Genomic DNA, 112,316 nt, shown 5'->3' with positions numbered 1-112,316 from the left:
GCGCAGCGCGTAGTCGGACTTGGCGGAGACTCGCATGGGGCCAGTCTGTCAGATTTCTCGATCGGTTCAGTCGACCTAGTGCACGACGCCGCCCGGCGGGTGAGCGCGACACGGTGTGACGATCCCCGCTTGCTTGGTGTTAGCACGGCTCGTATCATTAAGTTACTGACCAGTAGCCCCCATGGAATGGGGTCGATGAGTGAGGAACACGAAGTCGTGAGCCACTACAAGAGCAACCTGCGTGACATCTACTTCAACCTGTTCGAGGTCTTCAAGGTCCAGGACTACCTGGGCACGGGCAAGTTCGAGGAGATGGACGAGGACACGGCGCGCGAGATCATCTCGGAGGTCGAGCGCATCTGTCGCGAGGACCTCGCCGAGTCGTTCGCCGACGCCGACCGCAACCCGCCGGTCTTCGACCCCAAGACCAACACCGCCCCCGTGCCGGCGAGCTTCAAGAAGTCGTACGACACCTGGATGGAGGCGGGCTTCTGGAGCCTGCAGACCCCCGAGGAGATCGGTGGCACCTCCGCCCCGGCGTCGATCGTGTGGGCGACCGCCGAGCCGATCCTGGGTGCGAACACCCCGATCTGGATGTACGGCGCCGGTCCGTTCTTCGCCAAGGTCGTCTTCGAGAACGGCACCGAGCGCGACAAGCGCATCGCCGAGATCATGGTCGAGAAGCTCTGGGGCGCCACGATGGTGCTGACCGAGCCCGACGCGGGCTCCGACGTGGGTGCGGGCAAGACCGTCGCCACCCCGAACGAGGACGGCTCCTGGAACATCTCCGGCGTCAAGCGCTTCATCACCAGCGCCGAGTCGGACCTGCAGGAGAACATCATGCACCTGGTCCTCGCCCGCCCGAAGGGCGTCGAGGGCATCGGTGGTCCGGGCACCAAGGGCCTCTCGCTCTTCCTCGTGCCGAAGTACCACTTCGACCACCACACCGGTGAGCTGACCGGCGAGCGCAACGGCGCCTACGTCACCAACGTCGAGCACAAGATGGGCATCAAGGTGTCCAACACCTGCGAGGTCACCTTCGGCGACCCGCAGATCGGCGGCGGCGAGCCGGCCAAGGGCTGGCTGCTCGGCGAGGTCCACGACGGCATCGCCCAGATGTTCGACGTCATCGAGAACGCCCGCATGATGGTCGGCACCAAGGCCATCTCGACCCTGTCGACCGGCTACCTCAACGCCCTCGAGTTCGCCAAGGAGCGCGTCCAGGGCCCCGACCTCACCCAGGCCGCCGACAAGACGGCCCCGAAGGTCACCATCACGCACCACCCCGACGTCCGTCGCTCGCTGATGACGCAGAAGTCGTACGCCGAGGCCATGCGCGCCCTGGTCTTCTACACGACCAGCTGGCAGGACAAGGTCATGCTGGCCGAGCCCGGCTCGGACGAGGCCAAGCAGGCCGTCGCCGTCAACGACCTGCTGCTCCCGATCGTCAAGGGCTACGGCTCGGAGAAGTCGTGGACGCTGCTCGGCACCGAGTCGCTGCAGACCCTCGGCGGCTCCGGCTTCCTGCAGGAGTATCCGATCGAGCAGTACGTCCGTGACGCCAAGATCGACACCCTCTACGAGGGCACGACCGCGATCCAGGGCATGGACTTCCTGTTCCGCAAGATCGTCAAGGACCAGGGCGCGGCGCTCGGTGTCGTCAACGGCCAGATCGACGCCTTCGTCAAGGACGAGGCCGGTTCGGCCGAGCTCAAGGTCGAGCGCGAGCTGCTCGCGCAGGGCCTCGCCGACGCCGGTGAGCTCGTCGGCCTGGTGATCAACGACCTGATGTCGGCGGCCACCGAGCTGAAGAACATCTACAAGGTCGGCCTGAACACCTCCCGGGTGCTCATGGCGATCGGTGACGTCGTCTGCGCGTGGCTGCTGCTGCGCCAGGCCGAGGTCGCCCTCGCCGCCCTGCCGGCCGCGACCGGTGCGGACAAGTCGTTCTACGAGGGCAAGATCGCGGCCGCGAAGTTCTTCGCCGCGAACGTGCTCCCGAAGCTGACCGCCGAGCTCGCGATCGCCAAGAACGTCGACCTGGGTCTGATGGACCTGGACGAGGCTGCGTTCTGACGCACCCCCGACGTACGACGCCCGTCCGGTCCTCCGGGCGGGCGTCGTCCTTTTCGGTCACCCGAGATCACCGATCGGTCACGATCGTGCAATCCGGTAGGTGATTTGCGGCATTCGCCGGACAGGCGACCTGACGCCGCTTAGCGTCCTCCGCCGTGTGGTCTCGAATGCTCGGAAGCGTCGCTGTCGTCGGCGCCCTCGTCCTCGTCCTCTCCCTCGTCCTCGGCCTGCCGGCGGACGGGTCCGCGCGACGAGGGGCGGCCCGGCCGGCGCCGGTGCTGCGTGACGACACGCACGCCTTCGGTGACCCGTCCGTGGTGTCGGTCGGCCGCGCACGGGTGATGGTCGCGACCGGTCAGGGCGTCATCCGCGGCACGCTGGGCCGGCACGCGCGGCACTGGCGCTGGCAGCCGCACGCGCTGCGCCGGCTCCCGCGCTGGGCGGCCCCGGGCCCGGTCTGGGCGCCCGACCTGGCCCGGATCGGCCGACGCCGTTGGGTCCTCTACTTCGCCGCGCGGGTGCGGGGTCTCGGCGCCGGAGCGCACTGCATCGGAGTGGCGATCTCGCGGTCGCCGTACGCCCGTTTCCAACCGCTGGACCGACGTCCCCTGGTCTGCCAGAGCGGCGCCCGCGCCCCGCGTGCCTACGACGTGGCGCCGGTGGCCCGGCGGATGCCGCGGCGCGGTGTCATCGACCCGTCGTACTTCCGCGACCGGAGGGGGCGCTCCTACCTCCTCTACAAGACCTCGGGGCTTCCCTCGACGATCCGGCTCGTGCCGCTGGCGCGCGGTGGTCTCGCACGGCGCCCGCACACGCGCAGCGTCCCGCTGGTCCGGTCGCGGGGGATCGTCGAGAACCCTGCGATGGTGCGGCGCGGGCAGGACTACTACCTGTTCACGTCCGAGGGCGTGTGGTCGACCTGCGGCTACCACGAGGTGTGGCGCACGTCCCGGCTGCTGCGGACCTGGGGCGGTTCCGGCCACACCCTGCTGACGCGGCGCTCGACGCACGGGCTGTGTGGTCCGGGTGGGGCGGACATCGCCGGTCCGGCGCGGCGGCAGACCGTCTACTTCCACGGGTGGACCGGCTCGCGCCGCGCCATGTACGCCGCACGGCTGCGCTGGCGGCACGGCCGGCCGGTGATCCGCGGGTACACCGGCCGCTGACGGGTGCCGGGGTGCTTGAATCGGCCCGTGAGCGCTCCTGAGCCCTTCTCCCAGTACGTCGACGCCTGGTGGCAGTCGATCGCCGACCTCACCGCCCTGCTCGACGACCTGCCCGCCGAGCAGTGGTCCGCCGAGACCGACCTGCCGGGCTGGACCGTGCACGACGTGGTCGCGCACACCGCGCACCTCGAGCACGTGGCGGCGGGTGGGGCGCACGACGACGTCGACGGCGTCGAGGTCGGCGCGCCCGACCACGTCCGCTCGCCGATGTCGGTCTTCACCGAGCAGGGCGTCATCGGCCGCCGCGAGGTCGCGCCGGCCGAGCTCGTGGATTCGATCCGCCGCGACACCGCCGTACGACGGGAGCAGCTGGCCGGTCTCGACATCGACCCGACGCTGCCGGCCGACGGGCTGTTCGGCGCGATCGGGTGGACCTGGGGCACCCTGCTGCGCAACCGTCCGCTGGACGTGTGGATGCACGAGCAGGACGTGCGGCGGGCCGTCGGTCGGCCCGGCGGCATGGACTCGGTGGGCGCGCGGCACACGGCCGACTACCTGTCCGAGGCGTTCGGGTTCGTCGTGGGCAAGAAGGTCGGGGCCGCGCCCGGCACGACCGCGGTCCTCGCCGTCGAGGGCTCGCCCGTCGTGGCGGTCGAGATCGACGAGTCGGGCCGCGGACGACGGGTCGCGGAGGAGCCCGCGTCGCCGACGGTGCGGCTGGGAATGAGCCGGGAGGCGTTCATCGTGGCTGCGGGCGGACGGCGGCCCGCGGACCGGGCGTCGGTCACGGTCGAGGGCGACGCCGAGCTCGCCGAGCAGATCCTGGCGAAGCTGGCGACCACGCCATGACCTGGACGACCGCGCAGATCCCCGACCTGACCGGTCGGACGGCCATCGTGACCGGCCCGACGACCGGCGGCCTCGGGTACTTCACCGCCCGCGAGCTCGCGGCGAAGGGCGCCCGGGTCGTGCTCGCGGGGCGCAACCCCGCGAAGGTGGCCGAGGCGGCCGTGGACATCCGTGCGGCCGTGCCGTCGGCGGAGCTCGAGGAGCTCACCCTCGACGTCTCGGACCTCGGGTCGGTCCGGGCCGCGGCCGAGCAGGCGGCGGCGTACGGACCGGTGCACCTGCTCGTCAACAACGCCGGGGTGATGGCGACGCCGTACTCCCGCACGGCCGACGGCCTCGAGCTGCAGATGGCGACGAACCACTTCGGGCCGTTCCTGCTGACCGGGCTCCTGTTGCCGCAGCTGGTCGCCAGCGGCGACGGGCGGGTGGTCAACCTGGCCTCGCACATGCACCGCGTCGCACCGCGTCCGCCCCTGGGTGACCCGACGGTGCAGCGCGGGCGCTACCTGCGCTGGGCGGTCTACGGGCAGACCAAGCTCGCCAACCTGCTGTTCGTGAGCGAGCTCGAGCGCCGGCTCCGCGCCGCCGGGCTGCCGGTGAAGGCGCTCGCCGCCCATCCCGGGTACGCCGGCACGCACCTGGCCGCCAACGGGCAGTTCGGGCGCTCGTCGGGCGGTGTCGCCACGATCCTGGACGCGGCGAACCGGGCCATCTCGCAGTCGGCCGAGGCCGGCGCCTGGCCGACGCTGATGGCCGCCACCGCCGACCTCCCGGGCGACACCTACTGCGGTCCCGGCGGCCCCGGTGAGGTCGCGGGCCCGCCGAAGGTGGTGGGTCGCACCCGGATGGCCCGGGACGCGTCCGCGGCGCGCAGGCTCTGGGAGATCAGCGAGGGCGCGACCGGGATCGCCTATCCCTGAGCGGGACCAAGTCCTGATGGTGCGCTTTTCTGCACCCCTGTAGGACAAATTTCCCCGCGGCCCACGATGGACCGCGCCGCGCCTTCTTACCATCGAACCATCGCCGGGTCGACGCCGAACCGAGCCGGCGCGGGGTGGGGATGGGCTGGGGGATGGATGCTGGAGAAAATTCGGAGAGGCCGGCCTGGGCCGTCGATCGGTCGCGGCGCGACCTGATCGAGGTGCCGCCCGAGCGGCACCTGCTCGCCGAGCTGGACATCGAGGAGGCCGTCGAGCTCGGGTGGCTGCCGTGCGCGATCGTCGACGGCACGGTCGTGGTCGCCACGTGCGTCCACCCCGACGACCAGCTGGCGCAGGAGGTGTTCCTGCGGTTCCCGGGCCAGGCGGTGCGCTTCGTCGCCTGCAGCCGCGGCGACATCGACACGGTCGTGCTCGGCGAGCGTCGCCGGCGGTTGGAGTCCGCCGCGGAGACCGCCGTACCGACGCTGGTCCGGCCGGTGCACGCCGGGTTGGTCCTCGTGGGCGGGCTGGCCGCGCTGGCCGTCGCGATGGTGCTGCCGGTGTTCGTCGTGCTCGTGGTCCTGTCCGTGGCGTCGTTGGCGTTCGTCGCCGGGGGCCTGGCACAGCTGTCCTCGAACCGGGGCGCGGTGCCGGGCCGGTCCGCGCGCCGTCCGGGCGGCGTACCGGTGGCGCGGGGCGAGGATGCCCGGCTCCCGCTCTACACCGTGGTCGTGCGGGTCGCCGGTGGGGCTCCGGGGCTGGAGGAGCTGTTCGACAACTTCCGGGGTGTGGACTACCCCCGGGAGCGCACGGACGCGATCTTCATCGTGGCCGAGGGCGATCGCGCCACGTTGTCCGCGCTGCGCGCGCTCCCGTCCCGGGGCTGGGTGCGGGTGGCGAAGGTGCCGGACCGTGAGTTCCTCAACGTGATCCGTGCCTGCGACCACGGGCTGGCCCTGGCGCGAGGGCGCTACATCGTGGCCTACGACCAGGACGAGCGGCCGGAGGCGGACCAGCTGCGGCGGGCGGTGGCGGTGTTCGAGGCCGATCTCGTCGACCGGCTCGAGGGCCGGGTGCAGGCGGCCCCGCTGGTGGGCCTGCGCGTCGGCCGCTGCACCGGACCGCAGTGGCCGACGGCCTTCGACCGGCTGAGCGCCCCCGACGACGTGCTGCCCGTCGACGACGCCTGGTCAGGCCTCGGGCCGGTCACCTCACCGGACGTCACGTCGATCCACTTCAACACCGGGCTGCTCCGGCGGCGCGGAGGGTTCGGGCTGCTGGTATCCCGCAGCGGGACGCTTCCCGAGGCGCGCATCGAGACCCTCGACTCCCGCTCGTCGCGGGGGAGGAACCGGTCGGCGCGGGGGTGGCTCCTGTCGCGGGCGGACCGGCTGACCCACGACCTCACGGGCAGTCGCAGCGCGATGCTCCTGGCCTACCCGGTCGTGATGGGGGTCGGCGTCGTCGCCGTGGTCAGGTGGGCGCTCATCGGCCGCCCCGAGCAGGCCTGGGAGCTCGTCCTCGGGGTCGGTGCGCCGGTGGTCTTCCTCGTCGGCTCGGTCGCGGTCGCGGCCCGGCGGCTGGCGCGGCGGGGCGGCTGGTCCTGGGCGCTGTGGGCGGTCACGCTGCCGGCGCTGTGGGGCATGCACGCGTACGCCGCCTGGATGGCGCTCTGGGCGGTCACGCTGCGCCGGATGACGGCAGCGATCGGGGCGCGCGAGCGGCGCGGGACGACCGGCTAGCGTCCGCGCGGACCGAAGACCGGCTCGGCCTTCTTGAAGGCGGCCTCCCGGGCTGCCTTCGTGTTGCGCGCGGCCAGCAGGTACGCCTGCTCGATCCGCTCGCGGGCGAAGGTCTTGCGGGGGCTGGCGGTCCAGGTGTCGTTGAACAGGCGCTTGGCGGCGGCCAGCGCGTCCGGCGACTTCGTGGACAGCTTGCGGGCCAGGGCGTTGGCCGAGGCGAGCGGATCGACGGAGAGGTCGGTGACCAGGCCGAGCTCCCGGGCGCGGCTGCCGTCGAAGACGTCGGCGGTCATCGTGAGCAGCTTCGCCTGGTCGATGCCGACGACCTCCTTGAGCGCCTGGATCCCCGACATGTCCGGGATCAGGCCCCACTTGCCCTCGAGCACCGACCAGCGGGAGTCGGGGGTGGCGATCCGGAAGTCCGCCGCGAGCGCGATCTGAAGCCCGCCGCCGAGGCAGTGGCCGTGGACGGCCGCGATCACGGGGACCGGGATCCGGCGGAACGTCCAGGGCGCCTCCTGGAAGGTGTTCGTGCCCCGCCACGGCCGCGGGACGAAGGCCTTCGCGACGCCCGCCGGGCTGCGCAGCACCGACGCGAAGTCCAGGCCCGCGCAGAACGCGTCGCCCTCGCCCGCGATGACGACGGCGCGCAGGTCCTTGTCCTTGGCCAGCGCCTTCCCGGTCGCGACCAGGTCGTCGAGGATGTCGAGGGTCAGGGCGTTCAGCTTGTCCGGGCGGTTCAGCCGGACCTGGGCGATGCCGTCGACGATCTCGCAGGTCACGTTGCTCATGGCGTCATGCTACTCGTGAGTAACGTGGCGGGGAGGGCTGGTTCCGTCGCCGCTTGCTTGCCGGCAGGTAAGTACTTACCTGCCGGCAAGCAAGCGAGCGGGAGTCAGGCGGGGAGGAGCTCCCCGGCCTCGGCGCCGGTGTCGGCGGCCCGGGCCTCGAGCTCCGCGAGGAGGCGGCGACGGGTCTTCTTGTCGGCGCGCGCGATCGTCGCGAGCAGCTTGAGCTGACCGGGCAGGTTGGAGGCGCGGGTGGTTTCGAGCCAGCCGTTCGGGAACGACAGCCGGATCACCTTGTGCCAGGCGCTGGCGACCTGCTGCGGGAGCGGGCGGGCCAGGTAGGTCAGGCCGTAGTCGGCGAAGACCTCGCGCACCTGGGGCGCCACCTCGGCGTACCGGTTGCTCGGCAGGTCGGGGAACAGGTGGTGCTCGATCTGGTGGCTGAGGTTGCCGCTCATCACGTGCATCGCCTTGGAGCCGGAGATGTTGGCCGAGCCGAGCATCTGTCGGACGTACCACTCGCCGCGGGTCTCGGTCTCCGGCAGCGCCGCCTTCTCGAAGGTCTCGACGCCCTCGGGGAAGTGGCCGCACATGATCACCGAGTGCGACCACAGGTTGCGCAGCAGGTTGGCGGTGAAGTTCGCGGCGAGCGTCGGCAGCAGCGAGCCGGTCGGCAGCGACAGCAGCGGGTGGACGACGTAGTCCTTGGTGGCCTGCTTGCGGATCTTCTTCAGCGTCGCGCGCACGTTGGCCTTGAACGACTCCGGCCGCTTCTCCTTGGGCAGGGCGAGGTTGCGCCCGAGCTCGAGGTCGTACGCCGCGATGCCGTACTCGAAGAAGCAGGCGTTGATGAAGTTCCACAGCGGCTGCGCGAGGAACAGCGGGTACCAGCGCTGCTCCTCGTCGACGCGCATGATGCCGTAGCCGAGGTCGTTGTCCTTGCCGACGATGTTCGTGTAGGTGTGGTGCACCTGGTTGTGCGAGTGCTTCCAGGCCTCGGCCGGCGTCGCGTTGTCCCACTCCCACGTGGTCGAGTGGATCTTCGGGTCGCGCATCCAGTCCCACTGGCCGTGCATGACGTTGTGGCCGATCTCCATGTTCTCGAGGATCTTGGCGACGGTCAGGCCGGCGGTGCCGATCAGCCAGGCCGGCGGCAGCACGGAGAACAGCAGCACGGCGCGCGAGCCGAGCTCCAGGCGGCGCTGGAGGTCGACCATGCCGCGGATGTACGCCGCGTCCTGCTCGCCGCGGGTGTCGATGACCGACTGCCGGATGGCGTCGAGGCGGCGGCCGATCTCGGCGATGTCGTCCTCGGTGAGGTGGGCGATCGGGTTGTCGGCCTTCTGGGTGATCGTGGTCATGAGAATCTCTCCGTCGTTGATCGAGCTTGTCGAGATCGGGTCAGTGGTCGAGGTGGCACGGGCCGGCGGCCGCGTTGATGCAGGTCTGGATGAGTACGCCGGCGGCGTCGGTCTCGCCGGGGACGGCGGTCGTGAGCTCACCGGTGCGCAGGTCGCGGACGCTGCCCTCGGTCATCGGGAGCACGCAGCCCATGCAGATGCCCATCCGGCAGCCGCTCGGCATGAGGACGCCGGCGTTCTCGGCGGCGTCGAGGATCGGGGTGGCGCCGTCGGCGTCGATGTCCAGGCCGGTGCGGCCGAAGGTGACGGTGCCGCCCTCGGCGGTGATGTCGGCCATCGCCGGGCGGAAGCGCTCGGTGAACAGGCTGAGTCGCCGCTCGGCGTAGAACGCCTCGAGGGTGTCGAGCAGGCCCGCGGGCCCGCACGCGTACGCGACGCGCTCGGCGAGGTCGGGGACCTCCGCGTCGAGGTCGGCGGTGGTGAGCAGGCCGTCGGTGTCGGTGTGCCGCTCGATCAGCCGGATCCGGCCCGCGGCCGCGTGGGCGCGGAGCTCGGCGCCGAAGATGACGTCGTCGTGGGTGAGCGCCGAGTGGACCAGCACGATGTCGTAGTGGTCCTCCGGCTGCGCCTTGGAGAACAGGTTGCGCAGCATGCCGATGACCGGGGTGATGCCCGAGCCGCCGGTGATGAGCAGCAGCTTGCGGTGGGCCGGGTCGAGGACGAACTCGCCCTCGGGCTGGGCCAGCTGCACCATCTGGCCGGCCTGGGCGGACCGCACCAGGTGGTTCGAGACGGTGCCGCCCGGGATCGCCTTCACGGTGATCGAGATCCGGCCGTCGCGGCGCGGGCCGTGGGTCAGGGAGTAGCAGCGCCAGAGCCGGACGCCGTCGACGTCGACGCCGATGCGGACGTACTGGCCGGGCAGGTGGCCCGCCCAGTCGCGGCCCGGCTTGATCACCACGGTCGCGGCGTCGGCGGTCTCGGAGCGCACCTCGACGATGCGGCCCTGCACCTGCTCGGGGCCGGTGCCGCCGCGCAGCGGGTGGAAGTGGTCGAGCAGGTCGTCGACGGTGAGCGGGCTGACCGCGGCGTCGGCGACGGCGCGCAGCAGCGCGCGCGGGGATCGGCGTACGGAGGTGGTGCGGGAGGTGCCCACCGAGATCGTGCTCATGACTCCATGGTGCTGCGCCTCCGCGCTAAAGTCCTGTGTGGCCCCGGTGAATCAATGGCCGTTACTTGTTCGCACCGGACAAAAGAGGGACACATGAGCGCAGACGACCCCCCCGCGCAGCGGGCCCTGCTCAGCGCCGCGCAGGCGGCCGCGATCCGGGCCGAGCTGCCGACCGTCGCCGACGACGTGATCGACCGCGTCGTGGCCGAGGTTCCGGCATACGCCGACGCCTTCGGCGGGCCGATGGGCGACACCATCCGGCGCGCGGTCGAGTTCGCGCTGGCCGGCTTCGTCGCGCTGGTGGCCGGGGACGCCGTCGACCAGCAGGCCCGCACCATCGCCACCGACGGCGTCTACCAGCTCGGCCGCGGCGAGGCCCGCAGCGGCCGGACGACGGACGCGCTGCTCTCGGCGTACCGGATCGGGTCCCGGACGGCCTGGCAGCACCTGTCGCGGCAGGCGGTCGAGCTGGGCATCGACGCCGGGACCGTGGCGGAGTTCGCCGGGCTGGTCTTCGCCTGGATCGACGAGCTGTCCGCGATCTCCGTGGCGGGCCACCGCGACGAGGAGGAGACCACCGGTCGGGTCCGGCAGCGGCTGCTCGAGCGCCTGGCCCAGGGGCTCCTCGACGGCCGGCCCGAGCAGGACCTGGCTGCTGCGGCGGAGGACGCGGACTGGCGGGTCCCCGAGACGCTGACGGCGATCCTGGTGCCCGTCGCGCAGATGACCGGCGTGCAGCAGCTGGTGTCGCCCCGCGCGCTGCAGGCCTCCGGGCAGGCGGGTCTGGACGGCACCGGCGTCCTGCTCGTGCCCGACGTCCACGGCCGCGGCCGGTCGATGCTGCTCGACCTGGTGGCGGGTCGGGGCTGCTTCGTCGGTCCGTCCCGCCCGTGGGCGCAGGTCCACGAGTCCTACGCGCGCGCCCTGCGGGCGCGCGAGCTCGGCCTCGAGGGCGACTCCGACCAGCACCTCGTCGAGCTGGTACGCCGGGCAGACCCGTCCGCGCTCGAGGACCTGCGCCGGCAGGCACTGGCCCCGCTGGCCGACGTACGTCCCAGCGCTGCGGCCAAGCTGACCGAGACGTTGCGGGCGTGGCTGCTGCACCAGGGACGCCGGGAGGACATCGCGGCGGCGCTCTTCGTGCACCCGCAGACCGTGCGCTACCGCGTGACGCAGCTGCGCGAGCTGTTCGGCGACCGGTTGTCCGACCCGTCTACGGTGATGGCGCTGACCATCGCGCTGGGGGACGAGGAGACCGACGGATGAGGCGCACCATGCGCAGGACGCGGACCGCGCTCGCCGCCGTGGCACTGCTCACCGGGCTCGGGCTGACCGCGTGCGGTCCCGCGCCGTCCCGGATCCCGCTCTCCTCGACCGGCCTGTCGGGGAACCGCTACGTGAGCCTCGGCGACTCCTACACCGCGGCCCCGAGCATCGCGGGCGGGCCGGCTCGTGGTGACGACGGCTGCGGGCGCTCGGCGCGCAACTACCCGCACCTCGTGGCGGACGCGCTGGCGCTCCGCCTGGAGGACGTCAGCTGCGGAGGCGCGACGACCGCCCAGATGCTGCAGGAGCAGAAGCTCGGCAGCACGGTGGTGCCGCCCCAGCTCGACGCGCTACGACCGGACACCTCGCTGGTGACCCTCGGGATCGGCGGCAACGACGACAACGTGTTCGCGCAGCTCATCACGAGCTGCGTGGGGCTGGGCATGGCCCACCCCCAGGGATCGCCGTGCGCCGACTCGGTGAAGGGCGGCATCGAGAAGGCGCTGACCGCGCTCCAGCGACGTCTGGCCGGCCGCGTGGAGGCGGTCGTGGGCGAGATCGAGCAGCGCTCACCGAAGGCGCGGGTGCTGCTCATCGGGTACCCGCAGATCGTGCCCGCGTCCGGCACCTGCCCGCAGCTGCCGCTGGCGGCGGGGGACTACCCGTACGCGCGCCGGGTCATCGCGTCGCTCAACACCGCGCTCCGGCGCGCGGCGGCCGCGCGCCACGTGACGTACGTCGACGTGTGGACGGCGACGGCCGGTCACGACATCTGCGCGGCGGACCCCTGGATCGCCGGCTCGCAGACGACCGAGCCGGGCTTCATCTACCACCCGTACGCGGAGGAGCAGCAGGCCGTCGCGGACCAGGTGGAGGCGACGCTGCGCGGGTGAGCGGCCGACCAGCCGGCCGGTGCACGGTCGACCCGTGCACCGGCCGCCGCGGGTCGGTCAGCCGGTCCGTCAGCCGAGCCGGGCGATCGCGTCGGCGATCGCCAGCGTCCGCTTCGCGGACTCGACGTGGAGGTTCTCCACCATCTTGCCGTTGTAGGTGACCACACCACCGGTCGAGCTCTCGAAGGCCTCGATGAGGCCCTTCGCGTCCTCGACGGCCTGCGCGCTGGGGGCGAAGCCCGCGTTCGCGCCCTCGACCTGGCCCGGGTGGATGAGGGTCTTGCCGTCGAAGCCCATCTGCCGGCCCTGCTCGACCTCGGCCAGGAAGCCCTCGGTGTCCTTCACGTCGTTGTAGACGCCGTCGATGATCACGATGCCGGCGGCGCGCGCCGCGAGCAGCGCGAGCCCGAGGCCGGTGATCACGGGCTGGCGGCCGGGCACGTGCTCGGCGTACAGCTCCTTGACGAGGTCGTTGGTGCCCATGACGAAGCCGGTGAGCCGCTCGGACGCCGTCGCGATGGACAGCGCGTTGAGCATGCCGATCGGGGTCTCGACCATCGCCCAGAGCTTGGTCTTCTCGGGCGCGCCGGCGGCCGCGAGCTCGTCGACGAGCTCGAGCACCTCCTCGGCGGAGTTGACCTTGGGCACCAGCACGACGTCGGGGCCGGCCTCGGCGGCCGCCTTGATGTCGTCGGCGTGCCACTCGGTGCCGATGCCGTTGACCCGGATGATCAGGTGGCGGGCGCCGTACTCACCGGACCGGACGGCGGCGGCCGCCTGGGCCCGCGCGGACACCTTGGCGTCGGGCGCCACGGCGTCCTCGAGGTCGAAGATGATCGCGTCGGCGGGGAGCGTCTTGGCCTTCTCCAGCGCCCGCTCGTTCGAGCTGGGCATGTAGAGGACGGAGCGCAGGGGCTTGAAGTCAGTCATCGGTTCAGGCTTCCGGGGTCGGGATGGCGTCGTAGAGCGCCTTCAGGTCGGGGTCGATCGCGGCGAGCTGCTCGGCGAGCTCGACCTGCACCAGGCACTGCTTGAGGGAGGCGTCGTCCTCCATCTTGCCGTCGATCATGACGGCACCCGTGCCGTCGCCCATCGCGGCGACGACGCGGCGGGCGTGGGCGATGTCCTCGACGCTCGGCGCGAAGACGCGGTTGGCGATCTTGATCTGGACCGGGTGGAGCGACCAGGCGCCGACGCAGCCGAGCAGGAAGGCGTTGCGGAACTGGTCCTCGCAGGCGACCTCGTCCTTGATGTCGCCGAACGGGCCCCAGTAGGGGTAGATGCCGTGGGTGACGCACGCGTCGACCATCCGGGCGATCGTGTAGTGGTAGAGGTCCTGCTGGTAGATGGTGCGCTCGGCGTCGTAGGCGAAGCCGCCGTCCTCGGTACGAGGTGCGTCCTGCCGCACCAGGTAGCCCGGGTGCGGGCCGCCGACGCGGGTCGTCTTCATCCGGCGGTCGGCCGCGAGGTCGGCCGGGCCGAGCGAGAGGCCCTGCATGCGCGGGGAGGCACCGCAGATCTCCTCGATGTTCGCGACGCCGCGGGCGGTCTCGAGGATCGCGTGGATGAGGATCGGCTTGGTGATGCCGCCCTTGGCCTCGAGCTGGGCCAGGATCCGGTCGACGTAGTGGATGTCCTCGGCGCCCTGCACCTTCGGGACCATGATCACGTCGAGCTTCTCGCCGATCGCCGGGACCAGCGTGGTGAGGTCGTCGAGCACCCACGGGCTGTCGAGCGCGTTGATGCGCGTCCACAGCTGGGTCGGACCGAAGTCGGTCTCCTGGGCGATCTTCACCAGGCCCTCGCGGGCGGCGACCTTGTTGTCGGCCTTGATCGCGTCCTCGAGGTTGCCGAGCAGCACGTCGACGGTGCCGACCATGGCGGGGATCTTGGCCGCCATCTTCTCGTTGCTCGGGTCGAAGAAGTGGATCGCGCGGCTCGGCCGGGCGGGGATCTCGCGCAGTGGCTGCGGGGCCCCCACGGCGAGCGGGCGGAAGAAGTCCTTGGCGCTCTTGTGACTCACGTTCGGGGACCTTACCGATCGGTACCGGGTGGGCGGTATGACCGATCTCTCGCGAGACGCCACCGGCTCCGGCGGGGCGGTGCCGGCGGCTCCTCCGGCGCGGGGGGACGCCGGTCCTTCCGCTCCTGCCATGCCGCGACCGCCTCCTCGACGTCGCGGGGCTGGGTGACCAGCGGCGGCCAGTCGCCGGGGGCGAGTCGGGCCCGCAGGACGCGGGCGTTGAACGCCTCGACCTCGCGGCGGACCTCGGCCTCGGACCAGAGCTGGTCGAGGCGGTCGTCCAGGGCCGCGTCGTCCCTGCGCAGCTGGATCGCCGGCGGCAGCACGACCACCCGCTCGCGCTCGACCAGCCGCTTCACCCACCAGTCGGGGTCGTGCTCGGCGCCGAGGCCCGCGATCGGCTTGCCCGCGCCGGGGAGGTCGTCGAACTCGCCGCGGTCCATCGCCCGCCGGATCTGCAGCTCGACCCAGGTCTGCTGGTGGTCGATCCGTGCCTTGGCCGCGGCACGCTCGGCCGCGCGGTCGTCCTGCCCGCCCGGCTCCCTCGGCTCGTCCACCTCCCGACTATCGCTCGGGCCGCAAGAACCCGGCGATCAGCGGAGCGAGGGTGTCGGCGGAGGTGACCAGACCGAGGTGCCCGTCGTCGTACACGTGCAGGCGGGCGTTGGGAATGAGCCGCTGCATGATCCGGGCGTTGACCAGCGGGATGATCGGGTCGTCGCTGCCGGCCAGGATCAGCGTGGGCTGGCGCAGGAACGGCAGCCCCGGGATGCTCGACCAGCCCGCTCCCGCGAGCAGCTGGAAGAGGTAGCCCTTGCGTGAGCCGACCCGCGAGTGCGCGTGCATGAGGCGGCGTACGTCGTCGGGCCGGTCGCGCATCTGGCCGCCGTACAGCTCGGCGGCGACCTGCACGGCGTAGTCGGGGTCGCGGTAGCGCTGCGGGGTGATCATCTTGCGCAGCACCCGCGGCGAGGCCGGGACCATCAGCGAGCCGGTGGCGGTGCTGACGAGCACCAGGCGGCTAACCCGGCGCGGCGATTGGAAGGCGATCTGCTGCGCGAGCCCGCCGCCCCAGGAGATGCCGAGGACGTCGTACTGCTCGAAGCCGAGGGCGGTCATCAGCCGGCTCACGCCGATCGCGAGCAGCGCGAAGTTGTAGGGCACCTGCGGGTCCGGCGACCCACCGACGCCCGGTACGTCGAAGCGCACGACCGTGATCCGCGGGTCCAGCTCGTCGACGAACGGCTGCAGCAGGTCCAGGCTCGCGCCGATCCCGTTGCAGAGCAGGAGCGGCGGACCGGGCTCGGTGCCGGGACGTACGGCGACGCGCACCTCGTGCCCGAGCACGGTCCGCTGCTGCAGCTGATCCAAGGTCGACCTCACTTGTCGAAGACGTACGTGCCGGGGGCGGGCGCCAGCGGCTGGAGCCGCGTCGAGCCGAGCTCCTTCGGTGCCGGGATCATCTCGCCGCTGCGGGCCGCGAGCCACGTCGACACGTCGGTCCACCAGGTGCCCTGGTGCGTCTCGGCGCCCTTGAGCCACGACTTCGCGTCCAGCGAGGTGTCGTCATTGGTGTGGAAGCTGGCCTTCGGGTTGCCCGGAGGGTTCACCAGGGCGGCGATGTGGCCGCTGGTCGACAGGATGAACCGGCTGCTGCCGCCGAACAGCTGGGTGGTGCGGTAGCAGTTCTCCCACGGTGTGATGTGGTCGGCGATCCCGGCGATGATGTAGGCGTCGACGGTGACCTTGCCGAGGTCGATCGGCACGCCCATCACGGTGATGGCGTCGGCCTTGGTCAGCGCGTTCTCGACGGCCATGTCGACGAAGTCGGCGTGCAGGCCGGCCGACATCCGCGTGGTGTCGGCGTTCCAGAACAGGATGTCGAAGGCCGGCGGCCGCTTGCCGAGCAGGTAGTTGTTGACCCAGTAGTTCCAGATCAGGTCGCCGGGCCGCAGCCACGCGAACACCTCGGCCAGCGCGCGGCCGTCGAGGAAGCCGTTGCGGGCCGACTTCTGCTTGGCGAGCTTGGCGAGCCGCGGGTCGGACAGCGCGGAGACCGTGCCGGCGTCGTGGTTGTCGATGACCGTGACCGCGAGGCAGAGCGCCGCGATCCGGTCCTGGCGGCCGATTCCGGCGAGGTACGCCGCCGTGATGCTGGCCAGGATCCCACCGGAGCAGATGCCACCCAGGAACGTCGTCTCGGCGCCGGTGATCTCCTCGACGGCGTCGAGCGCGTCGAGGATCGCGCGGACGTAGGTGTCGAAGTTCCAGGCGGCGTGCCGCGCGTCCGGGTTGCGCCAGGAGATGACGAAGGTCTGCCGACCGGCCTTGACGCTGTGCTCGATCAGGCTGCGCCCGGGGGCCAGGTCGACCGCGTAGAACTTGTTGATCGTCGGCGGCACGATCATCAGCGGGACGTCGTACACCTCGTCGGTCTGGGGTGCGTACTGGATCAGCTCGAGCACGTCGTTGCGGAACACCACCTCGCCCGGGGTCGCGGCGACGTTCTCGCCGAGGGTGAAGCCGCTGGTGTCGACCATCTCGGGGATCCGGGGCGAGGACGCGAGGTCCTTGACCAGCTGGGTGCCGCCGCGGACCAGGCTGAGGCCGGCGGTGTCGATGACGGCCTTAGCCGACTCCGGGTTGATCAGCGGCACGTTGCTCGGCGCGAGCGCCTCGACCAGGTTCTCCATCAAGAACCGGACCCGCTTGCGGTCGCGCGGGTCGAGGTCGGCGTCGGAGACCAGCTGGTCAACCGTCGTACCGGTCGCGAGGTAGACCTGGGCGAGCCGCTTGAGCAACGGGTTGTCGCGCCACGCCGTGTCGGCGAAGCGACGGTCGCCGCGCTTCGGGGCGACGTCGGAGGAGCCCACCAGGATCCGGCCGGCCTCGGCGCCGAGCCCGCCGAGGCGGCGGGCGGTGTTGCGCGGCGTACGCGCCAGGGACAGCGCCCACTTGGCGGTGGACATGTCGGGCTGGAAGCGGCGCAGCGGGCCGAGCGCTGCGTCGACGAGGAGGACGTCGAGAGGGGCGGCATCGGCGGCGAGGGTGGACAGGTCGCTCATCGGGGTCTCCAAGGGTTCGAGCGGGGTGGATCGCGACTGCGGCGGCGCTTCCGGGGACACCCCCACTATGGTCCTCCGGAGGGGGTCGGGTCATCGGGCTCGGGCACGAAGCTGCGCGCGTGGGTTGTGTGCGCGTGCACAGTCAGCGGTCTACGTTCATCCCGTGGCCATCTCCCCCTCGACCGACCGGCCGGACGTCGCACCCGAGGTGCGCGACCTGAGTCGTCGGCTGCTGGCCGACGCCGACCACCTCGGCCGGAGGATGGCCGACCGGATCTGCGCCGAGATCCCCGAGTACGCCGCTCGACCTGGCGACCGGGAGAGCATCGACGAGTCGTGCTCCGACAACGTCCGCTACATCCTCGGCCAGCTCGCGGGCGACCGGCCGGTCAGCCTCGACAGCCCGCGCGCCACGGGCGCTTTGCGCGCCTCCCAGGGCTTCCCGTACGCCGCCGTGCTGCAGGCGTTCCGGATCGGCGGGCGCTACATCTGGGAGCTGCTCCTCGAGCACGCCGGCCCCGACGAGCAGGAGGTGCTGCTGCGGGCCGCGGCGGACATCTGGACCGTCAGCGACGACCTCGCCGTGCACGTCACCGACGCCTACCGGACCGCCCTCGCCGAGCGGATCCGCCGCGACAGCCAGGAGCGCGCCGTGGTCGTCGGCGCCCTCCTCGACGGTGACGACCGCGGCGGCATGCAGGGCGAGAACGTGCTGGCCCTCGACGGCGGCCGCGGCTTCGTCGTCGTGGCCGCCGAGACGCCCGGCCCCGGGCAGGACGCGCTCGGCGACGTGGAGCGGGTGCTCCGGCGTACCAACGTCGCCTCCGCGTGGCGCCTGGACCGCGACCACCAGGACGGCGTCGTCGCCCTCCGCGTGGGGTACGACGTCGACGCCCTGGTCGCCGCGCTGCGGGAGCTCGCCGCCGGCCGGGTCGGGGTGAGCAAGGTGTTCGCGTCGCTCGAGGAGGCGACCCGCGCGCGGCACCAGGCCCGGGTCGCGTGCGCGGCCGCCACGCCGGGCTCGGTGGAGGTCGTGCGCTTCGAGGAGCAACCGCTCGCCGTGCTCCTCGCGAGCAGCCCGGACCAGGCGCGTCAGCTCGCCGAGGCGGTGCTCGGGCCGATCATGGCGCTGGCGGAGGACGACCGGGCGGTGGTCATCGAGACCGCCCGCACCTGGCTCGCCGCCGGTGGGTCGACGTCCACCGCGGCCCGGGAGCTGCACGTCCACCGCAACACCGTGCGCTACCGGGTCCGCCGGCTCGAGGAGGTCACCGGCCGTGACCTCGCGCTGCCCGTCGACGCCGCCGAGCTGTACGTCGCCCTGGAGTGCGCCCGGATCCTCGGCCTGGCCTGAGCTCGCGTGATTCAGCCGACCTCCGCGGCAGGCGTCTCGCCGAGCGCGCGACGGCCGGAGGCGACCTCGCGCGCCAGCCGTTGCAGGGCGCGGTTGAGGGGAGCGTCCGCACCGACCGCCCGCGCCAGCCGGACGATCTCGCCGTTCAGGAAGTCGGCCTCGACCTGCTGCCCACGGTTCACGCTCTGCCACATCGAGGAGCCCGGCCGCGGGCCGTCGACCTCCCCGAACCGGAGGTGCTCGCGGACGCGGGCCCGCTCCTCGGGGGCGGTCCGGTACGCGATGCGCGCGCGGTCCAGGACCTCCCTCGCCTCGGCCCGCACCCGCTCGCCGAGGGCCGCGGCGTCGTCACCGGTGCCGCACACGACCTCGATCGCGTTGAACAGGTTCCCGAGCAGCTTCGCGTGCTTCCAGGCGTCGATGTCCGGGACCGAGATCGAGGCGAAACCTGCTGCCGACCAGTCCGCGGCCACCGCCCTCGTCAGGTCGTCCTCGCCGCCGCCGTGGAGCCCGAGGTCCAGCACCCCGGGCACCGGGCTGGAGTAGACGTCGACGACGCCCGGACGCAGGTGGACGGCCGGGCACTGCACCACCACGCCCAGGACCTTCGCGAACCAGCGCCGCGCGGCGGGCTCGTTCGAGACCCCGTTCTGGGCGCAGAGCACCGGCGTGCTGTCCGGTACGACGCCGGCGAGTTCTGCCAGCACGCCCTGGGTGTCCTGGCTCTTCACCGCCAGCACGATCGCGTCACCGTGGGCGTACCCGTACTCGTCCAGCGTCGAGGCGGGGAACCGAGCGACGTCCCGACCCGCGGGGGAGCGGAGCAGCAGCCCGTCGGCCCGGACCGCGTCGAGGTGGGCGCCGCGGGCGATGCCGTGCACCTCCTGACCGGCCAGGCTCAGCCGGGCGGCGATGGTGCCGCCGATCGCGCCGAGCCCCACGACGACGTACCTCATCGGCCCCTCCTCACCCTCTCCGCGCCCGCAGCTGCTCCTGCCAGAGCCGGGCGTAGAGCCCCTCGGGGTCGGCGAGCAGCTCGTCGTGGGTGCCGCGCTCGACGACCCGGCCGTCGACCAGGCCGAAGATCACGTCGGAGGAGCGGATCGTGGACAGCCGGTGGGCGATCGCGATCGTGGTGCGCGCGCGGGTGGCGCGCTCGAGGGCCTCCTGGACCAACCGCTCGGTCTCGTTGTCGAGCGCCGAGGTCGCCTCGTCGAGGATCAGGACCGGCGGGTCCTTGAGGAGGACCCGCGCGATCGCGAGCCGCTGCTTCTCGCCGCCGGAGAGCCGGTAGCCGCGCTCGCCGGTGATCGTCCCGTAGCCCTGCGGGAAGCTCATGATCCGGTCGTGGATGTTCGCGTCCCGCGCGGCCTGCTCGATCTCGTCCTGGGTGGCGTCGGGGCGCGCGTAGGCGAGGTTGTCGCGGATGGTGCCGTGGAAGAGGTACGGCTCCTGGGTGACCATGCCGACCAGGTCGGCCAGCGAGTCCATGGTCAGGTCGCGCACGTCGTGCCCGTCGATCCGGACCGCGCCCCGGGTCACGTCGAAGAACCGCGGGATGAGGTACGTCGTCGTGGTCTTGCCCGAGCCGGACGGACCCACGATCGCCGCGAGCTGGCCGGGCTCGACCACGAGGCTGACGTCCTGCAGCGCCCACTGCTCCTCGGACGTCATACGCTCCGAGCCCTCCAGCGCTCCGTCCGTATGACGTCCGGGGTCGCCGGTGAGCTGGCGCGGCTCGGGGTAGCGGAACCACACCCCGTCCAGCTCGACCCGGCCCTTGACCTCGTCGACCGGCAGGGCGACGGCGCCGGGGCGGTCGACGATGGCCGGCTCGAGGTCGACGTACTCGAAGATCCGGCGGAACAGCGCCAGCGAGGTCTGCACGTCCAGCGAGACCCGCATCAGCTGCAGCAGCGGCATCTGCAGCCGGCCCTGCAGCGTCGTGAACGCGACGATGGTGCCGGCGGTCAGGGTGCCGGTGCCGATCGGGAGCCGGCCGGTGAGGATCCAGCCCGCGGCCAGGTAGATCAGCGCAGGCGTGATCGCGAACGTGGTCTGCACGACCGCGAAGAAGGTGCGGCCGGTCATCGCCTGCTCGACCTGCAGCCGGGTCTGGCGGCGGTTGGCCTCGCGGTAGCGGTCGACCTCGAAGGCGTGCTGGTTGAAGACCTTCGCGAGCAGGATCCCGGAGACCGAGAGCGCCTCCTCGGTGATCGCGGTCATCTCCGACAGCGACTCCTGGGTCCTGCGGGCGAGCCGCTGCCGCCGCTTGCCGACCTTGAGCTGCAGCCACACGAACAGCGGCATCAGCACCAGGGTCAGGATCGTCAGCTGCCACGACAGCACGACCATCGACACGAACGCGGCCGTGACGGTCACCGAGTTCTGCACGATGCTCGTCGCGGTGTCGGTGAGCACCGTGCGCACGCCGGCGACGTCGTTGGCCAGCCGCGACTGGATCGCGCCGGTCTTCGTGGCGGTGAAGAACGCCAGCTCCATGGTCTGCAGGTGCTCGAACAGGTCGCCGCGCAGGTCGGCCATGGCCGAGTTGCCGACCGTGGAGGTCAGCCAGTTCTGGACGATCGAGATCATCGAGGCGACGACCGGGATCAGGCACATGCCGGCGACCAGCCACGCGAGCAGGGTGAGGTGCGGCCGCGATCCGTCCAGCGGGAACAGCGCCTTGTCGAAGATCGCGCGGGTGAGGAACGGCGGCACCGAGCTCAGCGCCGCCGCCACCACGACCGCCACCAGCACCAGCACGATCTGGCCGCGGTAGGGCCGCAGCAGCCGGGCGATCCGCGGCAGCACCGGGTCGGTGCGCGCCAGGTCGTCCCTGGTCAGGTGGTCGGCGCGGATCGGGGGCCTCACGACGGCCAGCCGTTGCCGTAGGCGCCGCGGTGGGCCACCGCCCTCCAGCCGGTACGCCGCCGCAGCGACCGCGCCGCGGGGCGGGCCGGGTCGGGGTGGCCGATCGTGATCGCCCCGATCGGGTGCGGGGCGTCGTGGCCGGTGAGGCCCAGCGCGGCCTTCACCGCGTCGACGCGGCCGGGCACGAGACCGAAGAAGCACGACCCGAGCCCGGCGTCGGTCGCCCCCTGGAGGACGAGCAGCGCCGCCATCGCGGTGTCGAGGTCCCAGTAGGGCATCGCCCACTGCGCCTCGTCGCGGTCGCCGAGCCCGGCGCGTGCCTTGTCGGCACCGGCGTAGCGGTCGAGGTAGACCGACCGCCGGCTGCACGGAACCACCACGACGGGCGCCCGCATCATCCCGGTCAGCCAGGCGTCGGGGGAGCCGCCGGGCATGGCCGCGTCGGTCTGCGCCCGCCAGAAGCGCGCGACGTCCTCCGGGGTGTCGAGCACGACGAACGCCCACCCGGCCGAGTTGCCCGCGCTGGGCGCCCGGTGGGCCTGCGCGAGCAGCCGCTCGACCACGTCGGGATCGACGGGAGCGGTGTCGTAGGCGCGGGTCATCCGCCTCCGGCGTACGACCTCGGCGAACTCCACGTCCCCATCCAACAACACCGCACCCCCGCCGGATTCCCCTACGGCTACCTCATTCCGCGGGGTCCTCCGCACGCGGCGACGAATAGGGAGGTCGACCGATGTGGGTGCCTACCTCAGACGAGCAGATTCGGGTCATCACACCGACGAAGGAGAAGACGATGAGCCAGCTGCAGGTGTTCGCCGTGACCAGCTTCAAGGACGCCCACCTCGAGGGCTACGAGCGGACGATGCGCCGCCGCGAGGGATCGCGCGCCCGGGTCGCCCGCGGGCTGCGCCGGGAGTCCGCGCCCTCCGGGAGGTGAGCTCGCGGAAAGGCGGTCGCCGGGTGTCCCCGGCGACCGCCATGATGGTGGGCATGGCAGCTCGTTCCAGTCCGGTCATGATCGGCCGCGACGCCGAGCTCGACGAGCTCGCCGACCTGCTCGGCATCGATGGCGGCCGCAGCGCCAGCGTGCTGCTCTCCGGGGACGCCGGGGTCGGCAAGACCCGGCTGCTGATGGCGCTGCGCGACCGTGCGGTCGCGGCCGGCTGGCAGGTGCACGCGGGTGCGTGCCTGGATTTCGGCGAGAGCGCGCTGCCCTACCTGCCGTTCTCCGTGGTCGTGGGCCGGTTCGCCGCCGAGCAGCCGGAGCTGCTCGCTCGCGTGGTCGCCTCGCACCCCGCCCTCGACCGGCTCCAGCCCGGCCACCGGGTGGCGCCGGGCGAGAAGCAGGCCACCGACCGGGCCGCGCTGTTCACCGGCGTGCACGCGCTGCTCGACGAGGCCGCGGCGGACGCACCTGTCCTGCTCGTCATCGAGGACACCCACTGGGCCGACCAGTCCACCCGGGACCTCCTCGGCTTCCTCTTCGCCCGGCAGTACGCCGGGACCGTCGCCATCGTCGCCTCCTACCGCACCGAGGACCTGCACCGCCGGCACCCGCTGCGCCGCCAGGTCGCGGAGTGGGCACGCCTGCCGGAGATGAGCCGGCTGTCGCTGGCTCCGCTGCCCGATCGCGCGGTGCGCCGGCTGATCGCCGAGCTCGCGCCGACGCCGTTCGCGGCCGGGCGCGCCGACGCGATCGTCCGACGTGCCGAGGGCAATGCATTCTTCGTCGAGGAGCTCGTCGCCTCCGAGTGCGGCGGCGAGTGCCTGCCGGGCGACCTGGCCGACGTGCTGCTGGTCGGCCTGGACCGGCTGCCGGACGAGGGCCGCGAGGTCGTCCGGCTCGCGAGCGTGGCGGGCCGCCGGGTCGGCCACGAGCTGCTCGCCGCGGCCTCGAACCTGACGCCCGAGGACTTCGAGGCGGGCGTCCGGTCCGCGGTGGAGATGAACCTGCTGGAGGCGGGCGCGGCGGCGTACTCCTTCCGGCACGCGCTGCTCGCCGAGGCCGTCTACGACGACCTGCTGCCCGGCGAGCGGGTCCGCCTGCACCAGCAGTACGTCGCCGCGCTGACCGCCGGCGCCACCGGCACCGCCGCCGAGCTCGCCCGCCACGCGTGGCGCGCCCGCGACCTCGACCGGGCCGTGACGGCCAGCATCGAGGCCGGCGACGAGGCGATGTCGGTCGGCGGTCCCGACGACGCGGCCGGTCACTACGAGAACGCGCTGGAGCTGCTCGCCGACGGCGACCGGGCCGAGCGGCTCGGCATCGACGTGGCGACGATCGTGCTCCGCGCGTCCGACGCGCAGACCGCCAGCGGCGACGCCCAGCGCGCCGTCGCCCTGCTCGCCCAGCAGCTCGCGACGCCCGCCGGTCCGGTCGAGAGCCGGGTCCGGCTGCTGGCGTCGTACGCCGAGCTACTCAGCTACGTCGAGTCCGGCATCGACCCCGCTGACGTCTCGAGCGAGGCTGTCGCGCTGGCGCCGGACGGCACGGCCGTCCGCGCGGAGGCGCTCGCGACGCACGCCGAGCTGCTCGCGAAGCGGGTGACGATGGGCGACGCGTCGAGCACCCAGCAGGCCGAGATGGTCGCCACCGAGGCCCTCGCCCTCGCCGAGCGACTCGGGCTCGGGGGCGTCGTCTCGGCGGTGATCGCGACGCTGAGCCGGCTCCGGGAGGGGCCGGCCGACCTCCGGCGCGCGCTCCGCGACGCCGTCCACCACGCCGAGATGGCCGACGCGCTGCGGCCCGAGCTGCGCGCCCGCTTCCTGCTCGCGCGCTCGCACCAGGACGAGGCCGAGTGGGACGAGGCCGAGGAGTGGTACCGCTCGGTGCTGGCCCGCGGCCAGGGTCAGGACTGGGCGCCGTACGTCCTGGACGCGCGGTGGCAGCTCGGGATCATCCGCTGGATCCGCGGCGAGTGGGCGGACGCGCTCGCGCTCGTGACCGTCGGCCGGGTCGCGCCGCCGGTGCCGCGCGGCATCCTCGCCCCGACCCACCTCTCCATCCGGCACGCCCGCGGCGAGGACGTCCTCGAGGAGCTCGTCGCGCTGCGCGCGCTCTGGCCGGACGAGGGCGCCATCGCGGTCTTCTCCGCCGGCACCGAGCTCGAGGTGTACGCCGACGCGGCCGATGCCGACGCCGCGCTGGACCTGCACGGCCGGGCCACCGGCCTGCTCACCGAGATCTGGCAGCCGCGGTTCCCCGCCGGGGTACGGCTGGCCGCGCAGACGCTCGCGGTGATCGCGGCGGCGCTCCCCACCGCGTCGGGCGTGGAGCGGACGCGCCTCGCGACCGAGGCCGCCCGCGTCGCCGAGGACGGCCGGATGGTCGTCAAGGCGCACGACTGGGGCATCGAGGGCCGGCTCTGGCAGGCGCGGCTCGCGGCCGAGGACCTGCGGGTGCGCTGGCTGGCCGGCGAGGACCCGCCCACCCGCGACGAGCTCGTCGCCGCCTGGGAGCTGGCCGTCGCACGGGCGGACGCGATGGGCCACGTCGTCGAGGGCGCGCGGGTGCGGGCGTCGTACGCGTCGATCCTGCGGCAGCTCGGTGACCGCGACGCCGCGCGTCGGCACGCGGACGCCGCCCGGGCGACCGCGAAGCAGCTCGGCTGGGTGCGGCTCACGGACGCCCTGACGGCGTCCGGTGCGGCGCCGACGCGCACCGCCACCGAGCCCGGCCGGCTGACCGAGCGCGAGAACGAGATCCTCGCGCTCGTGGCCGAGGGCCGCACCAACGGCGAGATCGGCAAGCAGCTGTTCATCAGCACCAAGACGGTGAGCGTGCACGTCTCCAACATCCTCGCCAAGCTCGGCGCGTCCGGCCGGACCGAGGCGGCCGCGATCGCACGGCGTGACGGGCTTGTCGGTGGCCGCGGTTAGCGTCGCGGGCATGGCCATCGCACGCGACCCCATCTTCGTCATCGACTGCCCCGACCCCGCGCTCCTCGCCGACTTCTACGGCCGCCTCCTCGGGTGGACTCCGAAGGTCGACGAGGACGGCACCTGGGCGGGCTTCGCCGACGGCGACCGACCGTTCTTCTTCCAGCAGGTCGAGGACTTCCGCCCACCGGCGTGGCCCGGGCAGGACGTCCCCCAGCAGATGCACCTCGACGTGGACGTCGACGACCTCGACGTCGCCGAGGAGGCGGTGCTCGCGTTGGGGGCCACGAAGCACGACCACCAGCCGGGCACGACGTTCCGTGTCTTCCTCGACCCGGCCGGTCACCCGTTCTGCCTCTGCAAGGTCTGACTCCGGCGGATTAGGGTCGGGGGGTGCGCGATCCCGAGTTCACCGATGACCAGCTGATCGCCGGTCTTCGGGCGGCCGCCGCCGACCTCGGCGAGCCGCTGACCGCGGGCGCCTACGACGCCTGGCAGCGCGGGCACGCCGACGCCGCCTCCCCGGCCCTCCTCATCCGACGGCTCGGCACGTGGCGTGCGGCCTGCGCGGCGGCCGGCCTGAGCGCCAACTCCACCCGCTCCACCAGCCGCCGCTGGACCGACGACCAGGTCGTGGCGATCGTGGCCCGCTACCTCGCCTCGCCGGGCGCGACGGGCTCGTTCGCCGACTACTCCGCGTGGGCCAAGGACGACCCGGACGCACCCAGTGGCGCCACCCTGCGCCAGCGCGGCTCGTGGGCGGACATCAAGGAGCGGGCGCGGCGCCTCATCGGCTGAACGTCTGGATGATCTCCGACTCCGTGAGGCCGTAGTCGGCCAGGTCGTAGTGGTGCGACGGGCGACGCGGACCGTTGCGGGACTCGTCGTCGAGGCGGCGTACGGCGTCCTGCGCGTCCTGGCTCCAGGTGAGCCCGAAGTGGTCGTAGATCGCGCCCACGGTGCCGACGGGATCCGCCACGAAGCCGCGGTAGTCGACGTCGAGGAACTGCTTCTCGTCGTACGCCGGACGGGCCTTCCAGAACGCGTCCCACTGCCGCGACAGGTGGCCGAGCTGGTCGCGTCCCAGCGTCTCGCCCACGAAGGTCGTCGAGTGCCCCTCGGTGGCCTCGGCGGACAGCGAGCACGCCGAGGCGACGGAGGTGACCGGGTCCCGCTGGGTCATCACGACGAGGGCGTCCGGGTAGACCGCCATCAGGGCGTCGAGCGCGATCAGGTGGGACGGGTTCTTCAGCACCCACCGCTTGTCCTGGTCGTGCAGGCCGATCAGCTGCAGGTTCTGCCGGTGCCGCTGGTAGGCGTCGGTCCAGTCCTGCTGCGCCAGCCAGGCCGAGTAGCGGGGGATGTGCGCGAGCGACTCGAAGCCGATCGACTTGCCGGTCTGGCGCAGCACCCGCCAGCACTCCTCGGGCTCGGTCGCGTCGGAGTAGTGGATCCCCATGAACTCGGGGTTGGTGATGTGGTGCTCCTGGAAGGCCGCCTGCATGGCGGTGAAGATCGGGTCGCTCTCCCAGGTGTCCCGCGGCGGCCGCGGCTGCGGGAACTCACTGAGCCACATCTCCAGGCCCTGGTGCGCGGGGTCGGCGCAGAGCAGCCGGCTCAGCGCCGTCGTACCGGTGCGGGGGAGGCCGACGACGAAGATCGGCCGCTCGATCGCCACGTCGGCGTGCTGCGGGAATTCCGCGAAGCGCGTCTGGGTGAGCAGCCGCGCGACCAGCGCGCTCTTCACCTGGGAGCGCATGAAGTAGTTGCCGACGCCGGTGAGGCCCGCCTCCGGCGAGGACAGGTCCTCGACGAGGACCCGGAAGGCCTCCTCGTGGCCCGGCGCGTCGGCGAACCCGAAGTCGGTCAGGCCGGTGGTGCGGGTCGCGGCGGCCTGGATGTCCTCGAGGGTGCCGACGTCCGCGCGCTCACGTTGTCTCATGAGTGGAACTCGCCGCAGTCGACATTGAGCATCTGCCCGGTGACCGCGCTGGCCAGGTCGGAGGCGAGGAACAGGGCCGCCCGCGCGACCTCGTCGGGCGTGGCCAGCCGCTTCAGGTCGGTGGGCGCGGCCTTCTCGGCGTACACCTCCTCGTGGGTGCGGCCGGTCTCGGACGCGATCCAGTCGAAGTAGGCCTTGTTGACGTCCTCGTAGATGTAGGACGGCGCGACGCTGTTGACCCGGATGCCGCGCGGCCCGAGCTCGGTGGCCAGCGACTGCGCCAGGTGCTCCAGGGTGCCCTTGGACAGCTTGTAGCCGGAGTACTCGGGCTGGCTGGAGTAGATGACGCACGAGTTGACCATGATGATCGCCCCCAACGTCTGCGCGAGGGCCTCGGCGAAGAGGGCCGAGAGCCGCAGCGGCGCGAAGACGTTGGTCTCCTGCGCGGTGCGCAGGCCGTCCAGCTCGAGCGTGGAGATCGGGTCCATCGGCGGGATGCCGAAGGCGTTGTTGATCAGGCAGTCGACCTTGCCGAACTCCTCGAGCGACGCCGACACCAGCTCGGCGCGGGCGCCCTCGTCGGTGATGTCGGTCGGTACGACGAGGGCGCGGCGGCCGTGCTCGCGGACGACCTCGGCCATCTTCTCGAGTCGCTTCGGCGTACGGGACGCGAGGACGAGGTCGGCCCCCATCCGCGCGGCCTCCTCGCCGAGGGCGCGCCCGAGCCCCGGCCCGACGCCGGAGAGGACGATCACCTTGTCCTTGAGCAGCTCAACCATCACGTTCTTTCGGTCATTGAGTAGCCCGTGAGGTACGAGCGGGCGTATCGAAATGTAGAACGTGTTCCACTTCTTGTCGAGCGTGTCCGGGGAATAGGTCAGGCCCGGTCGTGTTGGCGCTTGTATGACGTCTCCTCGGATCGACCTCAACGACAAGACCTCCATCCCCCAGTTCGGGCTCGGCCTTTGGCAGGTGCCGAACGGCGAGGCGCAGCGCGTCGTCACCGATGCCCTCGAGCTCGGCTACCGCCACCTCGACACCGCGCAGATGTACGGCAACGAGGAGGGCACCGGCCGTGCGATCGAGGCCGCCGGCCTGCCGCGCGAGGAGCTCTACGTGACGACGAAGCTCAACAACGGCTACCACGAGCGCGGTGACGTGCGGCCGTCCCTGGAGGTCTCGCTGGAGAAGCTCGGCCTCGACGCGGTCGACCTCTTCCTCATCCACTGGCCGCTGCCCACGAAGTACGACGGCGACTTCGTCTCCACCTGGGAGGCGCTCATCGAGGCGCAGCAGGCCGGCCTGGCCACTTCGATCGGTGTGTCCAACTTCCAGCCCGAGCACCTCGACCGGATCATCAGCGCCACCGGCGTCGTACCGGCGGTGAACCAGATCGAGGCCCACCCGTACTTCGCCAACGACGTCGCCCGCGCCGCGACGCGGAAGCACGGTGCCGCCGTCGAGGCGTGGTCGCCGCTGGGACAGGGCGGTGGCGAGCTCGAGGACCCCGTCGTCGTGGCCGTCGCGGAGAGGTTCGGCAAGACGCCCGCCCAGGTGCTGCTGCGCTGGGCCCTCGACCGCGGCGACATCGTGTTCCCGAAGTCGCTGAGCAAGGCACGGCTCGCGGAGAACGCCGACATCTTCGACTTCGCGCTGACCGCCGAGGACGTCGCCGCGCTCACCGCGCTGGACAAGGGCGAGGCCGGCCGCACCGGCCCGAACCCCGACACCTTCGACTGGATCCCGGAGCGCTAGGCGAGCAGCTCGTCGACCATGTCGGCGAACCGGTTGACCTGGATCGAGAGGTGCCCCTCGCCCTCGAGCAGGTGGGGTACGACGCCGGGGATGTGCTCGGCCAGCCACTGACCGTGGTGGAACGGCACCATCAGGTCCGCCGACCCCTGCCACAGGTACGTCGGCACCCGGATGTCGTCGAGCGCGAAGCCCCAGTCGCGGGTGAATGCCAGGTCGTCGTCGAGCCAGCCGTAGAGCTCCGCGACACCGCCGGCGAGGTTGGCCAGCAGGTCCGCGCCGACCTCGCCGGTGAGCGCCGCGCGGTCGACGTCGGGCAGCAGGCTGTCCAGCGTCGTGATGACGCTCTGCGCGTCGGCGGTGATGATGCCCTCGCGGTCCTGCAGCAGGAACGGCAGCAGCGCCTCCTCGCCCTCGAGGGCGAGGTTGAACTCCTCGACGTTGGCGGCGCCCATGCCGTCGAGGAAGTCGGGCTGGTCGACGTACGGCTTGACCGAGCAGACCGCCAGCACCCCGAGCACCCGGTCGGGGAGACCGGCGCCGGTCGCGAGCGCGTGTGGTCCGCCGCCCGACTGGCCGCCGGTGTAGATCCTCTCGGCGCCGAGGTGGTCGGCGATCGCGGCCACGTCGGCCGCGACATCGGCGACCGTCCGGCCCGGGTTGCGGGTGGAGCCCGCGGCGCCCGCGCGTGAGTAGGACACCAGCCGCAGGCCGCGCTCGGCCAGCACCTGCTGCTTCTGCGCCGACTGGTAGCTGCAGCCCGGGGTGCCGTGGTGCCACACCAGCGGGATCCCGTCCGCCGGTCCGGACACCTGGACGTCGAGGACCCGGCCGTCGGGGAGGTCCAGTGCGATGCGCTCGGTCATGACCCCACCCTGCCACGCGAGACCCGGGTTCTGGCCGGTCGAGATCCGGGTTCTGGCGGGTCCGGCTCGCCAGGACCCGGGTCTCGAGCAGCCAGAAGGCGGGTCTCGCGTCAGGAGATCATCCGGCGGGCGATCGCGACCTGGCGGGCGGTGATGCGGGCGGCGTACTCCTCCTCCGTGAGCGATACGGCGCCGGCGACCGCCGCCGCGTCGGCGGCCCTGACGATCTCGACGGTCGGGCCGTCGGCGGGGGCGAGGTCGCGCTCGACCCGCTGCCAACGCAGCATGATCGGACCGGTGCGGTGGCCGGTGGTCTCCAGCCAGTTCGCGATCGGGGTGCCGCCCGGCGGGCGCTCGGAGATGACGAAGCGGATCATGCCGTCGTCGTCGACGGAGGCCTGGGCCTTGGTCAGCGAGGTCTGGTGGGTCTCGTAGTCGGTGGAGGCGTACCAGTCCGACCCGATCTGCATGCCCTGGTAGCTGCAATCGCCGCAGGCCGGCACGGTCACGATCATCGCCTCGTCCTCGGCGAGGTCGTAGTGACCGATCGAGGAGAACTGCGAGGCCAGGCCGCCCGGGGTCGAGGCCGGTGTGGTGAGGGTGTTGGCCGGCTCCTTGTACTGGAAGAAGTGGGGGAACGCGAACCAGGTCTGGATGGAGCCGGTGAGCGAGCGGGCCGCGACGTCGTACTTCTTCGCGAGCGACTCCCGCGTCCGCTCCTTGCGCGGCAGCCCGAGCGTGTCGGGGCGCTCCAGCCACAACGTGCCGCGCGACTCGGTGTCCCAGTCGTTGAAGACCTCGCGCACGATCAACGTCTTCGCGCCCGGCTCGGCCGTGTAGCGGAGCTCGAAGCTCCCGTCGGCGTCGATGGACAGCGAGCGGTCGTCGATGGCGAGCATCGAGGTGGCCGCCGAGGTCGCGGAGTACATGCCGCCCATCACCTGGAAGGACAGGTCGGCCGAGGTGCCGCGGCGGCCGCGCACGACGTACTCCACCCCCTCGCGGAGGTAGGCGTTGAAGTAGATCGCGTCCGGGTTGTCCAGGCCCTGCTTGGAGAACTGGTGCGTCGGGTTGATGAGGACGGGCTGGTCGAGGTCGTAGTCGAAGGCGTTCTGCATCGCCATCCGGATCCGCCCGGAGAGGTACTCGTAGCCCTCGAGCCGGTCGGCCTCGGTGCGGATGAAGGGCGCGTTCGCGATCAGCTCCTCGGCCTCCGCGATCGCGTCCTGCAGCGGCTTGGTGAGTCCGTACGCCGCGCTCACGGGTTCACCTTCGCGATGACGTTCTCGGCGAACTGCTCGAGGTGCCGGATCTTCGGCTCGAGCGGCTCGGTGTCGGGGCCCTTGATGTAGGGCACCCGGAACCCGACGATGCAGTCGGTCACCCCCTTGTCCTCGAGCCGCTTCACCCCGTCGGGCGAGTAGGCGTCGTAGGAGATGACGTGCACCTCGAAGTCGTCGCGCGTGTCGCCCTCCGCCCTGCGGATCTCGGCGAGCCGGGCCAGCAGCCGGTCGAGCTCCTCCCCGTCGCCGCCGGCGTGCATCCAGCCGTCGCCCTTCACCACCGCGCGCCGCAGCGCGGCGTCGGAGTGGCCGCCGACCAGCAGCGGGATCCGCTCGGTCGGGGCGGGGCACTGCTGGAGCGGCTCGAGGTCGTAGAACTCGCCCTGGTAGCCGAAGAACTCGCCCGAGGTGAGCCCGCGCAGGATGTCCATGCACTCGTCCATCCGCTTGCCGCGGCGCTCCCACGGCACGCCCAGCGCCGCGAAGTCCTCGGGCCACGGCGACAGCCCGACGCCCAGGCCGAGCCGGTTGCCGGACAGGTAGGCCAGCGACGACGCCTGCTTGGCGACCAGCACCGGCGGCCGGATCGGCAGCTTCAGCACGAACGGGGTGAGCCGCAGCGTGGAGGTGACCGCGAAGAGGTGCGCGCACAAGATGTTGGTCTCGATGAACTCCTTGCCGAGCAGGAACTCGCGGTCCCCGGTGTCGGTGTAGGGGTACGTCGAGTCCGACTCCTTCGGGTAGATCAGGGAGTCGGCGACCGTCATCGACGTGTAGCCGGCAGCCTCGGCCGCCTGCGCGAGCGGCGCGTAGTAGGTGGCCTGGGTCATTGCCTCGGCGTAGGTGAAGCGCATACCGTGCAGACTAGAACGTGTTCTAGTACAGGGGAAGCCCATGTCTGCGACCAAGCCCAAGCCCGACGGCCTCGACAAGTCCTGGACCGACCGCGAGATCCCTGTGGTGGTCCTCGAGCCGAGGGGCGCGTGATGGACCAGCAGGAGCTGCTCGACCGCGCCGCGATCGCCGACGCCCTCACCCGCTACACCCAGGCCGTCGACGCCCAGGACTGGGGCGGCCTCGACACCGTCTTCACCGCGGACGCCCGGATCGACTACACCGAGTCCGGCGGCATCGCGGCCGACCTCGCGACCGTCAAGGCCTGGCTCGCCGAGAACCTCCCCGCCTTCTCGACGCGCTACCTGCACGCCCTGCAGCAGATCTCCTACGACTTCGACGAGGCGCGCGACGCGGCCAGCGTGGCGGCGTACTTCCACAACCCGATGGTGGTCCCCGACGGTGCGGGCGGCCACCGGGTGGTCGAGGTGGGCGGCATCTACCGGCACGAGTTCGTGCGGACCGGGGCGGGCTGGCGCAGCCGGCAGCTGCACGAGCAGGTCGTGTGGACGCGGGGTTTCTGAGGCCGCCTCCCTAGACTGGCCGACGTGAGCCGCAGCCCGTTCGACGACGACAACCCCGTCCGCACCGGCCTCGTTGCGCTCGTCGGCGTCTCGTTGGCGGTGGGTCTCGTCCTCGCCGTCGTCGCGCTCGTCGGCACCCACGTGCTCGGGATCGCCGGCGGCGGGAGCTCCGGGACCGGGGCCGGTCAGGGCGAGTCGATGTACCTGCCGCCGCCGGAGAAGACCACCGACGCCGGCGGTCCGCTCATCACGCTCGACACCCAGGACACCTCGGCCCCGCGGGCGTCCGACTCGGCGACCGCACCGTCGAGCGCCGCGACCTCGCCGAGCACCAAGCCCGCGCGCGGGCGGATCTCGCTGCAGGCGCTGGAGACCACGGTGCCCAACTTCGGCAAGATCGACCTGACCGGCGTCTACCCGGGTGGCGAGGGCGAGATCCTGCAGGTGCAGCGCAAGCAGGGCGGCCAGTGGGTCGACTTCGCCGCGACCGTGCCGGTCAGCAACGCGACCTTCTCGACCTACATCCAGACCGGCGTCAGCGGGAAGAACACCTTCCGGGTGCTCGACAAGACCCGCAACATCTCCTCCAACCCCGTCGAAGTCAGTGTTGGTTGAGGCGCGAGCGTGTCGCCGCTGATGCTCCATCGCCGGGTTCAGCCCGTCGCTGCTCCGGCCTGAACCCGGCCTCTGTCGCGCGGTGCCACGCTGCCGCGCTCGCAGTCGGCTGAGCGCGGCGAGCGCCCGCCAGAAATTTCCTCCCCGAGCCGGGAACAACCCCGGCGAGGGTCTCGTTGGCATCGGTGTAAACTTGAGTCAATGCGGCTCAAGTAAGTTGCACCACGAACATTCAGGAGGAAAACAACATGGCACGTGCTGTCGGCATCGACCTCGGCACCACGAACAGCGTCGTCGCTGTCCTCGAGGGCGGCGAGCCCACGGTCATCACGAACGCCGAGGGCGCGCGGACCACCCCGTCGGTGGTCGCGTTCGCCAAGAACGGTGAGGTGCTCGTCGGCGAGGTCGCCAAGCGCCAGGCCGTCACCAACGTCGACCGGACCATCCGGTCGGTCAAGCGCCACATGGGCACGGACTGGACCGTCGACATCGACGGCAAGGACTTCACGCCCCAGCAGATCAGCGCCTTCGTGCTGCAGAAGCTGAAGCGCGACGCGGAGGCCTACCTCGGTGAGACCGTCACCGACGCGGTGATCACCGTCCCGGCGTACTTCAACGACGCGCAGCGCCAGGCGACCAAGGAGGCCGGCGAGATCGCGGGCCTGAACGTCGCGCGCATCGTCAACGAGCCCACCGCGGCCGCGCTGGCCTACGGCCTGGACAAGGGCGAGGACCAGACCATCCTCGTCTTCGACCTCGGTGGTGGCACCTTCGACGTCTCCCTGCTGGAGATCGGCGAGGGCGTCGTCGAGGTCAAGGCGACCAGCGGTGACAACCACCTCGGTGGTGACGACTGGGACCAGCGGATCGTCGACTGGATGGTCAAGAAGTTCAAGGACGCCAACGGCGTCGACCTCTCCGCCGACAAGATCGCCGCGCAGCGCCTCCAGGAGGCCGCGGAGAAGGCGAAGATCGAGCTCTCCTCCAGCCAGGAGACCACGATCCACCTGCCCTACATCACCCACGGTGAGAACGGCCCGCTGCACTTCGAGGAGAAGCTGACCCGCTCGGAGTTCCAGAAGCTGACGGCCGACTTGCTCGACCGCACCAAGGCTCCGTTCCAGAACGTCCTCAAGGACGCGGGCGTCTCGGTCAAGGACATCGACCACGTGGTCCTCGTCGGCGGCTCGACCCGTATGCCGGCCGTGACCGAGCTCGTCAAGGAGCTGCTCGGCGGCAAGGAGCCCAACAAGGGCGTCAACCCCGACGAGGTCGTCGCGCTCGGCGCGGCCCTCCAGGCCGGCGTCCTCAAGGGCGAGGTCAAGGACGTGCTGCTCCTCGACGTCACCCCGCTGTCCCTCGGCATCGAGACCAAGGGCGGCGTGATGACCACGCTCATCGAGCGGAACACCACGATCCCGACCAAGCGGTCCGAGATCTTCACCACCGCTGACGACAACCAGCCGTCGGTCGAGATCAAGGTCGCCCAGGGCGAGCGCCAGATGTGGGCGCAGAACCAGCCGCTCGGCAACTTCGAGCTGACCGGTCTGCCGCCGGCGCCGCGCGGCGTCCCGAAGATCGAGGTCACCTTCGACATCGACGCCAACGGCATCGTGCACGTCTCCGCCAAGGACCAGGCGTCCGGCCGTGAGCAGTCGATGACGATCTCCGGTGGCTCGGCGCTGAGCAAGGACGACATCGACCGGATGGTCAAGGAGGCCGAGCAGTACGCCGCCGAGGACGCCAAGCGTCGCGAGACCGTCGAGATCCGCAACCAGGCCGACCAGCTCGTCTACCAGACCGAGAAGTTCCTGGCCGACAACGGCGAGAAGCTGCCCGAGGACGTCAAGACCGAGGTCCAGGCCGACGTCGACGCGCTGAAGGGCATCCTGGAGAACCAGGAGGCCGGCGCCGAGGAGCTCACCCCGGCCATCTCCAAGCTGGGTGAGTCCAGCCAGAAGATGGGTGCCGCGATGTACGCCGCCGCCGAGGCCGAGCAGGCCGCTGCCGGTGGGTCCACCGGTGCGACCGGCGAGTCCGACGACGACGTGGTCGAGGCCGAGATCGTCGACGAGGACGAGTCGAAGTGACCGAGCCCCACGAGGGCAACCCGACCCCGGCCCCGGAAGGGGCCGGGGCCGCGGGCGCCGACGACACCAGCGGGATCGACAACCTCCTCGAGGAGGGTGGTCCCCTGGAGCCCCAGGACGTCGCCGAGGCCGAGGGCGCCGACGAGCCGCTGGCCGCGGCGGAGAGCAAGGTCTCCGAGCTCACGTTGGACCTGCAGCGGCTGCAGGCCGAGTACCTCAACTACAAGCGACGCGTCGACCGCGACCGCGACCTGGTGCGGGAGAACGCGACGTACGCCGCGCTCGCCCCCATCGTCGAGGTGCTCGACACCATCGACCGTGCCCGCGAGCACGAGCCCCTCGAGGGCGGCTTCAAGGCCGTCGCGGAGCAGCTCGAGCGGGTCGTGGCGGGTGTCGGGCTGGTCAAGTTCGGTGCTCCGGGCGAGCCGTTCGACCCGACCCTGCACGAGGCGCTCAGCCACCTGGGCGCGGACCCCGACGTACAGGTCACCACGGTCAAGCTGGTCGCCAAGGCCGGCTACAAGATCGGTGACCGCGTCGTCCGGGCCGCGCAGGTGCTGGTCGTCGACCCCGAGTGACCCAGCGAGGAAGAGCTGACAACGACAACTGATGAACGGATGGGAGGTGTGCGATGAGTGACCCGATGGACGGCATCCGGGCCGACTGGGCGAACAAGGACTTCTACAAGGAGCTGGGCGTCGCCAAGACGGCCACCGCGGCCGAGATCAAGAAGGCGTACCGCAAGCTCGCGCGCGCCAACCACCCCGACTCCAACCCCGGCGACACCGCCAAGCACGACCGGTTCAAGGCCGTCGCGGAGGCGTACGACGTCGTCGGCGACCCGGAGAAGCGCGCGAAGTACGACCAGGCGCGGGAGATGTTCGCGGGCGGCCGCTTCGGCGGTTACCCGGCCGGTGGCGGCTTCGGCGCCGGTGCGGGCGGCTTCGGCGCCGGCGGCGGCATCAACCTCGAGGACCTGCTCCGCGAGCGGTCCGGCGGTGGTGGCGGTGGGTTCGGCGACCTGTTCGGCGACCTCTTCGGAGGTGGCGGTGGTGGGCGACGTACCCAGCGACCGGTGCGCGGCGCCGACCTGGAGACCACGGCGACGATCGGCTTCACCGAGGCGCTCGAGGGTGCCACGGTGTCCCTGCGGATCTCGACCGACAGCGTCTGCCAGACCTGCCACGGCACCGGCGGCAAGCCCGGCACCCAGCCGCACGTCTGCCCGACGTGCGACGGCACCGGCTACGTCGTGGCCTCGATGGGCGGCGCCTTCTCCATGAACGAGACGTGCCCGACCTGTGGCGGCCGCCAGATGGTGTACGACGAGGCGTGCCCGGTCTGCCACGGCACCGGCCACGGCACGTCCACGCGGACCGTCCAGGCCAAGATCCCGGCCGGCGTCAAGGACGGGCAGCGGATCAAGCTGCGCGGCAAGGGCGCTCCGGGCGAGCACGGCGGTCCCGCGGGCGACCTGTACGTCACGGTGAAGGTCACCGGCCACCGCGTCTTCGGGCGCAGGGACGACAACCTGACCATCGACGTCCCGGTCTCCTTCACCGAGCTCGCGCTCGGGGCGGAGGTCAAGATCCCGACGCTCGGCGGCCCGCCCGTCACGCTCCGCATCCCCGCCGGCACGCCCGACGGGCGGACCTTCCGGGTCCGCGGCAAGGGCGTCGCGAAGAAGGACGGCAGCAAGGGTGACCTGCTCGCCACGGTCGCCGTCCAGGTGCCCGGCCACCTCGACGACGAGGCCCGGGCCGCGCTGGAGGCGTACGCCGCCGCCACGGCCTCGACGCCGCTGCGCGCCAACCTGTTCGAGGGCCAGTGATGGCTGCTCGGTCGACCAACCAGGCTGCCGGGTCGCACGACCCGGCAGCCGCGGTCTTCGTGATCAGCGTCGCCGCCGAGCTGAGCGGGCTGCACCCGCAGACGCTGCGCACCTACGAGCGGCTGGGCCTGATCACCCCCGGCCGCACCGGCGGCGGTGGTCGCCGCTACTCCAGCGACGACATCGACCGGCTGCGCACGATCGCGCAGCTGACCTCCTCGGGCATCGGCATCGAGGGCGTCCGCCGGATCCTCGACCTGGAGAACACCGTGCACGCGCTGCGTGCGCGCAACGACGAGCTCGCCGCCGAGCTGGAGGCCACGCGGGAGGCGCTGCGTGCTGCTGCGGCCGCCGCCCCCGGCGTACCTCCCACGCCGTCGGACCGGCTCCCGGCCCTGCGCCTCCCGACCTCGCAGCAGGCGGTCGTGGTGTGGCGCAGGCCTCGCTGACAACCCCTCCTCTCTGCGGTTACGTGTGACGCCGAGTCGCCACAGGCACTAGCCTTCGGCCAGGGAGAGGGCTGGACGAAGGGCTTCACGTGCAGGATTGGCTCAACCACTGGGCGGACGGCGTCGACTGGTTCGCCTTCGTCTCCATCCCCTTCTTCACCGGGATCATCGGTTGGCTGATCAACTGGTCGGGTCTGTGGATGCTGTTCAGCCCGGTCAAGTTCGTGGGCTTCCAGGTGCCCGGCCTCAAGGAGATCACCGGCGTCATGCCGCGCAAGCTCCAGGAGATCCCGGGCTGGATGGACGGCGGCTTCGGCTGGCAGGGCATCGTCCCCGCGCGGGCGGCGAAGATGGGCTCGATCGCGGTCGACAAGGTCATCGCGAAGCTCGGCACGCCTGCGGAGTTCTACGCCCAGCTCGAGCCCGACCAGATCGCCGAGCACATCGTGTCGGTGTTCCGCCCCGACCTCCCGCAGCTGGTCGACGAGGTCATGATGCGAGAGAACCCGCGGCTGTGGCGCGACCTCCCGATCGGCGTGCGCCAGGCGGTCGTGGACCGGGTCCAGGCCCAGCTGCCGTCGGTCGTGAAGACGATCACCGACGAGATCGGCGTGCACATCAACCAGCTGCTCGACCCGAAGATCATGGTCATCGACCACTTCCGGAAGAACCCGGACCTCGTGGTCAAGGTCTTCAAGGACGTCGGTCAGCGCGAGCTGAACCTGATGGTCGCCTTCGGCTTCATCTTCGGCTTCCTGCTCGGCATCCCGGTCGCGCTGATCGACCAGACCTGGCACCTCGCGTGGCTGCTTCCGATCATGGGCGTCATCGTCGGGTGGATCACCAACCTGCTCGGCATGTGGCTGATCTTCGACCCGCCGGAGCCGCACCGGATCCTCGGCATCAAGGTCCAAGGCCTGTTCCTGCGCCGCCAGGACGAGTGCGCCGAGGTCTACGCCCGGATCATCGCCGACGACGTGATCACCCTGGAGCGGATCGGCGACTTCCTCATGGACGGCCCGCGCGGCGACCGCACCCGGCAGATGATCGGTACGGCGATGGCGCCGGCCATCGACAAGGCGGCCGGTCCGCTGCGCGGTGCGCTCAACGTGGCGATGGGCGCCCGGCGCTACGAGAGCATCAAGCAGGGCTTCGCCTCCGAGGCGGTCGGCCGCACCATCACGCCGTTCCGCGACCCGGAGTTCAGCCGCAAGCAGTCGGAGAAGATCAGGGTCCTCATCGCACGGCGTACCAAGGAGCTCCCGCCCCGCGACTTCGTCGAGATGATGCGCTCGGCCATCAAGGAGGACGAGTGGATGCTCTACGCTCACGGCGCGATCATGGGCCTGGCCGGCGGCTTCCTGCACCTGGCGATCTTCAACTGGCACATCATCCCCGGCTTCCCGCCGGCGTGACCCGGGCAGGCACCGAACTGTGGACTTGGGAGTAGACGTGGCGAAGCGAGCGACGAGCGACGAGGCGTACGACGAGGAGGGCCTGCCGCGCCTCCCCGCGGTGCCCGGGTCGTTCTCGGCCCCGGCGGTCGTCGAGACCCTGCCCGGCCTGGCCCGGGTGGCCGGCTCGGCCGCGCTGCACACCGCCGGCTGGGGTCTGCGCACGACCAGCCGCAACTGGATGCGGGTCGGGCGCGCCGTCACCAGCCGTGACGAGGCGGCCGCGCTGGTCCGCGAGGTCAGCCAGTACGTCGGCACGCTGGGCGAGATCGCCAAGCAGGTCGCCGACGGCGTGCCCGTCGCGACCGCGCTGATGAACGCCGGCACCGCCCTCGGCGGCACCCCCGCCCAGCGCCCGCGCGCGTCGGCGACCATCGACGGCCAGGTCCTCGACAGCCGTCCCACCTCGCTGCGGGAGCGCGGCCAGGACCTGCTGGCCAAGTCGCGCGACGTGTGGAGCCACGACGACCGGCACCCCGCCTTCGACCGGATCCTCGACGAGATGGCGCCCGACGAGGCGCGGATCCTGGTCATGCTGCTCGAGCGCGGCCCGCAGCCCAGCGTCGACGTCCGCACCGGCGGACCGATCGGCATCGTGTCCTCGCAGCTGGTGGCGCCGGGTTTGAACATGGTCGGCCCGCGGGCCGGCCTGCGCTACCTGGACCAGGTGCCGGCGTACCTCAACAACCTGTTCCGGCTCGGCCTGATCTGGTTCTCCCGCGAGCCGGTCAAGGAGCACCAGGAGTACCAGGTGCTCGAGGCGCAGCCGGACGTGCTGGCCGCGCTGCACTCGGTGAAGTTCGCCAAGGTCGTCCGGCGCTCCATCCACCTCACGCCCTTCGGTGAGGAGTTCACCAAGCTGGCGCTGGTCGACGAGCGGACGGCCGCGAGCGAGGACCTGCCCGAGCACGACGTACCGCCGGAGATCGACGCGGAGTAACGCTTGGTCGCGGTGGGCGCGGGGTAGGCGTTCCCCGATGTCTCGGAGAACGCTCGTCACCCTCGTCCTGTCCGTCGCAGCCGTGGCCCTCCTCGCCGCCGGTTGGCTGCTGCCCCAGGTGCTGCTCTACCTGGCAGGGGTGGTGGCCGCCGCGGTGCTCATCGGGCTCGTCCTGCGGCGACGCCGTGCGGTCCTGGCCGGGGTGGTCGTCGTGGCCGTCGGCGTCGGGCTGCCCTTCGTGGTGGGCAGGGGAGATGCCGGCGACCCGGCCTGGCGGACCTCGCTGACCGGGCAGACCGTGGTGCGTGCGGGTGGCGTGTTCATCGCTGCCGACGACAGTCGGGTCCACCTGCTGACGCTGGACGGCGGACGCGAGCTGTGGAGCGTGCCCGGCTGGGGCCCGGTGGTCGACGGGGAGGGCGACCTGCTCACGCTCGACGACGGTGCGGGGAACGTCGCGCGCTACGACAGGGCGGGGCAGGTGCGGTGGCGTCGGCCGGCCGCCACGGTCGTGCCCGGCCGCCTGCGTGCGGTGGCGATGTCCGCCGCCACGACCGTGCTGTCGTCGTGCTCCTCCGGGGAGACCTGGGCGAGTGGCCGGTGCACGCTGGTGGGTGTCGGGACCCACGGACGGATCCTGTGGCGGCGGGTCTGGTCGGAGGCCACGATCCCGGTGCCGCACCAGCTGCTCCCGACGACCACCGGGCAGTCCTCGACGCAGGTCGCCGTGCGGATCAGGCGGGGCGGCTCCTCGGTGCTGACGGCGCTCGACCCGGCGACGGGGGCGCCGCTCGTGACGGTCCCGATGCCGCCGGCGTACGCCACCGGGCTGGTGATGACGACGGGGGACCGTCTGGTGGCCGCCGAGCCCGGCTGCGGTCTGGCGGTGTTCGCGGACGGCGTGCTGCTGGGGCGGCGACGCAACCCCGCCGGCTGCCGCGGGCCGATCATCCCCGACAGCGTGCTCTCGGCCCCGATGGACCGGTTCTACCTGCGTACGACGCTCGGCGGCCCGGTCACCACCTTCGACATCGACCTGGGCGCCGGCCGGGTCCTGGCTCCGGACGAGTACGCCGACGCCGACGGCCCCGAGGTCTTCGGCACCTCCGTGGTGCTGGCCGAGCGGGTCTCGGGCAGCCGGCGGGAGCTGGTGGCGACCGATGCGGAGAGCGGCAGGGTCGTCTGGCGCCGCGCCCTCGACCCCGATGCGACCTCGGCCGGTGATGCCCGCTTCCTGGCGGGCGTCTGGAACGGTGTCGGCGCGGTCGTGGTGCGCGAGCTCTCCCACGCGCACAACCCCTACCTGCGCCCGCACCTCCAGCTCGGCGACGGCCGGTTCAGCCCCTTCGCGGACCGCAGCCGCCGCTTCGCGCTGCTCGACGCGGGCACCGGCCGGGAGCGGGCCGCGGTGCTGGACGGGTCCGCCGGCGGCGCGGACGTCCGGGTGGTCGCGGGTGACGGCTACGCCGTCGTCGGCACCCCGGACGGCACCTACCGCGTCGGCTGAGAATGCGGCAAGATAACCAGAGTTGAGTGGAATGGACTCAAGTTTGCTGACGTTGGAACAGATAGACGTCGGCACCCGGTGAACCCCGGGGCCGACCCGGACGATCTCATCCACGCACACCTACAGGAGACCTGCTTTGAGCCAATTCGGGGCCGACAAGTTCACCACGCGAGCACGCGAGGCGATCGAGGCTGCCAACCTTGCCGCCACGTCGGCCGGGAACAGCACCCTCGAGCCCATCCACCTCCTCGTCGCCCTGCTGCTGCAGAGCGAGGGGAGCGCTGCCAACGTCGTCGCCAAGGCGGGCGTCGACGCCCCCACCCTCGTCCGCGCCGCCGTCGCGGAGCGCGACAAGCTGCCGTCCGCCAGTGGCGCGACGGTCAAGCAGCCCACGGCCTCGCCGGCCACCACCCGCGTCCTGGCCTCCGCCCTGGAGCTCGCCCAGTCGATGCAGGACGAGTACGTCGCGTCAGAGCACGTGCTGATCGCGCTCGCGAGCGTCGAGTCCAGCGCCAAGACCGTGCTCGAGCACGCCGGCCTCTCCGCCGACGGCCTGCGCCAGGTGGTCGAGGGCATCCGCGGCGGCCGGCGGGTCACCAGCGAGAACGCCGAGGACACCTACGAGGCCCTCGACAAGTACTCCGTCGACCTCACCGCGGCCGCGGAGGAGGGCAAGCTGGACCCGGTCATCGGTCGTGACCAGGAGATCCGCCGGGTCATCCAGGTGCTGAGCCGGCGTACCAAGAACAACCCGGTGCTCATCGGTGAGCCGGGCGTCGGCAAGACCGCCGTCGTCGAGGGCCTCGCCCAGCGGGTGATCGACGGCGACGTCCCCGACAGCCTCAAGGGCAAGCGGGTGCTGAGCCTGGACCTGATGGGCATGGTCGCCGGTGCGAAGTACCGCGGCGAGTTCGAGGAGCGGCTCAAGGCCGTGCTCGACGAGATCAAGTCCGCCGAGGGCCGGGTCATCACCTTCATCGACGAGCTGCACACGGTCGTCGGCGCGGGCGCCGGCGGCGACAGCCAGATGGACGCCGGCAACATGCTCAAGCCGATGCTGGCGCGCGGCGAGCTGCACATGATCGGCGCGACCACGCTCGACGAGTACCGCGAGTCGATCGAGAAGGACCCCGCGCTGGAGCGTCGCTTCCAGCAGGTCTACGTCGGTGAGCCGAGCGTCGAGGACACCATCCAGATCCTGCGCGGCATCCAGGAGAAGTACGAGGCGCACCACGGCGTGCGCATCACCGACGCCGCACTGGTTGCGGCGGCCACCCTGTCCGACCGCTACATCACCGGTCGGCAGCTGCCCGACAAGGCGATCGACCTCATCGACGAGGCTGCCAGCCGGCTGCGGATGGAGATCGAGTCCAGCCCGGAGGAGATCGACCAGCTGCGTCGCCAGGTCGACCGGATGAAGATGGAGGAGTTCGCGCTCGCCAAGGAGTCCGACGACGCCTCCGTGGAGCGGCTCGCCGACCTGCGCGAGGACCTCGCCGACAAGGAGGAGGAGCTGCGCGCGCTGGAGTTGCGCTGGGAGCAGGAGAAGGCCGAGCTCGAGGGCGCGGGTGACCTGCGCCGCCAGCTCGACCAGCTCCGGATGGAGGCCGAGAAGCTGCAGCGCGAGCAGCAGTACGAGAAGGCCAGCGAGCTGCTGTACGGCCAGATCCCCGCACTGGAGCTGCAGATCAAGGCGGTCGAGGCCGTCGAGGACGCCGAGCCGAACGCCGACAAGATGGTCGGCGAGGAGGTCGGCGCGGTGCAGATCGCGGAGGTCGTCGAGGCGTGGACCGGCATCCCGACCGGACGGCTGCTCCAGGGCGAGACCGCGAAGCTGCTCGACATGGAGCAGGTCATCGGATCTCGCCTGATCGGCCAGGCCGACGCGGTCCGTGCCGTCAGCGACGCCGTACGTCGTGCGCGCGCGGGCATCGCGGACCCGAACCGGCCCACCGGCTCGTTCCTGTTCCTCGGCCCGACCGGCGTCGGCAAGACCGAGCTGGCCAAGTCGCTCGCGGACTTCCTGTTCGACGACGACCGCGCGATCGTGCGCATCGACATGAGCGAGTACGCCGAGAAGCACTCGGTCGCCCGCCTGGTCGGTGCCCCTCCCGGCTACGTCGGGTACGACGAGGGCGGCCAGCTCACCGAGGCCGTGCGGCGCCGCCCGTACTCGGTCGTCCTGCTCGACGAGGTCGAGAAGGCGCACCCCGAGGTGTTCGACATCCTGCTGCAGGTGCTCGACGACGGGCGCCTGACCGACGGCCAGGGCCGGACCGTGGACTTCCGCAACACGATCCTTATCCTCACGTCCAATCTGGGCTCGCAGTTCCTCGTCGACCCGACGATGGCCCCCGAGGCACAGCGTGAGGCCGTGATGGGCATCGTGCGGCAGGCCTTCAAGCCCGAGTTCCTCAACCGGCTCGACGAGATCGTGACCTTCGACGCACTCACCCGCGACGACCTCGCGCACATCGTGGAGCTGCTGCTCCGCTCGCTCGAGTCGCGGCTGGCGGCGCGCCGGATCACCCTCGACGTGAGCCCCGCGGCACGGGACTGGCTGGCGGACGTCGGCTACGACCCGGCGTACGGCGCCCGACCGCTGCGCCGGCTGATCCAGACCGCGATCGGCGACCCGCTCGCGCGGCTGCTGATCTCGGGCGCGGTCACCGACGGTGGATCGGTCACCGTCGACGTCGGCGAGGACGGCCTGGTCCTCAGCTGACGACGCTCCGCCACGACGGCCCCCGGGGATGCCCGGGGGCCGTCGCGCATCTGGTGGAATGACGCGCATGAACGCGCCGCGTCCCGCCCAGGTCACCCTCGCGATGGCGCTGATCGTGGGCGGCGCGGTGCTCGTGATCGCGACCGCGTGGGAGCGGATCGGCGGGCTGCACAGCATCGAGATGCAGCAGCAGCTCGCCGCGGTCGTCGAGCAGGAGCGGTTCAGCGGCCTCACCGTGAGCTCGTTGGCCACGGTGCTGCGCGTGCTGTGCCTCGTCGGCGCGGGGGCCGCGGCGGCCGCCGCCGTGCTCGCCGGCCAGGTGCCGAAGCGCTCCCGCAGCGCGCGGATCGCCCTGACCGTGCTGGCTCCGCTGGTCGTCCTCGGCTGGTTCGGCACCGCGGGGTTCTACGAGCCGTTCCTGCTCGTGGGCATCGTGCTGCTGTGGCTGTCCCCGACCGCGGACTGGTACGTCGGCCGCGAGCCGGCTGCGCGGGAGCCCTCCGCGCGGGAGAGGGCGGTCCAGCCGCCCGTGCAGACGCCGCCCGCCCCGCCCCTTCCGCCCGCTCCCTTCGAGGTGCCGCCGCCGGCGCAGCTCCCGCCCCCGCCGGGATGGGCCGCGACCCCGTACCCGCCCCTCGTCCGACGCCCCTCCTCGCTGGCCACGGCGTGCGTGGTCACCTGGGTGTGCTCGGGCCTGGCCGCGGTCGCGACGGTGGCCATGATGGTGTTCCTGACGACCTCGGGCGACGCGTACCTCAGCGACGCCATCGACAAGGCGCACCAGGTGTGGGGCTCGATGGCCGACGGCATCACCACGACCCAGCTGCGGGCCGAGCTCTACGTGCTCCTCGCCGGCGTCCTGCTGTGGTGCCTCGCCGCGATCGTGCTCGCGCTGTTCGCCTGGGCCGGGCGCGGCTGGGCGCGGATCCTCCTCGCCGTCTCGGCCATCGGGGCCGGTGTCTGCGCCCTCGTCGGCGCCCTCGGCTCCCCGATCCTGCTGGTCCTGGCCGCCGCGTGCGGGGTGAGCGCGGTCCTGCTGCTGCGGCCGGAGAGCTCGGCCTGGCGGCGCTGACGCTCTTCCCTGCTTCCTTCGGGCTGGAGCGAGAGGTGCACGATTCCGCACACCCGGACGCGGTTTCGCAGGTAGCGTGAACACTTCGCACGATCACCCCTGGATCGCGCACGTCGGAGGGAACATCAGATGAGGTTGGTGGTGCGCGCACTCGTGGGCGCGACGGCATTGGCGATGGTGACGGCAGGAGCCGCGCACGCGACCACGGGGTCGCCGCCGGTCACGGCGAACGACACGGTCACGACCCAGGTCTTCACGCCGGTCGAGAAGAACGTGCTGGCGAACGACTCGGACCCCGACGGCGACTCTCTGGCCGTCTGCCGGCTCGGGCCGATCCCCAAGAACCTCATCGTCGAGAACTCCGACCGCTCGCTGTTCATCGTGGGTCTGGAGCCGGGCACCTACAGCTTCACGTACTACGCCTGCGACTTCTCGTACCTGACCCCGGCCACGGTCACCGTCACGGTCAAGGCGCCGCCGCCGATGTTCGCGAAGGTCGTCAAGGGCGAGCGGCCCGGGACGCTCCGCGTGTTCAACAACGGCAAGTTCGGGTTCCAGTTCCTGTGGGGCTCCTACAAGAAGCGCCACGCGGACGGCCGCGTGAGCGTGCCCGCGCACTCCAGCATCCGAGTCCGGGTACGTCGGGTCTCGGTGGTCTGGCTCGCGGTGAACGAGCGCAACGGCGCCTTCAAGACCGGCATCATCCGCGGCATCCACCTGCCGGCCGGCGCGCACGTCCTGCCGCCGGGAGCACCGCCGGCAGCGCTCCGGACGATGCCGCCGCGCTGGATCATCCAGCGCTGAGGTCGGCTGCGACCAGCCGGCGTACCGCCTCGTCGAGCACCCTGGTGCGCTTGCAGAACGCCCAGCGCACCAGGGTGTCGCCGGCATCGGAGTCGTAGAACACCTGCATCGGGATCGCCACGACGCCCGCCCGCTCGGGCAGGGCGAGGCAGAAGTCGCGTCCGCTGGCCCACCCGAGGTCGCGGACGTCGGTGGTCGCGAAGTACGTCCCCTCCGGGGTGTACGCCGTCAGGCCGGCCTGCCGCAGACCGCTGACCAGCCGGTCGCGGCCGGCCTCCAGTTCGTGCGCGAGGGCGGTCGGGAAGCCGGCGTGCTCGTCGAGCGCGACGGCGACCGCGGGCTGCAGCGGAGCCCCGGAGACGTAGGTCAGCCACTGCTTGGCGCCGGTCACCGCGTCGACCAGGTCCGCCGGTCCGGTCGCCCAACCGACCTTCCACCCGGTGAACGAGTAGGACTTGCCGGCGCTGGAGAGCGTCAGCGTCCGCTCGGCCATCCCCGGAAGCGTCGCGAGCGGGACGTGCCGCCGGCCGTCGAAGGTCAGGTGCTCGTAGACCTCGTCGGTCACGACCAGCAGGTCGTGCTCGAGGGCGACGTCGGCCACCGCCTGCAGCTCGGCGGTCGTCAGCACGCGGCCCGTCGGGTTGTGCGGGTTGTTGAGCAGGATCAGCTTGGTGCGTGGCGTGATCGCGGCCCGCAGCGCCGCCGGGTCGAGGGCGAAGTCCGGCGCACGCAGGGTCACCGGCCGGCGTACCCCACCGGCGAAGGCGATCATCGCCGGGTAGGAGTCGTAGTAGGGCTCGAGCACGACCACCTCGTCGCCCGGGTCGACCAGGCCGAGGATCGCCGCCGCGATCGCCTCGGTGCAGCCCGTGGTCACCAGGACCTGGGTGTCGGGGTCGAGGTCGATCCCGTAGTGGCGGCGCTGGTGCGCCGCGATCGCCGCGCGCAGCGGGGGGATGCCCCGGCCGGGCGGGTACTGGTTGGCGCCGCCCTCGAGCGCTGCGACGGCCGCGGCGATCACCGCCGGAGGTCCGTCGACGTCGGGGAAGCCCTGACCCAGGTTGACCGCCCCGGTCCGGATCGCCAGCGCGGACATCTCCGCGAAGATCGTCGTACCCGTGCCGGCGACGCGTGCTGCTGCCCTGCCCATGCAGCGACCCTAGCCACCGCACTAACCTTCAGTCTCGTGACCACGACCGACGCGGACCTCGCTGCCGACATCGACGCCACCTGCCGCCTCACCGGGGAGTTCACCCTCCGGTCGGGTCAGGTGAGCAACGAGTACTTCGACAAGTACCTCTTCGAGGCCGACCCGCTGCTGCTCGCCCGCGTCGCCCGGGAGATGGCACAGCTGCTGCCGGCCGACACCGAGCTGCTCGGTGGCCTGGAGATGGGCGGCATCCCGATCGCCACCACCATCAGCCAGCTGGTCGGCCTCCCGGCGCTCTTCATCCGCAAGAAGGCCAAGGAGTACGGCACGGCCAAGCTCGCCGAGGGTCCGTCGTACGCCGGGAAGCGGGTGACCCTCATCGAGGACGTCATCACCACCGGCGGCGCGGTGCGCGACGCCACGAACGCGCTGCGCGAGGCGGGCGCGGTCGTCGAGGTCGTCATCTGCGCGATCGACCGCTCGCCGGAGGGCGAGAACCCGCTGGCCGACGTCGGCCTGGAGATCCGCCCGGTGCTCACCAAGGCGGTGCTGGACGCGGCCCGTGCCGCGGCACAAGCCTGAGCGTCAGGACTCGTCGCCCTCGAGCGCCGGCTTCTGCTCGTGCCGCTTCTTCCAGATCTCGTAGACCAGGCCGATCACGGTGACGGCCAGCAGGCCGTAGGTCACCAGGTCGATGTACTTGCCCAGGCTCGGGAAGGTCTGGCCGAGGCCGTAGCCGATGAGCAGCAGCGAGCACACCCAGGCGACCGCACCGATCGCGCTCCAGACGAAGAAGACCTTGCGGTTCATCCGCGTCACGCCCGCGACCAGGGTGATGTAGGTGCGCACGAACGGGACGAACCGTCCGATCACGAGGGCCGAGTGGCCGTGTCGGTCGAAGAACGCGGAGGTCTGCTCGAGGTACTCGCGCTTGACGATCCGCCCCTCGCGCTCGTAGATCACCGGCCCGACCCGGTCGCCGATCATGTAGCCCGAGACGTTTCCCGCGAAGGCGGCCGCGCAGTAGACCACGATGGCGAACAGCAGGTCCCCGAAGTGGCCGCCCGGGATGATGTCGACCTTGCCCTCGGCGATGAACAGGCCCATCGCGAACAGCAGGGTGTCACCGGGGAGGAACGGGAACAGCAGACCGCACTCGACGAAGAGGACGCCGATGCCGACCCAGAACAGGGCGGCGCCGAACTCCTTGAGCAGGAAGTCTGGGCTGAGCCACTTCGTCACGTCGTGGAGGCTGATGGCCAGGGAGGTCGCCTGGACCAGGAGTTCGGACACGTCGAAACCCTAATCGGTGATGGTTGAGGAGAGGTGAAGACCCGTGGATGACCATCCCGTGGATGTGTCGGGCGAGATCGAGCGGGCGCCGTACGACCCGATGCCGCACGGCCCGGCCGAGGTCGGTGTCGGTCCCTGGGAGGGGCCGTGGCCGACCGGCCCCGGCTCGGAGGTGTACGACGAGCAGCTGCTCGCCGAGGGCGATCGACGCAACGTCGTGGACCGCTACCGGTACTGGTCGGTGGACGCGATCGTCGCCGACCTGGACACCCGCCGGCACGGCTTCCACGTCGCGATCGAGAACTGGCAGCACGACTTCAACATCGGCACGATCGTCCGCTCCGCCAACGCGTTCCTCGCGGCCGAGGTGCACATCGTGGGCAACCGCCGCTGGAACCGGCGCGGCGCGATGGTGACCGACCGCTACCAGCACGTCCGGCACCACCCGACGGTCGCCGACCTGCACGCCTACCTGCAGGACGAGCTGGGCGGCGTACCCCTGCTCGGGATCGACAACCTGCCGGGCTCGGAGCACCTCGAGACCATGCGCCTGCCCGAGCGCGTCTGCTTCCTCTTCGGTCAGGAGGGCCCGGGGCTGTCCGAGCGAGCCCGTGAGGTCTGCGAGGGCACCTTCTCGATCGCCCAGTTCGGCTCGACCCGCTCCATCAACGCCAGCTCGGCCGCCGCGATCGCGATGCACTCGTGGGTGGTGCAGCACGCCGACCTGACCTCGGGGGACGCCTGGCGGGGTTAGCTCCGCATGCAGCTGACGACCCAGGTGGTCATCGGTGCGACGCGCTTCCACGTCGCGAGCCAGCCGGTCCTACCGAGGCGGGACCGGCACACGGCCACGGCCTTGTTGTCGATGTACGACTGGCTCGCCGTGACCGTCGTGGCGGTCACCGGGTGCCACTTGTGGGTAGCGGCGCAGTTCGTCATGAGGTCGCGGCCGGTCAGGCAGAAGGTGAGCCTGGGCGGCAGGTTGCTCGGCAGGTGCGGGTACCGGCCGGTGATGCGCAGCACCGTTGACCCCTGGGCGATGCCCATCATGCAGGTCACCCAGTGCGCGCCCTGGTCCTGCTGCGCGGTGGTGGGGATGAAGACGTAGTCGGCGTACGACGAGCGGCCGTAGCGCAGCTTCGAGCCGCCGGACGCCCGCACCGTGGCGGGCAGGCAGGTCTTCGACAGGAACGTGGCGAAGGCGGTGCCGCTGTAGGTCATCGTCGCCGGCATCTGAGCCACGGCCGTGATCACCACGGTGTGCTGTCCCGAGCAGGGCACGGTCGGAGCCGTGGCGGACTCGGAGCTGATCACCAAGGAGCCGGCCATGTTGTAGCACTGGCCGACGGCCGGGGCGCCGTACATCGGGTCCGTCAGCGCCGTGGCGGTCGGGAGGCCGGGCCCGAGGGTGGGGACCAGGATCGCGACGACCAGGGCGATCAGGGTCAGGATGCGGTTGCGCACGGGGCCTCCGAGTCGGTAGGTGCTGGAACGGCACCCCAGTGTGCGGGAACGCGCGACGGTCCCGCGGCCTTTTGTCGAGATCCGGTGGCTACTTCTTCAGGCCCAGCAGGCCCGTGACGCTGCCGAGGACGGTCGAGCCGCCGTCCTTGGTCCCGCTGCCGCTGCTGCTGCTCGTGGCCGAGCCGGAGCTGCTGCTGGACGTGCCGCCGAGCAGCTGCTTGGTGATCTGGTTGATCGTGTCCGGGATGACCGCGCCGTCGGAGGGCGCGGCGGTCGGCAGGCTGGAAGGCGGAAGCACGTCCGGGACGCCGACCGTCGGGCCGGTGGTCGGCAGCGACGGCGGCGTGCTGTCGTCGCCCGGCACGGTGCCGGTGGAGTGCTGCTGCGAGCCCGACGCCTTCGTGCCGGACGGGTGGTTCTTCGTCGTGGACAACGGCGTCTTCAGGTGCGAGCTCAGCGGCTGGGTCGCGAAGGACGGCAGCTGGGTGACGAGGCCGTCGGTGCAGGTCGGGCAGACGTCGTACGCCGCCTGGTCGACCGCCTGCACGGTCTGGGCCGCCGCGACCAGCGCGGGACGCGACCCGACCGGGAGGACGTCGTCGAGGGCGCTCAGCCGGCCCATCGAGGTGCCGGCGAAGGAGCGCAGCGCGCTGAGCGGGGAACCGTCGCCGTTGCTGTCGTACGCGTCGATCGCGGCCGCGCTCGCCTGGCTGGTCTGGTCCTTGAAGGCCTGCAGCGTCGAGCTGATCTGCCCGGCGTCCGCGTCGCTGCGGGAGCTGAGCTCCTCGACCTCGGAGAGCCGGGTCGTCGCGTTGGCGAGCAGCACCGAGGCCTTGGACTGCGGCGAGGACTCGAGGTTGGCGTGCGCGTTCTCGATCGCGCGCTTGATCGGGTAGAGCGTGTCGCCCGGCAGGGCGCTCTGCGAGGCCACGGCCATCGAGCCGCTCGCGGCGACGACGGCGAAGCCGCCGAGCAGGGCCGCGGCGCGGCGCTCGCGGCTGCCCCGCTTCTGCTTCGGGGTCAGGCGCAGCGCGGTGGCGGCGTCGGTGCGCGACTCGGAGGCGACCGGCATCTCCGCGGCAGCGGTCATCAACCGGGCCCGCAGGTCGGCCACGAACTCGGGACGGGCGGCGGGCTCGGGCACGGAACGCAGGGCAGCAACCACGTCGAGCAGCTCGGCGTACCGCTCCTGCGACGTGCCCTGGGCACGCCCGGAGACGGCGGCGTCGAACTCCTCGGCGCGCCGCTGGTGCGCGTTACCGCCGATCATGACGCTCGTCCTTCGTTGTGGTGGATCGGGAACAGGTCGGGAGCGACCTGCCCGAACAACGACCGTTCGGGCGCGAAGGTTACGTACGAGGCCGTCATCGCAGCCCCTCCGGCATCAGCTTCGCCAGGTTGCGCACGCCGCGCAGCTGCAGCTGCTTGATCGCGCCGTCGGTGCGACCGAGGGCCTGGGCGGTCTCGGCGATGCTGAGACCCTGCAGGAACCGCATGATCAGGCAGTCGCGCTGCTCGTTGGGCAGCTTGGTGAGCGCCTCGAGCAGGATCTCGTTGGTCAGGCTCGCCAGCACCGCGGACTCGGGGCCCTCGGTGGTGTCGTCGTGCTGACCCATGTCCTCGGTGGTCAGCTCCAGCCGCGTCCGACCCGCCTTGAAGTGGTCGGTGGCCAGGTTGCGCGCGATCGTCATCAGCCAGGCGCCGAAGTCCTTGCCCTGCCAGCGGAAGGACGACATGTTGCGCAGCGCGCGGAAGAAGGTCTCGGACGTGAGGTCCTCGGCCACCACGGCCGAGCGGGTCCGGTAGTAGAGGAAGCGGTAGACCGAGGACTGGTAGTGGTCGTAGAGCAGGCCGAACGCCTCGGAGTCGCCGCCGCGCGCGAGCTCGACCAGGCCGATCAGCCGCTCGCGCTCCTCGGGGGAGTCCTCGGAGGAGGTGGCCAGCCGGGCATCGCCGTACGTGCCACCGGAGCCGCCCGAGCCGGCGCCGCCGTCCGCGGGCTCGGCAGGAAAGCCGTGGTCGGCCTCGTTGAGCAGCCAGCCGCCCGCGAGGGCAGGGGTCGGGCTCGGCACGAGCAGGTCGGCCAGAGCCGAGGACACGGCAGCACGCAGGGCCTCCAGACCCCGCGCAGCGTCGTGTTCCCAGGTCATCCCCGGTCCCTCCCCTTCGACTTCCCCCAAATGCGATCCTACGGCGGATCGGGCTTCGGTGGAACCGGATGCAGCAGTCCGCGTCCGACCAGGCCTCGCGTCCGGGACTTTGTCCCGGGCGTGTCGGGTGGTGTCAGTGGGGTCGGGTCAGGCGGCGTACGACGGCACCGGCGAGTGCCGCACCGGAGGCGGCGCCGCCGACGAGCACGCCGGCCCGGGCGGCCCGCCGGCCGGTCCGGTAGTCGCGGATCCGCCAGCCGTGCTCGCGCGCGTAGGAGCGCAGCTTGGGGTCAGGGTTGATCGCGCAGGGGTCACCGACCAGGCCGAGCATCGGCAGGTCGTTGGAGGAGTCGGAGTACGCCGAGCAGCGGCTCAGGTCCAGGCCCTCCCGCTCGGCCAGCGCCTGGACCGCGACCGCCTTGGCCGGGCCGTGCAGCATGTCGCCGACCAGCTTGCCGGTGTAGACGCCGTCGACGTGCTCGGCGACCGTGCCGAGCGCCCCGGTGAGGCCGAGCCGGCGGGCGATGAGGGTGGCGATCTCGATGGGGGCGGCGGTCACCAGCCACACCCGCTGACCCTGGTCGAGGTGCATCTGCGCGAGCGCGCGGGTGCCCGGCCAGATCCGGTGGGCCATGCCCTCGTCGAAGATCTCCTCGGCGACCTCCTCGAGCTCGGCCACGGTGTGGCCGGCGATGAAGGCGAGCGCCGAGTTGCGTGCCTCGGCGACGTGCTCGGGGTCCTCGATGCCGGCGATCCGGAAGTAGGCCTGCTTCCAGGCGGCGCCGAGGATGTCGCGGGTGCCGAAGAACTTGCGGCGGTAGAGGCCACGGGCGAGGTGGAAGATGCTCGCCCCCTGCATGACCGTGTTGTCCACGTCGAAGAAGGCCGCTGCCGTCGGGTCGCTGGGGTGGGTCAGCGCCGTCTCGACCTCGGCCGCAGCAGCGGAGGCCTCGCCCGCGAGGGTGGAGCGCTGCTGGAGGTCGACGCGAGGGGGGCGTCGGCCGTTGGATGCCGCCATGGCTCAACACTAGTGTGGAAATGTGTCGCCCCGGATAACTCTCTACGGTCGTCCCGGCTGCCATCTCTGCGACGACGCCCGCGCCGTGATCGAGCGGGTGTGCGCCGACCTGGGGGAGTCTTACGTCGAGGTCTCGATCGACGACGACCCGGAGCTGCAGGCCCGCTTCGGGGAGGAGATCCCGGTGACCTTCGTCGACGGGCGTCAGCACGACTTCTGGCGGGTCAGTGAGCAGCGTCTCAGGGCCGCGCTGGCAGAGTCGGTCTCCTAGGTTCTCGACCGTCCCGAAGATCTCGATACGGCGGTCACGGGCTCGCTCCGCTCGCCCGTGCGCCTACTCGATCTCCTCGCTTAGCAGACCCCGTTCTCGTCCCTCGAACGGGGTCTGACTCGGATTTGGTTCGCGCGTTCACGAACTCCTACAGTGGCCGGGCCGCTTCCAGAGGGGAGCGACTGGAAAGAAGAGTTGTGACAGCACGGACTTCGCCAGAGGCCGGCCGGGTCATCCCGGAAGCCACGGTCGCCCGTCTGCCCGTCTACCTGCGGGCCCTCACCGCCCTCGTGGAGACGGGGATTCGCACCTGCTCCAGCGAGGATCTCGCGACCGCCGCCGGCGTCAACTCGGCGAAGCTGCGCAAGGACCTCTCCTACCTCGGTTCCTACGGCACCCGTGGCGTCGGGTACGACGTCGACTACCTGCGCTACCAGATCGCGCGTGAGATCGGCGTGACCCACGACTGGCCCGTCGTCATCGTCGGCATCGGCAACCTCGGTCAGGCCCTCGCCAACTACTCCGGCTTCCGCAGCCGCGGCTTCAGCGTCCTCGCGCTGCTCGACGCCGACCCGGCCATCGTCGGCCGCGAGGTCGCCGGCGTGGTCGTGCGCGACTTCGCGGACCTCGAGGAGATCGTGCGCGAGCGCGATGTCGCGATCGGGGTCATCGCGACCCCCGCCGTCGCCGCGCAGGCGGTCGCCGACCGGATGGTGGAGGTCGGCATCACCAGCATCCTCAACTTCGCGCCCGCGGTGCTCACCGTCCCCGAGGGCATCGACGTACGCAAGGTGGACCTGTCCATCGAGCTGCAGATCCTGGCCTTCCACGAGCAGCGCAAGGCCGGTGTCCCCGAGTCCGACGAGCTGGAGGGTGCCTCGTGAGCGAGCGTAGCGAGCGAACCATCGGCCTTTCATGCGCGCCGACGCGCGCGCAGCGCAGGGCGCGGAGCTTGCGGAGCAACCGGAGCGAGCACGGGGAGGTTGGCGCGTGAGCGTGCTGGTGGTGGGGATCTCCCACAACTCCGCACCCGTCTCCCTGCTGGAGCGGGTCGCCCTCGACGACGCCGGGGTGCAGAAGCTGACCGCGGCCGCCGCGGCGTGCGACCACGTCACCGAGGCCACGGTCATCGCGACCTGCAACCGCCTCGAGATCTACACCGAGGTCAGCCGGTTCCACGGCAGCATCGAGCAGCTCTCGCGGCTGCTGCTGGAGCGCGCGGGGGAGTCGACCGAGGCCCTGTTGCCCAACCTGTACGTGCACTACGACGACGGCGCCGTGTCGCACCTGTTCAAGGTCGCCGCGGGCATGGACTCCATGGCCGTCGGCGAGGCGCAGATCCTCGGTCAGACCCGCGACGCCCTGCGTCGCGGCCAGGAGATCGGCAGCGTCGGCCCGGCCCTCAACGGGCTGTTCCAGCAGGCCCTGCGCGTCGGCAAGCGCACCCGCGCCGAGACCGCGATCGACGTCGTCGCGCCCACGCTGGTGAGCGCCGCGCTGGACCAGGTCGGCCCGGACGAGAGCTCGGTCGCGGGTCGGTCCGTCCTCGTGATCGGCGCCGGTGCGATGGCCGGTCTCGCCACCGCCACGGTCCGTCGGCTCGGCGCCGAGCGGATCGCCGTCGCCAACCGCTCGCCGGAGCGTGCCCGCCGGCTCGCAGCGCAGTACGACGGTGTCGCCGTACCCCTCGAGGAGCTGGGCGCCGAGCTGGGCCGCGCCGACGTGGTCATCAGCTGCACGGGCGCGACCGGGATCGTGGTCGACGCCGAGATGGTGTCCGCCGCGCGGGCCGGCGATGACCGGCCGCTCGCGCTCATCGACCTCGCCCTGCCGCACGACATCGATCCCGACACCGCGGACCTGCCCGGGGTCACCCGGATCGACCTCGCCGCGCTCGCCGACGCCCTCGCCGACAGCCCTGCGGGCGCCGAGGTGCTCGAGGTCCGGCGGATCCTCGCCGAGGAGGTCACCGCCTTCCTCGCGGCCCGCCGCCAGGCGAGCGTCACCCCGACCGTCGTCGCGCTCCGCTCGATGGCGACCTCGGTCGTCGACGCCGAGATGACCCGGCTGGAGAGCCGCCTTCCCGGCCTCGACTCGGCCGTCCTGGCCGAGGTCCGGTCCTCGGTCCGCCGGGTGGCCGACAAGCTGCTCCACGAGCCGACCGTCCGCGTCAAGGAGCTCGCCAACGACCAGGGCGCCGTCTCGTACGCCGCCGCGCTCGCCGAGCTCTTCGCGCTCGACCCCGAGGCGGTGGACGCCGTGACCCGTCCGAGCGTCGTCACCGAGGAGGGATCCGCATGACCCTCCGCATCGGCACCCGCGCGAGCCGGCTCGCCACGACCCAGTCGCGGCAGGTCGCGTCCGCGATCACCTACGTCACCGGCGTCGAGACCGAGCTGGTCGAGATCGCGACCGACGGCGACCGCAGCCAGGCCGCAGGCACCCCGCTGGTCGGCGCCTCGAGCACCGGCGTGTTCGTGAGCGCCCTGCGCGAGGCGCTGCTCGCCGGGGAGGTCGACGTGGCCGTGCACTCGTTGAAGGACCTGCCGACCTACCCGGAGCAGGGCATCGCGCTGGCCGCGATCCCGCGCCGGGAGGACCCCCGCGACGTCATCGTGGCCCGCGACGGTCTCACCCTCGGCGAGCTGCCCGTCGGCAGCGTGGTCGGCACGGGCTCGCCCCGCCGGGTCGCGCAGCTGAAGGCACTCGGCCTCGGCCTCGACGTACGCCCGATGCGGGGGAACGTCGACACCCGGATCGGCAAGGTCACCTCCGGGGAGTACGACGCCGTGGTGCTCGCCCGGGCGGGCCTGGCCCGTCTCGGCCGTGCGGCGGAGGCCACCGAGGCCCTCGACCCGCTCCAGATGTTGCCCGCGCCCGGCCAGGGGGCGTTGGCGATCGAGTGCCGCGCGGACGACGCCGCGACGCTCGCCCTGCTCGCGAAGCTCGACGACGCCGCCACCCGCGCCGCCGTCACCGCCGAGCGGCAGACCCTGGCCACCCTCGAGGGGGGCTGCTCCGCCCCCATCGGTGCCCTCGCCGACGTGGTCGAGGGCGACTCCGGCCCGGAGCTCTGGCTCCGTGCCGTGGTGCTGTCCGAGGACGGCACCCTCGCAGTCCGGACCTCCGGCTCGACGCCCCTGGGCGACGAGCCGGCAGCCTGGTCCGAGGCCGCGATCCGGCTCGGTGAGCGCATCGCCACCGAGATGCTCGATGACGGCGCCCGGGAGCTCTCAGCGGCCCCCGCGGCACCGCCTTCCGCCGAACGACCAGCAGAGGTGCATGAGGCATGACCCGATCCCGCTCGACCAAGGCCACCCCCGCGGGGACCCCTGACGTCGCCCTGCCCACCTCGGGCAGCCTCGCGTTCGTCGGGACGGGTCCCGGTGATCCCGAGCTGCTGACACTGCGTGCCTCACAGCTGATCGCCGACGCCGACGTGCTCATCACCGAGACGCCCGAGCACGAGACGCTGATCGCGCTCGTCCGTGGTGCCGCGGGCAGCCCGGAGGCCGAGGTCCTCGACGGAGGCTTCGGCGAGGACGGCCAGCCGCTGACCCACGCCGCCCGGGCGAAGGTCGTCGTCAAGCAGGCCAAGCGCGACGTCCGCGTCGTCCGCCTGCTCAGCGGCGACCCGTTCCTCTACGCGTCCGGCCCCGAGGAGGCCCAGGCCGTCGCCAAGGCGGGTCTGCCGTTCGAGGTCGTCCCCGGCGTATCGTCGGTGGGTGCCGTGCCGGCGTACGCGGGAATCCCGTTGACCACCAAGGACCACCGTGAGGTCGCCGTCGTCACCTGCGGCGACAAGGTCGACTGGTCGAAGTACGCCGACGCCCCGACCCTCGTGCTGCTCTCCGCCGTGGGTCAGATCGGCGACATCGCCAAGGCGCTGGTCGAGGCCGGCCGGCCGGCCACCACGCCGGTCGCGATGACCCGCGTCGGCACCACCACCGAGCAGCAGACCGTCACCTCGACGCTGGAGCGGATCGCGGTCGACGCCCGCGCCGCCCGGATGGCTCCGCCGGCCATCACCGTCGTCGGCAAGGTCGTCGACCTGCGCCAGACGCTGTCCTGGTTCGAGACCAAGCCGCTGTTCGGCTGGCGGGTCCTCGTCCCGCGCACCAAGGAGCAGTCGGCCTCGCTGTCGAACAAGCTGCGCAGCTTCGGCGCCGTGCCCGAGGAGGTGCCGACCATCTCCGTCGAGCCGCCGCGCAACCCGCAGCAGATGGACAAGGCCGTCCGCGGCCTGGTCGAGGGTCGCTACGAGTGGGTGGCGTTCACCTCGTTCAACGCGGTGAAGGCCGTGCGCGAGAAGTTCGAGGAGTACGGCCTCGACGCCCGTGCCTTCTCCGGCCTCAAGATCGCCGCGGTCGGCGAGAAGACCGCCGCGACGCTGGCCGAGTGGGGCCTGCGCGCCGACCTGGTGCCGTCCGGCGAGCAGTCGGCCGCCGGCCTGCTCGAGGACTGGCCGGAGTACGACGAGCAGCTCGACCCGATCAACCGGGTCTTCCTGCCGCGCGCCGACATCGCCACCGAGAACCTCGTCGCCGGCCTGGTCGACCTCGGCTGGGAGTGCGACGACGTCACTGCCTACCGCACCGTCCGGGCCGCCCCGCCGCCGGCGCCGACCCGCGACGCGATCAAGACGGGCAAGTTCGACGCGGTGGTCTTCACCTCGTCGAGCACCGTGCGGAACCTGGTCGGCATCGCCGGCAAGCCGCACCCGTCCACGATCATCGCGGTGATCGGCCCCGCCACGGCCAAGACCGCCGAGGAGCACGGCCTGCGCGTCGACGTCATGTCGCCGGTGCCGGACGTCGAGATCCTCGCCGAGTCCCTCGCCGGCTTCGGCGCCGCCCGCCGGGCCGCCTTCCTGGAGGCCGGTGAGCCGGTCACCAAGCCGTCGGACCGCAAGCCCTCGGGCCGCCGCCGCAAGGCCGAGTAACCCCCGAGACCCGGGTTCTGGCCAACCGAGTCCCGGGTCCTGGCGGCGGTACCGCCGCCAGAACCCGGGACTCGACCAGCCAGAACCCGGGTTTCGCGCATTTGGGAGGATGGCGGCATGAGCGAGATCGAGCGTCCCGTCGTCCGTCCCCGCCGGCTGCGGACCACCGCCGCCCTGCGTGAGATGGTCGCGGAGACGACGCTGCGGCCGGCCCAGCTGGTGCTGCCGGTGTTCGTGCGCGAGGGCGCGTCCGAGCCGATCGCGATCTCGTCGATGCCGGGCGTCGTCCAGCACACCCGCGACACGCTCCGCAAGGCGGTCGTCGAGGCCGCCGAGGCGGGCATCCGGGGCGTGATGCTCTTCGGCATCCCCGAGACCAAGGACGCGGTCGGGTCGGGCGCGACCGACCCGGACGGCATCCTCAACCTCGCGATCGCCGACGTCGTGGGGGAGGTCGGCACGGACCTGGTCGTGATGGCGGACCTGTGCCTGGACGAGTTCACCGACCACGGCCACTGCGGCGTGCTCACCCCGGACGGCCGCGTCGACAACGACGCCACCCTCGAGCGGTACGCCGAGATGGCCCGTGTCCAGGCGGCGGCCGGTGTCGACCTGGTGGGCCCCAGCGGCATGATGGACGGCCAGGTGGCGGTCATCCGCGCCGCGCTCGACGCCGCCGGCCACACCGACACGGGGATCCTCGCCTACTCCGCGAAGTACGCCTCGGCGTTCTACGGGCCCTTCCGCGAGGCCGTCGACTCGTCCCTCGAGGGCGACCGCCGGACCTACCAGCAGGACTACCGCAACGCGCGCGAGGGCGTCGCCGAGGCGCTGCTCGACATCGCCGAGGGTGCCGACATCGTGATGGTGAAGCCGGCCCTGGCCTACCTGGATGTGCTGCAGCGGGTCCGCGACGCGGTCGACGTGCCGGTGGCGGCGTACAACATCTCCGGGGAGTACGCCATGGTCGAGGCCGCCGCGGCCAACGGGTGGATCGACCGCGAGCCGGCCATCCTCGAGACGCTGACCGCGATCCGCCGGGCGGGCGCGGACGTCATCCTGACCTACTGGGCCGTCGAGGCCGCGCGACTGCTGCGCGCCTGAGGTCAGTGCGGCAGGTGCGTGAGGCCACCGAGGAGCTGGGTCAGGATGTCCTGCGTCGGGCTCGGTGACGGGCTCGGCGTGGACGAGCCGCCCGAGGTCGGGTGCGCCGAGGGAGTGGACGACTGACCGCCGCCCGACGCGTGGTGCGTGCCGGGCGTGTGGGCCGGGGCGTGGTGGGCGGTGGGGTGATGCGGCGCGGCTGCGGTCGCCGAGTCGCTCGCGGTCGCCGAGGCGCTCGCGGAGACGGTACGCCGTGCCTTCGGCCGCAGCGGATGCACCCGCGCACCGTCAGGGGTGCCGGTCGCCGTGGCAGCGGCCGGGGTCGTCGCGGCCGCGCGCGCCGCGGTAGCCGGAGCGTGGTGCTCGCTCCACAGCACGCCGAGCGCCCACGAGGCGATCAGAACGAGCGCCACGGCGATCCCCGCGACGTTCAGCAAGCGTGTCCTGGTCATGTGTGATTCCTGAGTCCCGATGCCCCCAGCCCGCCTCCAGGGTAGGGCGCACCGGCTCGGGACGCGAGATCGGGAAGCACGAAGCCCCCGGACCGCTGGTCCGGGGGCTTCGTGGAGGTGCTGGGTGGTGCGGCTGCTCAGAGACCGTAGGAGGCCAGGCACTCCTGCTTCTTGGTCGGGTTGAGCGCGAACTGCAGGTTGCACTGCAGTTGGGCGGTGACCGGGTTCAGCGCGCCGAGCAGGCCGTTGACGACCTGGCTGACCGGGTCGCTGCCGCCGGTGCCACCACCAGTGCTGCCGCCCGTCGAGCCGCCGCCGGTCGAGCCGCCGCCGGTGAGACCGCTCAGCGCGTCGCCGACACCCTTGACCACGCCGGTGACGGTGTTGGTGATCGGGTCGCCGGTCGGGCCGGTCGTGGGGCCGGTGGTCGGGCCACCGGTGCCGCCGGTCGAGCCGCCGCCGGTCGTGCCGCCGGTGGAGCCACCGCCGGTGGAGCCGCCGCCGGTGCCCGGGTTGTCGTGGCCCGAGCTGACCGACTCGTTGAAGGTGTTGTGGCCGCCGCCGAAGGTGCCGCCGCCCGAGTAGCTCGGGCCGCCGGGCACCAGGTAGCCGGCCGCGGTGGAGTTGTTCGGCGCGGTCGCGTAGTCACCCTGGAGGTAGCCGTTCATGACGCGGATGACCAGGTTCACGTACGCGTTGCTGTTGTTGTAGCGGTAGACCGCGGCCTTCTGGCCGGCGAGCGTCGACAGGTCGTCGGTGCCGGAGCAGAGGTAGACCGCCGCGGCGAGCGCGGCGTCGTCGATGTCCTGCGGGTTGCGCTTGCCGTCACCGTCGGCGTCCACGCCCACGACCGCCCAGGTCGCCGGGATGAACTGCATCGGGCCGACGGCGCGGTCCCACTGGGTGTTGTTGTCGTACTGACCGGCGTCGGTGTCGGAGATCGCCTTGTTGCCGTTCTTGCCGTTCAGCACCGGGCCGTAGATGCCCGGCACGGAGACGCCCTGGTCGTTGAGGACGTTGCCGTCGGCGCGGCCGTGGTTGGACTCGACCCGGCCGATCGCGGCGATCAGCTGCCAGGTGAGGTGGCAGGAGGTGTCCGCGGAGTTGATGACCGACTCGGCGCGCTGGTAGGCGGCGAGGGCGGCGCTCGGGATGTCGTTGGTCGAGGCCGCGTTGACGATCGAGGACCCGTTCCCGCCGTCGAGCAGGCCCGGCGACGAGACGCTCGCGGGGTCCTTGAGCGGCTGCGAGGGGACGCTCGTGTCGCTGGCCGCAGGTGCTCCTGCCGCGCTGACCGGGCCCACCACGCCGCCGATGCCGGCGACGCTGGCCGTCCACGCGGCGGACAGCAGCGCGAGCGGAATGATGGTGGCGGCGCGCTGCAGACGTCCCAGGCGCTTCCTCGACATAGCGTCTCCCTTGTCCAACTTGAGCAACGAGCCCTCCCCGCCGGTCACGTCCCGACAGATCCGCTGCTCCCTTGTGTCGCCTCGCTCCCAAGTCCGGCGACAAGGGCACAACGAATCCTGACACAGCGACGTTACGGGTGTCACATGGTCATCCGCACAGAAACCAGCCGATCGATTGGCCGAAATGACCCAAAAGGACTATGAGGGCCGCGGTGGGCGTCCAGCGCGGCGCCCGAATGGGGCCGGTTGGGACCCATCGGCGACAATGGCGCGGTGAAGTCCGAGGAGCTGTTCGCCCGCGCCCGCACGGTCACCCCGGGTGGTGTGAACTCTCCCGTACGGGCCTTCAACGCCGTCGGAGGCACGCCGAGGTTCATCGCGAGCGCCGAGGGCGCCTGGCTGACCGACGTCGACGGCCGGCGGTACGTCGACCTGATCTGCTCCTGGGGCCCGATGCTGCTGGGCCACGCCCACCCCGCGGTGGTCGAGGCGGTGCAGGCCGCGGCCGCCCGCGGCTCGTCGTACGGGACGCCCACGGAGGGGGAGGTCGCCCTCGTCGAGGCGATCGTCGCGCGCACGCCCGTCGAGCGCGCCCGCCTCGTCACGTCCGGCACCGAGGCCACCATGACCGCGATCCGGCTCGCGCGCGGGTTCACCGGCCGTGACGTCGTGGTCAAGTTCGCCGGCTGCTACCACGGCCACGTCGACGCCCTGCTCGCCTCGGCCGGCTCCGGGCTGACCACCTTCGCGATCCCGGGCACCCCCGGCGTACCGGCCAGCTCCACCGAACTCACCCTCGTGCTGCCCTACAACGACCGCGATGCCGTGACGGCTGCCTTCGCCGAGCACGGCGACCGGATCGCCTGCGTCATCACCGAGGCGGCGCCGGGCAACATGGGTGTCGTCCCGCCCGCGCCGGGTTTCAACAAGTTCCTGGCCGAGACCTGCCGCTCGAACGGCGCGCTGTTCATCTCCGACGAGGTGATGACCGGCTTCCGGGTCTCGAAGGCCGGCCAGTGGGGCACCGACGGCGCCGTCGAGGGCTGGGTCCCCGACCTGATGACCTTCGGCAAGGTGATGGGCGGTGGCTTCCCCGCCGCGGCGTTCGGCGGCCGGGCCGACGTGATGCACCACCTCGCGCCCGAGGGGCCCGTCTACCAGGCCGGCACCCTCGCCGGTAACCCCGTCGCGACGGCCGCGGGTCTCACCACGCTCCAGCACGCCACCGACGACGTCTACGCCCACATCGGGTCCGTGGCCGACTCCCTGCGGGCGGGGGTCGCGGAGGCGTTCACCGCCGCCGGCGTCCCGCACGTGATCCAATCGACCGGCTCGATGTTCTCGGTGTTCCTCACCGACCAGCCGGTCACGGACTTCGCCGGCGCCCAGCGCACCGACGTGCCGGCGTACGCCGCCTTCTTCCACTCGATGCTCGACCAGGGCGTGCACCTGCCGCCGTCGGCGTTCGAGGCGTGGTTCGTGTCCTCTGCGCATGACGACAACGCCGTGCAGCACGTCCTCGACGCGCTGCCGGCCGCGGCCAAGGCTGCTGCTGAGGTGAACAAGTGAGCGCGACGCCCGACACCGTCGTCCACCTGGTCCGGCACGGCGAGGTCTTCAACCCCGACGGCGTGCTCTACGGGCGCCGCGACGGCTTCCACCTCTCCGAGCTCGGTCAGGCGATGGCCCAGCGCACCAGCACCTGGCTGGCCAAGCGCGACGTCACGCTCATCCGGTCCTCGCCTCTCGAGCGGGCCCGCGAGACCGCGGCCCCGCTGGCCGCGACCCTCGACCTCGAGGTCGGCATCGAGCCGCGCATCCTGGAGTCGGAGAACAAGTTCGAGGGCATGCAGTTCGGCCGCGGCCGGAACGCCCTGCGCAACCCCGCGACCTGGCGGCTCCTCTGGAACCCGTTCAAGCCGTCGTGGGGCGAGCCGTACGCGCACATCGTCGAGCGGATGCTGGAGGCCGTCCGGGACGCGCGTGCCGCCGCCGAGGGGCACGAGGCGGTCCTCGTCTCCCACCAGCTGCCGATCTGGACCACCCGGCTCGCCGTCGAGGGTCGCTCGTTCCTGCACGACCCGCGCCGGCGCCAGTGCACGCTCTGCTCGGTCACCTCGCTGCACTTCGTGGGCGAGGCCCTCACCCAGATCTCGTACGCCGAGCCCGCGATCGACCTGATCCCGAAGGACGCGCGCAACGCCCCGTTCTCCGCGGGCGAGGGCATCATCGGACCGACCGGCGCCAAGGTCGACGACCCGAGCGACCAGCAGGCGGGCTGATCGTGCGGCGTACCTCTGCTCTCGTGGCGTGCCTGGCGGCCGGTGTCGTCCTGTTCGCCGCCTGCAGCGGCCTCGGCTCCCACGGCAACGGCTACCTGGACGGCCAGGGCGTGGGCGTCACGACGATCGCGCCGGACAAGAGGGAGGCTCCCGTCGACATCAGCGGTACGACACTGCAGGGCAAGCCGCTGAGCCTCGCGTCCTTCCGCGGCAAGGTCACCGTCGTCAACGTGTGGTGGTCGGGCTGTGTGCCGTGCCGCAAGGAGATGCCGATGCTCGCGCAGGTCGAGAAGTCCTACGCGACCGGCAAGAACGCCCGGAAGGTCGCGTTCGTGGGCATCGACATCCGCGACTACGACCCAGGACAGGCCCGGTCGTTCGAGAGCGCCAGCGGGGTGGGCTACCCGTCGTTCTACGACCAGGCGAGCAAGACCCTGCTGGCCTTCGGCGACTACGACCCGCCGGCGGTCCCCTCGACCATCGTGCTCGACCAGCAGGGCCGGGTCGCGGCGCTCATCCCCGGCACCATCCCGTCGGCCACGACGCTGACGAACCTGGTCGACGCCGAGCTCGGGAGCGGCGCGTGACCGACTGGTTCCGTGAGCAGGCCGCCGGCGGGTCGCTGGCGCTGGCCGTGCCCGTGGCGCTGATCGCCGGGCTGGTCTCCTTCTTCTCCCCGTGCGTGCTCCCGCTGCTGCCCGGCTACCTCTCCTACGCGACCGGCCTCTCCGGCGCCGACCTGGCATCGGGCGCCGCCGCCCGGCACCGCAGCCGGATGCTGCTGGGCGCCCTGCTGTTCGTGCTCGGCTTCGCCGTCGTGTTCGTGCTGGCCGGCGCCACCTTCGGCACCATCGGCGGGCAGCTGCGGCACTACCAGCACGAGCTGACCCTGGTGCTCGGTGTGGTGCTGATCGTGCTCGGGCTGGTCTTCGCAGGGGTCATCCCGCTGTTCCAGAAGGAGTACCGGATCCACAGGCTGCCGGGCGTCGGCCTGGCGGCGGCCCCGCTGATCGGGGCGCTGTTCGCGATCGGCTGGACCCCGTGCATCGGCCCGACGTACGGCGTGATCCTCAACCTCACCTACGCCAGCGGCAGCACCGCGTTCCGTGGTGGCCTGCTCTCGCTGGTCTACGCGATCGGGTTGGGCCTGCCGTTCGTCGTGGCCGCGGTGGCCTACGAGCGGACCCTCGGCGCGCTGCGCTGGGTACGCCGCCACCAGGTCTGGATCATGCGCGCCGGCGGCGTCCTGCTCGTCGCGATCGGGCTGCTGATGCTGACCGGCTCGTGGGACCACCTGGTGCAGTGGGTGCAGCTCAGGACCGTCAACAGCTCGTGGGTGGGTGTGTGACCGACAACGACAAGGGCGCCGAGCGGCGGCCCGGTGAGCTGAACCTGCGCGAGCTGCTGCGCTGGACCTGGCGTCAATTGACGTCGATGCGCACCGCTATCGTGCTGCTGCTCCTGCTCGCGCTCGCCGCCGTCCCCGGCTCGGTCATCCCGCAGTCCGGGGTCAACCAGCAGGCCGTCACGCGGTGGCAGACCGACCACCCGCAGCTGACCCCGATCTACGAGAAGCTCGGGCTGTTCTCGGTCTACAGCTCTCCGTGGTTCGCGGCGGTCTACCTGCTCCTCGTCATCTCCCTGGTCGGCTGCATCATCCCGCGCCTGGGCGTCTACTTCCGCGGTTTCCGGGCCCAGCCGCCCGCCGCACCGGCCAACCTGAGCAGGCTGCCGGCCTCCACGTCGTACGAGACCTCGGCCTCGGTGGAGGACGTCCTGGCGCACGCGCGCACCGTGCTGGGGCGGCGTCACCGGCTCCGGGTTTCGACAGGCTCAACCACCGGATCCGGCGGCGACTGGGTCGCGGCCGAGCGCGGGCAGATGCGCGAGGCGGGCAACCTCGTCTTCCACCTCTCCGTGCTGATCGTGCTCGCCGGCTTCGCGATGGGCGGGTTGTTCGGCTTCGAGGGCGGCGTGGTGATCGTGGAGGGCCAGAGCTTCTCCAACAACCTCACCCAGTACGACGACTTCAACCCCGGCAGCCTGTTCCGCACCAGCCAGCTCAACCCGTTCTGCTTCACGGTGAACAGCTACAGCGACCAGTGGCTCACCTCGGGCTCGCGCGCGGGCATGGCGGTCAAGTTCAAGGCCGGCATCGGCTACCAGGAACAGTGCGGCAAGGGCGCCACCAAGGACTTCGACCTCGAGGTCAACCACCCGCTCGACATCGGCAGCACCGAGGTCTTCCTCATCGGCCACGGCTACGCGCCGGTCATCACGGTGCGCAACGGCAAGGGCCAGGTCATCGCGAGCGGGCCGCAGGTCTTCCTGCCCCAGGACGCGACCTTCCTGTCGTACGGCGTCGTGAAGCCCTCGATCACCAAGCCGGTCCAGCTGGGGCTGGAGGGCGTGTTCTACCCGACGTACGCCGCGGTCCACGGCAACCCGGTCACGGTCTTCCCCAACGACCTCAACCCGCGGCTGGCCATGTTCGTCTACACCGGCGACCTGGGGCTCGACAGCGGGACCGGCCAGTCGGTGTACATCCTCGACAAGACCCACGCCACGCAGGTGCGCCAGGCCAACGGCATGCCGTACCGGCTCGACCTCAAGCCGGGGCAGACCGTGAGGCTGCCGAACGGGCTCGGCTCGGTGACGTTCGACGGCGTCAAGAAGTGGGTGCGGGTCCAGATCAGCCAGACGCCCGGCAAGCGGATCGCCCTGGCTGGCGTGGTCCTCGCGCTGATCGGCCTGTGCGGATCTCTGTTCATCCGTCCGCGGCGGGTCTGGGTGCGCGCCCGGAAGGTGACGGACGGCCAGCCGGGAGGCACCATGGAACGGACCGTCGTCGAGGTCGCCGTCCTCGACCGCTCCGGCAACGCCGATGTGCAGGAGATCCTCGACGACCTGGTCGGGAGACTTCAGAAGGGAATGCCGTGACCAACGCGGACTGGGCGTCGCTCAGCGACCACGCCATCGGAGCAGCGGGAGTGCTGTACTTCCTCGCGCTCCTCTCGCACCTCGTCGAGTGGGCGATGCTGCGCCAGCCCCGCGCGGTCGCCGCGGAGGTCGGCGAGCTCGTCACGGCCGGCGGGGCCTCCGCGGCTCCGGCCGCGCCCCCCGGGGAGGACTCCGGTCGGCGTACCCGCGAGGAGAAGGTGGCCTTCTGGGGCCGGCTCGGCCTGCTGCTGACCGGCATCGCGGCCGTCGTGCACTTCGTCGCCCTGGTCGGCCGGGGCATGGCCGCGGACCCGAACCGGGTGCCGTGGGGGAACATGTACGAGTTCACGATCACCGGCTCGTTCATCGTGATCGCGATGTACCTGGCGCTCTACAAGCGGTTCGGGCTGTCCTGGATGTCGCCGCTCGTCGTCGGCTTCGTGGTGACGATGCTGATGATCGCGATGCTCGTGCTGCACGAGGCGGTCGCGCCGCTGACCGACGCGCTCAGCTCGTACTGGCTCGTCATCCACGTCATCTCGGCGGCCATCGCCACCGGCGCGTTCACCCTCGGCGGGATCACCTCGATCGTCTACCTGGTCAAGGCCCGCGCCGAGGCGAAGGCCGACGGCGCCCCGCTGACCGGGTGGCTCGGCCGGGTCCCGGGCCTGGAGGCGCTCGACCGGGTCGCCTACCGGGTGCACGCGTTCGCGTTCCCGATCTGGACCTTCGCCGTCCTCATCTCCGGCCCCATCTGGGCGCACCAGGCCTGGTCGCGCTACTGGAACTGGGACCCCAAGGAGGTCTGGGCGTTCATCACCTGGGTCGTGTACGCCGGCTACCTGCACGCCCGCGCCACCGCGGGCTGGCGCGGCCGCAACGCAGCGATCCTGGCGCTGGTCGGGCTGGCCACGCTGTGGTTCAACTTCATCGGCATCAACTACTTCAACTCCTCCAGCCAGCACTCGTACGCCGCTCCGGCGCTGGTGGAGGTCCAGCCGCACGGGCTGGTGCACGAAAGGAGCCTCCTGTGAAGGAGTTCTGGGTCTACACCGGCCTGCGGGTCGGTCTGTTCCTGGCCACGCTGGTCGTCGTGTTCGGCGTCTGGTTCGCGATCACCAGTGACGTGCCGATGACGTGGGCGGTGGTGCTGGCGTTTGTGATCAGCGCGCCGGCGTCGTACCTGCTGCTCAACAAGCCGCGCGAGGCCTTCGCCCAGCGCGTCACCGGCCGAGCCGATCGGATCGTCGACCGCTACGAGGCCGCCCGGGCCAAGGAGGACGTGGACTGAGCCCGGCTCAGCCCACGAAGAGCCCGACGGCCGCGAACACGGCCCACAGCAGCTCGGCCAGACCGGTCTTCTGCAGCACCGGGATGAGCCGCGGGCCGGTGGCGCCGGAGCCGACGATCTTCGCCGCTCGGAGCGCTGGGATGGCGTAGACGAGGCCGAGCAGCGCCCACCAGGTGGTCGTCGCGGCAAGGGCGAACAGCGCGCCGAAGGCGGCCGTGACGAGGGTGGCGAAGAAGGCGCGCGTCCGCCGGTCCCCGAGGCGCACAGCGAGTGTCATCTTGCCGGCCTCGGTGTCGGTCGGGATGTCGCGCAGGTTGTTGGCGACGAGGATCGCGCAGGCCAGCGCGCCGACCCCGCAGCCCGCCAGGACCGAGGGCCAGCCGGTGTGGTGCCACTTCTCGGTCTGCACGTACGTCGTACCGACCACGGCGACCAGCCCGAAGAAGACGAACACCATGACCTCGCCCAGGCCCAGGTAGCCGTACGGCTTCGAGCCGCCGGTGTAGTACCAGGCCGCGACGACGCAGACCGCGCCGACGGCCAGCAGCCACCACGCGGTGGTGGCCGCCAGCACCAGGCCGGCCACCCCGGCCACCCCGAAGGCGAGGAACGCGGCACGCTTCACGGCCGCGGGCGTGGCCAGGCCGGAGCCCACCAGGCGCAGCGGGCCGACGCGCTCGTCGTCGGTGCCGCGGATGCCGTCGGAGTAGTCGTTGGCGTAGTTCACCGCGACCTGGAGCGCGAGGCTGACGACGAGCGCGAGCAGGGCCTTGCCCCACACCACGTCACTGACCGACGGGTAGGCCACGACGCCGGTCCCGGCCACCACGGGCGCGATCGCTGCGGGGAGGGTGCGGGGTCGCGCGCCGGCGAGCCATTGCTGGGGTGTGGCCATGGCCGGATTCAAGCAGGCTCGGGCTGTGCCTGCTGCGTGGGGCGCTTGATGCGGCGCTCGGCGGCGTGCGCGGCAGGGTGGATCAACGCTGCGGCGAGCGCGACGATGGCGGCGATCGTGAGCCAGCCGGCGGTGCCCCAGTGCATCGCCAGGAAGGTGTACGCCGCGGGCGCCCACACCGTGCCGACGGTGAAGCCGAGCTGCGAGACGCCTTGGTACTCGCCGCGCCGGTTCGGGTCCGAGAGCTCGGCCTGCAGCCCCCAGTCCGCGGCCGACCCGAACAGCTCGGCACCGGTGACGGTCACGTGGCCGATCCAGACCAGCGCGATCGTCACCCAGCCGACGGTGTCGTGGGTGATGAGGATGATGGCGCAGGAGGCGACGAAGAAGAACGCGCCCCGGCGCTGGGCGCGCAGCGAGTCGGCCACGTCGACCACCCCGCGCGCGGCGGCGACCTGCAGGCAGACCGCCATCACCGTGTTGGTGCCGAACAGCCAGGCCAGCAGGACGCGCGGCGCGTCGGTCTCCTCGACCAGCCACAACGGGATCACCACGTTGAGCAGCACCTGGTGGGTGTTGAGGACCCCGGACAGGATCGAGGTGAGCAGGTAGGGCCGGTTGCGGAGCGCCGCGCCACCGTCGTGGGCGTGCAGCGCCTCCTCCAGCCCGGTCTCGGTGTCCTCGGACTGCAGGGTGTGCAGGCCGGGCAGGCGCAGGATCAGGGCGGCGTTGAGGATCAGGACCGCAGCCGTGGCGATCGGGACCGTACGGATCACGGTGTTGCTGCCGGTCGCGAGCGCGGCGCCGGCGAGCAGGGCGCCGAGGGTGTAGCCGACGTTGCGCGCGGCCCGGAAGTAGGCGTTGCTCCGCACCCGCTGCTCGCGCGGGAAGACCTCGAAGCGGTAGGCGTTGCGGGCCGCGCGGCCGGCGACCTGCACCGACTCGAGCACGACCGTGACGAGGATGAACGTCGCCATCGAGTCGGCCCAGAACCAGGACGCGTAGGTCAGGCACTCGAGCACGCACGTGACCGACCAGACCTGCTTGGCGCCGAAGCGGTCGCTCAGCTTGCCCAGCGGTACGGCGAGCAGGAAGCTCGCGATCCCACCGATGGTCAGGCCGAGGCCGACCTGGGCCGCCGACAGCCCGACGACCTGGGTGAAGAACACCGCGCTGCCGGTGAGGAAGGCGCCGTCGCCGGCGGCCGACAGGATCGACTGCCACGACAGGCTCCGGACCAGGGGCGTGTCGCCGAGCAGGCGGTTGACCGGGTTCCTCATGCGGGCTCCACGGCCGTCGGGGTCGCGTCCGCGAGGGTCGGTACGACGCGCGGGAAGTGCTGCTCGGCGTACCTCTCGGCCATGGCGGCCCCGGCGCGGACGCCGATCGCGGCGACCACCGAGATGGCGGCGATGACCAGCCACCCGGCCTCGGCCCAGCTCATCGCGAGGAAGGTGTAGAGCGCGGGCGCCCACACGAAGCCGAGCTTGTTGCAGACGTTGCCGACGCCCTGGTACTCGCCGCGCCGGCGCGGGTCCATCAGGTCGGCCTGGAACGTCCAGCTCGCCGCGGACAGGAACAGCTCCGCGCCGGTGACCGTCACGTGGCCCAGCCAGACCAGCGCGATCGTCACCAACCCGACGGTCGAGTGGGTGACGAGCGTGATCAGGCAGCTGACGACGAAGAACCCGGTCGCGATGCCGATCTTGTGCCGGGCGCTGCGCACGTCGGTGACCGTCCTCGCCATGTACGTCGGCAGGAAGATGCACAGCACCGTGTTGGTGCCGAACAGCCAGGCCAGCAGGACGTGGGGTGCGTCGGTGCGCTCGACCAGCCACAGCGGGATGACGATGTTGAGCAGGACCTGGTTGGTCCACAGCGTCCCGTTGAACGTGGAGGTGATCATCCAGCCCACGTTGCGGATCGCCGACGGGCCGGGGATCTTCTCGCGGGCCTGGCCGGACGCGACCCGCAGGTCGTGCGGTGCGCGCGGCATCCGCGAGATCCCGACCGCGTTGCACAGCATCAGCACCGCCGCGAACATCGGCGTGAACCGGATGACGGTCAGGTCGTCGACCGCGAGCGCGGCGCCGCCGAGCAGGGCGCCGAGCGTGAAGCCGGCATTGAGCCAGGAGTACAGGTACGCCTGGGTCTCCAGCCGCTCCTCGCGGGTCATCACGTCGAGGATGTAGGACTCGCGGGCCACGTCGCCGAGCGCCTCGAAGAGGCCGAAGACGGCGCCCACCGCGACGTACGCACCGAAGGAGTGGACGAACGGCAGGGCGGCGAACGCGGCGGTGCGGCCGAGCGCCGCGGCGACCCACATCCGCTTCGGGCCGAGCCGGTCGACCACCCGCCCCATCGGGTACGACGCCAGGAACCCCACCACCATCGTCAACGTGATGCCGAGACCGGCCTGGGCCGCCGTCATGCCGACGACCTTGGTCAGGAACACCGCGCTGCCGGTGTTGAAGGTGCCCTCGCCGACGGAGAACAGCAGCGACTGCGTCGCGAGGCGGCGGGCGAGTGGCGTCGGCGGGATCAGGCGTCGCAGGAAACCTGGCCCCGAGCCGCGCTCCGAGTCGGACGGCATGACCGCATTCTGTCCGGTGCCGCTAGCGTCTGTCGTGTGGATTTCCTGCGCCCCGACAACGATTTCGACACAGTTGTCGCCGCGCTGCGCGCGTGGTTGGCCGGAGACGGCGCCCAGCGGCTGCTGGTGGAGACCTCCGGCTCCAGCGGTACGCCGAAGAGGGTGGTCCTGTCGCGCTCGGCCGTGCTCGCCTCGGTGGCGGCCTCGGCAGCCCGGGTCGGCGGTTCGGGGCCGTGGGTGCTCGCCCTGCCGTCGACGTACGTGGCCGGCGTGCAGGTGCTGGTGCGCTCGCTGGTCGCCGGGCACCCGCCGACCCTGCTGGAGAGGTCCGGGTGGCCGGCGGGGGAGGGCTGGTTCACCTCGCTGGTGCCCACCCAGCTCGGTCGATTGCTCCAGTCGCCGGAGGACGCCGCAGCGCTGGCGCGCGCCCACACGGTGCTGCTCGGGGGCGGACCCATCGACCCGGCGCTGCGTGCCGCCGCGGAGTCTGCTGGCGTGCGGGTGGTGGCGACGTACGGCGCCGCCGAGACCGCGGGCGGCTGCGTCTACGACGGCGTACCGCTCGACGGGGTCGCGGTGGCGCTGGGCGACGGCGGCCGGATCCGGATCGCCGGCCCCACCCTGTTCGACGGGTACGACGGTGCGCCCGAGCTGACTGCCGAGACGCTGGTCGACGGCTGGTACCTCACCTCGGACGCGGGCCGCTTCGACGAGGACGGCCGGCTGCGGGTGATCGGTCGCATCGACGACGTGATCGTCTCCGGCGGGGTGAACGTCCCCGGACCGGCGGTGGCCGCGCGCCTGCGCGCACATCCGGGGGTGCAGGCGGCCGAGGTGCTCGGCGTACCGGACGAGGAGTGGGGGAACCGCGTCGTGGCGTTCGTGGCGACCGACCGGTCGCCCTCGCTGGAGGACGTGCGGGACTGGGTGGCCTCCGAGCTGCCGCGGCCCTGGGCGCCGCGCCAGCTGGTGCTGCTGCCCGAGCTGCCGCTGCTGCCCAACGGCAAGCCGGACCGGGTGACGCTCCGGGGGATGGCATGAGGGTGCTGTCGATCCCGATGCGCACACGCTTCCGGGGCATCACCGTGCGCGAGGTCGCGCTCGTCGAGGGGCCGGCGGGCTGGGGCGAGTGGAGCCCGTTCCTGGAGTACCCCGCCGACGTGGCCGAGCCGTGGCTGCGGTGTGCGGAGGAGGCGGCTTCGGGGTCGTGGCCGTCGCCGGTGCGGACGTCGGTGGCGGTCAACGTCACCGTGCCCGCGGTCGGGCCCGAGCGGGCGCGGGAGATCGTGCTGGCCGGCGGCTGCCGGACCGCGAAGGTGAAGGTGGCCGAGCCCGGTCAGACGCTGGCCGACGACGAGGCGCGGGTCGCCGCCGTGCGCGAGGCGCTCGGTCCCGGCGGGCTGGTGCGCGTGGACGCCAACGGCTTGTGGTCGGTGGAGGAGGCGGTCGCAGCGCTGGGGGTGCTGGACCGCGCTGCCGGCGGGTTGGAGTACGCCGAGCAGCCGGTCGCCTCGGTCGAGGACCTCGCCCTCGTCCGCCGCCGGGTCGCGGTGCCGATCGCCGCCGACGAGTCGATCCGTCGGGCCTCCGACCCGTATCGCGTCCGCGACCTGGAGGCCGCCGACATCGCGGTGCTCAAGGTGCAGCCGCTCGGGGGCGTGCGCGCCTGCCTGGAGATCGCCGAGCGGATCGGGCTGCCGGTGGTGGTGTCCTCCGCCCTGGAGACGTCGGTCGGGATCGCGGCTGGTGTCGCGTTGGCTGCGGCGCTCCCGGAGCTGCCGCACGCGTGCGGGCTGGCAACCGTGCAGATGCTGACCGACGACGTGGCCGTCGCGCCGCTGCTGCCGGTCGACGGTGAGCTGCCGGTGGGGGTGCCCGTGGTGGAGACTGCCGCGCTGGATCGCCTCGCCGCTCCCGTCGATCGCGTGGCCTACTGGGGGACCCGGCTCGCGGAGGTCCGCGCGCTGCGGGAGGATCGGCGTTCGTGAGCACCCCCTCCGTGGACCTGGCGAGCGCTGTCGTCGACCGCCTCGTCGCGGCAGGGGTCACCGAGGTCGTGCTGTCGCCCGGCTCGCGCAACGCCCCGATCGCCTACGCGGCGTGGTCCGCGGAGCGGGAGGGCCGGTTGCGCCTGCACGTCCGCATCGACGAGCGCACCGCGGGCTTCCTCGGGTTGGGGCTCTCCAAGGTCGGCGCCCGCGCGGCGGTGGTCTGCACCTCGGGCACGGCCGTCGCGAACCTCCACCCGGCCGCCCTCGAGGCCGCGCACTCCGGCGTACCCCTCGTGCTGCTGACCGCCGACCGCCCGGCCCGGCTGCGCGGCACGGGCGCCAACCAGACCACCGACCAGGTCGGCATCTTCGGTGAGCTCGTGGCCACCCACGACGTCACCTCCCTCCCCGACCTCCCCGACCTCGCCGCCGACGGCCCGCTCCACCTGAACCTCCAGCTCGACGCGCCGCTGACTCCGGCCGGTCTCCCCGTCGTACCTGACCAACGCGTTGGGTCTGCGGCGGAAATCCAACGCGTTGGTCAGGTACGACGCGAGACCCTCACCCGGGGCCCCCGCACCGTCGTCGTGGCCGGCGACGACTCCGGGGCCCAGGCGCGGTGGCTGGCCCGCTCGGCGGGCTGGCCGCTGATCGCCGAGCCGACCAGCGGCTCCCGCACCGGCGACGGCGCCCTGCGCTGCGGCCGGCTGCTGCTCACCACCGAGCTCGCGGACCGGGTCGAGCGGGTGGTGGTCTTCGGTCGGCCGAACCTGTCCCGCCCGGTCACCCGGCTCATCGAGCGCGCGGACGTCGAGACCGTGGTCGTGCCGGCGCCCGGCGCGTGGCCGCTCCGTCCGGCTGCCTGCCGGCAGGCAGGCAGCGTCGAGTGGGCCGAGGAGACGCCCGACGACCCGGCCTGGCTCGAGGAGTGGCACGACCGCGACCGGGCGATCGGCCGCGGCATCGACCGGCTGCTGGCCGAGCAGCCCGGCCTCACGGCGTACGACGTGGCCGGGGCCGTCTCCCGCGCCCTGCCGCCCGGCGGGCTGCTCGTCGTCGGCGCCTCCAACCCGATCCGCGACCTGGACCTGATGCACCGCCCGCCGCCGGTCGGCGAGCACCGCATGCTCATCGCCAACCGCGGCCTCGCCGGCATCGACGGCACCGTCAGCACCGCGATCGGCGCCACGCTCGGTCGGCCGCGCACGACCCGCGCCTTCGCCCTGATGGGTGACCTGACCTTCCTGCACGACGCCAACGGCCTGCTGATCGGCCCCGACGAGCCGCGCCCGGACCTCACGATCGTGGTCCCCAACGACGACGGCGGCTCGATCTTCGCGACCCTCGAGCAGGGAGCGCCGGAGCTGGCTCCCGCTTTCGAGCGGGTCTTCGGGACGCCCCACCGCACCGACCTCGCCAGCCTGTGCGCCGCCCACCGCATCCCGCACCTCAGGGTCACCTCGAAGCCCGAGCTCGAGCAGGCGCTGGCCGCGCCCAACGGCGGGATCGAGGTCGTCGAGGCGGTCGTCGGCCGCCACGACCGCCGCGCGCTGGACGAAGCCATCCGCGCGCTGGCCCACCGGGGAGACTGACCCCATGGAGATCGCGCTGCTGCTCGTCGCCCTCGCCGCGTCGGTCCTGGTGGTCACCGCCCTCTCCGAGAAGTACGACGCCCCCGCGCCGCTCGTCCTCATCGTGGTGGGGGTGGCGGCGTCGTACGTGCCCGGCGTGCCGACGATCCACCTCGAGCCCGACGTCGTCCTGCTCGGCCTGCTGCCGCCCCTGCTCTACAGCGCCGCCCTCAACACCTCGCTCGTCGACTTCAACGCCAACCGCCGCTCGATCCTGCTGCTGTCGGTGGGTCTCGTGGCGGCCTCCACGGTCGTGGTCGCCGCGGTGGTGCGCCTGGTGCTGCCGGAGATCCACTGGCCGCTGGCGTTCGCGATCGGCGCCGTCGTGGCGCCGCCGGACGCGGTCGCGGCGACGACGATCGGGCGCCGCATCGGCCTGCCGCGCCGTGTCGTGACGATCCTCGAGGGCGAGTCGCTGTTCAACGACGCGTCCGCGCTGGTCGCGCTCCGCACCGCCATCGCCGCGCTGGGTGCCACCGTCAGCGCCTGGAAGATCGGCTGGGACTTCCTGGTCGCGGCCGGCGGCGGCGCGCTGCTCGGCTTCGTGACCTTCCTCCTCGTCGCGTTCGTACGCCGCAGGATCAGCGACCCGCTCGTCGACACGGCGCTGTCCTTCGTGGTGCCGTTCGCGGCGTACCTCGCCGCCGAGGAGATCCACGCCTCGGGCGTCGTCGCCGTCGTGGTGGCCGGCCTGCTGCTCGGCCACAAGGCGCCGATCCTGCAGACCGCCCAGTCGCGGGTCGCCGAGCGTGTCAATTGGCGCACGATCGCGTTCGTGCTGGAGCACACCGTGTTCCTGCTCATCGGCCTGCAGGCGAAGTGGCTGGTGGACCAGGTGCGTGCCAGCTCGACCCCGGTCGGCTCGATCCTCGCGGTGTGCGCGGCCGTCCTGGTGACGGTCGTCGTGGTCCGGATGGCCTGGGTGCTGGTCGCCCGGGTGCTGCTCATCCGGCCGGGGCCCGACCCTGTGACCGGGCACGTCTCCGACTGGCGGGACTCGTTCCTCATCGGATGGGCCGGGATGCGCGGCGTGGTGACGCTCGCGGCCGCGTTCATCGTGCCGGTCGACACCGCGCACCGCGAGGTCCTGCTGCTCACGGCCTTCACCGTCGTGGCCGGCACGCTGCTCGGCCAGGGCCTCACGCTGCCGATGGTGGCCAAGCGGCTCGAGGTCGCCGGCCCCGACCCGATGGACGACGCACTCGCGCGTGCGACCCTGCTCCAGCAGGCCGCGAAGGCCGGCTTCTGCCGGCTCGACGAGCTCGCCGAGCAGGACGCCGAGGACACCCACAGCGTGCGCGACGTGATCACGCAGCGCATCGAGCAGCGCAACTTCGCCGCCTGGGAGCGGCTGGGCACCACCGAGGGCATCGAGAGCCCGAGCGATCGCTACGCCCGGTGGCGCACCGAGATGATCGACGCCGAGCGCGCCCGCGTCCTGGAGATCCGCTCGACCGGCACGGTCCCCTCCGAGGTCGTCAGCGAGGTGCTCGCGATGCTCGACATCGAGGAGTCGATGCTCGACGCCGCCGAGGCCGAGCGCGCGGAGATCCGCACCGCCGGCACCCGTGCCAACCGGGACGGCTGCGACCACCTGGCCAGCACGCCGCTGCTCGACCCGCCCCCCGAGGTCGACCTGGTCTGCCGGGAGTGCATCGAGGCAGGCTCGCAGTGGGTCGCCCTGCGGATGTGCCTGACCTGCCGCAACGTGGGCTGCTGCGACTCCAGCCCGCTGCGCCACGCCACCGCCCACTTCCGCGCCGAGAGCCACGCCGTCATGCGCTCGGTCGAGCCGGGTGAGGACTGGCGTTGGTGCTACGTCCACCACATCACCGGGTAGGGCTCGCCGGGTAGCGCGCTAGCGTCAGGAGACATGCGCCTGACCAAGCACGCCCACGCCTGCGTCCGCCTCGAGCACGACGGTACGACGATCGTCGTCGACCCGGGCATGTTCTGCACCCCGGCGGACGTGGCCGGTGCCGACGCGGTCCTCATCACCCACGACCACCCGGACCACTACCACCCGGACGCCCTGGTCGGGTCGAGCGCTCCGATCTACACCGTCCAGGCCGTGGCCGACGACCTCCGCGGCCAGGCGCCCGAGCTGGCCGAGCGCGTCACCGTGATCACTCCGGACCAGTCCTGGACGATCGGGCCGATCGGCGTCACCGCGGTCGGTGAGCTGCACGCCGTGATCCACGAGGACCTGCCGCGGGTCCACAACAGCGGCTACCTGCTGACCCTCGGCGACACCGTCGTCTACCACCCGGGCGACGCGCTCACCGTGCCCGAGGAGCGACACCACCTCCACCATGACCAGCCGCGCGTCGACGTCCTCCTCGCGCCGGTGTCGGCTCCCTGGATGAAGGTGAGCGAGGGCATCGACTTCGCCCGTGCCGTCGGTGCGCGCCGCAACGTCGCGATCCACGACCGCGTCTACTCCGAGATGGGTCTCGGCGTGGCCGACGGCCACTTCGGCCGGCTGCTCGGCGCGAACGGCCAGGACTACGTCCGGCTCGCGGACGGGCAGGACCTTCCCACCTCCTGACCCGGCCGGGAGCGGCTGGGCGCCGCGCGGCATGATGGCCCCCATGCGGATCACGCGCGCGACCATCGTCGGAATCATCGTCGGCGTCCTGGTGCTCGGCGGCCTCGTCGGCTTCGCCGTGGGCCTGCCGAAGACCCAGGAGCTCCCGAAGCTCCCGGACACGCTCGGCGCCCAGGTCTTCGGGATGTCGACGCTGACCTCCGAGGAGGTCAGTGGCGTGCTGGGTGCGCAGGCGGCCGCCGGTGCCGACTTCGACAAGCTGCGCACCACCACCGCGACCAGGGACAAGCAGACCTCGCAGCAGCTGACCAGCCTGTACGGCGACGCCACCTACCGCACCTACATCGACCTCGGCCACCAGGACCGGCTCAGCCAGGGCAGCGGCTTCATCTCGATCGGCGTCACCGTCGTGCAGGCCGACGCCGGACTGGTGTTCCCGCAGGGCCCGGCCGCGATCGACAACGGTGCGGCGCACTACGCGATGCGGGAGATCAACGGCTACCAGTGCGCGGGCACCTACCAGGACGCGCAGCCGGCCGGCTCGGGCTCCGCCGCGTCGCCGGAGCTCTATGGCACGTCCGAGTGCCGCACGCAGCACGACGGCTACACCTACGACGTCTACGCCACCTCGACCTCGATGGACGAGGCGGCGGCGTACCTCACCGCGGCCATCGCCGGATGACCCGCGCCGAGCTCGACAAGCAGCCCGCCGACGTGCGGCGGATGTTCGACGCGGTCGCGCGCCGCTACGACATCACCAACGACGTCCTCTCCTTCGGCCAGGACCGGCGCTGGCGGCGCGAGGTGCTCGCGGCCGTCGACCCGTCGTACGGCGACCGCGTGCTCGACCTCGCCGCCGGCACCGGTACGTCGAGCCAGCCGTTCGTCGATGCCGGCGCGACCGTGATCCCGTGCGACTTCTCGGTCGGGATGCTCAGGGTCGGCAAGCAGCAGTTCCCGGCGCTGCCCTTCACCGCCGGTGACGGCACCCGGCTGCCGTTCAAGGACGCCACCTTCGACGCGGTCACGATCTCGTTCGGGCTGCGCAACATCGTCGACCCGGTCGCGGGTCTCGCCGAGATGCGCCGCGTCACCAGGCCCGGCGGCCGGCTCGTGGTCTGCGAGTTCAGCCACCCGACCTTCGGCCCGTGGCGCACGGTCTACATGGAGTACCTGATGAAGGCGCTCCCCGCCGTCGCCCAGGCTGTCTCCTCGTCCCCGGACGCCTACGTCTACCTCGCCGAGTCGATCCGCGCCTGGCCCGACCAGCAGGGCCTCGCCGACCTGATCGCCACGGCGGGCTGGACCCGCCCGGAGTGGAAGAACCTCTCCGGCGGCATCGTCGCCCTGCATCGCGCCACGGCCTGACTCAGCCGCGACCCCTCGGCAGGCCGAGGTCCTCGGCCAGCGATGCCAGGTGCAGCTCGAAGAGCGCGTCGGGGTCACCGAGCCGGTCCGGACCGTACTGCCCGAACACCTCGAAGCTGACCGCGCCGAACAGGTCCGTCCATGCGATGACGGCGCGCACCAGGGCGGTCTGCGGCAGGTCGTGGTCGAGCTGGCTGCGGATGCCGGCGAGGCTCGCTGCCAGCGGCCGGCTCACCCGTGAGACCGGCGCCGGGTGCAGGCGGCCGGCCGCATGGGCCTCGGAGAGGATCTGCAGCAGGGTGCCGGCGACCCGCGTCCCGGGCCCGGTGGTGCGCTCCTCCGGGGCGGCGTAGCCCGGGACCGGACCGCCGTAGAGCAGGGCGTACGTCGCCGGCTCGGCCAACGCCCAGGCGCGGACGGCACGACCGGCCGCGAGGAAGCGCTCCCGGTGACGGCCGGCCGGCACGGCGGCAACGGCCGCGTCGACCGCATCGCCGAGCTCGTCGTACCCCTCGACGACGAGGAGGGTGATCAGCTCGTCCCGGCTCTTCACGTAGCGGTAGACGGCCGAGGACACGACCCCGAGCTCGCGGGCGATGGCCCGCAGGGACAGGGCGGCGGCGCCGTGCTCGGCGAGGTGGCGCCGGCCGATCTCGACGATCTCCCGCATCGTCTGCGTGCGGGCGCGCTCGCGGGGGGTGGCCATGGGAAGCACTCTACAGATCGCCAGCCGCAAAAGAGAGCGGTGCTCTTGCGTTTGGTCGAGCGACGTGCCATGGTCGTCAAAGCGAGAGCACTGCTCTCGGAATTCCGATCCCCGAAGGAGTCCCTCATGTCCCTCCACGTCGTCACCGGCGCCGGCCCCGTCGGCAGCACCATCGCCCTGCGGCTCGCGGAGGCGGGCGAGCAGGTCCGCCTCCTCACTCGCTCGGGCAGCGGCCCCGTGCACGCGCTCGTCGAGCGGCGCGCGGTCGACGTCTCCCGGCCGGAGCTGCTGGACGCGGCGTTCGAGGGAGCGGTGGCCGTGCACCACTGCATCCACGGCTCGGCGTACGCCGCGGCGACCTGGCGCGCGGAGCTCCCCGTCGCCGAGCGTGCGGTCCTCGAGGCGGCCGGCCGGGCCGGTGCCGTCGTGGTGTTCCCCGAGAGCCTGTACGCCTACGGGCGGGTGTCCGGACCGATCACCGAGGAGTCGCCGCGGAACGCCGACTTCGGCAAGCCGGCGGTGCGCGTCGAGCTGCTCGCCGCGCGGGCTGCGTCGGAGACGGCCAACGTCAGTGTCGCGGCCTCCGACTTCTTCGGTCCGATGGTCCGCACCGCGCACGCCGGCGAGCGGCTCGTGCCGGCGGTCCTGGCCGGACGGACGATCCGCGTCGTCGGGAGCCTCGACCAGCCGCACTCCTGGACCTATGTCCCCGACCTCGCTGCCGCGATGATCCGTGCCGCCGCCACGCCCTCGCTGCACGGCGCATTCCTCCACGCCCCCACGTCGGAGCCGCTGACCCAGCGGCAGCTGATCACCGCCGTCGCGCGTGCGGCCGGCGTCGACGTACCGAAGACGGGTGTCCTGCCTGGGGCGCTGCTCCGTGCCGTCGGCCTGGTCCACGGCGGCACTCGCGAGCTCGCCGAGATGACCTACCAGCTCGAGCGGCCGTTCGTCCTCGAGTCGACCCGGAGCCAGGAGCTGCTCGGCCTGGCGCCGACGCCGATCGACGTCGCGCTGAAGGCGACCGTCGACTGGTGGCGCGCGCAGGACGCGCGCTGAGCGGAGGGGTCCCCGGCGCGTCGTACCGCCCCCCTGTCGGATGCCGGAGACGGAGTGGCACTATGTGTTCCACACCACTAGTGATCTGATTCACAAGATCACAGAGGGAGGGCCCCATGCAGCTGTACGTGCCGATCCTGGTGCTGGCCGGCATCGCCGCCGCGTTCGCGGTGGGCTCGGTCATCATGAGCGCCTTCGTGGGCCCGCGGCGGTACAACCGCGCCAAGGCCGACGCCTACGAGTGCGGCATCGAGCCCACGCCGCAGGCGCTGGCGGGCCGGTTCCCGATCAAGTACTACATCACCGCGATGCTCTTCATCGTCTTCGACATCGAGATCGTCTTCCTCTACCCGTGGGCCGTGAACTTCGACGCCATGCACTGGTTCGGGCTACTCGAGATGGTGCTGTTCATCGCGACCGTGTTCGTCGCCTACGCCTACGTGTGGCGCAGGGGCGGCCTGGACTGGGACTGAGGAGAGGTAGCCACCCCATGGGTATCGAGGAGAAGCTCCCCAGCGGCGTCCTGCTGACCACGGTCGAGGGACTGGCCGGCTACATGCGCAAGGCCAGCTTCTGGCCCGCGACCTTCGGGCTGGCCTGCTGCGCCATCGAGATGATGACCAGCGGCGGCCCCAAGTACGACCTGGCCCGCTTCGGCATGGAGGTCTTCCGTGCGTCGCCGCGGCAGGCGGACCTGATGATCGTCGCCGGCCGGGTCAGCCAGAAGATGGCCCCGGTCCTGCGCCAGATCTACGACCAGATGGCCGAGCCCAAGTGGGTCCTCGCGATGGGCGTGTGCGCCAGCAGCGGCGGCATGTTCAACAACTACGCGATCGTGCAGGGCGTCGACCACATCGTGCCGGTCGACATGTACCTGCCCGGCTGCCCGCCCCGCCCGGAGATGCTGATCGACGCGATCCTCAAGCTGCACGACAAGGTCCAGCACTCGCCGCTCGGCGTGAACCGGACGAAGCAGATCGAGGAGCTCGAGGCCGAGGGTCTCGTGGCGCTCCCGACCGGCGACCAGAGGGGCCTGCTGCGGTGACCGACGAGGTTTCGACAAGCTCAACCACCGACGGGATCGAGCCGAGCACGGCCGACGACGAGCCCACCCAGCTCCCGGCCCAGGAGGGCCCGGCGACCGTCGTCGAGAGCCAGGCGATCGGCGAGCGGCACGGCATGTTCGGCGTGCACGACACCGGCGACACCAGCGGGTACGGCGGTCTGGTGTCCGCCGTGGTGCTGCCGCAGGCCGCGCAGCGCCCGTACGGCGGGTGGTTCGACACCGTCGCCGACGCGCTCGATCCGCTCATCGAGAAGGTCGTGATCCACCGCGGTGAGATCACCTTCCACATCCACCGCGACAACCTGCTCGCCGCGATGCGGCTGCTGCGCGACGACCCGGCCCTGCGCTTCGAGTTCCTCTCCGGCGTCAGCGGCGTCGACTACCCGGGGGAGAGGGGCAAGGAGCTGCACGCGGTCTACCACCTGGGCTCGATGACCTACAACCGCCGTGCACGGGTCGAGGTCGGCGTACCGGACGGGGACCCGCACCTGCCGTCCGTCACCGCGATCTACCCGGCGGCCGACTGGCACGAGCGGGAGACCTTCGACATGTTCGGGCTGGTCTTCGACGGCCATCCCGCGCTGACGCGGATCCTGATGCCCGACGACTGGCCGGGCCACCCGCAGCGCAAGGACTACCCGCTGGGCGGCATCCCGGTGGAGTACAAGGGCGCGACGATCCCGCCGCCGGACCAGCGGAGGTCTTACTCATGACGCAGGAATCCACGCAGGAGTTCACGGTCACCGGCCAGGACTGGGCCGACATCGCGGCCGGCCTCGCCGACCAGGACAGCGACGACGCGCAGGAGCGCATCGTCGTCAACATGGGCCCCCAGCACCCGTCCACCCACGGCGTGCTGCGCCTCATCCTCGAGATCGAGGGCGAGACGGTCACCGAGGCCCGTTGCGGCATCGGCTACCTGCACACCGGCATCGAGAAGAACATGGAGTTCCGCTCCTGGGTGCAGGGCGTCACGTTCTGCACGCGGATGGACTACCTGAGCCCGTTCTTCAACGAGATGACCTACGTGCTCGGCGTCGAGCGGCTGCTCGACATCGAGGACCAGATCCCCGAGAAGGCCCAGGTCATGCGGGTCCTGCTCATGGAGCTCAACCGCATCTCGAGCCACCTCGTCTGCATCGCCACCGGTGGCATGGAGATCGGCGCACTCACCGTGATGACGATCGGCTTCCGTGAGCGCGAGCTGGTGCTCGACCTGTTCGAGCTGATCACCGGTCTGCGGATGAACCACGCGTTCTTCCGTCCGGGCGGCGTCGCCCAGGACATGCCGCCGGGTGCGCTGGACCAGATCCGCGACTTCATCGCGCTGATGAAGAAGCGCCTGCCGGAGTACGCCGCGCTGTGCAACGCCAACCCGATCTTCAAGGCCCGCCTGGAGAACGTCGGCCACTTGGACCTCGAGGGCTGCATGGCGCTCGGCCTCACCGGCCCGGTCCTGCGCAGCGCCGGCTACGGCTGGGACCTCCGCAAGGTGCAGCCGTACTGCGGCTACGAGACCTACGACTTCGACGTGCAGACGTGGGACACGGCCGACTCCTACGGCCGGTTCCGGGTGCGCCTCAACGAGATGCACGAGTCGCTGAAGATCGTCGAGCAGGCCGCCGACCGGCTCGCGAAGATGGAGGGCGACCCGGTGATGATCGCCGACAAGAAGATCGGCTGGCCCTCGCAGCTGGCCATCGGCAGCGACGGCATGGGCAACAGCCTGGACCACATCCGGCACATCATGGGTGAGTCCATGGAGGCCCTGATCCACCACTTCAAGCTGGTGACCGAGGGCTTCAAGGTGCCGGCGGGGCAGGCCTACGTTCCGGTCGAGTCGCCGCGCGGCGAGCTCGGCGCGCACGTCGTGTCCGACGGTGGGACGCGCCCCTACCGGGTGCACTTCCGCGACCCCAGCTTCAACAACCTGCAGGCCATGGGTGTGATGAGCGAGGGCGGTCAGATCGCCGACGTCATCGTGGCCATCGCGTCCATCGACCCGGTCATGGGAGGTGTCGACCGATGAGTCTCGACAGCAAGACCGTCGCGGAGCTCGAGGAGATCGCGGCGCGCTACCCGGAGAAGCGCTCGGGCCTGCTGCCGATGCTGCACCTGGCCCAGGCGGCCCAGGGACGAATCACCCCCGAGGCGATCGAGAAGTGCGCGGAGCTGCTGGACATCAGCCCCGCCGACGTCAACGGCGTCGCGACCTTCTACACGATGTACAAGCGGCACGAGGTCGGCGACTTCCACGTCGGCGTCTGCACGAACACGCTCTGCGCGGTCATGGGCGGTGACGAGATCTTCGCCCGGCTCAAGGACCACCTCGGCGTCGGCAACGACGAGGTCGCCGAGAAGCGCCAGGGCGACCAGTACACGGTCAGCATCGAGCACGTCGAGTGCAACGCGGCCTGCGACTACGCGCCCGTCGCGATGGTCAACTGGGAGTTCATGGACAACCAGACCCCCGAGGGCCTGGTCCGCACGGTCGAGGCCCTGCGCGCCGGCCACCCGGTCCGGTCGACCCGGGGCCCGAAGCTGTGCACCTGGCGCGAGGTCGAGCGCGTGCTCGCCGGCTTCCCCGACGGCCGGGTCGACGAAGGCCCGTCGGCCGGCCCCGCCAGCCTGGCCGGGTTGGAGATCGCCCGCGAGAACGGCTGGACCGCTCCGAAGGGAGATGACTGATGGCTGACACGCTCACCCCGGTCCTGACGGACATCTGGGACGCCGAGCAGTCGTGGAAGCTGTCGACGTACGCCGGGAAGGGTGGCTACGCCGCCCTCGACAAGGCGTTCGCGATGAGCCCCGACGACGTCATCGACGAGGTCAAGGAGAGCGGCCTGCGCGGCCGTGGCGGCGCGGGCTTCCCGACCGGCATGAAGTGGTCGTTCATCCCGCAGGACAACCCGAAGCCCAAGTACCTCGTGGTCAACGCCGACGAGTCCGAGCCGGGCACCTGCAAGGACATCCCGCTGATGATGGGCAACCCGCACGTGCTCGTCGAGGGCGTGATCATCAGCTCCTACGCGATCCGCGCCAACAAGGCGTTCATCTACATCCGCGGCGAGGTCGTCCAGTGCGTACGCCGGGTCCAGGCCGCCGTCGCGGAGGCGTACGCCGCCGGCCACCTCGGCAAGGACATCCACGGCTCCGGCTACGACCTCGACGTGGTCGTGCACGCCGGCGCGGGCGCCTACATCTGCGGTGAGGAGACCGCGCTGCTCGAGGGTCTCGAGGGCCGTCGCGGCCAACCGCGGCTGCGCCCGCCCTTCCCCGCGGTCGCCGGGCTCTACGCCAGCCCGACCGTCATCAACAACGTCGAGTCCATCGCCTCGGTGCCCGCCATCATCGACCACGGTGCCGCGTGGTTCGCGTCGATGGGCACCGAGAAGTCGCAGGGCCACGGCATCTTCTCGCTCTCCGGTCACGTGACGAGGCCCGGTCAGTACGAGGCGCCGCTCGGCATCACGCTGCGCGAGCTGCTCGACCTCGCCGGCGGCGTACGGGACGGGCACGAGCTGAAGTTCTGGACCCCCGGCGGGTCCAGCACGCCGCTGCTCACGCCGGAGCACCTCGACGTCCCCCTCGACTTCGAGGGCGTCGGTGCCGCCGGCTCGATGCTCGGCACCCGCGCGCTGCAGATCTTCGACGAGACCGTGTGCGTGGTGCGGGCGGTGCTGCGCTGGACGGAGTTCTACAAGCACGAGTCGTGCGGCAAGTGCACCCCGTGCCGCGAGGGCACCTGGTGGCTGGTCCAGGCGCTGACCCGCCTCGAGAACGGCGACGGCAGCGAGGCCGACCTCGACCAGCTGCTCGACCAGTGCGACAACATCCTCGGCCGCGCGTTCTGCGCGCTCGGCGACGGTGCGACCAGCCCGATCTCCAGCTCGGTCAAGTACTTCCGCGACGAGTACCTCGCCCACCTGAGCCACGGTGGGTGTCCGTTCGACCCGAGGCGGTCGACCGCCTGGGCAGCAGCGTCCACGCAGGAGGTGTCCGCGTGAGCACCGGCGAGGTCGAGAGGTCGGACCTGGTGACCGTCACCATCGACGGAGTCCAGGTCAGCGTCCCCAAGGACACCCTGGTGATCCGCGCGGCCGAGCAGGTCGGCATCGCGATCCCGCGGTTCTGCGACCACCCGCTCCTCGCCCCGGTCGGTGCGTGCCGGCAGTGCCTGGTCGACGTACCGGACGCGGGCAACGGGCGCGGGTTCCCGAAGCCGCAGGCGTCCTGCACGCTGCCCGTGGCCGAGGGCATGGTCGTCAACACCCAGGCCACGAGCCCGGTCGCCGACAAGGCGCAGCAGGGCGTGATGGAGCTGCTGCTGGTCAACCACCCGCTGGACTGCCCGGTCTGCGACAAGGGCGGCGAGTGCCCGCTGCAGAACCAGGCGATGACCAACGGCCGGGGCGAGTCGCGGTTCTCCGACGACCGCAACCGCGGGCTGAAGCGCACCTTCCCCAAGCCGATCAACCTCTCGCCGAACATCCTGCTCGACCGCGAGCGGTGCATCGTGTGCCAGCGCTGCACCCGGTTCGCCGAGGAGATTCCCGGCGACCCGTTCATCGCACTCCTCGAACGCGGCGCCGAGCAGCAGATCGGCATCGCCGACGACGCGCCCTTCCTCTCCTACTTCTCCGGCAACGTCATCCAGATCTGCCCGGTGGGCGCGCTCACCTCGGAGCAGTACCGCTTCCGCTCCCGCCCGTTCGACCTCGTCTCCACGCCCGGCGTCGGCGAGCACGACGCCTGCGGCGCGGCGATCCGTGTCGACCACCGGCGCGGCAAGGTGATGCGCCGGCAGTCCGGTAACGACCCGGCCGTCAACGAGGAGTGGATCACCGACAAGGACCGGTTCGCCTTCGCCTACGCGCAGGGCGAGGACCGGATCACCTACCCGATGGTCCGTGAGGACGGCCGGCTGCGGGCCGCGTCCTGGCCCGAGGCCTTCGCCGTCGCGGCCCGCGGCCTGGCTGCGGCCAAGCAGGTCGGCGGGGTCGGCGTCCTCACCGGTGGCCGGCTCACCGCCGAGGATGCCTACGCCTACAGCAAGTTCGCCCGTACGGCGCTCGGCACCAACGACATCGACTTCCGCGCACGACCCCACTCCGCGGAGGAGGCGGCGTTCCTGGCCTCGTACGTCGTCCTGCGCGGACCCGACCACGTCTCGTACGCCGACCTCGAGCGGGCCTCGAAGGTCGTCCTCGTCGGCCTCGAGCCGGAGGACGAGGCCGGGTCGATCTTCCTGCGGTTGCGCAAGAGCGTGCGGGCCGGCGGCACCGAGGTGGTCGCGATCGCGTCGCACGTCACGCGCGGTCTCGCGAAGCTCGCGGGCCGGCTGGTCGCGACGACGCCGGGCGAGGAGGCCGGAGCGCTGGCCGAGATCGCGGGGGAGCTGGACGCCTCCACGGTGCTGCTCGTCGGCGAGCGCCTCGCCACCGTCCCCGGCGCTCTGACCGCCTTGTCCGACGTCATCGAGCAGACCCGCGTCCGCGTGGCCTGGGTGCCGCGGCGCGCGGGCGACCGGGGCGCGCTCGAGGCGGGGTGCCTGCCGGGCCTTCTGCCCGGTGGTCGTCCGGTGGTCGACGCCGCCGCTCGGGTCGACGTCGCCACCGCCTGGGGCGTCGATCACCTCCCGGAGGCGGAGGGACGCGACGGCGACGCGATCGTCGCGGCGCTCACCGCCGGTGAGCTCGGCGGTCTGGTGATCGCCGGCGTCGACCCGGCCGACACCGCCGACCCGGTGGCGACCCGGCTGGCCGTCGAGTCCGCCGGCTTCGTGGTCGCGCTCGACCTGCGCCACACCGAGGTCACGGCCCTCGCCGACGTGGTGTTCCCGGTGGCGGCCGTCGCCGAGAAGGAGGGCATGTTCGTCAACTGGGAGGGCCGCGTGCGGCCGTTCCCCGCCGCCCTCCAGGTCGCCGGCGCGCTGCCCGACCTCCGCTCCCTCGCGGGCATCGCTGCGGAGATGGGGGCTCCGCTCGGCTTCACCACGGTCGCGGAGGCGCGGGCCGAGATGGCCGCGCTCGGGCCGTGGGACGGCGCGCGGGTGCCGATGGTCGGCGACCTCGCCGTCGCCCACTCCGCCGGCGTCGGCCCGATCCGGCTCTCCACCTGGAAGCAGTCGATCGACAACGGCCGCCTGCAGGACGGCGACAAGTACCTCCAGGCGACCGCGCGACCGGCCGTCGCCGTCCTCCCGCCCGACCTGTACGCCGAGCACGGCCCGCTCGTCACGGTGACCGGTGATCGCGGCTCGATCACCCTGCGCGCCACCGTCGAGGAGCAGATGGCTCCCGGCACGGTGTGGCTGCCGGCGAGCTCGTTCGGGGCCGGCGTCCTGTCCGACCTGGCGTCGCCGGGCTCGACCGTCACGATCAGCGGAGGCCAAGGATGATCCCGCTCACCGCCACGAACCTCTCGGCGTTCGGCCACGACCCGTGGTGGATCGTCGCGATCAAGGCCGTCGCGATCTTCGTGGTCCTGGTGCTGCTCACCCTGTTCAACATCTGGTGGGAGCGTCGCGTCGTGGCGCGGATGCAGCACCGCATCGGCCCCAACGTGCACGGCCCGTTCGGCCTGCTGCAGTCCCTGGCCGACGGTGTGAAGCTGGCGCTGAAGGAGGACCTGACGCCGACGCTGGCCGACAAGGTCGTCTTCACGCTCGCGCCGGTCATCTCGGCGGTCCCGGCGTTCGTCACCTTCGCGGTGATCCCGTTCGGTCCGACGGTCAGCTTCTTCGGCCACCAGACCCCGCTGCAGCTCACCGACCTGCCGGTCGCGGTCCTGTTCGTGATGGCGATCGCGTCGATCGGCATCTACGGCATCGTGCTCGCCGGCTGGTCCAGCGGCTCGACGTACTCGCTGCTCGGGGGCCTGCGCTCCAGCGCGCAGATGATCTCCTACGAGGTCGCCATGGGCCTCGCCCTCGTCGCCGTCTTCATGTACGCCGGCTCGATGTCCACCAGCGACATCGTGGCCGCCCAGGGCAACGTCTGGTTCGGGCTGATCCTGCTGCCGAGCTTCGTGATCTACACGATCGCCATGGTCGGCGAGACCAACCGCGCGCCGTTCGACCTCCCCGAGGCCGAGGGCGAGCTGGTCGGCGGCTTCCACACCGAGTACTCCAGCCTGAAGTTCGCGCTGTTCTTCCTCGCCGAGTACATCAACATGGCCACCGTCTCCGCGCTCGCCACGACGCTCTTCCTCGGCGGGTGGCACGCGCCGTTCTGGCTCGGCCACGTGTGGGCCGGAGCCAACGAGGGCTACCTGCCGGTGGTCTGGTTCTTCGGCAAGGTGCTGTTCTTCGTGTTCATCTTCATCTGGCTGCGCGGCTCGCTGCCGCGGCTGCGCTACGACCAGTTCATGGCGTTCGGCTGGAAGCGGCTGATCCCGGTGTCGCTGGTCTGGATCCTGGCCGTCGCCACGATGCGCGCGGCCCGTAACTCCGACGCCGGCTTCAACCGCACCACCGTGCTCATCGTGGTCGGCGTGCTGCTCGTCCTCTTCCTGGGCCTGTTCTTCCTGCCCGAGCGGACGTCGGCGGAGGCCGAGGCGACGGCCCCGGCCCCGCGCGCCGGCGGATTCCCCGTCCCGCCGATGCCCGCCGGCGGTGCCGTGCGCGGAGCGGCGGCCCCGATCGTGTTCGGCAACGACGCAACCGTGACGGAGGTGCAGCATGGCTGACCCGACCAGCAACGAGGAGGACCGGGGCGCGACGCTCAAGGAGCAGCTCTGGGACCCGGTCGCCGGGTTCGGGGTCACCTTCCGGACGATGTTCCGCAAGGTCGTCACCGAGCAGTACCCCAAGGAGAAGTTCCCGACCGCGCCGCGCTTCCACGGCCGCCACCAGCTCAACCGCTGGCCCGACGGCCTGGAGAAGTGCGTGGGTTGCGAGCTGTGCGCCTGGGCCTGCCCGGCCGACGCGATCTACGTGGAGGGCGCGTCGAACTCCGACCTGCCGGACGAGGACGGGAACAGCCAGCGGTTCTCGCCGGGGGAGCGCTACGGCCGCGTCTACCAGATCAACTACCTGCGCTGCATCCTGTGCGGGCTCTGCATCGAGGCCTGCCCGACCCGCGCGCTGACGATGACCAACGAGTACGAGCTGGCCGACGACAGCCGGGCCAGCCTGATCTACGAGAAGTCCGACCTCCTCGCCCCGCTCCTGCCGGGCATGGAGCAGCCGCCGCACGCGATGCTGCTCGCCGACGACGCCGAGGACTACTACAAGGGCGCGTTCCGCGCCGGGAAGGGCGAGGAGGTCGCTTCGCTCCCCGATTCGTCTGTTCCGTCGGACCAGGCTCGCTCCGCTCGCGGTTCGACGGGCTCCGCTGGCGCGGAGCGGATGGGTGGCGTCTGATGGTGGCCTTCTGGATCCTCGCGCCGATCATGGTGATCGCCGCGCTCGGCATCCTCTTCGTGCGCAAGGCGGTCCACGCCGCCCTGCTGCTCGCCGTGGTGATGATCAGCCTGGCGATCCTGTACGCCGCGCTGCAGGCACCGTTCCTCTTCGCGGTCCAGATCATCGTCTACACCGGCGCGATCCTGATGCTGTTCCTGTTCGTGCTCATGCTGGTCGGCGTCGACACCGCCGACGAGCCCGGCGAGCGGATCACCGGCCAGCGCCCGCTCGCCTGGGCCGCCGGCATCGTCTTCGGCGTCACCATCGTGGTCGGGCTGCTGCAGCTGACCTTCGGCACCGCGGTCGGCCTCGACACCGCGAACCAGGGTGGCAACGTCCAGGCCCTCGCGAACGCCCTGTTCTCCCGCTACGTCTTCGCGTTCGAGGTCACCAGCGCGCTGCTCATCACCGCGGCCGTCGGCGCGATGGTGCTCGCCCACCGCGAGCGGCTCACGCCCAAGCACGACCAGCCGACCCTCGCCGCCCAGCGCATCCGCGCGTACGCCGAGAACGGCACCCACCTCGGTCCGCTGCCGCCCCCCGGCGTCTACGCCCGCCACAACGCGGTCGACACCCCGGCCCTGCTGCCCGACGGCACCCCGGCGCCGGCGTCGGTCTCCCGGGTGCTCGCCGCCCGCGGCACCGTGCGCGCCCCGGACGTCCCGGGTTTCGATACGCCGCCTCGTTCCTCGGCGGCTACTCAACCAGCGGAGCTCGAGTCGACCACCGGTGAGGAGGAGAAGTGACGCCGTACGTCGTCCTCTCGACGATCCTGTTCAGCATCGGCGCGGTCGGGGTGCTCACCCGCCGCAACGCCATCGTGGTGTTCATGTGCGTGGAGCTCATGCTCAACGCCTGCAACCTCGCGTTCGTGGCCTTCGCTCACCAGCTCGGCAACCTCGACGGCCAGATCGTCGCGTTCTTCGTGATGGTGGTGGCCGCGGCCGAGGTCGTGGTCGGCCTGGCGATCATCATGACCATCTTCCGTTCCCGCCGCTCGGCCTCGGTCGACGACGCCAGCCTGCTGAAGCTCTGAGGGACGGCCCATGACTGCACTCGAATCGATCCCGGTCGTCGACCCGGCCCACGCGACCGGCGCGTTCTCCCTGCTCTGGCTGGTGATCGCGCTGCCCGCGTTCGGAGCCGCGGTGCTGCTGATCGGCGGCCGGCGTACCGACCGCTGGGGCCACTACCTCGGCGCCGCGCTGCCGCTGGGCTCCTTCCTGGTCAGCCTGATCCTGTTCTTCGACCTGGCGGGTCGCGACAGCGGCGACCGGCAGGTCGCCCAGCACCTGTGGACCTGGTTCCAGACCGGGCACCTGAACGTCGGCTTCGACCTGCTCTACGACCAGCTCTCGGCGCTGTTCCTGCTGCTGATCACCGGCGTGGGCTCGCTGATCCACATCTACTCGATCGGCTACATGGCGCACGACCCGCGTCGGCGCCGGTTCTTCGGCTACCTCAACCTGTTCGTGGCCGCGATGCTCATGCTGGTGCTCGCCGAGAACTACGTGGGCCTGTTCCTGGGCTGGGAGGGCGTCGGCCTGGCGTCGTACCTGCTGATCGGGTTCTGGCAGCACAAGCCCTCGGCGGCCGCCGCGGCGAAGAAGGCCTTCGTGCTCAACCGCGTCGGCGACATGGGGATGGGCCTGGCGATCTTCCTGGCCTTCGTCACCTTCGGGTCCACCAGCTTCACGGTGATCAGCCACGTCGCCGAGGGCGGCTCGCAGACGACCATGAACTGGCTCGGCGTGCTGCTGCTCATCGGGGCCTGCGGCAAGTCCGCGCAGGTGCCGCTGCAGGCCTGGCTGCTCGACGCCATGGAGGGCCCGACCCCCGTCTCCGCGCTGATCCACGCGGCGACCATGGTGACCGCCGGCGTCTACCTGGTGGTGCGGTCGAACTTCGTCTTCGAGCACGCGCCGGCGGCCCGCACCGTCGTGGTGGTCGTCGCCACGGTCACGCTCCTGTGGGGCGCGATCCTCGGCTGCGCCAAGGACGACATCAAGAAGGCGCTCGCCGGCTCCACGATGAGCCAGATCGGCTACATGATGCTCGGAGCGGGCCTGGGCGTCGCCGGCTACGCGTTCGCGATCTTCCACCTGCTCACGCACGGCTTCTTCAAGGCCAACATGTTCCTCGGCGCCGGCTCGGTCATGCACGGCATGGACGACGACGTCGACATGCGCCACTACGGCGCGCTGCGCAAGGCGCTGCCGGTCACCTTCGCCACCTTCGCGATGGGCTACCTGGCGATCATCGGCTTCCCGGGCTTCTCCGGGTTCTGGTCCAAGGACAAGATCATCGAGGTCGCACTCACCGAGCGCCCGCTGGTGGGCATCTGCGCCCTCCTCGGCGCCGGCATCACCGGCTTCTACATGACCCGGCTGATGCTGCTCACCTTCTTCACCAAGCAGCGCTGGGAGAAGGGCGTCCACCCGCACGAGTCGCCGTGGGTGATGACGGGTCCGCTCGTCGTGCTCGCCGCGCTGTCGGTGCTCGGCGGCCTGATGCTGGCCGGCAATTGGATCGTCGACTGGCTGAGCCCGGTCGTCGGGGTTGCGCCCGAGCACGAGCCGCCGATGCCGGGGCCGGTGATCAGCCTGATCGCCGTCCTCGTGGTGGCGGTCGGTGTGGCGGCGGCCTGGTTCCTCGTCGGCAAGCGGGACGTGCCGCGCGAGGCGCCCCAGGACGTCTCGTTCGTGACCCGCGCCGCCCGTGCGGACCTGTACGGCGACGCCATCAACGACACCCTGGTCGGCCGGCCCGGTGCCGTCCTCGCGCGGGCGTCGGTCGACGCCGACCACGGCCTGATCGACGGGTTCTTCCGGGTGATCGGGGCGACCGTGACCGGCACGGGCGTGGGTCTGCGCTACCTGCAGACCGGCTACGTCCGCTCCTACGCGCTCTCCATCCTCGGCGGCGCGGCCGTCCTCGTCCTGACCCTCGTCGCGGTGAACAGGTGATCCGATGACCCTCTCGACCCTCATCGCGATCCCGCTGGTCGGCGCCCTCGCCGTCTACTTCCTGCCGCGCAGCCTCAGCCGCGTGGTCGGCCTCGGCGTCGCCCTCGGCACACTGATCCTGGCGATCGTCGTGGCCGCGCAGTACAAGGTCCACGGCGGCATGCAGCTCACCGAGACCCACGAGTGGATGAAGCAGTTCGGCGTCCACTACGCCCTCGGCGTCGACGGCCTCGGCCTGCTGATGGTGCTGCTCACCGTCGTCCTGGTCCCGCTCGTGCTCATCGCCGAGTGGCCGACGATGGACGACCCGGAGGGCGGCGGCCCGAAGGTGTACGCCGCCTGGGCGCTCGCCCTCGAAGGCTTCGCCCTCGCGGTCTTCTGCGCCACCGACGTCTTCCTGTTCTACGTGGTCTTCGAGGCCACGCTGATCCCGGCGTACTTCCTGGTCGGCAGCTTCGGCCGGTCCGGCCGTGGCCGCGCCGCCCTGAAGTTCCTGCTCTTCCAGCTCGCGGGCGGCCTGATCCTGCTGGCGGCCGTGATCGGTCTGTACGTCGCGTCGGCGCACGCCGGCACCCCGTCGTACCTGCTCTCGGACCTGCAGCAGATCCACATCCCGACCGACACCGGTCGCTGGCTGTTCGTCGGCTTCTTCACGGCCTTCGCGATCAAGGCGCCGCTGTTCCCGGTGCACACCTGGCTCGCCGACACCACCGAGAAGGCGACCCCGGGCACCTCGGTGCTGCTGGTGTGCGTGCTCGACAAGATCGGCACCTTCGGGATGCTCCGGTTCTGCCTGGGCATCTTCCCCGAGGCATCGCGCTGGGCCACCCCCGTCGTCGTCACGCTGGCCCTGATCTCCGTCGTGTACGGCGCCCTGCTCGCCATCGGGCAGGACGACATGCTGCGGCTGATCGGTCTCACCTCCCTCAGCCACTTCGGGCTGATCACCCTCGGCATCTTCGCGTTCTCCAGCCAGGGCGGATCGGGCGCGATCCTCTACATGATCAACCACGGCATCGGCACCGCCCTGCTGTTCCTGGCGGCGGGCTACCTCTACCGCCGCCGCGGCACGTACTCGATCCGCCAGCTCGGCGGGCAGGAGAACCTGACGCCGGTGCTCGCGGGCATGTTCCTGGTCGGCGGCCTCGCCACGCTCGGCCTCCCGGGCCTGAGCCCGTTCGTGTCGGAGTTCCTGGTGCTGCTGTCCGGCTTCCAGTACCACTCGTTCGTCGGCGCCATCGCCATCACCGCCGTGGTGCTGTCGGCGATCTACGTGCTCTGGCTCTACCAGCGGACGTTCACTGGTCCGACCACCGGCGTGATGGGCGCCGATGCCGCCGCGACCCGCGACCTCGACGTGCGCGAGCTCGGCGCCGTCGTACCGCTCGTCGCGGCGCTGCTCGTGTTCGGCTTCTTCCCCTCGGCGCTGCTGGACGTGGCCAACCCGATGATCGGCGACCTGATGAGCCATGTCGGCGTGAGCGATCCGGCTCCCACCGTCGCGGCTCCCCTGGACGGAGGCAACTGATGCCCTTCACCCGCCCGCACCTCGAGTACGCCGAGCTGCTGCCGATCCTCCTCGTCTTCGGCGGCGCCTGCGTCGGCATCCTGCTGGAGGCGTTCCTGCCGCGGGGCCGGCGCCGGCTGCCCCAGGTCGCGCTCACGCTCGTCACCCTGGTCGCGGCCCTCGTCGCCACCATCGTGGTCGGCACGCACCTCGACCAGCACACCGACGACGCCGGCGCGAAGGCCCGCGGCTTCGTCGGTGCGCTCGGCTCGGTCGTCATCGACGGCCCGACGGTCTACCTGTGGGGGCTGCTCCTCGTCTTCGCGATCGGCGGCACGGCCCTGTTCGCCGAGTCCCGGCTCGAGGGCGGGCTGTCCGGCTTCGCGGGCCAGGCCGCGGCGATGCCCGGCACCCCGGAGGAGCGCGAGGCCGCGCGCCTCGGGCTGGAGCACACCGAGGTCTACCCGCTGCTGCTGTTCGCGCTCGGCGGGATGCTGCTCTTCCCGGCGTCCGGCGACCTGTTGACCATGTTCGTGGCCCTCGAGGTCCTCTCGCTGCCGCTCTACCTGCTCTGCGGTCTCGCCCGTCGCCGGCGCCTGCTGAGCCAGGAGGCCGCGATGAAGTACTTCCTGCTCGGCGCCTTCTCCTCCGCCTTCTTCCTGTACGGCGCCGCCCTCGTCTACGGGTACGCCGGCTCGCTCTCCCTCACCGGTATTAACGCCGCGATCCGGGGCGGGGCCGACAACCACGGGCTGCTCCTCGCCGGCATCGGCCTGCTGTCGGTCGGGCTGCTGTTCAAGGTCGGCGCCGTGCCGTTCCAGGCGTGGACGCCGGACGTCTACCAGGGCGCCCCGACCGCGGTCACCGCGTTCATGTCCGCCGGCACCAAGGTCGCGGCGTTCGGCGCGATGATGCGCCTGCTCTACGTCGGCCTCGACGGCGAGCGCTGGAGCTGGCAGCCGATGCTGTGGGTCATCGCGATCGCGAGCATGCTGGTGGGTGCGGTCGTCGCCATCGCGCAGACCGACGTGAAGCGGATGCTCGCCTACTCCTCGATCTCCCACACGGGCTTCCTGCTCACCGGTGTCCTCGGCGCGCAGAGCATCAGCGAGCTGGCGCAGGGGCAGTACAACAGCCTCGACGGCGTGCTGGTCTACCTGACGGCGTACGGCTTCTCGATGATCGGCGCCTTCGCGCTGGTGACCGTGGTCCGCGACGACAACGGCGAGGCGACCTCGTTCACCAAGTGGGCGGGCCTCGGCAAGCGCTCGCCGCTGGTCGCCGGCGCCTTCGCGTTCTTCCTGCTCTCCATGGCCGGGATCCCGCTCACCTCCGGCTTCCTGGGCAAGTGGGCCGTGTTCACGTCGGCCATGTCGGCGGGCGCGTGGCCGGTCGTGGTCGTGGCGATCGCGTCGAGCATCGTGGCCGTGTTCTTCTACATCCGCTACATCCGTCTGATGTTCTTCAGCGAGGCCGACCCGGGCGAGGACGGCACGGTCGCGATCCCCTCGGTGCTCACCTCGGCGACCGTCGTGGTGTGCCTCGCGGCGACACTCGTGCTGGGCGTCGTACCGGGGCCGTTTCTCGATCTCCTGACCGGTGCGGGAGACTTCATCAGGTGAGCTCCTCCCTGGCCCTCCCGATCGACGACACCGCGCTGGCCGAGCGGCTGCAGGCGCGCCTCGAGGTCGTCGAGAAGGCGCTCTACGAGCACGCCTCCAGCCGGTCGCCGTACGTCACCGCCGCGGCCCGTCACCTGCTGGCCGCCGGCGGCAAGCGATTCCGTCCGCTGCTGGTCCTCCTGGCCGCCGAGGCCGGCACGAACCCCGATGCCGAGGAGGTGCTCACGGCCGCCTGCGTCGTCGAGATCACCCACGTCGGCTCGCTGTACCACGACGACGTCATGGACGAGGCCGCCGTACGCCGCGGCGAGGACTCCGCCAACGCCCGCTACGACAACCTGGTCGCGATCCTGACCGGCGACTGGCTGTTCGCGAAGTCCTCCGAGCTCACCTCGCAGCTCGGCCCGGAGGCCGTGCGCATCCAGGCCGAGACGTTCACCCGGCTGGTCGAGGGGCAGATCCTCGAGGGCGTCGAGCCCGAGGGCGACCCGCTCGCGCACTACCTCGAGGTCGTGGCCGGCAAGACCGGTTCGTTGATCGCCACGTCCGCTCACTACGGCGCGCTGTTCGGGGGAGCGGCCCCCGAGGTGACCGCCGCGCTGACCGCCTACGGCGAGCTCGTCGGCACCGCCTTCCAGCTCAGCGACGACATCCTCGACATCGCCTCGGAGACCGAGGAGTCCGGCAAGACGCCCGGCACCGACCTGCGTGAGGGCGTCCCCACGCTGCCGGTCCTGATGGCCAAGGCCTCCACCGACCCTGCCGATGCCCGCCTGCTGGAGCTGCTCGCCGGCGACCTGACCGACGACGTCCTGCACGCCGAGGCCCTCGGCCTGCTGCGCAAGCACCCGGCGATGGACGAGGCCCGTGCCTATGTCGTCGCCCGCGCCCAGGAGGCCAAGCGCCTCCTCGACGTCCTCCCCGCCGGCTCGGTCCGCCAGGCGCTCGAGGACTTCGCCGACGTGGTGGCGGTCCGCTCCGCCTGACCCCGTCTCTCCGCGAGTTCTGGCTTGTGGTCGACCGAAGCCCTGGTTTCGGTCGACCACAAGCCAGAACTCGCGTCAGGCCGCGGATGCCTCCAGCTCGAGCTCGAGCAGCTGCAGCCGCCGCGACCGGATCGCGTCGACGGTGAAGACGACGAGCGCCACCCAGACCAGCCCGAAGCCGATCCAGCGCTCGGGCGGCATGTATTCACCGAGCACGGTGATGCCGAGGGCGAACTGCAGGATCGGCGCGAGGTACTGCAGCACACCGAGCATGGTGAGCGGCACCCTCGTCGCGGCCGCGCCGAAGAAGAGCAGGGGCACCGCCGTCACCAGGCCGGAGGACACCAGCAGCAGGACGTGCCCGACGCCGTGGCCGACGAAGTGGCCGTGTCCGGTCCGGCCCAGCACGACCAGGAAGACCAGGGCGAAGGGGGCGATCACCGCGGTCTCGAACGCGAGGCTCTCGACGGCGCCCACCCCCGCCTGCTTCTTCGCGAGCCCGTAGGTGCCGAAGGAGAAGGCCAGGATCAGCGAGAGGTACGGCGGGTGCCCGTAGCCGGCCGTCAGCACCGCGACCGCCGCGAAGCCGATGCCGAGCGCGACCCACTGCAGCCGGCGCAGCCGTTCGTGCAGCACCAGCACGCCGAGCAGCACGGTGACCAACGGGTTGATGAAGTAGCCCAGCGACGTCTCGACGACCCGCTCGTTGTTGACGCCGTAGATGTAGGTGCCCCAGTTGGTGGTGACGGTCGCCGCCGCGACGACGAGCAGCAGGGTCGCCCGGCGGTCGGTGAGGATCGCCCGGAGCGCGGCCTGCTTGCGCGCTGCCACGACGACGGCGGCCATGATCAGGCAGGTCCACACCATCCGGTGCGCGAGGATCTCGAAGGGGCCGCTCGGCGCGAGCAGCGGGAAGTAGAGCGGGAAGACGCCCCAGAGCACGTACGCCGTCGTACCGAACACCAGGCCGCGACGCTGCTCCACGCCTCGAGGCTAGTGGTTGCTTGCGTCCGGCAACGAATCAGTTTCGATCTCGCCGAGGACGCCGAGGTTTACCGAGGATCACGAACGGCGAGGACACCCCCGACGACACCATCCGATCTCGAGGGGACACCATGCGTCATCTCCGCATCATCACCGCAGCCGTCGCCGCCGTCGCGGCGCTGCTGCTTGCACTCGGCAGCGCTTCCGGCGCGAGCGCCCACACCGCGGCCAAGGTCCTGCCGGCGCACACCTTCACCAGCCTGACCGGCGGCAAGGTGAGCGGCCACCACTACTACATCAAGGGCAACGTGACCACGGCCAAGGGCCGCAAGATCGTCCTGCAGAAGGCCCGGAAAGGATCGGGCAACTGGCGCTACAAGGCGACCACGCGCACGGCACTGAACTCGGGCTTCTTCCGCTTCGACTTCTACTCGCTGGCCGGCTTCTGCTACCGCGTCGTGGTGCCGGCGACGCCCACGCACCGCAAGACGATCCGGAACGTCGGCTGCGTCGTCCGCACCTGACGCCCCCAGATGACGAAGGGGTCCTGCCGATCGCTCGGCAGGACCCCTTTCACGTGTCAGGAGCTCAGACGGTCCAGGTGTCCCCGCCGTTGATGAGGGCGGTGAGCCGCTCCTCGCGGGAACCGTCGACCGCGTCCTCGGCGTCGGCGACCTGGCCCCGGGCGAGGTCGTCGTACGCCGGACGCTCGACCTGCCGGAAGATGCCGATCGGGCTGCGGTTGAGGTAGTCGGCAGCGGTCAGCCGCGAGATCGCGAACGCGACCGACGGGTCCTCGCGGTACACGTCGTGGACGAGGATGTCCTCCACGGCGACCGATGCGGTGTCGACGACTTCGACCCCGCCGGCCGAACCGACGACGGCCTTGTCGCCGAGCCCGGTCTCCTCGTCACGGACGCCGAACGTGATCGGCTTGCCGTGCTCGAGCGGGATGACGGCGTGCTGCGCGGTGTCGCGGTCCTTGATCGCGTCGAACGCGCCGTCGTTGAAGATCGGGCAGTTCTGGTAGATCTCGACCAGCGAGGTGCCGCGGTGCGCGGCGGCGGCCGCCAGGACACCGGTGAGGTGCTTGCGGTCGGAGTCGATCGTGCGCGCCACGAAGGACGCCTCGGCGCCGAGCGCGAGCGAGACCGGGTTGAACGGGTGGTCCAGCGAGCCCATCGGGGTGGACTTGGTGACCTTGCCGACCTCGGAGGTGGGGGAGTACTGACCCTTGGTGAGGCCGTAGATCCGGTTGTTGAACAGCAGGATCGTCATGTTCACGTTGCGGCGCAGCGCGTGGATGAGGTGGTTGCCACCGATGGACAGCGCGTCGCCGTCACCGGTGACGACCCACACCGAGAGGTCCTCGCGGGCGGTCGCGAGACCGGTCGCGATCGACGGGGCACGTCCGTGGATGGAGTGCATGCCGAAGGTGTCGAGGTAGTACGGGAACCGCGAGGAGCAGCCGATGCCGGAGACGAAGACCATGTTCTCGCGACGCAGCCCGAGGTCGGGCAGGAAGGACTGGACGGCCTTGAGGACGGCGTAGTCACCGCAACCGGGGCACCAGCGGACCTCCTGGTCGGAGGAGAAGTCCTTGCCGGTCTGGGTCTCGCCCTCGGCGAGGGTCGGGACCAGCTCGGTGCCGGAGCGCAGGGACGGGGTGCCGAGATCAATACTCACGATGTCTCACCAGTTTCGTTCAGTCGCGTGCGGCCTCGAAGCACAGAACCGCTGTTTGCTTGCCGCTGGAGGCGGCCGCCCGTCTCCCTCACAGGGGTGCCTCTTCGTGGTCGGCGGGAAGGTTGAGCCCGTGCTCGCCGAGGTTGACCTCGCGGCCCTCGGCCTCGCCGACGAGCAGGCCGATGGCCTCGGCGAGCTCGGCGGCCTTCAGGGGGAGTCCGTAGACGTGGTTGTAGCCCTGGGCGTCCACGAGGTACTCCGCACGCAGCATCTTGGAGAGCTGGCCGAGGTTCATCTCGGGGACCAGGATCTTGTCGTAGCCGCGCAGGATCTCGCCCAGGTCGCGCGGGAACGGGTTGAGGTGGCGCAGGTGGACCTGCGCGACGTCGTACCCTGCCCGGCGGACGCGACGGCAGGCCGCACCGATCGGTCCGTACGTCGAGCCCCAGCCGATCACCAGCACCTTGGCCTCGCCGGACGGGTCGTCGACGACCAGCGGCGGGAGCGACTTGGCGATGGCGTCGACCTTGGCCTGGCGGGTGCGGACCATGAGGTCGTGGTTGGCCGGGTCGTAGGAGATGTTGCCGTGCCCGTCGCCCTTCTCCAGGCCGCCGATGCGGTGCTCGAGACCCGCGGTGCCCGGGACGGCCCACGGACGCGCGAGGGTCTCCTCGTCGCGCTTGTAGGGCCAGAACACCTCGGTGCCCTTGGCGTCGGTGTGGTTCGGGCCGGTGGCGAAGTTCGGGTGGATCTCGGGCAGCTCGTCGAGGTCCGGGATCTTCCACGGCTCGGAGCCGTTGGCCAGGTAGCCGTCGGAGAGCAGGAAGACGGGGGTGCGGTAGGTGACCGCGATCCGGGCGGCCTCGACCGCGGCGGCGTAGCAGTCGCCGGGCGACTGCGGCGCGACGATCGGGACCGGCGCCTCGCCGTTGCGGCCGTACATGGCCTGCAGCAGGTCGGCCTGCTCGGTCTTGGTCGGCAGACCGGTCGAGGGGCCACCGCGCTGGACGTTGACGACGACCAGCGGCAGCTCGGTCATCACCGCGAGGCCGATGGCCTCGGACTTCAGCGCGATGCCCGGGCCGGAGGTGGTGGTGACGGCCAGCGCGCCGCCGAAGGAGGCGCCGATCGCGGCACCGATGCCGGCGATCTCGTCCTCGGCCTGCAGCGTGGTCACGCCGAAGCTCTTGTGCTTGCTCAGCTCGTGCAGGATGTCGGAGGCCGGGGTGATCGGGTAGGAGCCCAGGAACACCGGCAGGCCCGACCGTACGCCGGCGGCGACCAGGCCGTAGGACAGCGCCAGGTTGCCGGTGATGTTGCGATAGCGGCCGTGCGGGAGCGCGGCCGGCTTGATCTCGTACTGGACCACGAAGGTCTCGGTCGTCTCGCCGTAGTTCCAGCCGGCCTTGAACGCGGCCACGTTGGCGGCGGCGATGTCGGGGGCCTTGGCGAACTTCTTCTCCAGGAAGGCGATCGTGCCCTCGGTGGGGCGGCCGTACATCCAGGACAGCAGCCCGAGCGCGAACATGTTCTTCGCGCGCGAGGCGTCCTTGCGGGAGAGGCCGAACTCCTTGACGGCCTCCACGGTGATGCCGGTCAGGTCGACGGGCTGGACCTGGAACCCGGCCAGCGGGTCGTCGACCTCCCCGATCTTGTCCAGCGGGTTGGCCTCGTAGCCGGCCTTGTCGAGGTTGCGCTTGGTGAAGTCCGCGGTGTCCACGATGATCGTCGCGCCCTTGGGCAGATCGCCGATGTTGGCCTTCAGCGCGGCCGGGTTCATCGCGACGAGCACGTCCGGGCGGTCGCCCGCGGTGAGGATGTCGTGGTCGGCGAAGTGGATCTGGAACGACGAGACGCCCGGGATCGTGCCCTGAGGGGCACGGATCTCGGCCGGGAAGTTCGGCAGGGTCACCAGGTCGTTGCCGAACACGGCCGACTCCTGGGTGAACCGGTCACCGGTCAGCTGCATGCCGTCACCGGAGTCGCCGGCGAACCGGATGATCACCCGATCCAACTGCTTGACCTGCTTGGTCTGACTCACGTCGTTCGCTCTCTTTGCTGGGACTCCCCGTCGCACGTCATCGCACGCGGACAGGGAACCAATACTAGAACCTGTTTCACTTTTTCCGGAATGTCCTCCGGACGCGGCACTGGACACGCATCCAGGTCCTCGGCGTGGCCGGCGCTGCAGGCCCGAGTGCGGCGTCCGTCCTCCACGCATTTACCACGATAGACGCCCGTGTGCGGAGCCCTCGCCGCTTCCGATGGGTGAGAGCCCGGCGCGGGTGACGTCCCTCACGCGTTCGCCCGGTTGTCCGGCGTACGACGCCGGCGCGGGCGCTCGCCCTGCGACACGCGAGCAGCTCTCGAGTTGACGAAGTGTTCTACTTAAGACTAGTAATCTACCTGAGATTGATAGGCGGGGCCGTTCACCTGATCGGTCAAACCGACCACCGCCGCTCGACCGCACAGAAAGCACGAGAACCATGAAGAAGACCCGCACCGCCAAGACCGCCGCCGGCGTGGCCCTGCTCGCCGTCACCGGACTCGTCGCCACTGCCTGCACCTCGACCTCGAGCGGCGACTCCGCCAAGACCGTCTCGGTCGTCGGCTTCTCGGTCCTGCAGCAGGCCAACGACGCCGAGTTCAAGGCCTTCCAGGGCACGTCCGCCGGCAGCGGCGTGGAGTTCGCCCCGTCGTACGGGGCCTCGGGTGACCAGTCGCGCAGCGTCGCGGGCGGCGCCAAGGCCGACGTCGTCCACTTCTCCCTCGAGCCCGACATGAAGCGGCTCGTCGACGCCAACCTCGTGTCGAAGGACTGGAACACCGGCGCGACGAAGGGCATCGCCACCGACTCCGTCGTCGTCTTCGTGGTCCGCAAGGGCAACCCGAAGCACATCACCTCGTGGGACGACCTGGTCAAGCCGGGCGTCTCCATCGTCACCCCGAACCCGGGCTCGTCCGGCGCCGCGAAGTGGAACCTGCTCGCCGCGTGGGAGCACGTCGTCGGCGCCGGGGGCAGCGAGGCCCAGGCCAAGCAGTTCGTCGGCAAGCTGCTGAAGAACACCCCCGTCCTGCCCAGCAGCGGCCGTGAGGCCACCTCGGCATTCGTCGAGGGCAACCAGGACGTCCTGCTGGCCTACGAGGACGAGGCGATCCAGGCCAAGCAGGCCGGTGAGAACATCGACTACGTCATCCCGAACGACACCCTGCTCATCCAGAACCCGGCTGCCGTCACCACCAGCGCCTCGCAGCCGGCCAAGGACTTCCTCAGCTTCATGCTGAGCCCGCAGGGCCAGGAGATCTACGCGCAGTACGGCTTCCGGCCGGTGCCCGGCGTCTCCGGCGTGGCGGTGCCCCAGGTCAAGGGTGCCAACGACCCGAGCAACCCGTTCCCGGACCCGAAGACGCTCTACACCGTGGACAAGAACCTCGGCGGCTGGGACTCGGCCAACTCGAAGTTCTTCAACGACGGCTCGGACGGCAACCCGGTCGGCATCATCAGCCAGCTGATCGCCGACTCGGGTTCGGACGCCCAGGACAGCTGATGACATCGACGACCCATCCGGTGGTCGAGCCTGTCGGGACCCCTGCTCGCCCGGCGCGTGTGCGCCGGGCGAGCAGGACCACGCTCACGCCCGCCTCGTCGCTGGCCCTGGGCATCTCGGTCACCTGGTTCAGCCTGCTGGTCCTGATCCCGCTCGCGGCGATCGTGGCCACGGCGGCCGGTGGCGGCTGGGAGAGCTACTGGCGCACGATCACGAACGCCGAGACGTTCGCGGCCGTGCGGCTGACCGTCGAGCAGGCCGCGGTGGTGACCGTCCTCAACGTGGTGATGGGCACCCTCATCGCGTGGGTCCTGGTCCGTGACCAGTTCGTCGGCAAGCGCCTGCTGGACATCGTCATCGACATCCCGTTCGCGCTGCCGACCATCGTCGCCGGCCTGGTGCTGCTCGGCCTCTACGGCCCGACCAGCCCGATCGGCGTGCACTGGGCCTACACCAAGATGGCGGTCCCGCTGGCGCTCGCGTTCGTGACCCTGCCGTTCGTGGTGCGCACCGTGCAGCCCGTCCTGGGCGAGCTCGACACCGACGTCGAGGAGGCCGCGGCCTCCCTGGGAGCCGGGCGCTGGACGATCCTGCGACGGATCGTGCTGCCCAGCCTGCTGCCCGCCATCACCGCGGGCGCGGCGCTGTCCTTCGCCCGCGCGATCGCCGAGTACGGCTCGCTGGTGCTGCTCAGCAGCAACAAGCCGTTCAACAGCGAGGTCGTCTCGGTCCGCGTGCTGACCTACATCGAGAACGGCAGCACTGCCGCCGCGGCCTCCGTCGCCAGCCTGATGCTGTTCGTCTCGCTCGTCGTGATCGTCCTGCTCGACATCCTCTCCCGAAGGGCGGCCCGTCGTGGTTGAGCTCGGTCGGCCCCTGAAGTGGGCCCTGCGCATCCTCGTCCTGGGGTACGTCGGCCTGCTGGTCGCGTGGCCCACGGCCTCGCTCGTGCGCCAGGCGTTCGCCGGCGGCGTCGGCCCCGTGCTCGACCTGTTCGGTCAGGCCGACGTGCAGCACGCGCTGCTGCTCAGCGTCCAGATCGCCATCCAGGCGGTGCTGATCAACCTCGTCTTCGGGGTGACGATCTCGCTGCTGCTCGTGCGCTCCGAGTTCCCCGGCAAGCGGGCCCTGTCGGCGCTGATCGACCTGCCGATGGCGGTCTCGCCGATCGTCGTCGGCCTCTCGCTGCTGCTGGTCTACGGCCCGCGCAACGGCTGGTTCGGCCCGACGCTCGAGAGCTGGGGTGTGCACATCATCTTCAGCGGCACCGGCATGATCATGGCGACCGCCTTCGTGGCACTGCCGTTGGTCGTCCGTGAGGTCGTCCCGGTGCTCACCGAGATCGGCGACGACCAGGAGCAGGCCGCGCGCAGCCTGGGCGCGAGCTTCCGGCAGACCTTCTGGCGGATCACCCTGCCGAGCATCAAGTGGGCCGTCGTGTACGGCGTCGTGCTGAGCCTGGCCCGCTGCCTCGGTGAGTTCGGCGCGGTCAAGGTCGTGTCCGGCAACGTCATCAACCAGACGCAGACGGCCACGCTGCTGGTCGAGTCGGAGTACCACGCGTTCCAGCAGGAGTCGGCGTACGCGATCTCCTTCGTCCTCGCGTTCATCAGCGTCGTCTGCATCGTCGTCGTCTCCCTGCTCCGTCCCAAGGAAGGACACTGACATGAGCATCGAGGTCAAGAACCTGACCAAGGTCTACCCCGCCCAGTCCGGTCGTGAGCCCTTCGTGGCGCTCGACGACGTCAGCCTGTCGCTGCCCACCGGCCAGCTGACGGCGCTGCTGGGTCCCTCCGGTGGCGGCAAGTCCACGCTGCTGCGGATCATCGCCGGCCTCGACACCGCCACCAGCGGCTCGGTCGAGATCGAGGGTGTGGACGCCACGAAGCTGCCGCCGCAGAAGCGCAACGTCGGCTTCGTGTTCCAGCACTACGCGGTCTTCAAGCACATGACGGTCGCCAAGAACGTCGCCTTCGGCATGGAGATCCGCAAGCGTCCCAAGGCCGACGTCGCCCGCCGCGTGGACGAGCTGCTCGAGCTCGTGCACCTCTCGCAGTTCGCGCACCGTCTCCCGTCGCAGCTCTCGGGCGGCCAGCGCCAGCGCATGGCGCTCGCCCGCGCCCTCGCCGTCGAGCCCAGCGTGCTGCTGCTCGACGAGCCGTTCGGTGCCCTCGACGCCAAGGTCCGCAAGGAGCTGCGCGACTGGCTGCGCCGGCTGCACGACGAGGTCCACGTGACGACGGTGTTCGTCACCCACGACCAGGAGGAGGCCATGGAGGTCGCCGACGAGATCGTCGTGGTCAACCAGGGCCGGATCGAGCAGGTCGGCAGCCCCGACCAGCTGTACGACGAGCCCGCGAACGACTTCGTGATGAGCTTCCTCGGCGACGTGACCCGGCTCGGCCAGCTCAAGCTCCGCCCGCACGACATCGACGTGGCGGTCCAGCCCGGCGCTGCCGGTGCCCAGGCCGGCACGGTCACCCGGCTGCTCCGGGTCGGCTTCGAGGTCCGCCTCGAGGTCGAGCCCGAGGGCGGCGGCGAGCCCGTGGCCGTCGTGCTGACCCGGGCGCACGCGCACGCGCTGGACCTGGAGCTCGGCACCAAGGTGTGGCTGACGGCCGCCGTCGGGGCGGTCACCATCCCCGCGATGGCCGCCGTCGTCTGACGTCGTACCGCTGCAACGGGCCGTCCTCCACCAGGAGGGCGGCCCGTTGTGCGACGCTTCCCCTCCAGACCTACGAGGGGGATGTGATGGGACTCAACCCGGTGGCCGACCTGCTGAAGCGGGCCGACAGGACGCTGGCGAGCGCCAACGACACCTTGGGCACCGTCGGTGGGACGCTGACGACCGTCGAGGGGACGCTGACGACGGTCGAGGGCACCCTGACCAGCGTCGACAAGCGGATGATCGACGTCGACGCCACGCTGTCCGAGGTCAAGGACCTGCTCGCGCAGCTCGAGGAGAAGATGGCGCTGATCGACCGGATCCCGGAGATCCTCGCCCTGCTCGAGGGACTGGAGAAGAAGTAGCGACTCACCCCAGGTCGAGCGCGTTCTTCTGCCCGGCCTGGAAGAGCACCTTGTCGACTGCCTTGAGCGCCTCGAACTCCGGCGGCTTGTAGAGCTCGTACTTGGCGGCCGGTGCCGCGCTGGAGCCCGACTCGGCGAGGATCGCGTTGACGGCGTCGCGCGCCGACTCGTTCGCACCCTCCATCGTGGCCAGGTCGATGTTGGTCCGCACGAAGTCGCCGCTGAGGAACAGGTTCGGGATCGCGGTGCGGGCCGTGGGCCGGTCCTTCCACGAGTCGACCGTGTTGACCAGCAGGGGCGTGTCGTTGCTGTTGCGGTGCAGGGCGGGGTGCCACCTGATCGCCGGGTCCATGAACCAGGAGTGCACGATGCCGGCCGGCAGCTGGTCACCGGCCGTGTGGTGCATCCGGATCTGGTGCAGGACCTCGCGGGCCACCTCGGCCCGCGTGCACCTCTTGGCCGGCTTCTTGACCAGCAGGCCGGGGGAGTCCCAGTCGGAGATGTCGACGGACAGGATGTCCTTGACCTTGCCGTCGCCGTAGTCGCGCGGAAGGTTGCGCGCGGTCCAGAACTGGCCCTGGGTCAGCGCGGTCAGCGCCCACGGCGCGTCCATGAAGCTGATGTGGCCGTTGGTGATCGTCGGCGAGTCGTAGAGGAAGTACTGGATGCCGACCATCCAGTCGGTGAACAGGCTCGTGAGTCGGCCCAGGCGCGGGTCGAGGGCGAGGACGGGCGCCGTCAGGGTCGGTACGACGCGCTCCACCGGCATCGCGCTCACGTACCAGTCGGCGTGGACCGTCGTACGACGTCCGGCGCGGTCGGTCAGCACCGCACCGGTGATGCGGCCGCCGCTCACGTCGTACCGCAGCAGCTTGTGGCCGGGCACGAAGGTGATCCCGAGGGCACGCAGCTGCTTCATCCAGGGGTTGATCCACGCCTCGTTGGTCGGGAGGTCGAGCACGCGGTCCGGGGCGCCGTTGCTGCCGCGACCCATGATCGAGTAGACGAACGCCTCGCCCATGTTGCCGATCGTGCGGGCGCTGGCGATCTTCTCCTTCGCCGCGACCAGGTTGCGGGTGAGGCCCGCGGCGAGCACGCGCTGGTACTCGGTGGAGTGCTGGCCGGCCCTAATGAAGTTCCACCAGCTGACCTTCTCCCACTCGCCGAGGCGACGCTCGTCGCAGCTCGTGACGAAGACGAGGAGGCGCTCGACGAAGTACGAGAGCTCCTGCGGCGGCACCCCGGAACCGGCGAGGGTGTCGGTCAGGAACCGACGCAGGTAGTCGACGCTGAGCAGCTGGGTCGGATCCGGACCGATGCCGAAGAGGAAGCCGTCGGCGTGGTCGCCGGCCCGCAGGAACTTGGCGCCCATCGCCGGCACCAGGTGGTCGAAGACGGTGCCGCTGCCGAACGGGATGCGCTGCATCGTGTCCGGCACGTGGTGGTAGAAGCCCGGGAAGAACCGGAAGCCGTGCTCGCCCGGCAGGTCACGGCGGGTGCCGGTCGCCGTGCCGGGGTCGGGGATGCTGCGCGCCTTGCCGCCCCAGGCGGTCGGCTCGTAGACGGTGACCTCGAAGCCGCGCTCGGCGAGCTCGTGCGCGGCGGTGAGGCCGGCCATGCCGCCGCCGAGGACGGCGACGCGGCGGCCGGGGGCGGACGCCAGGGCCGGCGTCGCGACGGTGCTGGCGAGGGCGCCGGCGCCGGTGACCGCGGCGGAGCCGGCCAGGACGCCGCGCCGGCTGACCGGTGCGGAGGGGAGCATGGGGCGACGCTAGACCGGGCCGGCGGCGTACGCACCGGGTCGTCCAGGAAGTGAGAACACCCGTTATCAGATGCGCCTGCCGCGGGGCTGCTGGGAGCGTGCCGGAGGGGCAACTAACGTGGGCGGGGTGAGCTACCTGCGCGCGACCCGGGTGATCTGCGTGCTGCTCGGTCTCGCGTTCGTGGTGTCGGTCGTGCACTACCTCGACAACTACGTGAACTACGCCGACTACCCGACGCCGTCACCGGGGAGCCGGCTCCCGGTGCCGTCGGCCGGTGTGGTCGGCGGCAGCTGGTTCGTGTTCACCGCGTTCGGCGTGCTCGGGCTCGTGCTGTGGTTCCGCCGCCGGATCACGCTCGCCTCGATCGCCCTGACGGCGTACTCCGTGTCCGGGCTGATCGGCATCGCGCACTACGCGGTCCCGGGCGCGATCCACATGGTCTGGTGGCGCCAGACCCACGTCGTCGCCGACATCTGCTGCGGAGCGGCCGTGTTCGGCTTCGCGCTGTGGGCCGCGTGGCACTCCGACGAGCTCAGCCCGCCGGGGACGCGCGGGACTCCGCCCTGACCTTGAGCGCCTCGGCGTGGCGGCGGAAGCCGTCGGCGACGCGGCCCGGGCCGGCCAGCCGCACGAGCGGACCGCGGAACTCCTCGACGGTGTCGTAGACGGTCGGGCCGCCCGGCGTCTGGCTGAGCCGCTGGTGGCGGACACCGCGGACCAGGCCGAACCGGCTCGGCAGGCCCTCGTAGACGTACGACATCAGCGCGTACGCCGATCCGTCGGTCTCGATCGCCGGCGGCTCGAGCGCCGTGATCCGCTCGGGCGAGGTCGTCTCGCCGCCGCTGGCCCACCGCACCCGGAGCCGGATCGGGTTGCCGACCGTCGGTGGCTGCTCGGTCTCGGCGCGGATGACGAACGGGTTCCAGGCGGGGTAGTCCTCGGTCGCGGTCATGACGTCCCACACGACCGCGATCGGCGCGTCGATCTCGATGCGGGCGCTCGGGTTCACGCGGTGGTCCCGGTCAGGTACGGCTCGGCCCAGGCGCCGATGATGCGGGCCGCCCGGGCGGCCTGGCCCGGCGCGGTGAGCAGGTGGTCGCTGCCCTCCAGCGAGACGAAGCTGCGCGGGTGCCGGGCGGCGTTGAAGATGTCGGCCGCGTTGTTGATGTCGACGGTGTCGTCGGTGGGGGAGTGCATGACCAGCAGTGGACGGCGCAGCCTCGGCACGACGTCGAGCAGGTGGGCGTTCCGGACGTTCTCGACGAACGCCCGCTTCAGGGTGAGCGCCTTGCCGCCGACGAGCCACTGCGCGTGGCCGTCGCTGACGGCACGGTCGACCACGGCGTCGTACTGGTGCTCCACGGTGCGTGGGTCGCTCGGCGCGCCGACGGTCACGACGGCGCGCACGGTGGGCTCCTCGCTGGCGGCGACGATCCCGGCGGCGCCTCCCCAGGAGTGCCCGACCACCAGGTCGGCCGGGGTGCCGCGCTCGGCGAGGAACGCGAGCGCCCGGCGGGTGTCGGCGACCTTGACGGTGAAGGATCCGTCGCCCCAGTCGCCCTCGGAGTCGCCGAGCCCCAGGTTGTCGAAGCGCAGCATCGCGATGCCGTCGGCAGCCAGCTGCTTGCAGATCCGTGAGGCCGCCGGGCAGTCCTTGCCGAGCGTGAAGCCGTGGGCGTAGAGACCCCATCCGCGGATCGGCCCGGTCGGGGCATCGATCAGGCCTGCCAGCAGGGGTCCGGTTGAGCTCGCGAAGGACACACGTTCGGCCACGTACGGCATCATGGCAGCACCATGCTTGATATCGGTGTCATCGCAGTCGTCTTCGGTCTGATCTTCGTGGGCGAGCTGCCCGACAAGTCCGCCATCGCCAGCCTGGTGCTCAGCACCCGCTTCCCGTGGCGCTGGGTCTTCACCGGTGTCGCCGCCGCGTTCCTGGTGCACGTGATCATCGCGGTGGCGGCCGGGTCACTCCTCCAGCTGCTCCCGCACGACGCGGTCGAAGTCGTCGTGACCGTCCTGTTCCTGGTCGGGGCGATCCTGATCTGGCGCGAGGGCGAGGAGGAGGACGAGGAGGACCGGGACGCCGAGTTCGCCGCGGACGAGGCGGAGATCGCCGACGTACCGGCGACGGCGGGGTTCGGCCGAGTGGCGTCCCTCGGCTTCGTCACGATCTTCGTGGCCGAGTGGGGGGACCTCACCCAGATCATGACCGCGAACCTCGCCGCCAAGTACGACGACCCGTGGTCGGTCGCCATCGGCGCGACCCTCGGCCTGTGGGCGGTGGGCCTGCTCGCCATGCTCGGCGGTGCCACGCTGCTGCGGGTGCTGCCGATGAAGTGGATCTGCCGCGTCGCCGCGGTGGTGATGCTCGGGCTCGCGATCTACACCGGGCTGGGTGTCGCCGGCGTCGTCTGACGCCGGCGACCCCCGCCCAGTTCGCTGGTCGAGTGCCGCCGAGGGACGAGGCGGTGTATCGAGACCTACTGCTGGTCGCCCGCGATGTTGACCATCCAGGCGATCCCGAACTTGTCGGTGACCATGCCGAAGACGTCGCCCCAGACCTGCTTCTCCAGCGGCATCGTGACCTTGCCGCCTTCGCCGAGGCCGGCCCAGTAGCCGCGCAACTCCGCGTCGTCGTCACCGCTGACCGAGACCGTGATCTGGCTGCCGGCCGAGAACTCCATGTGCGGAGGCGTGTCCGCGGCCATCAGCGTGAAGCCGGCCGGGGTCTCCAGCATCGCGTGCATGACCAGGTCGGCGCCGTCGGTCATGCCCATGTCGCCGAACGTGGAGACGTTCAGCTCGCCACCGAAGATCCGGTGGTAGAACTCCATCGCGGGCTTCGCGTCGTCGCGGAAGCTGATGTACGGGTTGAGCCTGCTCGCCATCGGGGAAGGTCCTCTCGGTCTTGGTTGGAGCCTTCAGCCAAGCACCCGCCACCGACAGTCGTCCCGCGGAACCAGGAGCCCTGGACTCTCGATCCGACCGGGCGCACGATGGAGGGGTCCCGTCGTGGTCAGGAGGTAGAGATGTTCGTCCTCACAACCGAGCAGTGGAGCCCGATGACGTGGACCCTGCTGTTCGCGGTCATGGCGACCGCCATCTTGTCGGTCCTGGTGACCTTCGTGGTCGTCCTGGTGCGCGCGTCCGGCTCGGCGCCCCCGTCGCGACCGAACCTCGTGGGGCACGACGGGGACAACCGCGCCACGGACGTGGAGCACCACCACCCGCACGCTGCCTGACGTCAGCGGTAGTTGGTGAAGGGCACCCGCGTAGACGGGTGCCGTTGATCGACGTCGGCACTATGGCGCTGACCTGCGGTTACCCGTCTGGTGACGTTGGCTCCAAACGATGAGTGTCGGGAATCTTGCGGACTTTTCGCGGACTCTGACCCGCCGACGATCAAGCTCCCGGTCGTGTCATTCGGCTCTGCTGCGACGGCTCTGCTCGGCGAGCCAGAGGACCAGGTCGGCGCGCCAGTAGCGGACGTGGCGCCCGACCTTGAAGCTCTTCGGCCCCGCACCGAGGTGGCGCCAGTAGCGCAGGGTTCCTTCGGATAGGCGGAGGAACTGGCATGCCTCCTCGAGGGTGAGCATCTCCTCGGCGCCGTTGACGGACGGCTGGTGTCGGGTGGGTTGTGCGCTCATGGGATGCCTCCGTTGGTCTCGGCCTGGTGGACCATGGCCGGGCTCTCCGACCACCTGTTAGGTGTGAGCGGCCGCCACTGGGCGCGTCGAGACCACGCTGGGAGTCGTCGGCGGGCACGTGAAGGGACCGGTTCCGCGCCCGGTGCGGTGCCGGTTGTAGACCGGGTCCACCACCGGCAGCGTTCTGCTCGAGTTTCCGGCCCTGGACCCGGTCCTGGGCCGTACGACCTGCGGAAATGCGTCCGTCGTTTCGCGTTATGTCAGGTGTCCTGCCCCCCGATTCTCGGTCCACATCTCGTGGGAGTGCTCGAAACTTTGAGAGTCCTTGTGGAGGTGTGTGATGGCTGCGGCGAAAAGGTTCACGACTGA

109 protein-coding genes (1 of these 109 running past the window's edge) are annotated in these 112,316 nt (G+C 71.4%); 72 read left to right on the top strand and 37 right to left on the bottom strand.

Features of this window, described 5'->3' with window-relative positions:
• Positions 1–36 carry the 5' end (the start) of an RrF2 family transcriptional regulator gene (locus tag ACYVAQ_RS07260; RefSeq protein WP_460787843.1) on the bottom strand. It extends 423 nt beyond the left edge of the window, so the window shows 36 of its 459 coding nt (coding positions 1–36); it begins with the start codon at positions 34–36; its stop codon lies off the left edge, out of view.
• Positions 37–216: 180 nt separating this feature from the next.
• Here ACYVAQ_RS07260 and ACYVAQ_RS07255 point away from each other — a divergent pair, with 180 nt between their 5' ends.
• From ACYVAQ_RS07255 to ACYVAQ_RS07235, 5 genes are all read left to right on the top strand, one after another.
• Positions 217–2,076, top strand: a complete 1,860-nt coding sequence (locus ACYVAQ_RS07255; RefSeq protein WP_460788096.1) for an acyl-CoA dehydrogenase — start codon at positions 217–219, stop codon at positions 2,074–2,076.
• Between the two features lie 155 nt (positions 2,077–2,231).
• Positions 2,232–3,242, top strand: a complete 1,011-nt coding sequence (locus ACYVAQ_RS07250) for a family 43 glycosylhydrolase (protein ID WP_460787842.1) — start codon at positions 2,232–2,234, stop codon at positions 3,240–3,242.
• Positions 3,243–3,269: 27 nt separating this feature from the next.
• Positions 3,270–4,091, top strand: coding sequence for a maleylpyruvate isomerase family mycothiol-dependent enzyme (locus ACYVAQ_RS07245; RefSeq protein ID WP_460787841.1), 822 nt, complete (start codon positions 3,270–3,272; stop codon positions 4,089–4,091).
• Positions 4,088–5,011 carry an oxidoreductase gene (locus ACYVAQ_RS07240; RefSeq protein ID WP_460787840.1) on the top strand — a complete coding sequence of 308 codons (924 nt, stop codon included), beginning with the start codon at positions 4,088–4,090 and terminating at the stop codon, positions 5,009–5,011. Before ACYVAQ_RS07245 ends, ACYVAQ_RS07240 begins: the two co-directional genes overlap by 4 nt.
• Before the next feature lie 152 nt (positions 5,012–5,163).
• A complete protein-coding gene (locus tag ACYVAQ_RS07235; protein ID WP_460787839.1) occupies positions 5,164–6,753 on the top strand; it encodes a GspE/PulE/PilB domain-containing protein in 1,590 nt (529 codons plus the stop codon).
• On the opposite strand, the gene ACYVAQ_RS07230 is transcribed toward ACYVAQ_RS07235, so the two are convergent.
• The 3 genes from ACYVAQ_RS07230 to ACYVAQ_RS07220 all read right to left on the bottom strand — a co-directional run bounded on the left by ACYVAQ_RS07230 (position 6,750) and on the right by ACYVAQ_RS07220 (position 10,073).
• Complete coding sequence (locus ACYVAQ_RS07230; protein WP_460787838.1) at positions 6,750–7,544, bottom strand: crotonase/enoyl-CoA hydratase family protein; 795 nt, start codon at positions 7,542–7,544, stop codon at positions 6,750–6,752. The genes ACYVAQ_RS07235 and ACYVAQ_RS07230 overlap by 4 nt on opposite strands.
• A gap of 104 nt (positions 7,545–7,648) precedes the next feature.
• The gene (locus tag ACYVAQ_RS07225; protein WP_460787837.1) at positions 7,649–8,902 is read right to left on the bottom strand and encodes a fatty acid desaturase family protein; all 1,254 of its coding nucleotides are present in this window, start codon (positions 8,900–8,902) and stop codon (positions 7,649–7,651) included.
• Positions 8,903–8,942: 40 nt separating this feature from the next.
• Positions 8,943–10,073 carry a ferredoxin reductase gene (locus ACYVAQ_RS07220; RefSeq protein ID WP_460787836.1) on the bottom strand — a complete coding sequence of 377 codons (1,131 nt, stop codon included), beginning with the start codon at positions 10,071–10,073 and terminating at the stop codon, positions 8,943–8,945.
• 93 nt (positions 10,074–10,166) lie between these two features.
• Between ACYVAQ_RS07220 and ACYVAQ_RS07215 the strand changes: the two genes are divergently transcribed.
• Positions 10,167–11,339, top strand: coding sequence for a PucR family transcriptional regulator (locus ACYVAQ_RS07215; protein WP_460787835.1), 1,173 nt, complete (start codon positions 10,167–10,169; stop codon positions 11,337–11,339).
• Positions 11,340–11,347: 8 nt separating this feature from the next.
• A complete protein-coding gene (locus tag ACYVAQ_RS07210; protein WP_460787834.1) occupies positions 11,348–12,232 on the top strand; it encodes an SGNH/GDSL hydrolase family protein in 885 nt (294 codons plus the stop codon).
• 69 nt (positions 12,233–12,301) lie between these two features.
• Here ACYVAQ_RS07210 and ACYVAQ_RS07205 read toward each other — a convergent pair whose 3' ends face one another.
• The 5 genes from ACYVAQ_RS07205 to ACYVAQ_RS07185 are packed head-to-tail and all read right to left on the bottom strand — an operon-like array spanning position 12,302 to position 17,320.
• Positions 12,302–13,162 carry an HpcH/HpaI aldolase/citrate lyase family protein gene (locus tag ACYVAQ_RS07205; RefSeq protein ID WP_460787833.1) on the bottom strand — a complete coding sequence of 287 codons (861 nt, stop codon included), beginning with the start codon at positions 13,160–13,162 and terminating at the stop codon, positions 12,302–12,304.
• A gap of 4 nt (positions 13,163–13,166) precedes the next feature.
• Entirely contained in the window at positions 13,167–14,255 is a 1,089-nt protein-coding gene (locus ACYVAQ_RS07200) for an HpcH/HpaI aldolase/citrate lyase family protein (RefSeq protein ID WP_460787832.1), read from the bottom strand.
• 11 nt (positions 14,256–14,266) lie between these two features.
• A complete protein-coding gene (locus ACYVAQ_RS07195) occupies positions 14,267–14,812 on the bottom strand; it encodes a DnaJ family domain-containing protein (RefSeq protein ID WP_460787831.1) in 546 nt (181 codons plus the stop codon).
• Positions 14,813–14,819: 7 nt separating this feature from the next.
• Complete coding sequence (phaZ, locus tag ACYVAQ_RS07190) at positions 14,820–15,626, bottom strand: poly(3-hydroxyalkanoate) depolymerase (protein ID WP_460787830.1); 807 nt, start codon at positions 15,624–15,626, stop codon at positions 14,820–14,822.
• Between the two features lie 8 nt (positions 15,627–15,634).
• Positions 15,635–17,320: a PHA/PHB synthase family protein gene (locus ACYVAQ_RS07185; RefSeq protein WP_460787829.1), complete on the bottom strand. Its 1,686-nt coding sequence runs from the start codon at positions 17,318–17,320 to the stop codon at positions 15,635–15,637.
• 163 nt (positions 17,321–17,483) lie between these two features.
• Between ACYVAQ_RS07185 and ACYVAQ_RS07180 the strand changes: the two genes are divergently transcribed.
• Complete coding sequence (locus ACYVAQ_RS07180; RefSeq protein ID WP_460787828.1) at positions 17,484–18,674, top strand: PucR family transcriptional regulator; 1,191 nt, start codon at positions 17,484–17,486, stop codon at positions 18,672–18,674.
• 11 nt (positions 18,675–18,685) lie between these two features.
• On the opposite strand, the gene ACYVAQ_RS07175 is transcribed toward ACYVAQ_RS07180, so the two are convergent.
• Genes ACYVAQ_RS07175 through ACYVAQ_RS07165 form a run of 3 tightly spaced genes read right to left on the bottom strand, consistent with a single transcriptional unit; the run spans position 18,686 to position 22,183 of the window.
• Positions 18,686–19,630 (bottom strand): ketopantoate reductase family protein, encoded by a 945-nt coding sequence (locus tag ACYVAQ_RS07175; RefSeq protein WP_460787827.1) that lies wholly within the window; start codon positions 19,628–19,630, stop codon positions 18,686–18,688.
• Between the two features lie 10 nt (positions 19,631–19,640).
• Positions 19,641–21,548 carry an ABC transporter ATP-binding protein gene (locus ACYVAQ_RS07170; RefSeq protein WP_460787826.1) on the bottom strand — a complete coding sequence of 636 codons (1,908 nt, stop codon included), beginning with the start codon at positions 21,546–21,548 and terminating at the stop codon, positions 19,641–19,643.
• The gene (locus ACYVAQ_RS07165; RefSeq protein WP_460787825.1) at positions 21,545–22,183 is read right to left on the bottom strand and encodes a nitroreductase family protein; all 639 of its coding nucleotides are present in this window, start codon (positions 22,181–22,183) and stop codon (positions 21,545–21,547) included. The genes ACYVAQ_RS07170 and ACYVAQ_RS07165 overlap by 4 nt, the downstream gene beginning before the upstream one ends.
• A 158-nt stretch (positions 22,184–22,341) precedes the next feature.
• Here ACYVAQ_RS07165 and ACYVAQ_RS07160 point away from each other — a divergent pair, with 158 nt between their 5' ends.
• The 4 genes from ACYVAQ_RS07160 to ACYVAQ_RS07145 are packed head-to-tail and all read left to right on the top strand — an operon-like array spanning position 22,342 to position 26,225.
• Positions 22,342–22,485 carry a hypothetical protein gene (locus ACYVAQ_RS07160; protein WP_460787824.1) on the top strand — a complete coding sequence of 48 codons (144 nt, stop codon included), beginning with the start codon at positions 22,342–22,344 and terminating at the stop codon, positions 22,483–22,485.
• A gap of 53 nt (positions 22,486–22,538) precedes the next feature.
• On the top strand, positions 22,539–25,427 hold the full coding sequence (locus ACYVAQ_RS07155) for a helix-turn-helix transcriptional regulator (RefSeq protein ID WP_460787823.1): 2,889 nt from the start codon (positions 22,539–22,541) through the stop codon (positions 25,425–25,427).
• 10 nt (positions 25,428–25,437) lie between these two features.
• Positions 25,438–25,797, top strand: a complete 360-nt coding sequence (locus ACYVAQ_RS07150) for a VOC family protein (protein ID WP_460787822.1) — start codon at positions 25,438–25,440, stop codon at positions 25,795–25,797.
• Between the two features lie 23 nt (positions 25,798–25,820).
• Positions 25,821–26,225, top strand: coding sequence for a homing endonuclease associated repeat-containing protein (locus ACYVAQ_RS07145; RefSeq protein WP_460787821.1), 405 nt, complete (start codon positions 25,821–25,823; stop codon positions 26,223–26,225).
• Here the strand turns inward: ACYVAQ_RS07145 and ACYVAQ_RS07140 are convergent.
• The gene (locus ACYVAQ_RS07140) at positions 26,215–27,369 is read right to left on the bottom strand and encodes a sulfotransferase family protein (RefSeq protein WP_460787820.1); all 1,155 of its coding nucleotides are present in this window, start codon (positions 27,367–27,369) and stop codon (positions 26,215–26,217) included. The genes ACYVAQ_RS07145 and ACYVAQ_RS07140 overlap by 11 nt on opposite strands.
• Positions 27,366–28,148, bottom strand: a complete 783-nt coding sequence (locus tag ACYVAQ_RS07135; protein WP_460787819.1) for an SDR family oxidoreductase — start codon at positions 28,146–28,148, stop codon at positions 27,366–27,368. The genes ACYVAQ_RS07140 and ACYVAQ_RS07135 overlap by 4 nt, the downstream gene beginning before the upstream one ends.
• 124 nt (positions 28,149–28,272) lie before the next feature.
• Here ACYVAQ_RS07135 and ACYVAQ_RS07130 point away from each other — a divergent pair, with 124 nt between their 5' ends.
• The gene (locus tag ACYVAQ_RS07130) at positions 28,273–29,124 is read left to right on the top strand and encodes an aldo/keto reductase (RefSeq protein WP_460787818.1); all 852 of its coding nucleotides are present in this window, start codon (positions 28,273–28,275) and stop codon (positions 29,122–29,124) included.
• On the opposite strand, the gene ACYVAQ_RS07125 is transcribed toward ACYVAQ_RS07130, so the two are convergent.
• The 3 genes from ACYVAQ_RS07125 to ACYVAQ_RS07115 form a co-directional block, all read right to left on the bottom strand.
• A complete protein-coding gene (locus ACYVAQ_RS07125; protein ID WP_460787817.1) occupies positions 29,121–29,987 on the bottom strand; it encodes an alpha/beta fold hydrolase in 867 nt (288 codons plus the stop codon). The two genes, ACYVAQ_RS07130 and ACYVAQ_RS07125, sit on opposite strands and share 4 nt — an antisense overlap.
• Before the next feature lie 110 nt (positions 29,988–30,097).
• Complete coding sequence (locus ACYVAQ_RS07120; RefSeq protein WP_460787816.1) at positions 30,098–31,249, bottom strand: hypothetical protein; 1,152 nt, start codon at positions 31,247–31,249, stop codon at positions 30,098–30,100.
• Positions 31,246–32,124, bottom strand: a complete 879-nt coding sequence (locus tag ACYVAQ_RS07115) for a TIGR03619 family F420-dependent LLM class oxidoreductase (protein WP_460787815.1) — start codon at positions 32,122–32,124, stop codon at positions 31,246–31,248. The genes ACYVAQ_RS07120 and ACYVAQ_RS07115 overlap by 4 nt, the downstream gene beginning before the upstream one ends.
• Before the next feature lie 132 nt (positions 32,125–32,256).
• Here ACYVAQ_RS07115 and ACYVAQ_RS07110 point away from each other — a divergent pair, with 132 nt between their 5' ends.
• From ACYVAQ_RS07110 to ACYVAQ_RS07055, 12 genes are all read left to right on the top strand, one after another.
• Positions 32,257–32,688 (top strand): nuclear transport factor 2 family protein, encoded by a 432-nt coding sequence (locus ACYVAQ_RS07110; protein ID WP_460787814.1) that lies wholly within the window; start codon positions 32,257–32,259, stop codon positions 32,686–32,688.
• 24 nt (positions 32,689–32,712) lie between these two features.
• On the top strand, positions 32,713–33,303 hold the full coding sequence (locus ACYVAQ_RS07105) for a hypothetical protein (protein WP_460787813.1): 591 nt from the start codon (positions 32,713–32,715) through the stop codon (positions 33,301–33,303).
• Positions 33,304–33,551: 248 nt separating this feature from the next.
• The gene (gene dnaK, locus ACYVAQ_RS07100; RefSeq protein ID WP_460787812.1) at positions 33,552–35,393 is read left to right on the top strand and encodes a molecular chaperone DnaK; all 1,842 of its coding nucleotides are present in this window, start codon (positions 33,552–33,554) and stop codon (positions 35,391–35,393) included.
• Complete coding sequence (gene grpE, locus ACYVAQ_RS07095) at positions 35,390–35,971, top strand: nucleotide exchange factor GrpE (protein WP_460787811.1); 582 nt, start codon at positions 35,390–35,392, stop codon at positions 35,969–35,971. Before dnaK ends, grpE begins: the two co-directional genes overlap by 4 nt.
• A 53-nt stretch (positions 35,972–36,024) precedes the next feature.
• The gene (dnaJ, locus tag ACYVAQ_RS07090) at positions 36,025–37,224 is read left to right on the top strand and encodes a molecular chaperone DnaJ (RefSeq protein WP_460787810.1); all 1,200 of its coding nucleotides are present in this window, start codon (positions 36,025–36,027) and stop codon (positions 37,222–37,224) included.
• Complete coding sequence (locus tag ACYVAQ_RS07085) at positions 37,224–37,673, top strand: heat shock protein transcriptional repressor HspR (protein WP_460787809.1); 450 nt, start codon at positions 37,224–37,226, stop codon at positions 37,671–37,673. Before dnaJ ends, ACYVAQ_RS07085 begins: the two co-directional genes overlap by 1 nt.
• Before the next feature lie 89 nt (positions 37,674–37,762).
• Positions 37,763–39,088 carry a hypothetical protein gene (locus ACYVAQ_RS07080; RefSeq protein ID WP_460787808.1) on the top strand — a complete coding sequence of 442 codons (1,326 nt, stop codon included), beginning with the start codon at positions 37,763–37,765 and terminating at the stop codon, positions 39,086–39,088.
• A gap of 37 nt (positions 39,089–39,125) precedes the next feature.
• On the top strand, positions 39,126–40,067 hold the full coding sequence (locus ACYVAQ_RS07075) for an Abi-alpha family protein (protein WP_460787807.1): 942 nt from the start codon (positions 39,126–39,128) through the stop codon (positions 40,065–40,067).
• 37 nt (positions 40,068–40,104) lie between these two features.
• Entirely contained in the window at positions 40,105–41,574 is a 1,470-nt protein-coding gene (locus ACYVAQ_RS07070) for an outer membrane protein assembly factor BamB family protein (RefSeq protein WP_460787806.1), read from the top strand.
• Positions 41,575–41,710: 136 nt separating this feature from the next.
• Positions 41,711–44,299, top strand: a complete 2,589-nt coding sequence (gene clpB, locus ACYVAQ_RS07065; protein ID WP_460787805.1) for an ATP-dependent chaperone ClpB — start codon at positions 41,711–41,713, stop codon at positions 44,297–44,299.
• 67 nt (positions 44,300–44,366) lie between these two features.
• The gene (locus ACYVAQ_RS07060) at positions 44,367–45,371 is read left to right on the top strand and encodes a hypothetical protein (protein WP_460787804.1); all 1,005 of its coding nucleotides are present in this window, start codon (positions 44,367–44,369) and stop codon (positions 45,369–45,371) included.
• Positions 45,372–45,512: 141 nt separating this feature from the next.
• The gene (locus ACYVAQ_RS07055) at positions 45,513–46,175 is read left to right on the top strand and encodes an Ig-like domain-containing protein (protein WP_460787803.1); all 663 of its coding nucleotides are present in this window, start codon (positions 45,513–45,515) and stop codon (positions 46,173–46,175) included.
• Here the strand turns inward: ACYVAQ_RS07055 and ACYVAQ_RS07050 are convergent.
• The gene (locus ACYVAQ_RS07050; protein ID WP_460787802.1) at positions 46,162–47,325 is read right to left on the bottom strand and encodes a pyridoxal phosphate-dependent aminotransferase; all 1,164 of its coding nucleotides are present in this window, start codon (positions 47,323–47,325) and stop codon (positions 46,162–46,164) included. The genes ACYVAQ_RS07055 and ACYVAQ_RS07050 overlap by 14 nt on opposite strands.
• 36 nt (positions 47,326–47,361) lie before the next feature.
• Here ACYVAQ_RS07050 and pyrE point away from each other — a divergent pair, with 36 nt between their 5' ends.
• Positions 47,362–47,907, top strand: a complete 546-nt coding sequence (pyrE, locus tag ACYVAQ_RS07045) for an orotate phosphoribosyltransferase (protein WP_460787801.1) — start codon at positions 47,362–47,364, stop codon at positions 47,905–47,907.
• A 3-nt stretch (positions 47,908–47,910) separates the two neighbouring features.
• Here pyrE and ACYVAQ_RS07040 read toward each other — a convergent pair whose 3' ends face one another.
• Entirely contained in the window at positions 47,911–48,618 is a 708-nt protein-coding gene (locus ACYVAQ_RS07040) for a DedA family protein (protein ID WP_460787800.1), read from the bottom strand.
• Between the two features lie 100 nt (positions 48,619–48,718).
• Between ACYVAQ_RS07040 and ACYVAQ_RS07035 the strand changes: the two genes are divergently transcribed.
• On the top strand, positions 48,719–49,372 hold the full coding sequence (locus ACYVAQ_RS07035; protein WP_460788095.1) for a TrmH family RNA methyltransferase: 654 nt from the start codon (positions 48,719–48,721) through the stop codon (positions 49,370–49,372).
• Here ACYVAQ_RS07035 and ACYVAQ_RS07030 read toward each other — a convergent pair.
• The 4 genes from ACYVAQ_RS07030 to ACYVAQ_RS07015 form a co-directional block, all read right to left on the bottom strand.
• Complete coding sequence (locus tag ACYVAQ_RS07030; protein WP_460787799.1) at positions 49,369–50,082, bottom strand: hypothetical protein; 714 nt, start codon at positions 50,080–50,082, stop codon at positions 49,369–49,371. The genes ACYVAQ_RS07035 and ACYVAQ_RS07030 overlap by 4 nt on opposite strands.
• An 88-nt stretch (positions 50,083–50,170) precedes the next feature.
• Positions 50,171–51,352 carry a DUF5667 domain-containing protein gene (locus ACYVAQ_RS07025; protein ID WP_460787798.1) on the bottom strand — a complete coding sequence of 394 codons (1,182 nt, stop codon included), beginning with the start codon at positions 51,350–51,352 and terminating at the stop codon, positions 50,171–50,173.
• Between the two features lie 94 nt (positions 51,353–51,446).
• Complete coding sequence (locus ACYVAQ_RS07020; RefSeq protein WP_460787797.1) at positions 51,447–52,232, bottom strand: sigma-70 family RNA polymerase sigma factor; 786 nt, start codon at positions 52,230–52,232, stop codon at positions 51,447–51,449.
• A gap of 133 nt (positions 52,233–52,365) precedes the next feature.
• The gene (locus ACYVAQ_RS07015; RefSeq protein WP_460787796.1) at positions 52,366–53,250 is read right to left on the bottom strand and encodes an HAD family hydrolase; all 885 of its coding nucleotides are present in this window, start codon (positions 53,248–53,250) and stop codon (positions 52,366–52,368) included.
• A 22-nt stretch (positions 53,251–53,272) separates the two neighbouring features.
• On the opposite strand from ACYVAQ_RS07015, the gene ACYVAQ_RS07010 reads away from it, so the two are divergent.
• From ACYVAQ_RS07010 to hemB, 6 genes are all read left to right on the top strand, one after another.
• The gene (locus ACYVAQ_RS07010; RefSeq protein ID WP_460787795.1) at positions 53,273–53,521 is read left to right on the top strand and encodes a glutaredoxin family protein; all 249 of its coding nucleotides are present in this window, start codon (positions 53,273–53,275) and stop codon (positions 53,519–53,521) included.
• A gap of 197 nt (positions 53,522–53,718) precedes the next feature.
• Positions 53,719–54,405, top strand: a complete 687-nt coding sequence (locus ACYVAQ_RS07005) for a redox-sensing transcriptional repressor Rex (protein WP_460787794.1) — start codon at positions 53,719–53,721, stop codon at positions 54,403–54,405.
• Positions 54,406–54,511: 106 nt separating this feature from the next.
• The gene (locus ACYVAQ_RS07000) at positions 54,512–55,822 is read left to right on the top strand and encodes a glutamyl-tRNA reductase (RefSeq protein WP_460787793.1); all 1,311 of its coding nucleotides are present in this window, start codon (positions 54,512–54,514) and stop codon (positions 55,820–55,822) included.
• Positions 55,819–56,814, top strand: a complete 996-nt coding sequence (gene hemC, locus ACYVAQ_RS06995) for a hydroxymethylbilane synthase (protein WP_460787792.1) — start codon at positions 55,819–55,821, stop codon at positions 56,812–56,814. The genes ACYVAQ_RS07000 and hemC overlap by 4 nt, the downstream gene beginning before the upstream one ends.
• A complete protein-coding gene (locus tag ACYVAQ_RS06990) occupies positions 56,811–58,463 on the top strand; it encodes a bifunctional uroporphyrinogen-III C-methyltransferase/uroporphyrinogen-III synthase (protein WP_460787791.1) in 1,653 nt (550 codons plus the stop codon). The genes hemC and ACYVAQ_RS06990 overlap by 4 nt, the downstream gene beginning before the upstream one ends.
• A gap of 117 nt (positions 58,464–58,580) precedes the next feature.
• Positions 58,581–59,567: a porphobilinogen synthase gene (hemB, locus tag ACYVAQ_RS06985; RefSeq protein ID WP_460787790.1), complete on the top strand. Its 987-nt coding sequence runs from the start codon at positions 58,581–58,583 to the stop codon at positions 59,565–59,567.
• Between the two features lie 2 nt (positions 59,568–59,569).
• Here hemB and ACYVAQ_RS06980 read toward each other — a convergent pair whose 3' ends face one another.
• On the bottom strand, positions 59,570–60,019 hold the full coding sequence (locus ACYVAQ_RS06980) for a hypothetical protein (protein ID WP_460787789.1): 450 nt from the start codon (positions 60,017–60,019) through the stop codon (positions 59,570–59,572).
• Between the two features lie 137 nt (positions 60,020–60,156).
• The gene (locus ACYVAQ_RS06975) at positions 60,157–61,428 is read right to left on the bottom strand and encodes a lytic murein transglycosylase (protein ID WP_460787788.1); all 1,272 of its coding nucleotides are present in this window, start codon (positions 61,426–61,428) and stop codon (positions 60,157–60,159) included.
• Between the two features lie 273 nt (positions 61,429–61,701).
• Between ACYVAQ_RS06975 and hemL the strand changes: the two genes are divergently transcribed.
• Genes hemL through ACYVAQ_RS06940 form a run of 7 tightly spaced genes read left to right on the top strand, consistent with a single transcriptional unit; the run spans position 61,702 to position 67,941 of the window.
• Complete coding sequence (gene hemL, locus ACYVAQ_RS06970; protein WP_460787787.1) at positions 61,702–62,997, top strand: glutamate-1-semialdehyde 2,1-aminomutase; 1,296 nt, start codon at positions 61,702–61,704, stop codon at positions 62,995–62,997.
• Complete coding sequence (locus ACYVAQ_RS06965) at positions 62,994–63,710, top strand: histidine phosphatase family protein (RefSeq protein WP_460787786.1); 717 nt, start codon at positions 62,994–62,996, stop codon at positions 63,708–63,710. Before hemL ends, ACYVAQ_RS06965 begins: the two co-directional genes overlap by 4 nt.
• A 2-nt stretch (positions 63,711–63,712) precedes the next feature.
• Entirely contained in the window at positions 63,713–64,297 is a 585-nt protein-coding gene (locus ACYVAQ_RS06960) for a TlpA disulfide reductase family protein (protein ID WP_460787785.1), read from the top strand.
• Positions 64,294–65,058: a cytochrome c biogenesis CcdA family protein gene (locus ACYVAQ_RS06955; protein WP_460787784.1), complete on the top strand. Its 765-nt coding sequence runs from the start codon at positions 64,294–64,296 to the stop codon at positions 65,056–65,058. The genes ACYVAQ_RS06960 and ACYVAQ_RS06955 overlap by 4 nt, the downstream gene beginning before the upstream one ends.
• Positions 65,055–66,650, top strand: a complete 1,596-nt coding sequence (resB, locus tag ACYVAQ_RS06950) for a cytochrome c biogenesis protein ResB (RefSeq protein ID WP_460787783.1) — start codon at positions 65,055–65,057, stop codon at positions 66,648–66,650. The genes ACYVAQ_RS06955 and resB overlap by 4 nt, the downstream gene beginning before the upstream one ends.
• Positions 66,647–67,684 (top strand): c-type cytochrome biogenesis protein CcsB, encoded by a 1,038-nt coding sequence (gene ccsB, locus ACYVAQ_RS06945; protein WP_460787782.1) that lies wholly within the window; start codon positions 66,647–66,649, stop codon positions 67,682–67,684. Before resB ends, ccsB begins: the two co-directional genes overlap by 4 nt.
• Positions 67,681–67,941 carry a DUF4229 domain-containing protein gene (locus ACYVAQ_RS06940; RefSeq protein ID WP_460787781.1) on the top strand — a complete coding sequence of 87 codons (261 nt, stop codon included), beginning with the start codon at positions 67,681–67,683 and terminating at the stop codon, positions 67,939–67,941. The genes ccsB and ACYVAQ_RS06940 overlap by 4 nt, the downstream gene beginning before the upstream one ends.
• A 7-nt stretch (positions 67,942–67,948) precedes the next feature.
• On the opposite strand, the gene ACYVAQ_RS06935 is transcribed toward ACYVAQ_RS06940, so the two are convergent.
• The 3 genes from ACYVAQ_RS06935 to ACYVAQ_RS06925 are packed head-to-tail and all read right to left on the bottom strand — an operon-like array spanning position 67,949 to position 71,429.
• Positions 67,949–68,836 carry a 1,4-dihydroxy-2-naphthoate polyprenyltransferase gene (locus tag ACYVAQ_RS06935; RefSeq protein WP_460787780.1) on the bottom strand — a complete coding sequence of 296 codons (888 nt, stop codon included), beginning with the start codon at positions 68,834–68,836 and terminating at the stop codon, positions 67,949–67,951.
• A gap of 8 nt (positions 68,837–68,844) precedes the next feature.
• Positions 68,845–70,116: an MFS transporter gene (locus ACYVAQ_RS06930; RefSeq protein WP_460787779.1), complete on the bottom strand. Its 1,272-nt coding sequence runs from the start codon at positions 70,114–70,116 to the stop codon at positions 68,845–68,847.
• Positions 70,113–71,429, bottom strand: coding sequence for an MFS transporter (locus tag ACYVAQ_RS06925; RefSeq protein ID WP_460787777.1), 1,317 nt, complete (start codon positions 71,427–71,429; stop codon positions 70,113–70,115). Before ACYVAQ_RS06925 ends, ACYVAQ_RS06930 begins: the two co-directional genes overlap by 4 nt.
• A 36-nt stretch (positions 71,430–71,465) precedes the next feature.
• Here ACYVAQ_RS06925 and ACYVAQ_RS06920 point away from each other — a divergent pair, with 36 nt between their 5' ends.
• The 7 genes from ACYVAQ_RS06920 to ACYVAQ_RS06890 are packed head-to-tail and all read left to right on the top strand — an operon-like array spanning position 71,466 to position 78,967.
• The gene (locus ACYVAQ_RS06920) at positions 71,466–72,470 is read left to right on the top strand and encodes an AMP-binding enzyme (protein ID WP_460787775.1); all 1,005 of its coding nucleotides are present in this window, start codon (positions 71,466–71,468) and stop codon (positions 72,468–72,470) included.
• Entirely contained in the window at positions 72,467–73,417 is a 951-nt protein-coding gene (locus ACYVAQ_RS06915; protein ID WP_460787773.1) for an o-succinylbenzoate synthase, read from the top strand. Before ACYVAQ_RS06920 ends, ACYVAQ_RS06915 begins: the two co-directional genes overlap by 4 nt.
• Entirely contained in the window at positions 73,414–75,012 is a 1,599-nt protein-coding gene (menD, locus tag ACYVAQ_RS06910) for a 2-succinyl-5-enolpyruvyl-6-hydroxy-3-cyclohexene-1-carboxylic-acid synthase (protein ID WP_460787771.1), read from the top strand. The genes ACYVAQ_RS06915 and menD overlap by 4 nt, the downstream gene beginning before the upstream one ends.
• Before the next feature lie 4 nt (positions 75,013–75,016).
• Positions 75,017–76,891, top strand: a complete 1,875-nt coding sequence (locus ACYVAQ_RS06905; protein ID WP_460787769.1) for a Na+/H+ antiporter — start codon at positions 75,017–75,019, stop codon at positions 76,889–76,891.
• Positions 76,892–76,924: 33 nt separating this feature from the next.
• The gene (locus ACYVAQ_RS06900) at positions 76,925–77,599 is read left to right on the top strand and encodes an MBL fold metallo-hydrolase (protein ID WP_460787767.1); all 675 of its coding nucleotides are present in this window, start codon (positions 76,925–76,927) and stop codon (positions 77,597–77,599) included.
• A gap of 43 nt (positions 77,600–77,642) precedes the next feature.
• Positions 77,643–78,281 carry a hypothetical protein gene (locus tag ACYVAQ_RS06895; RefSeq protein WP_460787766.1) on the top strand — a complete coding sequence of 213 codons (639 nt, stop codon included), beginning with the start codon at positions 77,643–77,645 and terminating at the stop codon, positions 78,279–78,281.
• A complete protein-coding gene (locus tag ACYVAQ_RS06890; RefSeq protein ID WP_460787765.1) occupies positions 78,278–78,967 on the top strand; it encodes a demethylmenaquinone methyltransferase in 690 nt (229 codons plus the stop codon). The genes ACYVAQ_RS06895 and ACYVAQ_RS06890 overlap by 4 nt, the downstream gene beginning before the upstream one ends.
• Before the next feature lies 1 nt (position 78,968).
• Here the strand turns inward: ACYVAQ_RS06890 and ACYVAQ_RS06885 are convergent, their stop codons facing one another.
• On the bottom strand, positions 78,969–79,673 hold the full coding sequence (locus ACYVAQ_RS06885) for a TetR/AcrR family transcriptional regulator (RefSeq protein WP_460787763.1): 705 nt from the start codon (positions 79,671–79,673) through the stop codon (positions 78,969–78,971).
• 126 nt (positions 79,674–79,799) lie between these two features.
• Between ACYVAQ_RS06885 and ACYVAQ_RS06880 the strand changes: the two genes are divergently transcribed.
• The 16 genes from ACYVAQ_RS06880 (at position 79,800) to ACYVAQ_RS06805 (ending at position 97,286) form a co-directional block, all read left to right on the top strand.
• Positions 79,800–80,732: an NAD-dependent epimerase/dehydratase family protein gene (locus ACYVAQ_RS06880; protein WP_460787761.1), complete on the top strand. Its 933-nt coding sequence runs from the start codon at positions 79,800–79,802 to the stop codon at positions 80,730–80,732.
• A gap of 116 nt (positions 80,733–80,848) precedes the next feature.
• Positions 80,849–81,205, top strand: coding sequence for an NADH-quinone oxidoreductase subunit A (locus ACYVAQ_RS06875; protein ID WP_460787760.1), 357 nt, complete (start codon positions 80,849–80,851; stop codon positions 81,203–81,205).
• 17 nt (positions 81,206–81,222) lie between these two features.
• On the top strand, positions 81,223–81,777 hold the full coding sequence (locus ACYVAQ_RS06870) for a NuoB/complex I 20 kDa subunit family protein (RefSeq protein WP_460787759.1): 555 nt from the start codon (positions 81,223–81,225) through the stop codon (positions 81,775–81,777).
• Positions 81,774–82,511 (top strand): NADH-quinone oxidoreductase subunit C, encoded by a 738-nt coding sequence (locus ACYVAQ_RS06865; protein ID WP_460787758.1) that lies wholly within the window; start codon positions 81,774–81,776, stop codon positions 82,509–82,511. The genes ACYVAQ_RS06870 and ACYVAQ_RS06865 overlap by 4 nt, the downstream gene beginning before the upstream one ends.
• Positions 82,508–83,827, top strand: a complete 1,320-nt coding sequence (locus ACYVAQ_RS06860; protein ID WP_460787757.1) for an NADH-quinone oxidoreductase subunit D — start codon at positions 82,508–82,510, stop codon at positions 83,825–83,827. The genes ACYVAQ_RS06865 and ACYVAQ_RS06860 overlap by 4 nt, the downstream gene beginning before the upstream one ends.
• Positions 83,824–84,486: an NADH-quinone oxidoreductase subunit NuoE gene (gene nuoE / locus ACYVAQ_RS06855; RefSeq protein ID WP_460787756.1), complete on the top strand. Its 663-nt coding sequence runs from the start codon at positions 83,824–83,826 to the stop codon at positions 84,484–84,486. Before ACYVAQ_RS06860 ends, nuoE begins: the two co-directional genes overlap by 4 nt.
• Entirely contained in the window at positions 84,486–85,805 is a 1,320-nt protein-coding gene (gene nuoF, locus ACYVAQ_RS06850; RefSeq protein WP_460787755.1) for an NADH-quinone oxidoreductase subunit NuoF, read from the top strand. The genes nuoE and nuoF overlap by 1 nt, the downstream gene beginning before the upstream one ends.
• Positions 85,802–88,198 (top strand): NADH-quinone oxidoreductase subunit G, encoded by a 2,397-nt coding sequence (locus ACYVAQ_RS06845; protein ID WP_460787754.1) that lies wholly within the window; start codon positions 85,802–85,804, stop codon positions 88,196–88,198. The genes nuoF and ACYVAQ_RS06845 overlap by 4 nt, the downstream gene beginning before the upstream one ends.
• Positions 88,195–89,487 (top strand): NADH-quinone oxidoreductase subunit NuoH, encoded by a 1,293-nt coding sequence (gene nuoH, locus ACYVAQ_RS06840; RefSeq protein ID WP_460787753.1) that lies wholly within the window; start codon positions 88,195–88,197, stop codon positions 89,485–89,487. Before ACYVAQ_RS06845 ends, nuoH begins: the two co-directional genes overlap by 4 nt.
• Positions 89,480–90,163 carry an NADH-quinone oxidoreductase subunit NuoI gene (gene nuoI, locus ACYVAQ_RS06835; protein WP_460787752.1) on the top strand — a complete coding sequence of 228 codons (684 nt, stop codon included), beginning with the start codon at positions 89,480–89,482 and terminating at the stop codon, positions 90,161–90,163. The genes nuoH and nuoI overlap by 8 nt, the downstream gene beginning before the upstream one ends.
• The gene (locus tag ACYVAQ_RS06830; protein WP_460787751.1) at positions 90,163–90,951 is read left to right on the top strand and encodes an NADH-quinone oxidoreductase subunit J; all 789 of its coding nucleotides are present in this window, start codon (positions 90,163–90,165) and stop codon (positions 90,949–90,951) included. Before nuoI ends, ACYVAQ_RS06830 begins: the two co-directional genes overlap by 1 nt.
• Positions 90,948–91,241: an NADH-quinone oxidoreductase subunit NuoK gene (nuoK, locus tag ACYVAQ_RS06825; protein ID WP_460787750.1), complete on the top strand. Its 294-nt coding sequence runs from the start codon at positions 90,948–90,950 to the stop codon at positions 91,239–91,241. The genes ACYVAQ_RS06830 and nuoK overlap by 4 nt, the downstream gene beginning before the upstream one ends.
• 10 nt (positions 91,242–91,251) lie before the next feature.
• Positions 91,252–93,171, top strand: a complete 1,920-nt coding sequence (gene nuoL / locus ACYVAQ_RS06820; protein ID WP_460787749.1) for an NADH-quinone oxidoreductase subunit L — start codon at positions 91,252–91,254, stop codon at positions 93,169–93,171.
• A gap of 4 nt (positions 93,172–93,175) precedes the next feature.
• Complete coding sequence (locus ACYVAQ_RS06815; RefSeq protein WP_460787747.1) at positions 93,176–94,699, top strand: NADH-quinone oxidoreductase subunit M; 1,524 nt, start codon at positions 93,176–93,178, stop codon at positions 94,697–94,699.
• Positions 94,699–96,300, top strand: coding sequence for an NADH-quinone oxidoreductase subunit NuoN (gene nuoN, locus ACYVAQ_RS06810; protein ID WP_460787746.1), 1,602 nt, complete (start codon positions 94,699–94,701; stop codon positions 96,298–96,300). The genes ACYVAQ_RS06815 and nuoN overlap by 1 nt, the downstream gene beginning before the upstream one ends.
• Positions 96,297–97,286, top strand: a complete 990-nt coding sequence (locus tag ACYVAQ_RS06805) for a polyprenyl synthetase family protein (RefSeq protein ID WP_460787745.1) — start codon at positions 96,297–96,299, stop codon at positions 97,284–97,286. The genes nuoN and ACYVAQ_RS06805 overlap by 4 nt, the downstream gene beginning before the upstream one ends.
• A 75-nt stretch (positions 97,287–97,361) precedes the next feature.
• Here the strand turns inward: ACYVAQ_RS06805 and rarD are convergent, their stop codons facing one another.
• Complete coding sequence (rarD, locus tag ACYVAQ_RS06800; RefSeq protein WP_460787744.1) at positions 97,362–98,270, bottom strand: EamA family transporter RarD; 909 nt, start codon at positions 98,268–98,270, stop codon at positions 97,362–97,364.
• A gap of 131 nt (positions 98,271–98,401) precedes the next feature.
• Between rarD and ACYVAQ_RS06795 the strand changes: the two genes are divergently transcribed.
• The gene (locus ACYVAQ_RS06795) at positions 98,402–98,794 is read left to right on the top strand and encodes a hypothetical protein (RefSeq protein WP_460787743.1); all 393 of its coding nucleotides are present in this window, start codon (positions 98,402–98,404) and stop codon (positions 98,792–98,794) included.
• A 64-nt stretch (positions 98,795–98,858) separates the two neighbouring features.
• On the opposite strand, the gene ACYVAQ_RS06790 is transcribed toward ACYVAQ_RS06795, so the two are convergent.
• Together ACYVAQ_RS06790 and ACYVAQ_RS06785 are read right to left on the bottom strand one after the other, a co-directional pair.
• Entirely contained in the window at positions 98,859–99,959 is a 1,101-nt protein-coding gene (locus tag ACYVAQ_RS06790) for a 2-oxoacid:ferredoxin oxidoreductase subunit beta (RefSeq protein ID WP_460788093.1), read from the bottom strand.
• Between the two features lie 85 nt (positions 99,960–100,044).
• Positions 100,045–102,033, bottom strand: coding sequence for a 2-oxoacid:acceptor oxidoreductase subunit alpha (locus ACYVAQ_RS06785; protein ID WP_460787742.1), 1,989 nt, complete (start codon positions 102,031–102,033; stop codon positions 100,045–100,047).
• Between the two features lie 409 nt (positions 102,034–102,442).
• Here ACYVAQ_RS06785 and ACYVAQ_RS06780 point away from each other — a divergent pair, with 409 nt between their 5' ends.
• From ACYVAQ_RS06780 to ACYVAQ_RS06760, 5 genes are all read left to right on the top strand, one after another.
• Positions 102,443–103,504, top strand: coding sequence for a sulfate ABC transporter substrate-binding protein (locus ACYVAQ_RS06780; RefSeq protein WP_460787741.1), 1,062 nt, complete (start codon positions 102,443–102,445; stop codon positions 103,502–103,504).
• A complete protein-coding gene (cysT, locus tag ACYVAQ_RS06775; protein WP_460787740.1) occupies positions 103,504–104,367 on the top strand; it encodes a sulfate ABC transporter permease subunit CysT in 864 nt (287 codons plus the stop codon). The genes ACYVAQ_RS06780 and cysT overlap by 1 nt, the downstream gene beginning before the upstream one ends.
• A complete protein-coding gene (locus tag ACYVAQ_RS06770; RefSeq protein WP_460787739.1) occupies positions 104,360–105,169 on the top strand; it encodes a sulfate ABC transporter permease in 810 nt (269 codons plus the stop codon). Before cysT ends, ACYVAQ_RS06770 begins: the two co-directional genes overlap by 8 nt.
• 1 nt (position 105,170) lies before the next feature.
• Positions 105,171–106,169 carry a sulfate/molybdate ABC transporter ATP-binding protein gene (locus ACYVAQ_RS06765; RefSeq protein ID WP_460787737.1) on the top strand — a complete coding sequence of 333 codons (999 nt, stop codon included), beginning with the start codon at positions 105,171–105,173 and terminating at the stop codon, positions 106,167–106,169.
• A gap of 86 nt (positions 106,170–106,255) precedes the next feature.
• On the top strand, positions 106,256–106,534 hold the full coding sequence (locus ACYVAQ_RS06760) for a hypothetical protein (RefSeq protein ID WP_460787736.1): 279 nt from the start codon (positions 106,256–106,258) through the stop codon (positions 106,532–106,534).
• Positions 106,535–106,538: 4 nt separating this feature from the next.
• On the opposite strand, the gene ACYVAQ_RS06755 is transcribed toward ACYVAQ_RS06760, so the two are convergent.
• Positions 106,539–108,296: a hydroxysqualene dehydroxylase gene (locus tag ACYVAQ_RS06755; protein ID WP_460787735.1), complete on the bottom strand. Its 1,758-nt coding sequence runs from the start codon at positions 108,294–108,296 to the stop codon at positions 106,539–106,541.
• A 127-nt stretch (positions 108,297–108,423) separates the two neighbouring features.
• Here ACYVAQ_RS06755 and ACYVAQ_RS06750 point away from each other — a divergent pair, with 127 nt between their 5' ends.
• Positions 108,424–108,864 (top strand): hypothetical protein, encoded by a 441-nt coding sequence (locus tag ACYVAQ_RS06750; RefSeq protein ID WP_460787734.1) that lies wholly within the window; start codon positions 108,424–108,426, stop codon positions 108,862–108,864.
• Here the strand turns inward: ACYVAQ_RS06750 and ACYVAQ_RS06745 are convergent.
• On the bottom strand, positions 108,830–109,306 hold the full coding sequence (locus tag ACYVAQ_RS06745) for an SRPBCC family protein (RefSeq protein ID WP_460787733.1): 477 nt from the start codon (positions 109,304–109,306) through the stop codon (positions 108,830–108,832). The genes ACYVAQ_RS06750 and ACYVAQ_RS06745 overlap by 35 nt on opposite strands.
• Positions 109,303–110,082 (bottom strand): alpha/beta hydrolase family protein, encoded by a 780-nt coding sequence (locus ACYVAQ_RS06740; RefSeq protein ID WP_460787732.1) that lies wholly within the window; start codon positions 110,080–110,082, stop codon positions 109,303–109,305. Before ACYVAQ_RS06740 ends, ACYVAQ_RS06745 begins: the two co-directional genes overlap by 4 nt.
• 9 nt (positions 110,083–110,091) lie before the next feature.
• Here ACYVAQ_RS06740 and ACYVAQ_RS06735 point away from each other — a divergent pair, with 9 nt between their 5' ends.
• Positions 110,092–110,715, top strand: a complete 624-nt coding sequence (locus ACYVAQ_RS06735; RefSeq protein ID WP_460787731.1) for a TMEM165/GDT1 family protein — start codon at positions 110,092–110,094, stop codon at positions 110,713–110,715.
• A gap of 65 nt (positions 110,716–110,780) precedes the next feature.
• Here the strand turns inward: ACYVAQ_RS06735 and ACYVAQ_RS06730 are convergent, their stop codons facing one another.
• The gene (locus ACYVAQ_RS06730) at positions 110,781–111,188 is read right to left on the bottom strand and encodes a VOC family protein (protein ID WP_460787730.1); all 408 of its coding nucleotides are present in this window, start codon (positions 111,186–111,188) and stop codon (positions 110,781–110,783) included.
• A gap of 141 nt (positions 111,189–111,329) precedes the next feature.
• Between ACYVAQ_RS06730 and ACYVAQ_RS06725 the strand changes: the two genes are divergently transcribed.
• Positions 111,330–111,542 (top strand): hypothetical protein, encoded by a 213-nt coding sequence (locus ACYVAQ_RS06725; RefSeq protein WP_460787729.1) that lies wholly within the window; start codon positions 111,330–111,332, stop codon positions 111,540–111,542.
• 177 nt (positions 111,543–111,719) lie between these two features.
• Here ACYVAQ_RS06725 and ACYVAQ_RS06720 read toward each other — a convergent pair whose 3' ends face one another.
• Entirely contained in the window at positions 111,720–111,947 is a 228-nt protein-coding gene (locus ACYVAQ_RS06720; protein ID WP_460787728.1) for a helix-turn-helix transcriptional regulator, read from the bottom strand.
• Between the last annotated feature and the right edge of the window lie 369 nt (positions 111,948–112,316).

The organism is Nocardioides maradonensis (assembly GCF_054777115.1).
This window is presented reverse-complemented; position numbering and strand designations above follow the sequence as displayed.

Excerpts from the sequence above, each read along its gene's own strand:
- ACYVAQ_RS07240 (WP_460787840.1), top strand. The coding sequence starts at position 4,088 with ATGACCTGGACGACCGCGCAGATCCCCGACCTGACCGGTCGGACGGCC.
- ACYVAQ_RS07235 (WP_460787839.1), top strand. The coding sequence starts at position 5,164 with ATGGATGCTGGAGAAAATTCGGAGAGGCCGGCCTGGGCCGTCGATCGG.
- ACYVAQ_RS07230 (WP_460787838.1), bottom strand. The coding sequence starts at position 7,544 with ATGAGCAACGTGACCTGCGAGATCGTCGACGGCATCGCCCAGGTCCGG.
- ACYVAQ_RS07225 (WP_460787837.1), bottom strand. The coding sequence starts at position 8,902 with ATGACCACGATCACCCAGAAGGCCGACAACCCGATCGCCCACCTCACC.
- ACYVAQ_RS07220 (WP_460787836.1), bottom strand. The coding sequence starts at position 10,073 with ATGAGCACGATCTCGGTGGGCACCTCCCGCACCACCTCCGTACGCCGA.
- ACYVAQ_RS07215 (WP_460787835.1), top strand. The coding sequence starts at position 10,167 with ATGAGCGCAGACGACCCCCCCGCGCAGCGGGCCCTGCTCAGCGCCGCG.
- ACYVAQ_RS07210 (WP_460787834.1), top strand. The coding sequence starts at position 11,348 with ATGCGCAGGACGCGGACCGCGCTCGCCGCCGTGGCACTGCTCACCGGG.
- ACYVAQ_RS07205 (WP_460787833.1), bottom strand. The coding sequence starts at position 13,162 with ATGACTGACTTCAAGCCCCTGCGCTCCGTCCTCTACATGCCCAGCTCG.
- ACYVAQ_RS07185 (WP_460787829.1), bottom strand. The coding sequence starts at position 17,320 with ATGAGCGACCTGTCCACCCTCGCCGCCGATGCCGCCCCTCTCGACGTC.
- ACYVAQ_RS07175 (WP_460787827.1), bottom strand. The coding sequence starts at position 19,630 with ATGAGGTACGTCGTCGTGGGGCTCGGCGCGATCGGCGGCACCATCGCC.
- ACYVAQ_RS07160 (WP_460787824.1), top strand. The coding sequence starts at position 22,342 with ATGAGCCAGCTGCAGGTGTTCGCCGTGACCAGCTTCAAGGACGCCCAC.
- ACYVAQ_RS07155 (WP_460787823.1), top strand. The coding sequence starts at position 22,539 with ATGGCAGCTCGTTCCAGTCCGGTCATGATCGGCCGCGACGCCGAGCTC.
- ACYVAQ_RS07150 (WP_460787822.1), top strand. The coding sequence starts at position 25,438 with ATGGCCATCGCACGCGACCCCATCTTCGTCATCGACTGCCCCGACCCC.
- ACYVAQ_RS07140 (WP_460787820.1), bottom strand. The coding sequence starts at position 27,369 with ATGAGACAACGTGAGCGCGCGGACGTCGGCACCCTCGAGGACATCCAG.
- ACYVAQ_RS07135 (WP_460787819.1), bottom strand. The coding sequence starts at position 28,148 with ATGGTTGAGCTGCTCAAGGACAAGGTGATCGTCCTCTCCGGCGTCGGG.
- ACYVAQ_RS07130 (WP_460787818.1), top strand. The coding sequence starts at position 28,273 with ATGACGTCTCCTCGGATCGACCTCAACGACAAGACCTCCATCCCCCAG.
- ACYVAQ_RS07125 (WP_460787817.1), bottom strand. The coding sequence starts at position 29,987 with ATGACCGAGCGCATCGCACTGGACCTCCCCGACGGCCGGGTCCTCGAC.
- ACYVAQ_RS07115 (WP_460787815.1), bottom strand. The coding sequence starts at position 32,124 with ATGCGCTTCACCTACGCCGAGGCAATGACCCAGGCCACCTACTACGCG.
- ACYVAQ_RS07110 (WP_460787814.1), top strand. The coding sequence starts at position 32,257 with ATGGACCAGCAGGAGCTGCTCGACCGCGCCGCGATCGCCGACGCCCTC.
- dnaK (WP_460787812.1), top strand. The coding sequence starts at position 33,552 with ATGGCACGTGCTGTCGGCATCGACCTCGGCACCACGAACAGCGTCGTC.
- dnaJ (WP_460787810.1), top strand. The coding sequence starts at position 36,025 with ATGAGTGACCCGATGGACGGCATCCGGGCCGACTGGGCGAACAAGGAC.
- ACYVAQ_RS07085 (WP_460787809.1), top strand. The coding sequence starts at position 37,224 with ATGGCTGCTCGGTCGACCAACCAGGCTGCCGGGTCGCACGACCCGGCA.
- ACYVAQ_RS07070 (WP_460787806.1), top strand. The coding sequence starts at position 40,105 with ATGTCTCGGAGAACGCTCGTCACCCTCGTCCTGTCCGTCGCAGCCGTG.
- ACYVAQ_RS07060 (WP_460787804.1), top strand. The coding sequence starts at position 44,367 with ATGAACGCGCCGCGTCCCGCCCAGGTCACCCTCGCGATGGCGCTGATC.
- ACYVAQ_RS07050 (WP_460787802.1), bottom strand. The coding sequence starts at position 47,325 with ATGGGCAGGGCAGCAGCACGCGTCGCCGGCACGGGTACGACGATCTTC.
- ACYVAQ_RS07035 (WP_460788095.1), top strand. The coding sequence starts at position 48,719 with ATGCCGCACGGCCCGGCCGAGGTCGGTGTCGGTCCCTGGGAGGGGCCG.
- ACYVAQ_RS07025 (WP_460787798.1), bottom strand. The coding sequence starts at position 51,352 with ATGATCGGCGGTAACGCGCACCAGCGGCGCGCCGAGGAGTTCGACGCC.
- ACYVAQ_RS07020 (WP_460787797.1), bottom strand. The coding sequence starts at position 52,232 with ATGACCTGGGAACACGACGCTGCGCGGGGTCTGGAGGCCCTGCGTGCT.
- ACYVAQ_RS07015 (WP_460787796.1), bottom strand. The coding sequence starts at position 53,250 with ATGGCGGCATCCAACGGCCGACGCCCCCCTCGCGTCGACCTCCAGCAG.
- hemC (WP_460787792.1), top strand. The coding sequence starts at position 55,819 with ATGACCCTCCGCATCGGCACCCGCGCGAGCCGGCTCGCCACGACCCAG.
- ACYVAQ_RS06990 (WP_460787791.1), top strand. The coding sequence starts at position 56,811 with ATGACCCGATCCCGCTCGACCAAGGCCACCCCCGCGGGGACCCCTGAC.
- hemB (WP_460787790.1), top strand. The coding sequence starts at position 58,581 with ATGAGCGAGATCGAGCGTCCCGTCGTCCGTCCCCGCCGGCTGCGGACC.
- ACYVAQ_RS06980 (WP_460787789.1), bottom strand. The coding sequence starts at position 60,019 with ATGACCAGGACACGCTTGCTGAACGTCGCGGGGATCGCCGTGGCGCTC.
- ACYVAQ_RS06975 (WP_460787788.1), bottom strand. The coding sequence starts at position 61,428 with ATGTCGAGGAAGCGCCTGGGACGTCTGCAGCGCGCCGCCACCATCATT.
- ACYVAQ_RS06935 (WP_460787780.1), bottom strand. The coding sequence starts at position 68,836 with ATGGCCACACCCCAGCAATGGCTCGCCGGCGCGCGACCCCGCACCCTC.
- ACYVAQ_RS06930 (WP_460787779.1), bottom strand. The coding sequence starts at position 70,116 with ATGAGGAACCCGGTCAACCGCCTGCTCGGCGACACGCCCCTGGTCCGG.
- ACYVAQ_RS06925 (WP_460787777.1), bottom strand. The coding sequence starts at position 71,429 with ATGCCGTCCGACTCGGAGCGCGGCTCGGGGCCAGGTTTCCTGCGACGC.
- ACYVAQ_RS06915 (WP_460787773.1), top strand. The coding sequence starts at position 72,467 with ATGAGGGTGCTGTCGATCCCGATGCGCACACGCTTCCGGGGCATCACC.
- ACYVAQ_RS06905 (WP_460787769.1), top strand. The coding sequence starts at position 75,017 with ATGGAGATCGCGCTGCTGCTCGTCGCCCTCGCCGCGTCGGTCCTGGTG.
- ACYVAQ_RS06900 (WP_460787767.1), top strand. The coding sequence starts at position 76,925 with ATGCGCCTGACCAAGCACGCCCACGCCTGCGTCCGCCTCGAGCACGAC.
- ACYVAQ_RS06895 (WP_460787766.1), top strand. The coding sequence starts at position 77,643 with ATGCGGATCACGCGCGCGACCATCGTCGGAATCATCGTCGGCGTCCTG.
- ACYVAQ_RS06890 (WP_460787765.1), top strand. The coding sequence starts at position 78,278 with ATGACCCGCGCCGAGCTCGACAAGCAGCCCGCCGACGTGCGGCGGATG.
- ACYVAQ_RS06885 (WP_460787763.1), bottom strand. The coding sequence starts at position 79,673 with ATGGCCACCCCCCGCGAGCGCGCCCGCACGCAGACGATGCGGGAGATC.
- ACYVAQ_RS06880 (WP_460787761.1), top strand. The coding sequence starts at position 79,800 with ATGTCCCTCCACGTCGTCACCGGCGCCGGCCCCGTCGGCAGCACCATC.
- ACYVAQ_RS06875 (WP_460787760.1), top strand. The coding sequence starts at position 80,849 with ATGCAGCTGTACGTGCCGATCCTGGTGCTGGCCGGCATCGCCGCCGCG.
- ACYVAQ_RS06870 (WP_460787759.1), top strand. The coding sequence starts at position 81,223 with ATGGGTATCGAGGAGAAGCTCCCCAGCGGCGTCCTGCTGACCACGGTC.
- ACYVAQ_RS06860 (WP_460787757.1), top strand. The coding sequence starts at position 82,508 with ATGACGCAGGAATCCACGCAGGAGTTCACGGTCACCGGCCAGGACTGG.
- nuoE (WP_460787756.1), top strand. The coding sequence starts at position 83,824 with ATGAGTCTCGACAGCAAGACCGTCGCGGAGCTCGAGGAGATCGCGGCG.
- nuoF (WP_460787755.1), top strand. The coding sequence starts at position 84,486 with ATGGCTGACACGCTCACCCCGGTCCTGACGGACATCTGGGACGCCGAG.
- nuoH (WP_460787753.1), top strand. The coding sequence starts at position 88,195 with ATGATCCCGCTCACCGCCACGAACCTCTCGGCGTTCGGCCACGACCCG.
- nuoI (WP_460787752.1), top strand. The coding sequence starts at position 89,480 with ATGGCTGACCCGACCAGCAACGAGGAGGACCGGGGCGCGACGCTCAAG.
- ACYVAQ_RS06830 (WP_460787751.1), top strand. The coding sequence starts at position 90,163 with ATGGTGGCCTTCTGGATCCTCGCGCCGATCATGGTGATCGCCGCGCTC.
- nuoL (WP_460787749.1), top strand. The coding sequence starts at position 91,252 with ATGACTGCACTCGAATCGATCCCGGTCGTCGACCCGGCCCACGCGACC.
- ACYVAQ_RS06815 (WP_460787747.1), top strand. The coding sequence starts at position 93,176 with ATGACCCTCTCGACCCTCATCGCGATCCCGCTGGTCGGCGCCCTCGCC.
- nuoN (WP_460787746.1), top strand. The coding sequence starts at position 94,699 with ATGCCCTTCACCCGCCCGCACCTCGAGTACGCCGAGCTGCTGCCGATC.
- ACYVAQ_RS06795 (WP_460787743.1), top strand. The coding sequence starts at position 98,402 with ATGCGTCATCTCCGCATCATCACCGCAGCCGTCGCCGCCGTCGCGGCG.
- ACYVAQ_RS06780 (WP_460787741.1), top strand. The coding sequence starts at position 102,443 with ATGAAGAAGACCCGCACCGCCAAGACCGCCGCCGGCGTGGCCCTGCTC.
- cysT (WP_460787740.1), top strand. The coding sequence starts at position 103,504 with ATGACATCGACGACCCATCCGGTGGTCGAGCCTGTCGGGACCCCTGCT.
- ACYVAQ_RS06765 (WP_460787737.1), top strand. The coding sequence starts at position 105,171 with ATGAGCATCGAGGTCAAGAACCTGACCAAGGTCTACCCCGCCCAGTCC.
- ACYVAQ_RS06760 (WP_460787736.1), top strand. The coding sequence starts at position 106,256 with ATGGGACTCAACCCGGTGGCCGACCTGCTGAAGCGGGCCGACAGGACG.
- ACYVAQ_RS06755 (WP_460787735.1), bottom strand. The coding sequence starts at position 108,296 with ATGCTCCCCTCCGCACCGGTCAGCCGGCGCGGCGTCCTGGCCGGCTCC.
- ACYVAQ_RS06740 (WP_460787732.1), bottom strand. The coding sequence starts at position 110,082 with ATGATGCCGTACGTGGCCGAACGTGTGTCCTTCGCGAGCTCAACCGGA.
- ACYVAQ_RS06735 (WP_460787731.1), top strand. The coding sequence starts at position 110,092 with ATGCTTGATATCGGTGTCATCGCAGTCGTCTTCGGTCTGATCTTCGTG.
- ACYVAQ_RS06730 (WP_460787730.1), bottom strand. The coding sequence starts at position 111,188 with ATGGCGAGCAGGCTCAACCCGTACATCAGCTTCCGCGACGACGCGAAG.
- ACYVAQ_RS06725 (WP_460787729.1), top strand. The coding sequence starts at position 111,330 with ATGTTCGTCCTCACAACCGAGCAGTGGAGCCCGATGACGTGGACCCTG.
- ACYVAQ_RS06720 (WP_460787728.1), bottom strand. The coding sequence starts at position 111,947 with ATGAGCGCACAACCCACCCGACACCAGCCGTCCGTCAACGGCGCCGAG.